This window comes from Labrys sp. E2SS-1L, assembly GCF_057073705.1.
The window spans coordinates 513,029-628,371 of the sequence record NZ_CP172713.1 but is presented as its reverse complement, the minus strand read 5'-3'; the positions used below and the strand labels follow the sequence as shown (position 1 = coordinate 628,371).

Here is a 115,343-nt window from a genome sequence, read left to right as displayed (position 1 = left end):
GCGAGGTCCACGCGGGCTCGACATCCGGATAGGCCAGAAGTGCCGCCAGCAGTTCCTTGACCTTGTCGTCGATGATGCGTCCCACGGCTTCACGATGAACACGCTGGATCAGGCTTCGTGCAACAGCCGGCCAATCCGCAATGAAGCGGCGCAGGCCATTTGGATCAAAAACCAGATGCAGCAGGTTGCGCGGCGCCTTGCGCACCGACAAATCCGTGAAACGGCTGAAGAGGCGCGGCGCAGATCGGTTCGTCATGAGCACGTTCCAATAGCGATCCATGACCAGGGCCGGGAATGGTTCGTGCTGATGCAGCATACGCTCCAGGGCCTTGGTGATGCTGCGCATCTCCACGCCGTCCCAGGCACCATCGCGATATATGGGCGCGTAACCGCCAGCCAGCAGCAGCGTATTCCGGTCGCGCAAGGGCATGTCCAGAGCGGTGGCGAGGTCGATCAGCATCTGACGACTGGGCACCGTGCGACCGACCTCGATGAAACTGAGATGTCGCTGCGACACGCCCGTGTCGAATGAGAGTTCCAATTGGCTCTTGCGACGCAAATCACGCCAATGGCGCAGCAGGGCGCCCACTTGGCCACCCCGCGGCGTGGCTATCGTATCCTGCATGGACATGGCCAAGCCCCTTCGGAAACGTCGTTGGATGGGAGAGCGCCGTGCCAGGGCACGGCGCCGGCGATGTGGCCGGTCAGGCTCGCCAGGCATGCGGCTGCAAGAAGCCTTCGAGTGGCGGCCGGGCAATGGTGCCGACATAATTGGTGATCGTCGAGGCCGCGGTCACGGCCAGCATCTCCAACACCTGCTCCCCATGGAACCCGGCGTTGACGAAGGTTTCGAGATCGTGGTCGCTCACATGGCCGCGCCTCTCGATCAGCTTCCGGGCCAGGCTGGACAGCGCAGCCAGCCTTCCATCCGCAGGGATGCCGCGCCTGCGGACCGCCTCGACATCGGCAGGCGCGAGGCCCTCCTTCAGAGCCAGCATGGTGTGGAACGCCACCGCCCAATCGCAGGAATTGGCGACGGCATTGGTCAGCAGCAGGATCTGGATCTCCGCCTCGGTGAACGTACCGGAATGAACCTGCCGGAACAGGCCGGCGAACGCCTTGATCAGCGCCGGCGAGTTTGCCATCGCACCTGCGATGTTGGGGATCACGCCGAAGGTTTTGGCGAGTTCACCGAGAACCGGCCGCGCCTCCTCGGGCGCGGTGGCGACGGTGTGGATGGGATAGGATGGCATGTTGGCTCCTCGTCATTTCTGGCGAACGGCATCGTTCGCGTCGAGGGGAGTAAAGCCACTTGCTGGGGGTCGCCCAACTACCTCCGGGGTAGTGGCGTTGGGCAGCGCGGGAGCGAATAGGCCGGCAGATGGTTTCGTAGCTCCCGTTTCCTGCGCCTGGGCGCCAGGCATGGCTGGAGCGACCGCGCGGCCGACTTGTTCGCGTGCCGTCGCCAAGGTCTCGGCACCGGCCGACTTCCTGGTCACCGAATTGGCGGATGCGCGCTGGAGCACGCAAGTGGTGATGGGTTGGCAGTTACTGCCTCACCATCGAAGAACAACTGCAGCGAGCGCGCCGGCCGCACGTCCAGGACAAGCAGCACTGCCAGCAACTCTCATGCATGCAGCGGCTTGGGTTCTCGCAGGTTCGGTAGGAGCACCGTGAGAATTCCGAGTGCCGGCAGGAAGGCGCAGAGTTGGAAGACGAAATTGATGCCCGTCCAGTCGGCCAGCGTGCCGAGCGCCGCCGCCCCGATGCCGCCGATGCCGAAGATGAAGCCGAAGAACAGGCCGGAGACCATGCCGACGCGGCCAGGCATCAGTTCCTGCCCATAGACCACGATTGCAGGGAAGGCCGAGGAGATCACAAAGCCGATGATCACGCTCAGCACGGCGGTTGCCATCAATCCGACATGCGGCAGCAGCAGGGAGAACGGCAGCACACCCAGGATGGAAACCCAGATCACGACCTTCCGGCCGAGCCTGTCGCCGATCGGCCCGCCGGCAATCGTACCGGCCGCAACCGCCGCGAAGAACACGAACTGGTAGATCTGGGCCGTCTGCGTGGCCAGGCCGAACTTGTCCTTGAGATAGAAGATGTAATAGCTCGTGAAGCTGCCGAGATAGATATATTTGGAGAAAAGCAGCGCGATCAATATGGCCATTGCCCGCGAAACCTGCCCACGCGACAAGGTCGCATGATGGGTGGGTGCCTTGTGTGACGGCCGCCTGGCATGGCCGTTGAGCCGGTACCAGTGCCCGAGCGCCGTCAATATGACGATGCCGGCAAGAGCTGCGAGCGCGAACCAGGCCAAGCCGGCCTGCCCACGCGGCAGCACGAAGAAGGCGGCGGCCAGGGGACCGAGCGCCGAGCCGAAATTGCCGCCGACCTGGAACAGCGATTGCGCCAGCCCATGAGCCCCGCCCGATGCCAGGCGAGCGATACGCGAGGACTCCGGATGAAAGATCGAGGAGCCAAGTCCCAGCAGCATGGAACCGATCAACAGGACGCCGTAGTTCGGGGCGAAGGCGAGCGTCAATAAGCCGGACATCGATGAAGTCATGCCGACCGGCAAGGAATATGGCAGGGGCCGACGATCGGTATAGTAGCCGATGAAAGGCTGAAACAGCGACGCCGTGATCTGGTAGATGAAGGTCAGAAAGCCGACCTGCGCGAAAGTGAGCTCGAAATTACCCTGGAGGATCGGATAGACGGCGGGCAGAAGCGCCTGCAGCATGTCATTCAGCAAGTGACAGAAACTTGCGGCCCACAGGACGGAGAACACTGTCTTCGTATTCTTCTGCGGCTGCGGATGTATGCGTTGACGCGGTAGATCTTGGGTAGACACGGAAGATCCTCAGAGAAAGCCATGGTCGATCGGCGCGAAAATCTTGCGCACGGCCTATCAACAGCGTACCGAGAGGTCGTACGGCCTGCCACCAATGTTGGGCCATATTCCTACGAGAGTGGGCCAACATGCGCGATGTCCATATCGACACGGTCGACCATATCCCCCGACCGATCATCGCGATCGGTCGCGATTATCCCGACGGCTTCATCGTCCCGCCCCACCATCATCGACGAGGACAATTGATCTCGGGGGCGTCCGGCGTCGTCGTGCTCGCGACGCCGAGCGGCACCTGGGTCATGCCCCCGCAGCGCGGCATGTGGATTCCTCCCGGCACGACGCATCACGTGCGCATGGTCGGTGCGGTCGGCATGCAAAGCCTCTATCTCGAACCCGACGCGGTTCCCAGCATGCCCGCCCACTGCCAGGTCGTCTCCATTTCGCCCTTCATGCGAAGCCTGTTGACCGAGGCGCTCAACCTGCCGCTCGAATATGACCTCGACAGCCGCTCGGGCGCCTTGATGGAGTTGATACGGCACGAAATGCAGCAAATGCCGGTGCTGCCGCTTTCCCTGCATTATCCATCGCATGGGGCGTTGGCCCTTCGCTGCCGACGCTTCGTCGAGCGGCCGACCATTCATGAGAGGATCGACGACTGGAGCACGGCGCTCGGCATGAGCCGGCGCACCTTCACCCGCCTCTTTCGGCGCGAGACCGGCCTCAGCTTCCTGGCCTGGCGCCAGCAGGCCTGCCTGTTGTGCGCAATGCCCCGCCTGGCCGCAGGTGACCCCGTCACGACGGTTGCAATTGATCTGGGCTATGAGAACCCTGCCGCCTTCACGATCATGTTCAAGCGCGCCTTCGGCAGCCCGCCCCTGACCTATCTCGGCATGCGGAATAGTCGCACCGCCTGAACCGATAGTGCGAAGGACTTTGCGAAGTTCGTCCACAATCTCGACAAGTGCCGCGGCGGCCCCAAAGATCCATGTCGCCCGGAAATCCGCCTCGATCTACCCGTCGTCTCGAAGATCCGAAGTTGTGCTCTGGCGTTTCATATGGTCGATGAAGGCGCGCAGTTTCGGCAAGACCTGCCGTCTGTCCGGATAGTAAAGAAAGACGCCAGGCACGGTAATGGCGTAAGGCGCCATCACCGCCTGCAATCGACCTTCGGCGATCGGCGCCCTGGCGAGCGGGCCGGGCAAGTGGGCAAGTCCCAGCCCCCGGATCGCCGCGCCCAGGAGGGTGGGAAAGTCATGTGCGATCAGCGGCCCTGAGACGATCGCCTCCACCGTTCTATTGCCCTCGACAAAACGCCATGGCGCGATCGATCCATCCGAGCGGCGCATCCGCATGCAGGCATGCTGGCGCAGATCGTCGATGCGCTCGGGGCCCTTGCGCTTGACTAGATATTCCGGACTGCCGACGACCACGAACGGGAACGCAGGCGTCAGGCGCAGCGCGATCATGTCGGCCGCAATGAACTGCCCCATCCGGATGCCGGCATCGAATCCCTGAGCCACAAGATCGATCAGTTCCCCGCTCGCCGCGATCTCTACCTCGATTTCCGGATAAGCCTGGCAGAAGGATGCGATCAGCGGCTCGAGCAAAACCGACACCACGCCAGGGGGCACGGCAAGGCGCAGCAGGCCGGTCGGCCTGCTTCCGAGCGCGCGCGCAACCTCGCTTGCGGCAACCAGTTCCTCGAAGGCGGGCCTTGCCCGCGACAAGAAGCGTTCGCCGGCTTCGCTCAGCCCGACGCTGCGTGTCGTCCTCAGGAGAAGCGCTGCGCCGAGGCGCGCCTCCAGCGCCCGTACCGACTGGCTTATCGCCGACGGTGTCACCCCGAGCGCGGCGGCCGCGCGACGGAAACTGCGGTGCTGGGCGACGTTCAAGAACGCCTCCACACCGTCCAGCGCGCTGTGTCTGACTGTGAAGTTTTGCTTCATAGCACATCAACATTATCGCAGATATGCGCTCATCGAAAGGGAGCATAGTTTGAGGGGCGTTTTCGAAGCGTTCCGGCCCGAAGGCCGGGCAATCGCGTCAACCCGTGAGAGGGCTCCACATGTCGCCGGCAACCATCTTCCTGCTGCATCTGGTATTGGGCTATGTGCCATGGCTGCTATGTTTCGGTGCCTATGGCTGGCCGAGGCTTCGGTCGATGGACAGGGTCGAGGCGCAACGTGCCATCGCAACCCTGCACAGCTTTCGGTTTTTCGGGCTCGTCTTCCTCGTTCCGGGTGTGGTCGGTCCCAATCTGCCCAGCGGCTTTGCCGAGTTCGCCGCCTATGGCGACTTCGCCACCGGCTTGCTGGCCATGCTGGCCCTTGTGATGGTCAGGATACGCCCGCTGTTCTGGAGCTTCGTGGTCGCCTTCAACGTCGCGGGAACAATCGACATCATCGTCGACTATTATCACGGCAACCAGCTCGGCCTTCCGGATCTCGCCGGGGCGTTGGGCGCCGCCTACGCGATCCCGATGCTCTACGTACCCCTGCTGATGATCACGCATGTTGCCGCATTCTATATGCTGGCACGTCGCCAGCCGCAGGCAACTCAGGCCTTCTCCGCGAACCACTGAACACGGATGACGCTACGCCAGACCACACCCAATTCAGCTTGGCGAGCAGCCATCATACAGCATTGGCAAACAGAAGGCGGCGGCAACTCATTCTGTCCGCACGCGGCGCTTCCCAACAAGAAGATCGAATCACTTCAATACTTGAAATACCTGAGACGTCTTCCACTGCCTGGTTATGTCCGCATTGTCTTTAAAAAATATCGTACCGTATTCATCGGGTACGCGAGTTACAACATCGCCTGTTTTTCCTGTCGAGATCCTGGCGATATTCACTAATGACTGCGTTCCGTTGTCCAGATATGCACCATGGCCCTCAGCCCCTTCAGTTGAGAAAGTTATGGCACCGAAGTTCCTGTCGGTCGGCTCACTATCGGCGAGCCACCCCTGAGGCACCACGTCATCTCCCTTGGCACGCGCTGCCCAGACATGTCCCTGCGAACCAAGCTCGGTTGCATTGGTCCCGTCCACTCCAGGCGAGCCAACTACGACAAGATCGTCAACACGAAGACCATTTTCATGAATGGCTACACTCGCCATATAAGACCCATAGCTGTGTCCAATAAGAGTGATGTGACTATGGGGATTCGTCCTCGCCACTTCGTATCCGGTGACATCCTCTTTTAGCGCTTGCGCGCCATGACGACTATCGCCGTAAGTTCCATTTATGCCTGCAGGAATATTGTCGGGCATATCCGCCCCCATCCAGACAATGATGGAATTTTTAGCGTTAGGTTGTCCCTCGAAATTCATCTGGTGAAAGAGAGAGAGGCCCTGCGTCACAGTCGGGAACTGAGATCCGATCCCATCTTCTTTTTTGGCGTCATGACTGACGCCGGGAACGAGAACACCTATATTGTGAGCTGTATCAGGATTTCCCAAGGCTACGGCAAATCGTCCATCATCTGCAGGATCATATGTAAGAAGATAGGCCTCCGATCCTCCTTGTGAATCGAGCATCTCCATCTGAATGTGGATTTTTTTGGCAATTGAAAGTTCACCTCTCAGGCGGCTTTGCTCATCTTTCAACGCCCGGATCTTCTCCTGATAGTTTACTCCGTCTCTTCCTGCCTCCCCACTCGGCATGGCATTTTTCAGCGCTTGAATTTCGTTAGGGATTTCCCAAAGTCTTTCCTGGTCCCTGGCAATATCCAGATTGACGCGCTTCCTGTTTATCTTGTCGATGTCCTCGGCCGGCAAACCTCTGAGCTTTCCAAGCTCGTCGGTGTGATTGGCGATCAGATCCTGGCGCGTCTCAGTGGACAGAGTGCCCCACCATGATGACACCACCGACGGATCGCTGCCTTCGGGAAGCACGGTTGTGTGATCCGGCTCAGGCTCGCTGATCGGCCTTTGGTGGATCGGCGTGTTGGCGTAGGCGAAGGTTTTCTTCGGAGCGGACGTCTTGGATACCGACGTCCTTGCTTCATCGAGAGCCGCGTCGAACGATACCTGATGCGACAGGGCGACAGAAGAATCCGGCCTGGATGATGGGAGAGCACCACCTATCGCACCGATTGCAGGATTGCTCATGAGACCTGTTCCTTCTCAAGATGTCATGGCCTGATTGTTGCGCAGGTTCTGCGTGGAGGACTATTCCCCCGGGGACTGCGCCAGTTTCCTTTTGCTCGGCTGCGATTGTTTGAGGTCCCGGACTCGCCGGCGGAAACGGCGTCTCCATCGCACCAAATACAGGAATAGGTCGTGAATCGGGATCTACCGTGCCAATCCCAGCACCCCCACCGTTCGTGACGTCGTCCCGACCCGTATTGGCAACACCCGAAAAGTCGATGAGGGCTTAGGCGTGGCGGGGTACCGGCCCGCTGTGGATCGCGATATCGCTGGAACCGGCAGGAACATGACGATCAGGATCCCACCAGGGGCATGCTGACGGTCCGCCGCCCTTGCGTTTTAGGAGCGCCGCCAAACACGCTGCGCTTCAAACCTGTGCCGGCTGCCCGCTACCGACATCGATCGCATGGCAGGCGACGCGCACGTCGCTTTCGACCATGCGCATCTCAGGCCGCTCGCGCTTGCAGATCTCCATGGCCAGCGGGCAGCGCGGATGGAAGGCGCAGCCCGGCGGAGGATTGAGCGGGCTCGGCAGGTCGCCGGCCAGGGGAGCCCGGTCGCGGTTGGGGTTTTCGATATCAGGGATCGTCTCGAGCAGCAGCCGCGTATAGGGATGGCGCGGCCTGTCGAACACGGTGCGGCCCGGCCCCTCCTCCACCAGGCGGCCGAGATACATCACGCCGATGCGGTCGGTCAGGAAGCGCACCACCGACAGATTATGGCTGATGAACAGGTAGGTCAGGCCGAGGCGCTGCTGTAGGTCCTTGAGCAGGTTGAGCACCTGCGCCTGGACCGAGACGTCGAGAGCGGAGGTCGGCTCGTCCAGAAGCAGCAATTCGGCCTCGGCAGCCAAGGCGCGGGCAATGGAGATGCGCTGGCGCTGGCCGCCGGAGAACTCATGCGGATATTTGGTGCCGTCACCGGGCGCCAGCCCGACGGTCGACAGCAGGGCACCGACCCGGGCACGGCGCTCGGCCCGCGGCAGATGCCGCATCGGCTCGGCGATGCTGCGCCCGATGCGCCAGCGCGGATTAAGGCTGCCGACCGGATCCTGGAACACCATCTGCAAGTGTACCGGCTTGCCGCCCTGGCCGACGAAGTCGATGCGGCCCTCGCTCGGCGCCTCCAGCCCGGCGATCAGGCGGGTGATGGTGGATTTGCCGCAGCCGGACTCGCCCACGATCGAGAAGGTGGTGCCCCGCGGGATCGAAAAGCTCACGCCGTCGACGGCCCGCACCAGCTTGCGGCCGGCGTGGGTGACGACGCGCTGCAGGAAGGGCGCGGAGACGTCGAAGATCTTGGAGAGATCGGTGACCTCGACCAGCGCGGCGGCGTTGTCCTGCTTCATGGCACCTCGCCGTCGATCCATTGATTGTCGGCGGCCACCACCCGGCCCCGCTTCACCACGAGTGCGCGCGCCGGACGATCCACCAGGATCTGCGCCAGGTTCTCGCCCGCGATCAGGACGAGGCTGCCCTCGCAGCCCACCTCGAGCCCATAGCCTTCCAGGCCGAGCAGGTCGGCGCCGCGGCGCGTGCCCATGTCGAGGGCCCTGAGCAGCTCCGCATCGGTGCGGCAATGGGTGCGGTAGGCCAGGAGCCAGCAGCGGTCGAGCATGTCGCCGTCGCCGTGCGGGTTCCAGGTGTCACGCAGGGAATCCGAGGCGACGGCACAGCGCACGCCGCGCGCGGCGAGCTCGAACATCGGCGGGAAGCCGATCTCGCCCGGCACGGCGGAAATGATGCCGATCCCCGCTTCGGCCAGCACGTCGATCATGCGCTGCACCTTGTGCGCCGGGCCGTCGCCAAGGCAGAAGGCATGGCTGACGACCACCCGCCCCTGCATGCCCAGCGCCCGCGTGCGCTCGGCGATCATGCCGAGCTCGAACAAGCCGAGCTCCCCCGGCTCGTGCAGATGGATGTCGATCTTGGCACCCTTCCGGCTGGCGATGCCGAAGATGGTGTCGAGATGGCCCTTGGGGTCGGCGTCGATGGTGGCAGGGTCGATACCGCCGATGACGGAAGCGCCTTCGTCCAGAGCTGCCTCCATCAGTTCCGCGGTGCCGGGGTCGATCATCAGGCCGGTCTGGGGAAAGGCGACGAGTTCGAGGCCGACGGCATGCTTCACTTTCTCCCAGGCTTCCAGGACACCATGGAGATTGTCGAGCTTGTAGCCGGTAGAGATATCGACATGGCTGCGGATATGGGTCGAGCCCATTTCCACGCAGCGCCGCATCAGATTGCCGGCACGCTCGGGCACGCCCCAGGGCAGATCCTTGCGGATGGCGACCTCGTTGTCGATCATCGCCCGGAGCGATGGCGGCACGTTGATGGAGTGCCAGGGCAGGCCCCACAGTATCTTGTCGAGATGGACATGCGCCTCGACAAAGGGCGCGATGGCGATGGCCCCCTTGCCGTCGACCACCGGCACACCCTCGGGCCGGTCGAGATCGCGGCCGATGGCGGCGATCCGGCCGCCGCGGATCAGGATGTCGGCGCTTTGCCTGGCGTCCGGGCGGATATTGGCGAGAAGAAGATCGGTCATTTCACAACTCGGGCATCAACGAAGACGGGGATTGAGGACATCGCGCAGCCAGTCGCCGACGATGTTGACGGAAAGGACGAGCAGGACGAGCGCTGCGCCGGGGAACAGCGAAATCCACCATTCGCCGGACAGCAGGAGGTCGTTTCCGGCGCGGATCAACGTACCGAGCGAGGGCTGGGATGGCGGCATGCCGAGCCCGAGGAAGGACAGGATCGCCTCTGTGAGGATGGCGACGCCGAGACCCAGTGTGGCGAGCACCAGCACCGGCCCGATCGTATTGGGCAGGATATGGGAGAGCACGATCCTGAAGCTCGACACCTTGGAGATCCGCGCGGCAGCGACATAGTCCTTGCGGCGTTCGATCATAGTGGTGGCACGGACGGTTCGGGCGAACTGTACCCAGTCGGCGACGCCGATGGCGAGGATGACGACGTAGAAGCGCATGTCCTCGCGCAGCGCCGCCGGCATCACGATCTTGGCGACGCCATCGATGAAGAAGGCGATCATGATGGTGGGAAAGGAGAGCTGCACGTCGCCGAGGCGCATGATCACGGCATCGACCCAACCCCCGAAATAGCCGGCGAGCAGGCCGAGTATCACCCCCAGCGTCACCGAGAACAGCACCGCTGCGACGCCGACCAGAAGGGAGACGCGCATGCCGTAGAAGATCGCCGACAGGATGTCCCTGCCCTGCTCGTCGGTGCCGAGCAGATAGCGCGCGCTCCCTCCTTCCGACCAGACCGGTGGCAGGCGCGCATCCATGATGTCGAGGGTGGCCGGATCGAAGGGATCATGCGGTGCGATCAGGTTGGCGAAGACCGCGCATAGCACCAGAAGGCCGAAGATGATCGTGGCTATGATGACGGCAGGCGAGGTCCGAAAGCGCCAGGCGAGTTCGCTGGCAGCCACGCTTCTGACGATGGCGGCAAGTTGGCTCATTTCACCCTCAATCTCGGATCGACCAGCAGATAGGTCAGGTCGACGATCAAATTGATCAGCACGAAGCTGAAGCCGACGAAGGCGAGATAGGCCGCCATCACCGGAAAGTCGGCGAACTCGATCGCCTGCAGGATCAGGAGGCCCATGCCCGGCCATTGGAACACTGCCTCGACCACGATGGCGAAGGCGATCAGCGAGCCGATCTGCAGGCCGACGATGGTGATCACCGGCAACAGACTGTTTCGTAGCGCATGGGTGAGATGCACCGCCCGGTCCGACAGGCCGCGTGCCCGGGCGAACTTGATGAAATCGGAGCGCAGCACCTCCAGCATCTCGCCGCGGATCAGGCGCATGATCATCGAGACCTGGAAGACGGCGAGCGTGATGGTTGGCATGATCAGGGCCTTGAGGCCGCTCACCGTGAGGAAGCCGGTGGTCCACCAGCCGATCCGCACCGTGTCGCCGCGCCCGAAGGCCGACAGCCAGCGCAGCTCCACCGAAAAGACCAGGATCAGCAGCATGCCGATCAGGAATTGCGGCATGGAAATGCCCAGCAGCGAGCCCATCTGGAACAGGCGGCTCAGCCAGCCGCGCGGCCTCAAGGCCGTGTAGACCCCCATGGGAATGCCGACCAGCAGGGCGGTCAGGGTCGCCGCGAAGACCAGCTCCAGCGTCGCCGGCAGGCGGGTGAGGATAAGGTCGAGGACGGGCTGCCTGTTGCGGTAGGAAACGCCGAAATCGCCGACCACGGCCCGTTCGACGAAACGCCAGAACTGCACGATCGTCGGCTGGTCGAGGCCGAGGGCGGCCCGCAATTCCTCGCGCTGCGCCAGCGTTGCATTGACGCCGAGCACGTTGTTCACGGGGTCGCCGAGGAAGTTGAAGATGCAGAAGGACAACCCGGTGACGACCAGCATGACCAGGATGACGCTGGTGAGACGAGTTGCGAGCATGGAGATCATGAGGGTCTCTCGATCCCTGGCGCATTTTCCGGAAGAGCCCATCGGCTCTTCGATGAGGAAGATGCATCAATGCGAAAAATTGGACGAAGTCTGCGGCCCAACGGTAGTGAATCCGGATTGTGCTGCCCCTCACCCCTACCCTCTCCCCGCAAGAGCCAAGCGAGGTAGGGTGAGGTGCGGCGCTACCTCGTCAGCGCGGCTCGGAACTTGCGGAGGGGCGGTGGGAGATACCGCCCCTCCGTTTGCGCATGATGCCGGACAGTTTCGGGGGACCCGGAAAAAACATCATGCGGCAAAGCGAAGGCCGGAGCAGATGCGGCAGGCGCCTCAGTTCATGGTGTAGTACCAGAAGCGCGTATACTCGTCGGCGGGCACCACGGCATTGACCTTGTCGCTCATGCCCCAGGTCAGGAACTGCTGGTGCAGCATGATCTTGCCGACTTCGTCGCGGTGGATCTTCACCACTTCCGAGATCATGGCCTGACGCTTGGCCGGATCATATTCGGTACCGATCTGCTCGATCAGCTTGTCGACCTTGGGGTTGGAATAGCCCTTGGGATTCCAGGTGCCGAGATCGCCGGTCGGCGTGTGGATCGTCGCCGACATGATGTTGTAGGCATCGATCGAAGGCAGGCCGGCCCAGCCCAGCATGTAGAAGGAATATTTGCCCGCGGGCAGTTCGGTATCGGTCTGGACCGGCGTGTGCATAGTCAACTGGACCTTGATGCCGATCTTGGCGAGCATGCCGACGGTGGCCTGGCAGATCCTTTCGTCATTGATGAAGGAGCCGGCCGGGCAATCCATCGGCAGGGTAAAGCCCTTGGCATAGCCCGCTTCCGCCAGCAGGGCCTTGGCGGCCGCCACGTCATAGGGGAAGCGAACGTCCAGGCTGGCGTCGTAGAAGGGCAGCTCGGGCGCGAGCGGCACGGCCGTCGGGCGCGAATTGCCGCGCATGATGCTGCGCTTGATGCCTTCGATATCGATGGCCTGGTAGATGGCCTTGCGCACCCTGACATCCGCAAGCGGATTGCCCTCGACCCCACTGCCCGGCAGCGTCTTGCTCTGCTGGTCCATGCCGAAGAAGATCGAGCGCAGATGCGGCGCGCGCATGATCTTCATGCCGGGTGTCGATGCGATGCGGTCCACGTCCTGGGGCGGTGCATTGCGGATGAAGTCGACCTCGCCCGACAAGAGGGCGGCGACGCGGGTGGCGGCATTGGTGATCGGTGTGTAGACGATCTCGTCGAGATTGTGCTGGGGCTTGTCCCACCAGTCCTCGTTCTTGACCAGCACGGTGCGGATATCGGGCTGGCGCGAAGCCAGCTTGAACGGCCCGGTGCCGATGCCCTGGGTGGTCATGGCGCCGCCGGTGTTGGAGGACAGGTCGATCGGCTTGGTGGCACCGACCGATTCCTGGAACTTCTTGTCCAGGATGTACCAGCCGGCGAAATCGTTGAGCAGCAGCGCATATTTGCGCTTGAGCGTCACCGTCACCGTATGGTCGTCGACCTTGGTGATCTTGGCGATCGGCTCAAGCAGGCCGGCGAAGGGTGAGCCCGGCGCGCCCGCCCGCTCGAAGGAGAAGATCACGTCATCGGCCGTGAAGGGGTCGCCATTGTGGAACTTGACGCCCTTGCGCAGATGGAACCGCCACTCGGTGTCCGAAACGGCCTCCCAGCTCTCGGCCAAAGCCGGCTCGAGCTTGAGGTCTTTATTCCAGCGCACCAATCCTTCATAGACATTGCTGAGCAGGCTGAGCGTGAAGTCGTCTCGCGCCGCATGCGGGTCCATGGAACTGATTTCCTGGGCTTCGGCGAAGCGCAGCGTCTTGGCGCTGGCTGCTCCCGTGGCCAGCACGGCGCACGAAGCGATCAGCAGGATCTTCAAATAGGTCTTCACGGATATCTCCCGGTTAAACGGTCCTTCGTCAGCGGTCACGACGGCGCGGCTTTGTTGTTGTCTCGCGCTTCGTCACCAAGCGACCGGCTGCTTGTCGGACGGTCGGTGACACCGTTCGCCGCAGACGATCCATTCCCCTGCCCATCCTCGGATCGGGCACTGCGATCATTCCATAAGCGGCAACAGCCGTCTACAAATTTGTACTATATCGAGTATACAATCTTGTACGACGACGTTGGAGACGAGTTTCGACGACGCGGGAAACAGCATTCCCTCGCGATCGTCAGAGCGTCGTACCGCCTTGATGCAAGAAACAGGCCGCCGTGGTGGCGCCTGCACTGGCGAGCCGGGGACTCTCGGCCTGGCAGCGCGGCCCGTTTTGCCGGCAGCGCGGATGGAAGGCGCAGCCTTTCGGCCAGTTGCCCAGGCGCGGCATCGCCCCATCGATCTGGGCCAGACGCTCGACTTGGCGACCCAACGAGGGAATCGAAGCCATCAGGCCGGCTGCATAGGGATGGCTCGGTCGCTGCACTACGGCCTCCACCGGGCCGATCTCCACCACGCGGCCGGCATACATCACCGCTACCCGGTCGGCGATCTCGGCAATCACCCCCATATCGTGGGTCACCAGCATGATGGCCGTGTTTTTCTCCCGCGCCAGGCGCTTCAGCAAAGCGAGGATCTGGGCCTGGATCGAGACATCGAGCGCCGTCGTCGGCTCGTCGGCGATGATCAGCTCCGGTTCCCCCGCCAGCGCCAGAGCAATCACGATACGCTGGCGCATGCCGCCCGAAAACTGGTGGGGATATTGCTCGAAACGATTGACGGGATCGGCGATTCCAACTTCGGTGAGGAGGCGGATCGCTTGGCTGCGAGCCTCCTCGCGACCGAGGGCCGGAAAATGGGTGCGGATGGTTTCGGTCAGCTGGCGCCCGACGGTGAACAGCGGATCGAGGCTCGTCAACGGATCCTGGAAAATGGCGCCGATGCGACGACCGCGGATCAAGCGCTGACGATGGGGAGGAAGGTTGTCGATGCGCTCGCCACTCAGATGGATACTGCCGGCCGCAATACGCCCCGGCGCTTGCAGGAGCCCGATCAGGGCATTGCCGGTCATCGACTTGCCCGCGCCCGATTCGCCGACCACCCCGAGGATCTCGCCCGGTGCGATATCGAAGGAGACATTGTCGATGGCGACCAGCGTACCGGTACGCACCGGAAATTCGATGCGCAGGCCCCGGACTTCCAGCACCGGCGGAGGCAACGGCGTCGCCCTGCCTGCTTCATCGTGCGCGCTGGTCATGCCGCCTCGCAATCAGGGCGTCGCGCCTTGGCTGCGGCCGCCGCAACAGAGGTTGTTTCCAACTCGATAATATACAATGTAGAATACACTTGTTTTCCTCCCTAGAGTCAAATCGCAAGGCCACACCATGCCTCCATCGTCCGGGCTTCTCGCCAAGCAAGTGCCTGCTGCCCCCAAGCGCCGCGGACGGGCTGACGAGCGGATCCATTCGGAGATCTATTCGGCCATCATCAACCATCAGCTTCGTCCGGCGACCCCCTTGCAGGAGGATGCGCTCGCCACGGCCTTCGGCGTCAGCCGCACACTGATCCGAAAGGTCCTGCAGCAGCTCTCCCACGAGAAGCTGGTCGAGCTCATTCCCAACAAGGGTGCGATCGTGGCCCGGCCCTCGGTAGAGGAGGCCCGGCAGGTGTTCGAAGCGCGGCGCGAGATCGAGTGCATCCTGATCCGCCGCCTGGCCGCGACCATCAGCGATGCGGAGATCACCAGGCTGCGGGCCGCGGTAGAGGCCGAGGCCCGGGCCCAGGAACAGGGCGACAAGCGCCGGCGGCTGCAGCTTTCGGGAGACTTTCATCGTGAACTCGCCTCCCTGGCCGGCAATGACGTTCTCAAGGATTTCGTGCATGAGCTCGTCTCGCGTTCTTCGCTGGTGATCGCCCTTTATGAATCCCCCGGCGCAGTTCCCTGCGCCTATGACGAACACAAGCGCATCGTCGATGCCCTGGCCAAGCGCGATGGCGAGGATGCCGCCCGCAACATGGAGCACCATCTGCGCCACGTGGAGGCCCAGGTCGACCTGTCAGACGTTCCGGCCCGCATCGACTTCAAATCGCTCTTCCGGCCGCTGGGCTGACCCCCGCCAGCCGGCGGGCGCGTAGGCGGCCAGCTTGCCGGCATAGGGCTTGGCAAGCGGGTAGGCGAGATCACCATGCTTGGAGGTCTTGAGGCCCATGCCGACCAGGGCCTCGGCGAATTTGACCGCTGCGCAGACGCCGTCGATCACCGGAATCTGCAGCCTGTCCTCGAGATAGTCGGCCAGGCCCGCCATGCCGGCGCAGCCGAGCACGATCGCCCCGGCCTTGTCCTCCTCCAGCGCTCTGAGGCATTCGGCCAGGATGACGTCGCGCGCCCGCGTGCCCGGCTGTTCGAGCTCGAGCACCGGCAGTTCCGTCGCCCGCACGCGGCGGCAATGATGCTGCATGCCGTAATTGCGCACCAGATGCTCGGCGATGATGCGCGTGCGCTCCAGCGTGGTGACCACGGAAAAGCCGGTGGCCACGAAGGCGGCCGCATGCATGGCCGCCTCGGCGATGCCGATCACCGGAGCGTCGGTGATCTCGCGCGCCGCCAGCAGGCCGGGATCGCCGAAGCAGGCGATGACATAGGCATCGGCCGGCGGCCCGTCGCGGATTTCGTCGACCAGGCCGATGACGCTCATGGCTTCATCGAAATGGCCCTCGATCGAAGCCGCCCCCGAGCGCGAGGTCGCGGCGACGATCTCGGTGCCGGGCGCAGCCACGGCGCAGGCACTGACACGCATCGCCTCGGTCATCGATGCCGTGGTGTTGGGATTGATCAGCTTGATGCGCATGGGCTTCCTCAGGCGGCGGAATATCTTGTTCTTAGTATTGTATACGATGTTGTATCTTTATGTGATTTCCAACGAGCGTCAATGGCGTTGATGCGCATCGACAGTCCCACGCCGTCCGGCGCATGAGTCCGAACGGTCGGGCCTCTGGCGCCGGATCGGATCAGGGATCCCCACTTGGTGGGAAGGGAACGTTCAAGAATAAAACGCTTCTTTCCGCATTGTGCTGCCCCTCACCCTTACCCTCTCCCCGTAAGAACGGGGCGAGGGGGACTTCGAGCGGGTACTTTGGTCTGGGAGCATCGCATCTCGCCCAATCGTGGAGCGAGATGACCGAACTGAGAATCAATCGCAGCGCTTGCGCCCCCTCGCCCCGTTCTTACGGGGAGAGGGTAAGGGTGAGGGGCGGTATCACCTATCAAACAAGGCACCTATTGTTGCGAATGTCCTAAGGAGCACAATCGTTCCTTCCCCAAAGTCCGGGGAGGATTCCCGCCTCCTAGCCAGCGGCGCGAAAGTCCGTGAATTCGGCGCGCTCGGCCTTTCGGATGCAATACATCCATAGATTGAATTTCATTGTTGACACATAATTGTATACATGTGAGGCTTTGAATCGTATCCGACAGAACCGCCTGCAAGGGAGATGTCGATGGATGGCGATAACCACCCCGTCCTCAGGGTGCGCAATCTCAAGACCGGGTTTGCCACGCCGGCAGGCATGGTGGTGGCGGTCGATGGCGTCGATTTCGATCTCCATCGCAACGAGATCCTGGCGATCATCGGCGAATCCGGCTCGGGCAAGACCGTGACGGCCCTCTCGCTGATCCGGCTGATCACCTCGCCGCCCGGGCGCTATCTCGGCGGCTCGATCGAGATCGGCGGACGCGACCTTCTCAGCCTCGACGAGACGGCGATGGAGACGGTTCGCGGCAAGACCATCGGCATGATCTTCCAGAACCCGCGCGCCTCGCTCGATCCCTCCTTCACCATCGAATTCCAACTTGTTGAAACGCTGATGCGGCATGATCCGGCCCTCGGCCGCAAGAGTGCCCGCGCCGCCGCCGCCAAGGCGCTGCAGGAAGTCGGCTTTCCCGACATCGCGCGTGTGCTGGCGAGCTACCCTCACCAGCTCAGCGGCGGCATGTGCCAGCGCATCGGCCTGGCCATGGTGCTGGCCTGCAAACCCGAGCTTCTCATCGCCGACGAACCGACCACGGCCCTCGATGTCGGGGTCCAGGCCAAGATCCTGCTGCTCCTGAAGAAGCGCAGCCGCGAAACCGGCCTGCCGATCGTCATTATCACCCACGATATCGGCGTGGTGCGTGCCATCGCCACCCGCGTCCTCGTGATGTATGGCGGCCATGTCCAGGAGGCCGGCGAGATCGACGAGCTCCTCGCCGAGCCGCTGCATCCCTATACCAAGGCCCTGATCCGCTCCATTCCCGATCCGGATGCCCCGGCCGACACCATGCCCTTCATCAAGGGCGAGCCGCCCAATTTGCTGGCGCCGCCGTCCGGATGCCGCTTCGCGCCGCGCTGCGACCAGGCGATCGGACTGTGCCACCAGAAGCTGCCGGAGTGGCGTGCGGCCGGCCCGGGCCGGATGGTGCGCTGCCATCTCGCCGCTGCGGGAGGGCCGCAATGACCCGCCCTGCCCTGATCGAGGTGCGCTCCGTCAACAAGACCTTCACCGTCAGCAAGGGCGGCCTGTTCCGCCGGCCCGCCGCCAGCACCAAGGCGGTCAACGATGTCAGCCTGACCATCGCCAAGGGCGAGATCCTGGGCTGCGTCGGCGGCTCGGGCTCGGGCAAGTCCACGCTCGGGCGCATCATCCTGCGTCTGGTCGAGCCCGACAGCGGCGAAGTGCGCTATGGCGGCACGGACCTGCGCACCCTCTCGCGCGAGCAGATGCGGCAATATCGCCGCCGCCTGCAGATCGTCTTCCAGGATCCGCTGCAATCGCTCAATCCGCGGCGCACGGTGGCTGAGAACATCGCCCGGCCCCTGCTCAATTTCGGCGTCGCGACCGCGGCCGCCAACCGGCGCGTCGACGAACTGCTCGAACTCGTCGGCCTCGATCCACGCCAGTCCTATCGCTATCCGCACGAATATAGCGGGGGCCAGTGCCAGCGCATCGCTATCGCGCGTGCCCTGGCGCTCGAGCCGGAATTCCTGTTCCTGGACGAGCCGGTCTCGGCCCTCGACGTCTCGATCCAGGCCCAGATCCTCAACCTCCTGGCGGAGCTGAGAAAGAAGCTCGATCTCACCTTCCTGTTCGTTTCCCACGATTTGAAGATCGTCAAGCAGTTCTGCGACCGCACCATGGTGATGTATCGCGGCTGCGTGCTCGAAGAGGGCAGCAGCCAGCAGGTCTATGCCGAGCCGCTTCATCCCTTCACCCGCGACTTCCTCGGCACCGTGCTGCATCTGCGCAAGGACTCACGCTGGGAACAGGCGGCCGAGCGGGCGGAGGATCTGGAAGGCACGGCCGGGCTCACGGGATCGGGCTGCATCTATGCCGGCAACTGCGCCGAACGCTTCGAGCCCTGCACCCGATCGGCACCGGCACTGACGGCTCTCACCGGCGAAAGGAGGGTCGCCTGTTTCCGCCATAGCGGGCCCTGAACGTCCAGACACCATCCCAACGACAATCAAAAATCACGAGGGGAACCATCATGACGACAAATCATCGCAACGAACGAACGAGGCCGCACAGATCCTGGAAGGGCCTGCTGCGCGCCGGCGTGACGGCGGCGGCACTGGTCGCCGGCGGTCTTGCGGTCTTCGGCACGTCGCAGGCGTTCGCGGCCGGCAATACCATCACCTTCGCGGTGGAATCGGATTTCAGCCGCCTCGACCCGCATGCCTCGCGCACCTGGAACACCTTCAAGGTCGTGCGCCATCTGTTCGAGACCTTCGTGGAGGAGGATCTCACCAAGGGCCCCGACGTCGCGCCCAAGATCGTGCCGGCCCTGGCCGAGAGCTGGGACGTCTCGCCCGACGGCAAGAGCTATACCTTCCATCTGCGCAAGGGCGCGCAGTTCCATGACGGCACGCCTTGGAACGCCCAGGCGGCGAAGTTCAATCTCGACCGCATGACGGACAAGAATTTCAAATATTTCCAGCCCGTCTCCCCTGGCCTGATGGGCTGGATGTGGCAGGACCTCGCCGGCTATGAGGTGGTCGACGACTATACCTTCAAGATCAATCTCAAGCAGCCCAATGCCGAATTCCTGCGCCGCATGGCCGCCGGCGGTTCCGGCGCGCCGCGCATGATCAGCCCCACCGCGGTCGAGACCTATGGCAACGACAAGATCGAGCAGCACCCGATCGGCACCGGCCCCTTCAAATTCGTGGAAAGGGTGGTGGGCGAGAAGCTGGTGATCGCCCGCAACGACAATTACTGGGATCCGACGCGCAAGCCCAAGGCCGACCAGATCGTCCTGCGCGGCATTCCCGAAGTCGCCACGCGTGAACTGGCGCTAGTCGGCGGCGAGGTGGACGTGATCGGCACGCCTTCCCCCGATTCCCTCGATTTCCTCAAGCAGCAGGGCATCCAGATCATCTCGGGCCAGAGCCCGATGATCTATGTGCTCTGGCTCAACCACAAGGACGAGCATTTCAAGGATGTCCGCGTGCGCAAGGCCGCCTGCATGGCGATCAACCGCGACGACATGGCCAAATATCAGCGCAAGGGCCTGGCACGTCCGGCCTATGGGGTGCTCAATCCAGGCGGTCCGGGCTTCGATCCGGCCTACAAGGACTGCAACTACGATCCCGAAGGCGCCAAGAAGCTCCTGGCCGAGGCCGGCTATCCCAACGGCTTCACTACACGGATGGACTGGACCTTCGGCGCCGGCGCCGACGTCAACACCAAGGGCGACGCCGAATGGCTGCAGCGCGATTTCGAGAAGATCGGCATCAAGGCCAGCATCGAGATGTTCGACAACAACACCTTCTGGGAGATGATGTCGAAGGGCATGCGCGAGGGCACCGGCCTGACCTCGGCCTCCTGGGGCGAGAGCACCTTCGCCTGGCTCGACCAGATGGTTGCTACCACCGCCCTTCCGCCCAATTGCTGCAATTCGGGCTATTACAACAATCCCAAGATCGACACGCTGCTGTCGGAAGCACGCGGGTCCGCCTCGGCCGAGGCCATGGACAAGAAGCTGCATGAGGTGCGCGACGCCATCGCCACCGACATGGCCTTCACCTCCTATTACACGGCCGACTCCGTCTATGCGGCAAGGCCCGAGGTGAAGGGCTTCGTGCTGGCGCCGCAACATTGGTTCGACCTCACCGGCATCACCAAGCAGTAGCAACAACCTTCGTCCAGTCGCCGCCGCCGAGATTTCGGTGTTCGCGCATCGACGCCGAGACGGGCAAAGCGCGACGATCCCTCCCCGGCTTCGGGGAGGGTGGGCCGGCAAAGCCGGCTCGGGTGGGGTAGCGTGGCGCTCAGGACTGCCAATTGGTCCATGTCGCGCCACTCTCCCCCATCCGCCGGTGCTGCACACCGGCACCTTCCCCGAAGTCGGGGAAGGATCTCCGCGTTCCATCCGGCTGGGTCGAGATGCGTGAATCCGAAGGCTCGGTGGGGACGGCCAGATGTGCCAATGAAGGGCTTTGCCATGTCCATCTTCGCCTTTGCCGGCAACCGGCTGCTCTATGCCATCCCGGTGCTGCTCGGCGTGACGCTGGTGGTGTTCCTGTCGCTCCAGCTCATTCCCGGCGACATCGCCCTGACGCTGCTCGGGCGCATGGCCACCGAAGCGCAGCTCGAAGCCCTGCGCCAGCGCCTCGGCCTCGACCAGCCGCTGATCCTGCAATATCTGCGCTGGCTGTGGCATCTCCTGCACGGCGACATCGGCAATTCCGTCTCCCAGCAATTGCCGGTGGTGCAGATCCTGCTGCCCAAGATCCTCAACTCGCTCATCCTGATGGCCGGCAGCCTCGTGATCGTGCTGGCCTGCGGCTTCGGCCTCAGCGTGATCTCGGCCCCGCGCTTCCGCAGCCTGACCGACAAGTCGGTGGTAGCCCTCACTTTGGTGCTGGCCTCCCTGCCGGTGTTCTGGCTCGGCATCGTGCTGCTCTATTTCTTCGGCTTCAAATGGAAGCTCTTCCCGATCTCTGGCATGTACAACATGATCGATCCCGGCGGCCTCGGGCAATTGCTCCATCATATGGTGCTGCCGGCAATCGCTACCGCGGCCTCCTCCATCGCCGTCGTCACCCGCGTCACCCGTTCGCGCATGCTCGACGTCCTCGGCCAGCCCTATATCCTGGCCGCCCGCGCCCGCGGCCTCAGCCGCCGGCAGATCGTGCTGCGCCACGGCGTGCGCAACACGTTGCCGACCTTCGCCAGCATCGGCGGCCTGCAGATCGGCTATCTGTTCGGCGGCGTCATCTTCACCGAGATCATCTTCAACTGGCCCGGCATCGGCCAGCTTCTGTTCGACGCCATCATGCAGCGCGACGTGCCGGTGATCCAGGGCTGCGTGCTCGCCGTCGCCATCGTCTTCGTCCTCGGCAACCTGGTCTCGGACGTCGTCGTCCACGCCCTCGATCCCAAGCAACGGTGAGGCTGCCATGACCGCGGTTCCTTCCCTGGCGCCGGCCAGCAAGCTCTCGCCGCAGCGCCGCGGCAATCTCTATTTCGTCTGGCGCGGCGTGCTCGGCGATCCCGTCGCCCGCATCGCCGCCGGCATCATCATCCTGCTGGTGCTCCTGGCGATCTTCGCGCCTCTTCTCGCGCCCTTCCCGCCCAACGAGGCCAATCCGGCGCTGCGGCTGAAGCCGCCCGGCACGCCGGGCCATCTGCTGGGGCTCGACCAGCAGGGCCGGGACATCCTCTCGCGCCTGATCTATGGCGCGCGCCTCACCCTGGTCTCGGGCGTCATCCCGGTGTTCCTGGGGGCGGCCATCTCGATCCCGCTCGGCCTGATCGGCGCCTGGTATCCCCGGCTCGGCGAAGTGATCATGCGCCTGATGGACGTGCTGTTCGCCTTCCCGATGGCCCTGCTCGCCATCATGCTGGCGGCCCTGATGGGCCCGGGCCTGGTCAACATGATGATCGCCCTGGTGGTGACCCTGGTGCCCTACAACACCCGCGTCGTCTATGCGGCGGCCCGCCAGGAGCGAGACCTTGCCTATGTCGAGGCTTCGCGTGCCATGGCCACGCCCGATCTCAAGATCCTGTTCGTGGAAATGCTGCCGAACGTGGTGGCAGCCTCCGTCGTCTATAGCTGCACCATCGTCGGCGCCGTGGTGATCACCGCCGCCGGCCTGAGCTTCCTCGGCCTCGGCGTGCAGCCCCCGATCGCCGAATGGGGCATCATGACCAGCGAAGGCCGCAGCTTCGTGTTCGTGGCGCCCCATATCGCCGCCATCCCGGGCCTCGCCATCACCATCCTGGTGATGGCCTTCAACCTGCTCGGCGACTCCCTGCGCGACTCCCTCGATCCCAAGACGCGCCTGCAGCTGGTCAAGCACCGGGCCGATCCGGCCGACAAGGAGCACTGAGGCCATGCTGACCCTGATCAAGGATGCCCGCGTTCTCACGCTCGACGAAGCCGATGGCGAGCATTTGAGGGCCGACATCCTCATCCGCGGCGACACCATCGAGGCGGTCGCCCCGGATCTCACGGCTGAGGTCACCACCGACGGGGTGCGGGTGATCGAGGCCGCCGGCAAGCTCGCCATGCCGGGCCTGGTCAACGGCCATTTCCATTCGCCCGCCAACTTCATGAAGGGCGCGCTCGACAACTGGCCGCTCGAATTGTTCATGCTCTACGAAGTGCCGCCGCTGATGCGCGAGGTCGTCTCCGCACGCTTTGCCTATGTGCGCACCATGCTCGGCGCCATGGAGATGCTGCGCCAGGGCGTGACCTCCGTGCATGACGACTGCTTCTTCGTGCCCGTGGTCACGCAGACCGAAGTCGACAATGTCATGCAGGCCTATGAGGATGCCGGCATCAGGGCCACGGTGACGCTCGACCAGCCCAATGTGATCGAGCACGCCAAATACCCCTTCCTCAAGGATCTGCTGCCGCCCCACCTGCGCGAACGCATGGAAGCGGTGCCCCTGATGTCGGACGCCGACCTGCTCGCTCATTACGGGGGCTTCCTCGAGCGCTGGCATGAACGCGCCGGGGGGCGGTTGCGCTGTGCGGTCTCGTGCTCGGCGCCCCAGCGCGTCACGCCTTCCTATTTCACGGCACTCGGCGCCCTCGCCCGCGAGCGTGACCTGCCCTACAACATGCACATTCTGGAAACGCGCCTGCAGCGCGTGCTCGGCGAGATCAATTACGGCAAGTCGCTGATCCGCCATGCCCATGAGAGCGGCGTGCTCAACGAGCAGGCCATGGTCATCCATGCCATCTGGATCGACGAGGACGACCTGGCGCTCCTGGCCGATTCCGGCTGCTCGATCGCCCATAATCCCGTGTCGAACCTCAAGATCGGCAGTGGCATCATGCCGTTCAGGCGGCTGCGCCAGCGCGGCATCAATGTCTGCCTCGGCAATGACGAGGCGGCCACCGATGACGGCATCAATCTGTGGACCGTCGGCAAGGTCGCCGGCCTGGTCCACAATGTCGCCGATCCCGATTTCGACCATTGGCCCCTGCCCCTGGAGATCCTGACGGCGCTGACCTCGGCCGGCGCCAGGGCCATGCGCCTACCCCGCCCGACCGGGCGGCTGGCACCGGGCTGGCAGGCCGACATCATCCTGCTCGACCTCGACAGCTTCGCCTTCACGCCCCTCAACGACCTCAAGCGCCAGCTCGTCTATTGCGAGAACGGCTCCTCGGTCACCACGGTGATGGTGGGCGGGCGGATCGTCGTCGAGAACCGCCGCCTGCTCACCGTCGACGAGGACGCCCTCAAGCAGGAAGCCCGCCTCCTGGCCGGCGAATTCGCCGACTACATGGCCCGCTGCAAATCCGCCGCCGACGAACTCGAACCCCACTACCGGCGCATGTACCGGCAGGCGCTCGCCACGCCGATCGGCCTCAATCGCTGGGCCGGGCCGATGACGCCCTGACTCTCCTTTGCATCTCATCCCGAACGGACCGGAAACCATGACCACCACCAGAGTGAAAGCGCGCTATGTGATCGGCTTCGACGGCGAGCAGCATCGCACGCTCGTCGATGCCGAAGTCGTCTATCGCGGTGATACCATTGTCTTCGTCGGGCACGGCTATCAGGGCGAGATCGACGAGGAAATCGACGGGGGCAATGCCATTCTCGGCCCGGGCTTCATCGACCTCAACGCCCTGGGCGATCTCGACACCACCATCCTCGCCTTCGACAACCAGCCCGACTGGGCGAAGGGGCGCGTCTGGCCGGAGGACTATCTCGCCGCCGGTCCGATCGAGATGTATTCAACCGAGGAACAGATCTTCAAGATGAAATATGCCTTCGCGCAGCTGGTGCGCAACGGCATCACCACGGCCTTGCCGATCACCTCGATGTTCTACCGGCAATGGGCGGAGACCTATGACGAATTCGCCCGCTCGGCCGACAGCGCGGCCGAGATCGGCATCCGGGCCTATCTCGGCCCCTGCTACATGACCGGCGTCACCGTCATCCGCCAGGACGGCAGCTTCGATACCTTCTGGGACGAGGAACGCGGCCTCAAGGGGCTGGAGACGGCCAGGGCCTATGTCCGCGCCCATGACGGCGCGCATGGCGGACTGATCCGCGGCATGCTGGCGCCCGACCGCATCGAGAATTGCACCCCCGAGCTGCTGTTGCGCTCGGCCCGCATCCGCGACGAGCTCGATTGCCCGATCCGTCTGCATTGCTGCCAGGGCATGGACGAGTTCGAGACGATCGTCGAGCGTCACGACAAGACGCCGGTGGAATGGCTGGCCTCGCTCGGCTTCCTCTCCAGGCGCTCGCTGCTGCCGCATGGGGTCTACCTGACCGGGCACAGCAAGGTAGCGCGAACCGGCGACGATATCGGCCTGCTGGCGCAATCCGGTGCCGCCCTGATCCATTGCCCGCTGGTGCTCTCGCGCTATGGCGGCGCGATGGAATCCTTCGCACGCCTCAAGCGCCAGGGCATTCCGATCGGCCTGGGCACCGACACCTTTCCGCCCGACATGGTCGAGAACATGCGCATCGGCATCAGCCTGTGCCGGGTCGCCGATGCCGATGTCGCCGCCTGTTCTTCGGCCGATTTCTACAATGCTGCCACCCTGGTGGCCGCCGACGCCCTCGGGCGACCCGATCTCGGCCGGCTTGCCGCCGGCGCCAAGGCCGACATGACATTGTTCGAGCTCGGGGCCTTCGAGCTCGGCCCGGTCATCGATCCCATCCAGACCATGATGCTCAGTGGCACCGGCCGGGATTTCAAGACCACCATCATCAACGGTCGGGTGGTGATGCGCGACCGGCAACTGCCGGGCATCGACCTGGAAGACTATCGCCAGCGAGCCCAGGCCCAGTTCGAGCGGCTGATCGACAAATATCCGCTGCGCACCTGGCGCCATCCCCCGGTCGAGGAGATCTTCCAGCCTTCATTCAAATTCGCCTGAGCTGATCGAACCGGTCCTGGCTTTGCGGTTGGGGAGCGTTCGCTTCCTGCCTCAGCCAGTCTGTGAACAGGTCGACGGCCGTCTTCCTCGCCTTGCGCCGGGGTGCAATGAAGAAATAGGCATTTTGCGTGACGATCGCTTCGTTCGTCAGCCTGACCAGCCGGTTTTGCGCGAGCAGGTCCTCGACGAGCCGGCGCCAGCCAAGAGCGATGCCGTGGCCGTTCAAGGCGGCATAGATCGCTTCCGTGTAGAAACTGCAATGCATGCCCGAGCCCTTGCTCGGCATCGGCACGGAGAACGCCGCAAACCACTCGGCCCAATTGGTCCAGGTGGGATCGGCCGTGTCATTGGTGATCAGGGGATGGCGCGTGAGCTGGGCGAGATGCTCGATCTGACCGATCTCTTGCGCATAGTCTGCGCTGCAGATGGGAAAGATCTCGTCGCGAAAGAGGAATTCGGCGTCCCCATCCGGCCAGAAACCGCTTCCGAAGCGGATGGCGAGGTCGACGTCCTGGCCATCGACCTTGACGGCATTGTCCTGCGTGATGATGCGCAGCCTGATGGCGGGATGGGCTTTCGAGAACGAGGAAATGCGGGGGAGAAGCCAGAAATGGGAGAAGGCGATCGTCGCTGCGATGGCGAGGTCGTCCTCCGCTTCCTCCTTTGACCAATCCGAGATCGTCTCGGCGATGAGATTGAAAGCCGTCGTGGCCGTGGACGAAAGCTGCCTTCCCTTCTCCGTCAATTCGACCCGTCTGTGCAGGCGCCGGAACAGGGGAAAGCCGAACATATCCTCCAAGAGATGGATCTGGCGGCTGATCGCCGCCTGGGTAACGCCCAGTTCCGCCGCCGCCCTGGTGAAGCCGCCCAGGCGCGCCACCGCCTCGAAGGCGGTGAGCGCGGTGAGCGGGGGAAGCTTTCGCCGCAGATTGGCCATGGCTCATAGCTCTCGGAAACTCTTGCCCAGGAAGGCGTTTCACAGCCCACGGCAGCATAGAAGGGCAGCGTAGATACGCATTACATTGAGTTATGGCAAACGTAAACATTTATGCCGTTGAGAGGGCGGTTTCATGCGCGCAATATGGGGCCAAATCTGGTGATGAAAACTCATGCTCAACACATTCTCATCTGCGATCTCTCCCCTCCTGGACCAGCGCATGCCGGGCCATGCCCTCCCCGCCGGTCTCTACACGCGCGAGGATGTCTTCAAGGCAGATCTCGACGTGTTCTTTCGCCGGCACTGGATCTATGTCGGCCTGGAATGCGACGTTCCCGAGCCGGGCGACGCCCATGTGATCGATCTCGGCAGCTCCAGCATCATCCTGCTGCGCGACGACGACAGCCAGATCCGGGTGCTTCACAATGTCTGCCGCCATCGCGGCGCCCGCCTGCTGGACAGCGGCACATCCATCGTCTCCAAGCTCGTCTGCCCCTATCATCAGTGGACCTATGAGCTCGATGGCGAACTTGCCTTTGCGCCGCATATGGGCACGGGCTTCGACAAGACCTGCAAGAGCCTCAAGCCGGTCCATTTTCGGTCGATCGGCGGCCTGATCTATGTCTGCCTCTCGGACAATCCCCCCGAGGACATCGGCACGCTCGAAACCGTGATGCGGGAGCGCCTGGCACCCTACGATATCGCCAACAGCAAGGTCGCCTTCCAGAGCGAGATCATCGAGAAGGGCAATTGGAAGCTCACCATCGAGAACAACCGGGAATGCTATCACTGCTCGTCCAATCATCCCGAGCTCTGTGTTTCCTTCATCGATCTCGATTTCGGCTTCGATCCGGCCAGCCTGAGCCCCGAGGACCGGGAAGAGGCCGAGCAGCACCAGGCCCTCTACGAGGCGCGTACCAAGGCCTGGGAGGCCGAGGGCTATCCCTCGGCAGCCGTCGAGCAACTCGTCGACTGCGCCACCAATTTCCGTACGCAGCGCCTTATCATCGCAGGTGCCGGCGAATCCCAGACGCCGGACGCCACTGCCGCCTCGTCCAAGCTCCTCGGCTCGATGACACGCAAGGATCTCGGCGACGTGCATCTGTGGGGCCATAATTGCTGGCATCATTTCATGGGCGACCATGCCGTGTGCACGATGATCATTCCCCTCAGCGCCGACGAGACGCTCGTCCGCACGAAGTGGCTGGTGCACAAGGACGCCGTCGAGGGCCGCGACTACGATCTCGACAAGCTGACCAGCGTGTGGGTCGCCACCAACGAACAGGACGCGCAACTGGTCGCCCGTTCCTATTCGGGCGTCGTCGACCCCGCCTATGAACCCGGTCCCTACTCCCCCTTCACCGAGGGCCAGCTCGACAATTTCGTCACCTGGTACATCGATCGGATGCGCGCCAATGGCTACTGACAGCTCGTTGCAGACTGGCGCTGGTATGGCCGTTGCACTGCACGCCGAAGCATTCGACCAGCTCCTGTGCGTCGATGTCCATGACGAAACGCATGACGTGAAGAGCTTCACCTTCCTGTCACCCGACGGCAAGGCCTTCGATTTCGAGGCAGGCCAGCATCTGTCGCTCGAACTGGAGATCGACGGCCTACCTGAAAGCCGCTGCTACAGCATGTCGTCCTCGCCGGCGAGGCGAAAGGCCATCACCGTCACCGTGAAGCGCACCGAGGGCGGCCGCGTCTCGAACTGGCTGCACGACAATCTGGTTGCCGGCATGACGGTCAAGTCCATGGGGCCGCTTGGCGCCTTCGTGCGGCCGGCGACAGCGCCGGCCAAGCTTGCCTTGCTGTCGGGTGGCTCGGGCATCACCCCGCTGATGTCGATCGTCAGGGACATTGCCGACTCCGCGCAAGCCGCGGACGTGGTGTTCGTCCATGCGGCCAGGACACCCCGCGATCTCGTCTTCCGTGACGAACTCGGCGTGCTGGCGAACCGCTTGAAAGGCCTGCGGCTCATCCTGCTTCCCGAGCAGGTCACCGGCGAACCATCCTGGCCGGGATTGACCGGGCGGTTATCCAAGGCATTCCTGTCGCTGGCCATTCCGGATCTCGCGGATCGGGTCATCATGTGTTGCGGCCCAGCGCCCTTCATGCAGGCTGTCCGCTCCTTCAGCGCCGAATTGGGAAGCCCCGCCCAAAACTATTACGAGGAGAGCTTCGATGGTGCCGGCGTCGAGGAGCCGCCAGCCGAAGTCCTGCCGCAGGCGAGAGCCTTCAAGGTCGAGTTCGCCAAGCAGTCGCGCACCATCGAGGTGGCCGACGGGCAGACGGTGCTGTCGTCGGCCAAGAAGGCCGGCATCCGCCTGCCCTCCTCCTGTGCCAACGGCCTGTGCGGCACCTGCAAATCCAAGCTCGTCAGCGGCAGCGTCGACATGCAGCACAATGGCGGCATTCGCCAGCGCGAAGTCGAGGCAGGCTTCTTCCTGCCTTGCTGCTCGAAGCCGCTGAGCGACCTGGTGATCGACAGATAGCCCCCGGTGCGGATCCTACCGACCGCAATGGCCGTGCCGATCGCAGACATCCTTACCCATAAGTGCTGACCATACGAGGATGTTGCCGAATCGGACTGTCGATCTCCAGATCGACAGTCCTGGATATGGCGCGCTTACTGAAAGACCTCTGAAAGAAAGATGTCGATTCGGGGATCGACACGCCAGCGCCCATGGCCAAGGATGCCTGCGATCCCGGGAAGAGGCGATTTCGGTCCAAGATGCTACAATGACTTGAGTACCTTCCCACCCGGAAGCGGGAGGGCATTCACGTGTGTCCATCGCAGTCCTGGTTTGCCGCGTCCCGGCAATGGGGCACTATCAGGGTCGACAAGGCGCCCGAATGCGGTTGCAGATCTGTACATTTATGTCTACTAAATCGACACAATTGACGCTATGCTCGACATCTATGTGCATTTCGCCTGATCGCCGATTTGCCGTTTGATGGGGGCGTTTCATGGAACAGATTTTGGGCGAAACGGGCTGGCGGGGCTCGGCAGAAGTCTGGCTGGAGGCGGCCTATGAACTCCTGCTCGAATCCGGGGTCAGTACGGTCAAGATTCTGCCTCTGGCCAAGAAACTCGGCCTGTCGCGTACCAGCTTCTATTGGTTCTTCAAGGATCGCGAGGAACTCCTCGGCGCCCTCATCGCGCGCTGGCGCGACAAGAACACCGGCAACCTCGTCAAGCAGGCGCAGGCCTATGCCGAATCGATCGCCGAGGCGATGCTCAATGTCAATGATTGCTGGATCGACAAGAGCCTGTTCGACGCCCAGTTCGAATTCGCCGTACGCAGTTGGGCTCTCGAATCCTCGGACATCCTCGCTGAAGTGAGGACTGCCGACCAGATCCGTCTCGAAGCGCTTGCGCAGATGTTCACACGGTTCGGCTACACCGCCATCACGGCCGACGTGCGGGCCCGGACGACCTATCTCACCCAGATCGGCTATATCTCGATGCAGACGCAGGAAGATGTCGGCGTTCGCATGAAGCGCATTCCCGAATATGTCGAGATCTTCACCGGTGTCCGGCCTGAACAGCGCGAACTCGATCGGTTCCACGCCAGGCATGACTTCAGGGCGTAACTTGTTTCGGGCCCCGATCAGCCCAGGGCTCCCTCAGGGCCGGTTACCCGCCTGCAAGGCCCAGAAGGCGAACAGCGGCGTGTCGAGCGAGCGCATCGCATGCCTGATACCGGGCCTGTTGTAGAACGAGCCGCCAATCCCTGGCGAAAACCAGTCTCCCTCCCCCTGCCGGAACTCGCCGTCCGACAATACCAGATAGACCTCCTCCGGGGCATGGTCATGGTCGGGATAGCGTACCTTCGGCGCCATCAGCGACACGCCGAGCCAGACGTCCCCGCGTTCCTCCAGGCCACCGGGGCCCAGAAGCATCGCATTGGCGTGCCCGTCCTCGAAATTGGTGCTGGCCGTGCCGTCATTGTTCGGACGTCGGCGCCATTGGAGGTCGGGCTCGACCGCCCTGAAGCATTCCAGCAGCCTGACGAGCGTCGTGTGGCCTGTTTCGAGCCCAAGAGCCTGATCGAGATGCTCGCAAGCCGGAAGGCGAGCGCCAGCGCCTGCTCTTGCCTCCCTTGGCTCTTCCAGCACCCTGAAGATCTCTCCGATGGACCGGCGTGCCTCGGGGGCCTGCGCGAATTGACCGAAAGCCTCCCGGGCTGCATCGACGAAATTCTGAAGGACCATGCTCCGCTGCGTCATCGAAACCCTCGCGATCAAATATCCTTGGCCAGCCTGAGGCCATCATAGATGGCCGCATGGGTATTGCGAGCGGCAACCGCATCACCGATGCGGAAGAGCTGGAACTGGCCCTCCCCGTTGCGAACCACGGATTGGGGCTGGCCGGCGATCAATTGCTCGTAGGACATCTCGCCGAGATTGCTCGAGGACGGCTTCAATTCGAAATAGAGGTCGTCGAGCGGGATCGTGCCGTGATTGACGACGATCTGGTCGAAGCTGCGCTGCCTGACAATGCCGCCATAGTCGCTGCCGATGTGGGCAACCAGCTGGTTTCCCGCCTTTTCGACGGCAAGCAGGCGATAGGTGACGGTGAAGGTGACATCCAGCTTCTGCAGGGAACGCATATAGGGCACGAGGTTCATCGCCATGACCTCGGGCGCGAAAGAGCGGTCCGGCGTCATGATCTCCACCTTCGCCCCGGCCTGCGCCAGGATCTCGGCAGCCTGCAAGCCGGCATGGTCGCCGGCATCGTCGAAGATGAGCACGTTGGAACCGGGTTTGACATCGCCGGAGATGATATCCCAGGCGGAGACGACGAGCTCGTTGCCCTTGGAGAGCACTTCCGTATGCGGCAGCCCGCCGGTGGCGACGATCACCACGTCCGGCTTCTCGGCCCCGATGCTGTCGGCATCCGCCCAGCTGTTGAAATGGAAGGTCACGCCCAGCTTCTCGCACTGGCTCATGCGCCACTCGATGATGCTGATCATCTCCTTGCGCCGCGGGCTCTGGGCAGTGAGCCTGACCTGCCCGCCCGGCTTGCCGGCAGCCTCGAAGACGACGACCCGGTGCCCCCGCTCGGCAGCGACGCGGGCCGCCTCCAGGCCCGCCGGACCGGCGCCGACGATGGCGACGGTCTTGCGGACTGCCGCCGGCTGCAGGGCATGCGGCATGGTCAGCTCGCGGCCGGTGGCCGGATTGTGGATGCAATAGGCGGCTCCGCCCTGATAGATGCGGTCGAGACAGTAATTGGCGCCGACGCAGGGCCGGATGTCGTTCTCGCGTTTTTCGATGATCTTGCGGACCAGATGCGGATCCGTCATGTGGGCACGTGTCATCCCGATCATGTCGACCTTACCTGCGGCGATGGCGTGACGTGCCGTGGCGACATCCGGAATCTTGGCGGCGTGGAAGGTCGGAAACTGCGTAGCAGCGCGGATCTCACCCGCGAAATCGAGATGCGGCGAGTTCGCCATGCCCTGGATCGGAATGACATCGGTCAGCCCGGCATCGGTATCGATATGGCCGCGGATGACGTTGAGAAAATCGATCAGGCCGCTGTCCTTGAGGCGGCGTGAAATCTCCAGCCCCTCTTCCTTGGTCGTGCCGCCTTCCAGCTGCTCGTCGGCCGTGTAGCGCACGCCGACGATGAAGTCGGGCCCGACCCGTTCGCGAATGGCCTTCAATACGTCGAAGCCGAAGCGCAGGCGATTTTCGAGCGATCCGCCATAGGGGCCATCCAGTTCGTTGGTGAGCGGTGACCAGAACTGGTCGATCAGATGGCCGTAGGCCTCGAGCTCGATGCCATCCATGCCGCCGGCCTTCATGCGCTCGGCCGCGTCGGCGAAATCCTTGATGATGCGCGCGATGTCCCAGTCTTCCAGCTTCTTGGGAAAGGCGCGATGCGAGGCTTCCCTCTGGTGGGACGGTGCCACGACAGGCAGCCAATCGCCCTTGTCCCAGCGCGTGCGGCGGCCAAGATGCGTGAGCTGGATCATCACCGCTGCGCCATGCTCATGAACGGCGTCGGTCAGGTCCTTGAGCCAGGGGACGATCTCGTCCCTGTAGGCGAGCAGATTGTTGAAGACCGGCGGGCTGTCCTTCGAAATGGCGGCGGAGCCCGCCGTCATGGTCATGGCGACCCCGCCCTTGGCCCGCTCTACGTGATAGGCCCGATAGCGCTCCTTCGGCATGCCGTCCTCGGGATAGGCCGGCTCATGCGAGGTCACGATGATGCGGTTGCGCAGCGTGAGATGCTTGAGCTGAAAGGGTTGCAGGAGGGGATCGTTCGACATGGCTCGGTGTCCAGCGTTGCATATGCGTCGAAAATGCTAGGCAGAATGTACACCAGTGTCAATCATGAGCTAACGAACTAGTCATGTTTTTTGACAATGGTGTACATTTTTATTGCTTCTAAACGGATACCTATGGCAGCATGTCCCCGTCCATGAGCGGCGGCGCTTTCCAACCGGAGAAACCGTGGCCGTCTCATCGCCAGCCCTGGTTCTGCGCCACCCCCATGAGCAACGCACGATGAGAGAGCCTCTGAAAATCGGCGTGATCGGCGCAAATGGCTGGCTTGGCGGCGCCATCGTCCAGGCCCTGCTCAATGCCGGCATCACCTCACCCGAGCATCTGGTCCTTTCCCTCCGTAGCGGCGAGCCGACCCGCTTTCCCGGCGCACGCTGGACCCGGGACAATCAGGACCTCGCCGACAGCGTCGATCTCATTGTCGTCAGCGTGCGCCCGGTGGACTGGCCGGCGCTGAACATCGAGGCGGCGGGCAGACTCATCATCTCCGTCATGGCGGGCATTCGCCTGGAACAGCTCGTTGCGGGCGTTGGCTCCGACCGGGTAGTGCGCTCGCTACCCAACGCCGCGGCCGAAGTACGGGCCTCCTTCACGCCCTGGGTTGCCTCTGCGGCGGTATCGGCGGAGGAGCGCCGCCTCGTGGGCCGGATATTCGAGGCCTGCGGCACCGGTGCCGAACTCGAGAGCGAGAGCGAACTGGACTATCTGACCGGCCTTGCCGGCTCAGGCCCCGCCTTTCCGGCGCTGCTGGCTACGGCGATGGCGCGTCACGCCGCCGCCCACGGCATCGAGGCGAAAGTGGCCCGGCAGGCCGTGACCCAGCTTCTCATCGGCACGGGGCGGCTGTTTGAAAAGAATGGCTATGACCCGGCGGACACGGTCGAGGTGTTTCTCGACTACCGAGGCACCACCGCCGCCGCCATCGAGGCGATGCAGGCGAACGGCTTCGACGAAGCCGTCGGGGCGGGTCTCGCCGCGGCGTTCCGGAAATCCATCAGCATGGGTCTGTCGACCTAGCTGCAAGGGGCACGGTGACGGCGGCGCACCGACAGCCTGACAAAGCCGCCTGAAGCAGAGGGATATGACCGTGAAGAAACTACTGTTGACGAGTTGCCTTGCCCTCGGCCTGGCCGGGCCGACATCGCTGGCTCAGGCGGCCGAATGCGGCTCGGTGTCCATTGCCAGCATGAACTGGCAGAGCGCCGAAGTGCTATCCAACATCGACAAGTTCATCCTCAACAACGGCTATGGCTGCACCGCCGAGATCACGGTGGGCGACACGGTGCCGACGATTACCTCCATGTCCGAGAAGGGCGAGCCCGACATCGCGCCGGAGGCCTGGATCGATCTCCTGCCGGACGTGGTCAAGCGCGGCATGGACGAGGGCAAGCTCATCACGGCCGCGATCTCCCTGCCCGATGGCGGTGTGCAGGGCTGGTGGATTCCCAAATATGTGGCCGATGCCCATCCCGACATCAAGACGATCGGCGACGCCCTCAAGCATCCCGAACTCTTCCCGGACCCCGAGGACTCCAGCAAGGGTGCCATCTACAACGGCCCGCAGGGCTGGGGCGGCACCGTGGTGACGGCGCAGTTCTACAAGGCCTACAATGCCGAGAAGGCCAATTTCAGGCTGGTCGACACCGGTTCGGCGGCGGGCCTCGATGGCTCGATCGCCAAGGCCTATGAACGCAAGAAGGGATGGATGGGCTATTACTGGGCGCCGACTGCGCTACTGGGCAAATATGAGATGGTGCGCCTCGACAACGGCTATCCGCGCGACGAGGCAGAGTGGAAGCGCTGCAATACCGTCGCCGACTGTGCCGATCCCAAGCCCAATGCCTGGGTTCCCGACAAGGTCTACACGCTGGTCGCCAAGAAGTTCTCCGAACGCGTCACTCCCGACGTCATGGACTATCTGAAGAAGCGCGCCTGGCACAACGATACCGTCAACAAGGTGATGGCCTGGATGACCGACAACCAGGCCAATGGCGAGGACGGCGCCAAGCACTTCCTGAAGGAAAATCCCGACATCTGGACGCAATGGGTCTCCCCGGCGGCGGCCGACAAGATCAAGGCCGCGCTCTGATGGCAAAAAGGCGGCGCGCATCGCGCGCGCCGCTTTCGTGACGCCCATACAAGAACAACAGGGCTGCCATCGCGGCGAAGAGGGGTTATCCGATGGAATGGTTCTACAAGTTTCCCCATATGAACGACGACAGCCTTCGTGACCTCAAGAAGGCAATCGACGAGGGGTTCCGCACGTTCACACGCACCTATGGCGATGCCATTGAGAGCTTCTTCTCGCCGCTTCAGTATTTTCTGATGCAGGCCGAGCGCTTCATGACGCAGACGCCCTGGCCGGTCATCATCCTGATCATCCTGGCCATCGCCTGGTTCGCCAGCCGCAGCTGGGCGGTGGTGCTCGCTTGCCTCGTGACCCTGCTGGCGATCGGCTACTTCGGCATGTGGGACGACACCATGCGCACGATCTCGATGATCTTCGTGGCAACGGTGCTCTCCATCGTGATCGGCATTCCCATCGGCATTCTGATGTCGCTCAATGACCGCCTGCAGAAGACGGTCAATCCCCTGCTCGACGTCATGCAGACCATGCCGAGCTTCGTTTATCTCATCCCTGTCGTCATGCTGCTGGGGATCGGCCGCGTGCCCGGCCTGATCGCCGTGGTCATCTACGCCATTCCACCCATCATCCGCCTCACCAATCTCGGCATCCGCCTCGTCGACAAGGATGTTCTCGAGGCGGCCGACGCCTTCGGATCCTCCGGCTGGCAGAAACTCAAGAACGTCCAGCTTCCCCTTGCCTTGCCAACCATCATGGCCGGCATCAACCAGACGATCATGATGGCGCTCGCCATGGTGGTCGTCGCCTCGATGATCGGCGTCCAGGGACTCGGCCAGCCGGTGCTGAAGGCCATCGCCAACCAGTATTTCACCCTCGGCATCTTCAACGGCCTGGCGATCGTCGGCATCGCCGTCATCTTCGACCGGGTGAGCCAGGCCTATGGCCGCCGCCTCCAGAAGCACCGGGAGACAGTCCATGGCTGAAGGCACGAACCAGTATGGAATCGATATCCGTAACCTTTCCAAGATCTTCGGACCAAATGCCAAGGCGATGGTTGAGCTCGTTCGGCAGGGCGCGACCAAGGCCGAGCTCAACGAACGGCATCGTCATGTCCTCGGCCTGCGCAACATCAACATCAGTATGCCGGCCGGTGGCATCCAGGTCATCATGGGCCTCTCCGGATCGGGCAAGTCCACGCTCATCCGGCACATCAACCGCCTCGTCGACCCGACAGACGGCGAGGTGCTGGTCGGCGGCGAGGACGTCGTCAAGATGAACCAGCGCGAATTGCGCGAGTTTCGCCGGCACAAGACGGCGATGGTCTTTCAGAAATTTGCATTACTGCCTCACCGCACCATCCTGGAGAACACGGTCTACGGCCTCGAAGTGCAGGGCGTGCCGCGCGCCCGGCAGGTCGAGGAAGCGATGCGCTGGATCGAGCGGGTCGGCCTCAGCGGCTTCGAGGCCCGCTATCCCAACCAGCTGTCGGGTGGCATGCAGCAGCGCGTCGGCCTCGCCCGCGCGCTTACCAACGACGCCCCGATCCTGCTGATGGACGAGGCCTTTTCCGCGCTCGATCCCCTCATCCGCATGGACATGCAATCCGTGCTCCTCGACCTGCAGCGGGAGATCAAGAAGACGATCGTGTTCATCACGCACGATCTCGACGAGGCGCTGCGGCTGGGTGACCGCATCGCTATCCTGCGCGACGGGGAAGTGATCCAGCAGGGCACGAGCCAGGACATCGTGCTCAATCCGGCCGACGACTACATCGAGAACTTCGTCAAGGAAGTGAATCGCGGCCGCGTCATCCAGGTGGACGCGATCATGTCCCCCCTCGCCGAGGGCTACGAGACAAAGGGCATGACGGTCTCGTCCGGCTCCACCCTGGAAGGCGCCATCCGGCTGCTCGCTCACCAGCCGCATGACGACGTCGCCGTCCTCGACCCGGCGGGCAAGCCCATCGGCGTGGTGAATCTCAGGCAGCTCGCTGCCGCCGTCGTGCCCTCGCACTGACGGGCGACAGCCGAGGCAAGAAATCCGGGGGGGCCGAGCCAAACGTTCTGCCCCTCGCCCCCCTCTCAACCCGCCGGATGGCCACGGTGTCCAAGCAGTTCTCCCGCCTGTTTTCATCCCTCACGATCGGCACGCGCACGCTGAGGAACAGGATCGTTTTCGGCGCCCACACTGCCAACATGGCGGTGAACGGACTGCCGACGGAGCGGCATGCCGCCTATTATGCCGAGCGTGCCAAGGGCGGTGCCGGCATGATCGTGGTGGAGCCGATGCCCGTCCACCCCGCCGCCATCCTTACCCGCGGCAATTTCCGCCCCTGCGACGACAGCGTCATCGCCCCGTTCAAAAAACTCGTCGGCGCCATCAAGGACAATGGTGCCGTCGCCATCCAGCAGCTCTACCACATCGGCGCCCATGGCGATTCCGACAACTCCTTCCATCCGCATTGGTCCCCGTCGGGCCTGCCGAGCTATCATGACAGCGACGGCTCGCACGCGATGAGCGAGGCCGAGATCTGGGAGACGATCGAGGGCTTCGTTGAGGCCGCGCGCCGGTGCCGCGCCGCCGGCTTCGATGGCGTGGAGGTCTGGGCAGCCTATCTCGGCCTAGTCGACCAGTTCTGGACGCCCTGGACCAATCGCCGCCAGGACCGATGGGGCGGCACGTTGGAGAACCGCATGCGCCTGTCGCGGGAAATCCTCACCCGCATCCGCGAGACATGCGGCGAAGACTTCATCATCGGCCTGGCCATCAGCGACGAGCCTGACTACAGCGTCGCGCTCAGCCGCGACGAACTGGCCGAAATCGTCGGCCTGCACGACCGCCAAGGCCTGATCGACTACGTCACCTGTGGTTCCGGCGGTTATCTCGACTTTCACAAGCTGATGCCGACCTTTCTCTATCCCGAAAAGCTCGGTGCGGATCTGGCGGCCAGGATCAAGGCCGTGACGACGCATGCAGTCGTCATTGCCGAAAGCCATATCCGCACGCCCGAAAATGCCGAAACGGTGCTGAGTGAAGGCTCGGCCGACCTGGTCTCTATCGTACGCGGCCAGATCGCCGACCCGCATCTGGCTCGAAAGGCCAGCGAAGATCGCGCCGCAGACATCAGGGGCTGCATCTCCTGCAACCAGATGTGCTGGGGACGCCGCTCGCGCGACTATTGGATCAGCTGCCTGATCAATCCCTCCGTCGGGCGGGAGTTCATGTGGGGCGGCGACCGCTTCGAGCCGGCCACCACGCCAAGGAACGTCCTGGTGGTGGGTGGCGGACCGGCGGGCCTTGAGGCCGCCCGCGTCGCCGCCGAGCGCGGGCACAAGGTGACGCTGGCAGAGGCCTCAAGCCGGCTGGGCGGCAATTTCCACCTCGCCGGGCTGCAGCCGCGCCGCGCCCAGATCCTCGATCTCCTTGCCTGGTATGAACGCCAGCTGCACAAGCTCGGCGTCGATGTCCGCCTGAACTGCTATATGGAGGCCGACGACGTGGCGGTGATGGCGCCGGACGCCGTCATCCTTGCCACCGGCTCCCTGCCGCCCGACACCGGCTTCCAGAAGGCCCTTCCAGCCATCGAAACGCTGCCCGGCATCGATAAGGGCAATGTCTTTTCGATCGAGGCCGTCATAAGCCGACAGACCCGCCCCGGCAAACGGGTGCTGCTGCTCGACGAAGGCGGGGGCTGGCGCGGCGGCGGAACGGCCTGGAAGCTGGCTGAGGAAGGCCACGAGGTCACCATCCTCACGCCCGATGCCTTTGTCGGCAAGGAACTGCAGCGCACTACCGCCGACGTTCCCCTGCGGCGGACCCTCAAAAAGCTCGGCGTCACCTGGCAGGTCGAGGTCAGCATTGCCGAATGGCATGGCCAGGGCGCCACGATCATCGACCATAACAGCGGCGAACGGTCGTTTATTGCAGCCGACAGCCTGGTGCTGGCCATGACCAACTTGCCGGCAAGCTGGCTTGCATCGGACCTGGCGGCCCAGGGCATATCCTATGTCGAGATCGGCGATTGCGCCGCGCCGCGCCAGGCCCCCTATGCCTTCTTCGACGGGCGAAAAGTCGCGCTCGGCCTTTGACCGGGCGCACAAAGGCACGATACCAAGGCCGTTGCGCTCCATCGGCGAGCGACCTGCCAGCTTCACGCCGCCTGCGCAAATCGCCTCTCGCCGTCCCCGATCAGATCCCCGTCGAGCTCGAAGCCGAGGCCCGGCCCTTGGAGGGCCTCGATCCGGCCCTGCTTCGGGTCGAGATCAGGCGAGGCCACGATATCCTTTTGCACCAGCTGCCACATGATCTGATTGCCATCATCGAGATTGGGGATGGCAAGTGCGATGTGGTGCTCGGCACAGGTGGTGATGCCGGTAGTGAACGAACTATGGATGCAGATCTTCAGCCCCGCCGCCTCGGCGACAGCCGCCGCCTTCAGCATGGGCTGGATGCCGCCGATTTCGCGCGGCCCGATGCAGATCATGTCGGCAGCGCGCTGGCGGCAGATCTCGTGGACGTCGTAGAGCGTGAAGGCCGCCTGGTCGGCGACGATCGGGATGCCGACGGATTCCCGCACCTGCGCCATGGCCGGGATGCTCCAGCTCACCGTCGGCTGCTCGATGAACTCGATCTCGAATTTCTCCAGCTTGCGGCACATGTTGATCGCCTCGTGCACGCCCCAGCCTTCATTGGCATCGAGCCGCAGGCGCGCATCGCCGATTTCGCGGCGCACCGCCGCGGTGATTTCGAGGTCGAGCTTCTCGCCCCGGCCAACCTTCAGGTAAAAGACGCGCTCCCCACGCGCCCGGCCCTCAGCAGCGTCACGTGCCAGTTCTTCGGCGGTCTCCCCCTGCAGGAAGTAGAAATAGCCGACGGCCGGGCGATGGGCCCCGCCAAGGAGACGATGGACCGGCAGGCCGGCAAGCTTGCCCTGCAGGTCCCACATCGCCATGTCTACGCCCGAGAACATCTGGTTGGCCGCACGCATGATATTGGCGCCATGGCCGAGATATTCCTGGTGGAAGATGCGTGCGATCAGCGGCGCGACGTCATAGGGGGACTGGCCGACCAGATGGCCCGTCAGGCGCCTGAGGATCGCCGCCGTCCCGGCCTGGTCCGGTGCCACGGTGCATTCGCCGATGCCGACCATGCCATTGTCGGCCTCGATCTCGATCAGATTGACGGCGAAATTCTCCCTGATGCCATAGGACCAGTGGTAGGGCTGCTTGAGAGGCAGCACCAGCGGCCTGACGCGCACCTGCGAGATCTTGACCATATTGCTCGTTCCTTCCTGATATCGATGCGGGTGGCGCTGCCGGCGCCTTGCCTAGGCCCGTTTCCCGGCCGCCAGTGTCGTGAGGGCCTGGGTGATGCGTTCCATCGCCGCCCTGGCCCGCGATGACATCCCGCGGGCCCTCAGAAAACTGTGCGGCAGGCCCTCCTCCTCGTGCCAGGAAGCAGGCACGCCCTCGACGCGCAGCCGGCCGCAATAGACCTCGCCATCGGAAGAAAGCGGGTCGCATTGAGCCGTGACGACGACGGTCGGCGGCAGATGACGGAAGCTCGAGCTCGCGAGTGGCGTGAAGCGCGGATCCTTGCTGCAATCAATGCCGCCGCTGCGCACGTCGCGATAATAGAGGACGTCGCGGGTCGTCAGCAGGGGCGCTTCGGCATGGGTCAGATAGGAACCTTTGTCGATATCGGCTCCCAAGAGGGGATAGATCAGCGCCTGCCCGATCGGTCCCCGCCCCTCTCTGCCCACATGATCTGCCAGGCAGGCGGCGAGATTGCCGCCGGCTGAATCGCCCGCCAGCACCACCGGACGTTCGAGGCCGGCCGTTACCCAGTCATAGGCGGCGATGGCATCTTCCAGCGCTGCCGTTCCCCCATGTTCGGGCGCCAGGCGATAGTCGACCGAGACGACCGCCAGTCCTGTTGCCGCGCAGAACTCTGCACAGACGTCGTCATGGCTGTCGAGGCCGCCCAGCACGAAGCCGCCGCCGTGGAAATAGAGGATCGTCGCGCGATCATTGCCACGTTCTGTCGAATAGATCCGGATCGGGATGACATGGCTCGGTGTCTCCACAGCCGTGGTCTCGACGGCTATGCCGGGGGGACGACCGGCATGAAAGGCCCGGGCCATCCGATCATAGACCTCCCGGTTGCGTTCGATCGGCCAGTCGACCGCCTCAGGCGGATAGAAGGCATTCGTCCGGTTGATGAAGCCCCAGGTTTCGGCGTCTATCAGTCGAGTGTAGTCCGGCGTCATTATCGGGTACCGCAGGCAGGCATGAGGTGAGGTCTCGTCGGCAGTTCGCTCGTCATTGCAAGCGCAGCGAAGCAATCCAGAGGTTACCAACACTGCGTCCGAAGCCCTGGATTAGTTCGCTGCGCTCGCAATGACGGTAATTCATCGTGCAAGTCCAGGTGCCCACCAAAATCAAAGCAATCCTGTCTGTTTGAGATAGGCCTTGGCGACATCCTCGATCGCTTTCTTGTGGACGTCGACCTCGCCGTTCAGCGTCTGCATGGTGGCATCGTCCAGCTTGGCCGACAGCGCTTCGAGCGTGGCTTTCAGGTCCGGATGGGCATCGAGCGTGGCCTGGCGGACGACCGGGACGAGTGCGTAGTTCGGGAAGAAGCCCTTGTCGTCCTTGAGCAGGGTCAGCTTCATGGCAGCGATGCGCCCATCGGTGGCGCCCACCGTGGCCACGTCGATGTCGCCGCTGGCGAGGGCATTATAGACGAGCCCGATCTCCATCGGCCGCAGATTGGAACGGCCGGCCTTGAAGCCGTATTTCTTCTCCAGGCCGATCAGGCCGTCCTCGCGCTTGGGAAACTCGGCCGTGGCCCCGAGCAGGACCGGCTTGCCGTCCTTGTAGGCGGCAGCGAGGTCGGAAAAGGTCTTGAGACCGTCCGTCTTGGCGTTGCCCGGCCGGATCGCCAATGCATAGGTGTTGTTGGCCTTGGAGGGGGCGAGCCAGACCAGCCCCTTGGCGCCATCCAGTTCCTTGACCTTGGCATAAGTCTGCTCGGGCGAGAGCGGCTCCGTCACCTTGTTGAAGGTCACCAGCGAGGTGCCCGTATATTCCCAGTAGAGGTCGACCTGTCCGTTCTCCAGGGCGGCACGCACGATATTGGTGCCCATGCCGTCCTTCTTGTTGATCGTATAGCCCTTGCTCTCCAGGAGCTGCTTGGTCATCTCGGCCAGCAGGAACTGTTCGGTGAAGTCCTTGCCGCCGACCGTGAGCGTGGCTGCAAAGGCCGTCGTCGACACCACGAAGGAGGCTGCGACGCACAAGGCGGCGATCGCGCGCTTCGGCAGAATGCTGATCATGGTCTGTCCTCCTGCCGGCCGCCCTCGGACGGCACTGGCGCGAAAATTTGGGAAGAATGGGGCCAGCCCTGTCAGGGCCGGCCCATCGGGCTCACTTCAGGCCGTTCTGCTTGAGGAAATCGGCCGCGACGACTTCGACCGTCTTCTTGTCGACGTCGACCTCGCCGTTCAGCTTCTGCATAGTGGCGTCGTCGAGCTTGGCCGAGAGCGCCTCGAGGGTCGGCTTCAGGTCGGGATGGGCGTCGAGCACGGTCTTGCGCACCACAGGCGTGAGGGCATAGTTGGGAAAGAAACCCTTGTCGTCGGCGAGCACGCGCAGCCCCAGCGCCGCGATCTGGCCGTCGGTCGCCTGGGCAGAGATGACGTCGAGATCCTTGTTGGCCAAAGCCCTGTAGGCAAGGCCAAGGTCCATCGGCTTGACGTTGGCCCGGCCGGCCTCGAAATCATAGGTCTTCTGGAGGCCGAGCAATCCGTCCTGGCGCTTGGGAAATTCGGCCGTGGTGCCCATCATCAGCGCCGTTCCGGCCTTGTAGGCAGCGGCCATGTCGGAGACTGTCTTCAGCCCGTCGGTCTTCGGGTTGTCCTTGCGCACCACCATGGCATAGGTGTTGTTGGCCTTGGAAGGCGCCAGCCAGACCAGCCCCTTCTCGCCATCGAGCTGCTTGACCCGATCATAGGTCGCCTGCGGCGAGAGCTTGTCGGTCACCTTGTTGAAGGTGACGAGGGAGGTGCCGGTATATTCCCAGTAAAGATCGACCTCGCCGTTCTCCAGGGCAGCGCGGACGATCTTGGTGCCCATGCCGTTCTTCTTGTCGATCGTATAGCCCTTGGCGGTCAGAAGCTGCGTCGTCATCTCGGCGATGATCTGCTGCTCGGTGAAATCCTTGCCGCCGACCGTCAGATTGGCCGCCAGGGCCACGCCCCCGGCAGCCACCAGCACGACGGCTGAAAACACGCCCGAACACACGCTCCTGCCCAGTTTCTTCAGCATTGTCATCGTCTTTTCCCTCTGTTGCTTGTTGCCGCTGTTCAGCGCAGCGGATTGATGCCTCGCGGGACGAGGTAATATTGCAGCCGGCCGACCAAGAAATCGGTGAGCACGGCCAGGATCGCGGTGGGAATGGCGCCGGCGAGCATCATCGGCAGCTCGTCGAGGGCGATGCCGGTGAAGATCAGTTCGCCCAGGCTCCCCGCCCCGATCAGGAAGGCGAGCGGGGCCGAGCCCACGCAGATCGCCAGCGCGGTGCGGATGCCACCGAAGATGACGAACAATGCATTGGGCAGTTCCACCCGCCACAGGGTCTGCAGCGGCGTCATGCCCATGCCGCGCGCGGCCTCCAGGAGATGGGGCGGGACTGCCCTGAGCCCCGCATAGGTGTTGCGTACGATCGGCAGCAAGGTCGCTGCCCACAGCCCGAACACGGATGGCAGGGTGCCGATGCCGAGCCAGGTCATCGACAAGGCGAGGATGGCGAGCGTCGGGATGGTGCTGCCCAGATTGAAGACCTGCATCACGAATTCGGAAAAGCGCCGAAGGGCCGGCCGCGACAGCAGGATGCCCACGGGAACGGCGGTGAGGATGGCAAGCCCACCCGCCCAGGCCACCAGCTCGATATGCTGCACGCTCAGATAGGTGATGTCGTCCCAATAGGCGAGGATCTCGCCCGCCATACCGCTGAGCCACAGCCACACGCAGATGGCGAGCAGCACCGCCCACATCGCGAGCGGTACCAAGAGGTGTGAACGCCCTCTGCCCGGACTGGTCGCGATGGCTGCCGCAGGCCCGCTCATCCCGCTTCTCCGGCATGGCTGAGGCTGGCGACGATCGAGCGATAAGTCAGGACGCCCCTGAGCTGCCCGGCCTCGTCAACGCAGGGCAGCACCGGCATGTCCTGGGCGAACATCGAGGCCACCGCATTGCGCAGGTCCGAATGGAGCGCGGCCGTGGTCTCGACCGGGCGCGCATGGTCACCGACAGTCCCGGTCGCAGTCCTGGCGCGGTCGAGCGCGAGCAGGCCTTCGGGTTTGCCGTCCGCCGCAACCACGATGATGGCGTGCTGGCCCGAAGCCTGCATCTTATCGAGCGCGAGCGCGATCGGATCCTCGGGCCGCACCGCATCGAACTCCGCGGCCATCGCCTCTCCCGCCGTGACGAGCCGCAGGCGCTTGAGGGCCCGGTCGGAACCGAGGAAATTCTCGATGAAGGCATTGGCCGGCCTGGCCAGCAATGCGTCGGGGCTGGCATATTGCTCCAGGCGCCCGCTGCGGAAGATGGCGATCTTGTCGGCCATCTTCACCGCCTCGTCGAGATCGTGCGAGACGAAGATGATGGTCTTGCGGATCGCCTGCTGCATCTTCAGGAACTCGTCCTGGATCACCTCGCGATTGATCGGGTCGATCGCGCCGAAGGGCTCGTCCATCAACATCACCGGCGGATCGGCGGCGAGCGCGCGCAGCACGCCGACGCGCTGCTGCTGGCCGCCGGACAGTTCACGCGGATAGCGGCTGAGGAAGAGGTCGGGCTGCATGCCCACCAGTTCGAGCAGTTCGCCCGCCCGGGCACGCGATTTCCTGCGGTCCCAGCCGAGGAGATCGGGCACCACGCAGATGTTCTCGCAGATGGTCTTGTTGGGGAACAGGCCGATCTGCTGGATGACGTAGCCGATCGAGCGGCGGAGCTGGATCGGGTCGGTGGCGCTGGTATCCTTGCCGTCGATATAGACCTTGCCGCCGGTGGGCTGGATCAGGCGGTTGATCATCTTCATGGTCGTCGTCTTGCCGCAGCCCGACGGTCCCAGCAGCACGCAGATCTCCCCCGCCGGCAGGTCCAGATTGATGTCGTCGACGGCGACGAAAGGCTTGCCCGCGGTTTCGAAGGTCTTTGTCAGATGTTCGAGACGGATCATCGGCTCGCTCCGCCCTTGATGCCCTTGGAAGTCAGCAGCCACTGCACCAGAGCAAGGAGCAGGTCTGCGGCGATCGCCAGGAGGGACACGGCCAAGGCTCCTGTGATCAGTTGCCGGGGATCGGATTGACTGATGCCGCGCGAGATGAAGGTGCCGAGCCCGCCCGCGCCGATATAGGCGGCAATGGCGGTCACCCCGATATTCATCACCACGGCGGTACGCACCCCTGCCATGATCACCGGCACGGCCAGGGGAATCTCGACCTGGCGCAGCCTCTGAACCGTACTCATGCCCATGCCTGTCGCCGCCTCGCGCAAGGCCGGATCGACATTGGCGATGGCGGTATAGGTGTTGCGGATGATCGGAAGCTGCGAATAGAGGATCACCGCAATCACCGCCGGCACATAGCCGATGCCGTGGCCGAGGGGCGAAAGCAGCGGGATCATCAGCCCGAACAGCGCAATGGACGGTACGGTGATCATGATCGAGGCGAGGTAGAGCACGGCGTCGGCGGCGGTTTTGGACTGGGTGATCGCAATGCCGATCGGCACCGCCGTGGCGATGGCGATGCCAACCGCCACGAAGACGATGGAAATGTGCTCGAGTGCCCTGGCACCGATCACATGGAGATTGTCGGAGATGAAAGTCAGGATTTCCATCATGCCGTTGTGCCGCAATCCTCGTTTTGTTGCCGCCGTTCGTAGCTGCAAATCACTCCTCAAAGTTCCGCGTAGAGACCGGAGGCGTTCTCGTAGGTAAAGCGCAGGGGTACCGAGCCCTTGACCTGCCAGGCCTCGACTGGCTCGCCCGCCATCAGATGGCAAGCTTCGTCGGTCGACACCACCGCGCCGCCATAGAGCCGGTTTGCCAGGTTGAGGATGGCTGTCTGGTGCATGGCCGTGCTGGCCGTGCCGCAGGCATCCTTGACCAGGAGCACGTGGAAGCCGAGGGCCACCGCATCCTTGACCGTCGCATCGACGCAGGCCTCGGTCCACACCCCCGCGATGGCCAGCCATTCGATGCCCTTACGCCGCAATTCTTCCGCCGGCGAGGCAGCGCCGAACAGGCTCGGCTCCGATTTGAAGATGACCGCTTCCCCTGGCGCCGGCGCCACTTCGGTGCAGATGGCGATGCGCGGATCGTCCTTGTCGCTGAAGGCCGAGCGCCCGTCGGGCTGCAATGGATGGAACGGGCGGCCAGGTGCAGCCGGATCCACGACATAGGCGGCGTGATAGAGCGGCACGCCATACCGGCGAGCCGCATCCTGCAGGCGGCGCGCCTGCGCCAGGACGCCGGCATAGCCTTCGACCAGATAGCGCGGGTCGGCCCGATGCTCCTCCTGGAGATCGATGAAGATGGCGGCCATCCGGTTGCGGTCGATATGCAGCGTCCGTTTCACTTAGATCTGCCCTTCCAGGAATTCGTCTTCATAGGGAAAGCGTGACAGGAGTTCCGTCCCGGTTTCGGTGATCAGGACTTCGTCCTCGAGCTTGACGCCCTCGCGCCCGCCCTTCTCGCCGATATAGCTTTCCACCGAGACGACCATGCCGGGCACAAGGTGCCCGTCGCGGCCATAGGTCTCGTAGTCCATCGAATGGGCGATGAAGGGCGTTTCCCCATGCATGCCGACGCCATGCATCACCGAGGTGTAGCGCTGGTCGACGAAGCGCTCCGGGATCTTCCAGGCCTTCTCGGCGATCTCGCGGAAGGCCATGCCCGGCTTCACGATGCCGATATTGTGCTGCACCTGGTCGTAGGACATGCGGTACAGCATCTTCTGATAGGTCGTCGGTTTGCCCGGACCGCAGCGGAAGGTGCGGGAGAAATCAGAGTAATAGCCGTAGCAGCCGATGGTGTCGGTATCGAGGGCCACCAGTTCACCCGGGCGGATCTTGCGTCCGCTCGCCTCGTTGAACCAGGGATTGGTGCGCTGACCCGAACTCAGCAGACGCGTTTCGATGAATTCGCCGCCCTGCCGGATCACCTCGTGATACATGATGGCGAAGAGGTCGTTTTCCGAAACGCCGGGCTTGATCGCCTCCCGCACCGCGGCGACGGCGGCTTCGGCGCCGGCCATCGAAACCTGAAGGCATTTGACCTCCTCCGGTGTCTTGACGGCACGCACCGCCAGGATCTCGCCCTGGCAATCCCTGACGTCGCAGCCGCGCTTTTGCAGCGCCAGCGCCTGCAGATGGCTGCAGCGATCGAGGCCGAGCTTCATCGACCCGCCGCCATGAGTCTTGAGGAATTCGGTGATCTCGTCGGCGAAGGGGCCGGCCGTCTCGTCGTCCCGGCCCGACACCGACGACCAGACGAGCTTGGAAGGCCGTGCCTCGTCGACCGTGTCGAGCACCATCGAGACATGGTAGCTCTGCGGATATTCGAACAGGACGATCGGTCCCTCGGTGGGGATGAAGAAATAGCGCGTGGAATTGCGCAGGAAATAGCCGAACATGTTGCGCGAGCCGGTGGCGTAGCGCTGGTTGTAGGGGTCGAACAGCACGACCGCGCCATACCCCGCCTCGGCCATCCATCGGCGCAGCCGGGCAAGGCGCCCCTTGCGCAGGGCATCGGCATCGATGAAGGAAGGCTCGGTGTCGGAAAGCCACATGCCGCCGGCCGGATCCGCGGCCGCCGGATGGCGCATGCGATCCTTGAAGTCGACATCTTCGACGCGATCCGGATCAAAAACCACAATGCTCATGAACGTTCTCCTGTCCATGAACAGTGACCAACCCGCGCGCGCATTGTTTGCGCGCTTTCCGCGAAAACTATGCGCAATTCCGCTGGACGGTCTTTTGTGACCCTTCTCGTCATATCCGGGGCGCCTCCCCGGAGATCGACTTGCGCTGGCGCACGCCCCGGGGCGCATAGCCGAAGCTGTCGCGGAAGGCCCGGGAAAAATTGGCCGCGTTGTTGAAGCCGCAGGCCAGCGCCACCTCGCCGACCCGCAGGCTCGAATGGGTGAGCAGGTCGGCCGCCCGCCTCAGCCGCAGGCTGCGGTAGTAATGGTTCGGCGTGACGCCGAGCTCGGTGCGAAAGGAGCGCTCGAGCTTGTCGGCCGATACGCCGAGGCGCCGCGCCAGCGCATCCATCCGCAGGAGGTCCTCGACGCAATCCTCCATGATCGCCACCGCGGCCAGCACGAGCTCGTCGCCTATCCCAGTCCTGAGGCGCAGGGGCATCAGCCGCCGGTCCACGCTCGACCGCAGCGGGCTGTGCACGAACCATTCGGCAACGCCGGAAGACAGCTCGCTGCCATGGTCGCGGCCGATCATGTCCAGCATCATGTCGAGGCTGCCCACCCCGCCCGCCGCCGTGAAGCGCCGCCGGTCGATGACATAGAGGTCTCGCTGCATGTCGAGGCCCGGAAAAGCCTCATGAAAAGCCGGCTGGCTGGTCCAATGCAGGGTGCAGGCATGGCCGTCGAGCAGCCCGGCACGGGCCAGCAGGAAAGCCGCGTCGGCGACCGATCCGAGATCGGCGCCGGCCCGGAGGTTGCGGCGGATCCAGGCCATGGCATCCTCGGCAACCAGGTGATCGGCATCGCCGCCCGAGCACACCACGATGCGATCGACGGACGGTGCGTTCCGAACGCCGAAATCGGGCTTGATGTCGATGCCATTGGAGGCCCGCACCTTGGCGCCGTCTGGCCCGACCGTGATCCAGGAATAGCAGCGCCTGCCCGACAGCGTGTTGGCGGCGCGCAGCGGCTCGATCACCGAACTGAATGCCATCAGGGGAAAACCCGGGAACATCAGCACGGCAAAGCGGATAGCCTCGCCCGCCTGCCTTTCGCTCGGCCTGGTCTCCATGGCATCGATCCCTTCAGGGTTCCCCGGCGCCGATCTCCGTGCGCCGGCGCGTGATATAGGCCTCGAGCTCCTCGCGAACGGCCTCGTCCAAAGTGGGCTCCTGATATTCCCGCAAGGCGTGCTGCCAGAGGCCCGTCGCCCGGTCGAGTGCGTCATGGGCGCCCGCCTCCTGCCAGCTGCCGTAGTTCTGCCAGTTGGAGAGCATCGGCTGATAGAAGGCGGTTTCGTAGCGCGACATCGTGTGTTCGCTGCCGAAGAAATGCCCGCCGGCCGGCACGGCCTTGATCGCCTCGAAGCCCAGATCGTCCTCCTCGAACGGCATGGGCCGCAGGAACTCCATCATGTTCTGGAGGATCTCGACGTCGAGGACGAGCTTTTCATAGGACGCCGTGAGGCCCCCCTCCAGCCAGCCGGCAGCATGATAGATCAGGTTGGCCCCACCCAGGACGGCGCCCCAGGTCGCCATCTCCGTCTCATAGGCGGCCTGAAGATCAACAGCATTGGAGGCGTTGGCATTGGAAGTGCGGTAGGGCAGGCCATAGCGCCGCGCGAGCTGGCCGGCGATGATGTTGGCCTTGGTGTTCTCGGGCGTGCCGAAGGCCGGCGCACCCGAACGCATGTCGACATTGGAGGTGAAGGCCCCGTACATCACCGGCGTGCCCGGATTGACGAGCTGCGTCAGCACCACGCCGAACAGGGCCTCGGCGTTCTGCTGGCACAGGGCAGCCGCCAGGGTCACCGGCGTCATCGCGCCCATCAGCGTGAAGGGGGTGACCGTTACCGGCTGGCCATGCTCGGCCATGGCCATCAGGCCGTCCGCCATGGCGTCGTCGAAGAGACGCGGCGAGTTGACGGAGATGATGGTGATGACGCCGGGCGAAGCGCGCATCTCCTCCAGCGTGATGCCCCGCGCGATTGCCATCATGGCGATGGCGTCCATGGCCCGGCCACGCCCGATGGCGCTGCAGTGGAAGCTCAGATCGCTGAGAGAGAGGTTGGCCTTGTAGGTGTCGAGATGGCGCGAATTGGCCGGCAGTTCGATCGGCGCGCAGACCTGGTTGCCCAGGATATGGATGGCGTTGAAATAATGCGCCAGGCGGGTGAAGTTCTCATAGTCGGCTAGATTGCCTGCTCGCCTGCCATTGATGCGGTCATGCACGTTGGGCGGCCCGGCTACCAGGCCGAAGACCAGCGCATTGCCGCCGATCTCGAGCTGCTTGTCGGGATTGCGGCCGGTCAGGGTAAAGCGGCGCGGAGCGGTGCGGAGCGCCTCCTTCACCAGCGTCTCGTCGATACGGATGGTCTGGCTTTCGCGATCGACGATCGCGCCGGCCTTTTCGAACAGATCCATCGCCCGTGTGCTCATCACCCGGATGCCGAGCTCGGAGAGGATGCGCATCGAACTGCGATGCAGCACCTCCATGCGCTCTTCATCCAGCATCTGCATGGGTGAATAGGGATTCGACACGCGCTGCCAGGGCAGCTGGGGAATGCCCCCGCCCCGCATGCTTCTCGATCGGCGCCCCCCGCTACGCCTGTCCTGTGTCATACCCGCTACGCCCACCCTGTTTTATTCATCCGACAACTCGGCATGATAGGTGCGGCGGGACGAGCCTTTCACGCGATTAGTTTGGCGGCATTGCCCAAAAAAAATGATGTCATGGCGAAAAACGGCATTGAACCGGCCAAGGCAGTCGGACTAGCTTCCGGCAAACATCAAGAGCTGCCATGAAGCCCCCTCCTCCGCTCAACTACATCCGCTCCTTCGAATGCTCGGCTCGCCATCTGAGCTTTACCGAGGCGGCCAAGGAACTGGGCTATACCCAGGCCGCTATCAGCACCCATGTGCGGGCGCTCGAACATTATATCGGCCGGCAATTGTTCGTGCGCTATCCACGCAGCCTGAAGCTGACGGAGATGGGCGAGGCCTTCCTGCCGACGCTCAGGCAGGCGCTCGACCAGATCGACCACGCCACCGAGGCCATCCTTGCCTCCGTCAGGAACCGGACGGTGGTGATTTCCTGCCCGGCGACGCTGGCCACCAACTGGCTCACCGGCTGCATCGCCGCCTTCCATGCCCGGCATCCCGACATCGAGGTGGTGCTGCATGGCACGATCTGGGAGGACCCCAGCGAGCCGGCCGCCGATCTCACCATCGCCGCCAGGCGTTTCGACAACAAGCCGCCGGCCGCGATGGCTCTGTGGGACGAGAGTCTCGCTCTGCTCTGCGCCCCGCAATTCCTGTCAGGGCCGAATGCGATCCGCTCCCCCGCCGATATCCTCCGGCAAGGCTGGATCTTCGTGCACAGCCGGCAGGAATATTGGCAATGCATGGGCGCGGCCCTCGGCATCGAGACGTCCGAGCATGAGAAATATCTCAGCACCAATTCCTCCAACATCGCCCTGGAACTGGCGACGGCAGGCGCGGGCTGCGTCGCCGTGCAGCTTTCGCTGGCCCGCCCCTTCCTGAAGAGAGGGCTCCTGGCCGAACCCTTCGCCGTGCGCCCGCCCAGCCCCTGGGGCTATTATCTTTCCGACAATGCCTCATCCAAGGGCAGCGTGGTGAAGATCGTGAAGGAATGGATCCTGGCCCGCGCCAAGGCCGACATGGCCTGAGATGATCCTGCAATAGACTTCCCCGAGCTGATCCTAGGTCTGACAGGTTCGGCAACAAGCGAAGATCGCGAGGCCAATGACCTCGTTTTATTTGGTCATTCTTCGCCGAACCCGGTGTTTTTGCCCGGAAGGCCGCCTACCGGCCCTGCCCACCGCTGCCTAGACTTGGGCGGTCAGGCGATCACCCTGCCGCGGATCTTCCAAGGGCAGCCGGTCTTCGCCGCATGAGTGTTCATCGGGAAGTTCGTTCCATGCGTAGCCATGCCCAGGCCGTCGTCATCGGCGGCGGTTTGATCGGTTGTTCGATCCTCTATCACCTCGCCAAGCTCGGCTGGACCGACATCGTCCTGCTGGAGCGGGACGAACTCACCTCGGGATCGACCTGGCATGCGGCCGCCAACATTCACGGCCTGCACGATTCCACCAATATCAGCCGGCTGCAGCACTACACCATGGCGCTCTACAAGGAGCTCGAGGCCGAGACCGGCCAGGGCTGCGGCATCTTCCAGCCCGGTTCGCTCTATCTGGCCCAGACCGTCGAGCGTGAGCACCAGCTGCGGCTGCAGGAAGCCAAGGCGCGCCGCTATGGCATGAACTTCTACGAGGTCTCGCGCAATGAGGCCGAAAAACTGCATCCGCTCGTGGATTTCTCGGGCATACGCTGCATCATGTTCGAGCCCGAAGGCGGCAATGTCGACCCATCCGGGGTGACGGCCGCCTATGCCGCCGGGGCTCGCCAGCGCGGCGCCGAGATCCACCGCTTCACGCCGGTGACGGGCACCGAGGCCCAGCTCGACGGCAGCTGGATCGTGTGCACGCCGAAGGGCGATATCCGCACCCAATGGGTCGTCAACGCCGCCGGCCTGTGGGCCCGCGAGGTGGCCGCCATGGCAGGGCTGAGCCTGCCGCTGATGCCGACCGAGCACCAGTATTTCGTCACCCAGACCATCCCCGAGATCGCCGCGCTCGATCGACGCCTGCCCTCGGTCGCCGATCGCGACGGCGAATATTATCTGCGCCAGGAAGGCTTGGGCTTGCTGGTCGGCGCCTATGAGCGCGACATGCGGTTCTGGGCCGAGGATGAGACACCCGCCAATTTCGGCCATGAGCTGTTTCCCGACGACCTCAGCCGCATCGAGGACAATATGATGCGGGCGATCGAACGCGTGCCGGTGCTCGGCTCGACCGGCATCCGGCGCGTGATCAACGGCCCGATGATCTGGTCGCCCGACAGCGCCGTGCTGTTCGGCCCCGTGCCGGAAATGAAGAACTATTTCTGCTGCAACGGCATCATCCCGGGCTTCTCCCAGTCGGGCGGCATGGGCAAGCTCGCGGCCGAATGGATGATCGAAGGCGAACCCTCCCTCGACATGTTCGCCTGGGACCTCGCGCGCTTCGGCACCTGGGCCGACAAGGCCTTCACCAAGGCCCGGGTGCGCGACCAATACGGCCATCGCTTCAAGATCCACTTTCCCAATGAGGAGCGCAGCGCCGGCCGGCCGGTGCGCACGCGCCCCGCCTATGCGATGCAGCAGGGCATGGGCGCGGTTTTCGGCCTGAATTTCGGCTGGGAGCATCCGCTCTGGTTCGCCGCCGAGGGCGAGCCCCGGGAGGAGACCGCCGGTTTCACGCGCCAGAACTGGTGGGAGCCGGTGGGACGGGAAGTGCGCATGCTGCGCGAGCATGCGGGCATCATCGACATCTCCAATTTCGCCAAATACGAAGTCACCGGTCCGGGTGCTCAGACGTGGCTCGACGCTTTGTTCGCCAATCGCATGCCGGACCGGACCGGCCAGATCCGTCTCACCCCCCTGATCGGCCGGCGAGGCGGCGTTGCCGGCGACTTCACGGTCGCCAAGCTCGCCGATGATTCCTACATGGTCTTCGGTTCCGGCATGGCGGAACGCTATCACCAGCGCTTCTTCAATGCGGTGCCGCTGCCGGAGGGAACGCTGTTCCGCTCGATGACGCAGGCCCTGTGCGGGTTCAGCGTCGCCGGCCCCAAGGCGCGGGCACTCCTGCAGGGCCTGACCTTCGAAGACCTTTCCAACGGCTCCTTCCCCTTCATGCAGGCACGCCATCTCAATCTAGCCGGCATCGAGGTGGTGGCCCTGCGGGTTTCCTTCACGGGTGACCTCGGCTGGGAGCTTCACTGCCGGACCGGTGACCAGGAAGCGCTCTATCGCGCTTTGCTCGCGGCCGGAAAGGAACTCGGCGCCGGCCCTGTCGGTGCGAGGGCGATGACGTCTCTGCGTATCGAGAAGGGCTATGGCAGCTGGGGCCGGGAATACTCACCCGAATATTGGCCCCAGGAATCCGGTCTCGCCCGCCTGATCAAGCTGGACAAGGGCGAGTTCCTCAATCGCGATGCCTATGCGGCCATCGCCGGCAACCCGGCGCGCGATCGGCTCGTCACGCTGGCCATCGAGACCGAGGATGCCGACGCCACCGGCGGCGAGCCCGTCTTCCTGCCGGACGGCACCCCGCTCGGACAGGTTTCCTCCGGCAGCTATGGCTATTGGGTCGGCCAGTCATTGGCCCTTGCCTATGTCAAGGCCGATCTGGCCCAGCCCGGCGATGTCGTGACGGTGGGCATATTGGGCACCTCGCGCAAGGCGCGCATCCTCGCCGAGCCTGCCTTCGACCCAGGGGGCGAGCGCTTGAGAAGCTGAAGCCCCGTCCGGCATGGAGCGCGCCTTCTGCCGGCGCCATGCTATTTCTTGGCGTGCAGGAGGGCGACGGCGGCTTCGGCCGTGAGCAGGCGGAAGGTCAGGCTTTCCTGGAAATAGAGCTGCACCGCCGTTGCCGAATGGCTGGCATAGCCGATGGAGATGTCCTGGCCCACGCAGAGTTCGAAATCCCCGCCCCGTGTCGTCAGCACCAGCCCGCCCTCGATCGCCGGGGCCCAGATCACCGGCCCGTCCACCAGGCGCTCGACATGGTGGAACACCGGATAGCCGTCATCGCTGCCCCCGGCCGCCGCCGTATAGGCATCGCCCCCCAGCACCAGCGCATAGGGGCCCTCCACACCCGCCAGCCGCAACTGGCTCACCGCCTGCGCCACCAAATCCGGATAGGCCTTCACCTGGGCCGGAAGCGTCAGCGCCGGGTTGCTGAGACCCGGGCGGATGCCTTCGATCCCGGCCGCGGCAAAGCCGTCGAACACCGCCCGATCCTCGGCAAAGGCCAGCTTGCGCGCCGCCTCCTTCAGCGGCGACCAGTCCGAGTCGAGCGCCCCCCGCTCCACATCGTCGATCGCCGAGCGGGCGAGTTCGAAGCCGACTCGCAGCTCGACCAGCGCCTGCACCTCCCGCTGCACCGCCTCGATGCCCTCGCCAGACCCGGCAAGCGGGCGCACATGCCCGGTTCCCACCGCCGAGGCCGCCAGGCCCTGCGGGCCCTCCAGGTCGACCACACGCCGCGCCGCCAGATGACGCTTGAGGGTGCGCGCCGCCTCTTCCTCGATCTGCCCCCACGCAGCCTCGGAGATCGGTGCCAGCTCCCGATGGAGATTATTCATGGTCTGCCTTCCTCTTGAGCGATCCAATGCCGAGCGAACCATCGCCGCCGGACGGGCGTGAACCGGGACTTGCCGCCGCCTCGGGCTCCGGCGGGGCCGCCTCGCCCGCTACCGGCGCGCCGGCCGCCACATCGTCCAGGAACGTCGCCGAGGGCACGAAGAACAGCGAACCCGTCACCGCCCGGCTGAAATCCAGCAGCCGGTCGTAATTGCCCGGCGGGCGCCCGACGAACATGTTCTCCAGCATCTGCTCGATCCGGCGGGGCGAACGCGCATAGCCGATGAAATAGGTGCCGAACTCGCCCTTGCCCGCATCCCCGAACGGCATGTTGTCGCGCAGGATCTCCACCGCCTCGCCATTCTCCTCGATCGAGGTCAGGACATTGTGGGCATAGGGCGCCTTGAGCGCATCCTCCTGCTCGATGTCCGACAGCTTGGCACGCCCGATGATCTTCTCCTGCATCTCCACCGGCAGCCGGTTCCAGCCCGCCAGGTCATGCAGGTATTTCTGCACGATCACATAGCTGCCGCCGGCAAAGGCCGCATCCTCCTCGCCGATCAGGGCGGCATCCACCGCCGCCTGCTCGACCGGGTTCTCGGTGCCGTCGACAAAGCCGATCAGGTCGCGGTCGTCGAAATATTTGAAGCCGTGCACCTCGTCCACATTGGCCGCCGCCTCCCCGATCCGCGCCATGATCTGCGCCGCCAGTTCGAAGCAAAGATCCATGCGCCGGGCGCGGATGTGAAACAGGATGTCCCCCGGCGTCGACACCGCATGATGCACACCGTGGATCTCGCGGAAAGGGTGCAGCTCCTTCGGCCGGGGCGCCCCGAATAGACGGTCCCACATCTGAGAGCCCAGGCCCATCACGCAGGACAGCCGCCCCTCCAGGTCCCGGAACCCCACCGCCCGCAACAGACCCGACAGATCCGCGCACAACGCCCGGATCGTCCCCTCCGCCTCCGCGCCAGGCTGGACCGTCACCACCAGAAATATCGCACTGCCCGTCAGGGAGGCTACGACAGGCTGCGAAACGATAGAGGGCAAACTCGACTCCATACGGCTATCCATCCGGCGGCTGATGGGCTTCAGCCCAAATCGACGGGACGCCCGGACTGCTCTTCTTCGAGGGTCACGGCAATGTCGGCATTGGCGGACAACCTGACTTTCTCGCCTTCGACCCCAGCCACGAAACCGAGCTCGATATAGTGGTGGTGTCCTCGATGCGCTCCGAAGCTGTCGCTCAATTTGAGCTCGATACGATCGCCCACGACGCGATCCACCGTCCCGACATGCACGCCATCGGCTCCGATCACGTCCATATTTGGCTTGATCTGGTCTTTCATCACACCTTCTCCTTTGTTGGTCTCATACGCAATACAGCTATCGATCGGATGACATTGGGGAGCTTCAGGCCGCCTCGAACTCATCCTCGTCCACGATTTCCGGAGTCTTGCCATTGAAGGTGAGGCTCTTCTTGCCGGCGGAGATCTTCACCTTCATATCGTCGCCGACCTCACCCGCCAGGATCATCTCGGCAAGCGGATCCTGGACGTAGCGCTGGATCGCCCGCTTCAGCGGTCGGGCGCCATAGGCAGGGTCCCATCCCTTGTCAGCCAGCCAGTTCCGCCCCTTGGCATCGAGCAGCAGATCGATCTTGCGATCATCCAGGAGCTTGCGCAGGCGGGCAAACTGAATCTCGACGATCCGTCCCATTTCGCTCTTCTGCAGGCGGTGGAACAGGATGATGGCATCGACCCGGTTGAGAAACTCGGGACGGAAATGCGCCCGCACCATCGCCATCACCTGTTCACGCACGGCGCTCGTTTTCTCGCCTTCGGCCTGGTTCACCAGAAACTCCGCGCCGATGTTCGAGGTCATGATGATCAGGGTGTTGCGGAAATCGACGGTGCGGCCCTGCCCGTCGGTCAGCCGCCCATCATCCAGCACCTGCAGGAGGACGTTGAAGACATCGGGATGGGCCTTCTCGATCTCGTCGAACAGCACGACCTGGTAGGGCCGGCGCCGCACGGCTTCGGTCAGCGCGCCGCCCTCGTCATAGCCGACATAGCCCGGAGGCGCCCCAATGAGGCGGCTCACCGAATGCTTCTCCATATATTCGGACATGTCGATGCGGATCATCGCGGTTTCGTCGTCGAACAGAAACTCCGCGAGCGCCTTGGCGAGTTCGGTCTTGCCGACACCGGTCGGCCCCAGGAACATGAAGCTCCCGATGGGGCGGTTGGGATCCTGCAGTCCGGCCCTCGCGCGCCGGACGGCCGTCGAGACGGCCCGCACGGCCTGCGCCTGCCCGACGACACGCTTGCCCAGCATCTCTTCCATATGGAGCAGCTTGTCCTTCTCGCCCTCCAGCATCTTGTCGACGGGCACGCCCGTCCAGCGCGAGACCACCTGCGCGATGTCGTCGGCCGTCACGGTTTCGCTGATCGACGAATTCTCGCTGGCCTCGACGGTGGCCAGCTTCTTCTCCAACTCCGGAATCCGGCCATAGGTGAGTTCGCCCGCCCGCTGGAACTCGCCCTTGCGCTGGGCATTGGCAAGTTCCGTGCGCAATTGTTCCAGCTCGCTCTTCATCTTCTGCGCGTCGGAGAGCTTGCTCTTTTCGGCCTGCCATTGCGAGGTCAGGTCGGCCGACTTCTTTTCGAGCTCGACAAGGTCCTTGTCGAGCGTCTGCAGCCGGCTCCTGGAGCCGGCATCCGTCTCCTTCTTGAGCGCTTCCTGCTCGATCTTCAGACGAACGATCTCGCGATCGAGCGAGTCCAGCTCTTCCGGCTTGGAATCCACCTGCATCTTCAAGCGGGCCGAAGCCTCGTCGATGAGATCGATGGCCTTGTCCGGCAGGAAGCGATCGGTGATGTAGCGGTTCGACAGCGTGGCTGCCGCGACCAAAGCCGAGTCGGCGATCCTTACGCCATGATGAAGCTCGTATTTTTCCTTCAGGCCCCGCAGAATCGAAATCGTGTCCTCGACCGTCGGCTCGGAAACGAAAACGGGCTGGAAGCGCCGTGCCAGCGCGGCGTCCTTCTCCACATGCTTGCGATATTCGTCGAGCGTGGTCGCACCCACGCAATGCAGCTCGCCGCGCGCCAGAGCCGGCTTGAGCAGGTTGGAGGCATCCATGGCACCATCGGTCTTGCCGGCCCCGATCAAGGTATGCATCTCGTCGATGAACAGGATGATGCCGCCCTCGGCGCTCGTCACCTCCTGCAGCACCGCCTTGAGCCGCTCCTCGAACTCCCCGCGATATTTCGCGCCGGCAATCAGGGCGCCGAGGTCGAGCGCAAGCAGCTTCTTGTCCTGCAGGCTCTCGGGCACATCGCCATTGACGATGCGCAGCGCCAGGCCTTCGACGATCGCCGTCTTGCCGACCCCCGGTTCGCCGATCAGGACCGGGTTGTTCTTGGTGCGCCGCGACAGCACCTGGATGGTGCGGCGGATTTCCTCGTCGCGGCCGATCACAGGGTCGAGCTTGCCGTCCCGTGCTGCCCTGGTCAGGTCGCGGGCATATTTCTTCAGGGCGTCATAGGCATTCTCGGCCGACGCGCTGTCGGCGGTACGGCCCTTGCGCAGTGCGTCCACGGCCGCGCTGAGGTTGCGGGGGTCCACACCGCCCTCGACGAGCAGTTTGCCCGCCTCGCCGCTCTTGTCCGCGACAAGCGCCTGCAACAAGCGTTCAACCGTCACGAAACTGTCGCCGGCCTTTTCCGCCGTGCTCTGCGCGGCAGCAAGGAGGCGCGCCGTCTCAGGGGCCAGATGGACCTGCCCGGACCCCGTACCGGAGACCTTCGGCAATTTTGCCAGAGCGTCTTCGGTCGCCTGCAGGATCGCGCGCGAATTGCCGCCAGCTCGGTCGATCAGTCCCGAAACGAGGCCTTCCTTGTCGTCAAGCAGGACTTTCAGCACGTGAAGAGGGGTCAGTTGCGGATTGCCCTCACGCGAAGCGAGGAATTGCGCCGACTGGATGAAGCCACTGGCGCGATCAGTATATTTATCAACGTTCATCGAGCCATCCTTCAAGGCAGAGACAACTGGTCGAAACGAGAGCGGTGGAAACCGACACACCTGTTGTTCGACGGGGCGCGAGCATGAAGGCCGCAGGCCCCCCGATATCGTAGCGCGGCGTCCTCCCCATGACCTCGATCCTCCACGATCCGTTCGCATGCCCCTCGGCGCGCCGGCACGGCTGCCCAGCCATAGGAGCAACAGGCGTGCCAATTTGAAAAGAAAGCGAAATCAATCAGATAGAACTTCGCGTCCACCGGCGACGGACACTATGTCGAAGAGGCCACGGACAAAATGTCCGCATCATCGAGGCGGCATCAACCGGCTTCCGGCAGCCAGACGAGGAATGTCGTGCCCCTGCCCGGCTCGCTCGATACGGAAATCCTACCACCCTGCCGCGTCACCAGCATCTGGCTGATCGAGAGGCCAAGTCCGGTGCCCTCGCGCGTCTTGGTGGTAAAGAACGGGTCGAACACCCTTTCGATCACCTCCGCCGAAATACCGGCGCCGGTGTCCGCAACCTCGATGGCCACCCCCGCCCAGCCATCCATGTCGCTGTCATGGTTGCGTAGGAGAAGGCGCCCGCCATGCGGCATGGCATGAATAGCGTTCACGAGCAGGTTGACCAGGACCTGCTGCAATTCGGTGCGGTTCATCGCGATCAGGCGGGACGCGCGATCCTCCCGCTCCAGGGTGATCGTCGTCTTCCTGATGAGATGCTGAACGAGCGGCAGTGTGTCGGAAACGATGGCGGCGACGGCATAATGCTCGGTATAGCCGGCATATTCCTGGGGCTTGGCAAATTGCAGCAGCTTGGTGATGATTTCGCTGATGCGCGCCATCTGCTGGTCGATGAGGCGGAACTCCACCTTGGCCTTTTCAGCTTCGGCGCCCATCAGCTCGCGGATCACCTCGAGATTGCCCTGCATCACGGCGATCGGATTGTTGATTTCATGGGCAATGCCCGCGCTGATCTCCCCGATCGCCGCAAGCTTCTCCGACATCACGAGCTGCTTGGTGGTGTTTTCCAGCTGCATGGTGGCCTGGTGCAGTTGGTGGGCACGTTCCTCGACACGGCGATTGAGCTCGTCGTTCCAGTGACGCAGCCGTGCATCGCGTTGCTGGAGCAAATCGAGGAGATGATCGAGGTGAAAAGCCACCTCGCCGATCTCGTCCTTCGTCTTCACATGACCGGTTCGCGCGGACAGGTCGCCGGCTTCAACACGCGAGATCGCGCCCGTCATCCGCTCCAAAGGCCTGAAAATATTGGTTGCCCAGATCAGGAACAGGGGAACCGTTGCCGCCACCGCCAGCAGGAACGCCCCGGCAAGCGTCAGCAAGGTCTCATATTTGGCCTGTGTGAACGGTTTTTGCAGAAAACCCACATAGAGCATGCCGACCCGCCGGCCATAGCTGTCGATGATGGGCTCATAGGCAGAGATGAACCAGTCGCTGACGACGAAGGCGCTGTCGCGCCATGTCCGCCCCTGGTCGAGCACGGCATTGCGCACGACTTCCGAAACACGGGTTCCGATTGCACGCTGTCCTTCGAACAAACGCACATTGGTGCTGATGCGAATATCTCCCAGGAACAGCGTGGCCGTGCCCTGGCTCCCCTCGGGCAGGCCGGCCTCATGGTAGATCAGGTCGTTGATCGTATCGACGAAGGCAAGATTCTGGTTGAGCAGCGTGCCGCCGACCAGGGCTGCCCGCCGACCATCCGGCAATGTCAAGGCCGTGGCCGAGTGGAGCACCAGGCCGCGGCTTTCCTGGGAGGGCGTGACGGCGGTACTGCCGAGGGTGGGCACGATCTCGATACGCGCTCGTGCGGCGAGATCGGGGGAGAAGGCACCAAGCTCTTCGGCTTCGAAAACATCGACGGCCGTCTTCGAGTGCCCTTCGAGGGCCGAACGGATGATCGGCCAGCTCGAACGCACGGAGGACGATGCCGTGGCATAGGCGCTCGCGAGTATCCGGCCATTGTCGTCGACGATGTAGAGAAAATCAAACTGGCGCGCCTGTGCGATCTCCTTGAGAAGCGAAGTAAACGCCGCGTTCGGATAACCGTTTTGCTGAAGCAGGTTCTGGAAACGCGCCGATTCACTCACCGACGCCAGCCGGGAATCCGTGTTTTCGAGAATACGGGCCATATACTGATGGGCAATCGTCAAGTCGTCATTGACCTTGGAGATTGCCATGGCATCGAACCGGGCATTCCAGCGATAGAGGCTGATGCCCAGCAGCAATGGCAGGATCACGAGCATGGGCACGAGCGCGATCGCAAGCAGGCGATAGCGTACCGATCTTCTTTTTCGGGCTCTCGGGGCTTGGTCCCTAGACATTCCAGCTGACGCATTTGCGATCGATGGTCTTGCGCGAGATGCCGAGGCGGCGGGCAGCCTCCTCGCGATCGCCCCTGACTTCACGCAGGACCGACAGGATGTGGCGCCGTTCCACCTCGGCCAGGCTCTGGCCGCCCCTGTCGTCATCGCCGTCACTGGCAATGCGTTCGATATCCTCAGGAAAACCGCCGAGGATCACCGTTCGTTCGATCAGGTTGCGAAGTTCCCGGATGTTTCCCGGCCAGTCATAGCGTGCCAGCGCAGCGCGTACCCTGTCGTCGATGGCGACGGGAGGCATGCCGAGCTGCTGGGCGAATTCGCGCATGAACAAGGCCGCGAGTTCCTGTACGTCATCGCCGCGATCCTTCAGCGGCGGCAGATGGATCTGCACGACATTGATACGGAAGAAGAGATCGGCGCGAAAACTGCCGGCCTCGACGCGCTTGGGAAGATCGGCATTGGTGGCAAAGATGAAGCGGGCGTCGAAAGGAACCTCGCGTTCCGAACCGACCGGCCTGACACGTCGATCTTCCAGGACGCGCAGCAGCTTGGTCTGCAGCGAAAAGGGCAGGTCGCCAATTTCATCGAGGAACACCGTGCCGCCCTGGGCATGCATGAAAAGCCCCTCCCGCGCCCTGCCCGCACCGGTGAAGGCCCCTTTCAGATGGCCGAACAATTCGCTTTCGATCATGTCCGCCGGGATGGCACCGCAATTGATGGGCACGAAAAGCTTGTCTGAACGACCGGAAAGCGAGTGAAGCGAGCGCGCCGCGACTTCCTTTCCGGTTCCCGACTTGCCGGTCAACAGGACCGAGGTCGGCAAGGGCGCAACGCGTGCGATGGTCTGCCGCACATTCTGGATCGCCCTGGAGTCACCGAGCAGCTTGTTGCGCAGGAAGATCTGATGGCCTGGCGATTTCAGCTCATGGTGCAAGACGTCGTTCTCGCGCTGCAACCTGATCCGGTCGAGGCAGCGAGCAACCGCGTTGAGAAGCTGGTTGGAGCGGAATGGCTTGAGCACGAAATCGACGGCGCCGGCCCGCAAGGCACCGATCGCGGTGTCCAGATCGGCATAAGCCGTCATCAGGATGACATCGGCAAAGAAGCCGACGGCTCGCTGTTCGGCAAGCCAATCCAGGCCGTTCTGTCCCGGCATGATATTGTCGAGAATGACCACGTCGAAATGCTGCTGGTCGAGTTTCTGGGACGCCTGTTTGGTGTCCGCGGCTTCGGCGATCAGCCTGCAGCGCGGCCCCAGGATCTTGACCAGGAAATTGCGCATGCCCGGTTCGTCGTCGACGACCAGGATCGAAGCCTGGGCCAGCCACGGCCCGAATTGTGGATCCGCGGCAGGGCCGGCAGTATCGTGAGCGGGATCCTCGGACATCAATACTCCTTCCCAACCGCACCCTGGCCAGACATGAGGAACCGTCAGCCCCCCAGAAATGCGGGCGCCAAACTCTCTTCCACCATCTCCCGGGCGGCCTGGGGCGTCTGCTGGCTGCCGTCAATGTCGAGGCGGGTCGCTGCCTCGAACAGCAAGGCGCGTACATCGTCGGCGGAAAGAAGGCCCTTGGCCAGGAGCTTGCGCACCAGGGCCTGCAGGATGAGGACATCGATCCCCGGTTCGGACGCCATTGGGCTTTCGTTCATGCCACTCTCCCCCTGCCTCTAGCTAGGAACGCTCCTGCAGATCTCCACGCAGCTGCGCCAGGGCCTGGCGCAGCCCATGGAGCTGATCCATCAGATGCAGGATAACGTCGATACCCTCGTCATTGGCCCCGATATCGTTCTTCAAATCCTGGATCAGGCGCGCGCGTGCAATGTCGATCTCGGTGAATTGCACCCCCGCCTGCGTCTGCCGGGGAATGAGCCAGCGCTGCTCGAGCCAGAGTTCGAGCGTCTGCACCTGGATGCCGGAACTCGCCAGAAATTGCTGCTTGTTCATGCTCATGATGCTCTATCCTCGCGGGGATTGAAGTCCTTGCCCTTCCAGTTCGAAACAAAGGCTTCGAGTTCCGGATCGGGCCCTTTGGGAAGGACGATCTTGAGCCTGACGAACTGGTCGCCCTGTCCTCCCCCCCGACGCGGCGCCCCCTTGCCCTTGAGACGCAGGGTCGTGCCGGTGTTCGCCCCTTTCGGCACGGACATCGTTACATCGCCGCTCGGGGTGGGAACACGCACCCGCCCCCCGAGCACGGCCTCCGACAGCGAAATCGGCAATTCCAGCGTGATGTCGTCGCCCTCGCGCGTGAAGCGCCTATCCGGCAGGACTTCCACCTCGATCAAGGCATCGCCGGGACCGCCCGTACCGGCGCCCGGCGCGCCCTTGCCCTTCAGGCGCAGGGTCTGTCCATCGACCAGGCCGGGCGGAATCTTCACATCGAGCGTGCCGCCATCCGGCAGGGTCAGGCGCTTGTTCGCTCCCATGACCGACTCGACGAACTCGATCGGCAGCCGATAGTGCAGATCCTGGCCGCGCCGGTTGGCACGCGCCCGCTGGCCGCGCCTCAGCAGCTCGGCAAACGCGTCCTCCCCGTCCATGAAGTCGGCAAAACCGGAGGCATCGGCATAGGGATGGTCGTGATCGGCGCCCGCATATTCGCGGTAGAAATGCTGGGGCGGGCGTTCCGCACCGCTCGCGTCGATCTCGCCATTGTCGAAGCGCTTGCGCTTGTCGGCGTCGCTGAGCAGGTCGTAGGCGCCCGCGACTTCCTTGAACTTCTCCTCGGCGCTCTTGTCGCCGGGATTGAGATCCGGATGCAGTTTCTTCGCAAGCTTGCGATAGGCGCTCTGGATTTCGGCCGACGATGCCGTTGGGGCAACACCCAGAACCTCGTAAGGATTTCTCACAACTTACTCCGATAGCATGTCCACGGCGTTTTGCGGTTTGACGGCTCACGGGTTTCAGGAGGCGCCCCATCGCGCCTCCGTTCGATGCTGGAAACGCCGGGACTCGGCCCGGCGCAGGCCCTCGATGCTAGAGCATTTTCAGCGGCCAGTCAGGCAGGCTTCGCCTCGCGAACAAAATGCCTTTCACGGCAGGATCGGCCTGCATACCTGCCGTAGGATCAACCCGATTTCTTTGCATCACTGTCGTCGACTTCGCTGAATTCGGCATCGACCACATCGTCTCCGCCGGCATGAGAAGTCGTATCGGGCGATGCGCCCGGCTGCGGCTGCGCATAGGCCGCCTCCGCCAGTTTCTGCGAGAGTTGCTGCAAGGCGGCCGCCTTGGCGGTGATCGCGGCTGCATCCTCGCCTTTCGCCGCCTCGCGCAGATCGGCCATGGCATTCTCGATCGCCCGGCGATCCGCCTCGGCCACCTTGCCGCCATGCTCGGCAACCGCCTTCTCGGTCGCATGCAGAAGGGCCTCCGCGCTATTCCTCGCTTCCACGGTCTCCCTGCGCTTCTTGTCCTCGGCGGCATGGGCTTCGGCATCCTTGACCATCCGCTCGATGTCGGCTTCGGAGAGGCCGCCGGACGCCTGGATCTGGATGCGCTGCTCCTTGCCGGTCCCCTTGTCCTTGGCGGAAACATTGACGATGCCGTTGGCGTCGATATCGAAGGTCACGTCGATCTGGGGCACGCCGCGCGGAGCCGGCGCGATGCCCATCAGGTCGAACTGGCCAAGCAATTTGTTGTCGGCCGCCATCTCGCGTTCGCCCTGGAAGACACGGATGGTGACGGCGTTCTGATTGTCCTCTGCGGTCGAGAACACCTGGCTCTTCTTGGCCGGAACGGTGGTGTTGCGTTCGATGAGGCGCGTAAAGACGCCGCCCAGCGTTTCCAGCCCGAGCGAGAGGGGCGTGACGTCGAGAAGCAGGACATCCTTGACGTCACCCTGCAGCACGCCGGCCTGGATTGCGGCGCCGACCGCGACGACCTCGTCGGGATTGACGCCCTTATGCGGCTCCTTGTCGAAGATCTTGCGCACGATCTCCTGGATCTTCGGCATCCGGGTCATGCCGCCGACCAGCACGACCTCGTCGATGTCCTTGGCCGCCAGCCCCGCATCCTTCAGCGCATTGAGGCACGGCTCGATGGTTCGCTGCACCAGGTCCTCGACCAGGGACTCGAATTTCGCCCGCGTCAGCTTGATCTGGAAATGCTTGGGGCCGCTGGCATCGGCCGTGATGTAGGGCAGGTTGATTTCCGTCTGGGTGATGGTGGAGAGCTCGATCTTGGCCTTCTCCGCCGCCTCCTTCAACCGCTGCAGGGCCAGCTTGTCCTTTCTCAGGTCGATGCCCTGCTCGCGCTGGAACTCATCGGCCAGGTAGTTCACCAGGCGCATGTCGAAGTCCTCGCCGCCGAGGAAGGTGTCGCCATTGGTCGACTTCACCTCGAAGACCCCGTCGCCGATGTCGAGGATGGAGATGTCGAACGTGCCGCCACCCAGATCGTAGACGGCAATCTTGGCCTGCTTCTTCTTGTCGAGCCCATAGGCAAGCGCCGCGGCCGTCGGCTCGTTGATGATGCGCAGCACCTCGAGCCCCGCAATCTTACCGGCATCCTTGGTTGCCTGCCGCTGCGCATCGTTGAAATAGGCGGGAACCGTGATGACGGCCTGCGTGACTTTCTCGCCGAGATTGGCCTCGGCGGTCTCCTTCATCTTCTGCAGGATGAAGGCCGAGATCTGCGAGGGCGAATAGGCCTTGCCCTGGGCCTCCACCCAGGCATCGCCATTGGCCGCCTTGACGATCTTGTAGGGGACCAGCGCCTTGTCCTTCTCCACGGTCGGATCGTCATAGCGTCGGCCGATCAGGCGCTTGACCGCAAAGATCGTGTTGGTCGGGTTGGTCACCGCCTGCCGCCTAGCCGGCTGCCCGACGAGACGCTCGCCATCGCCGGTAAATGCGACGATCGACGGCGTGGTCCTCGCGCCCTCGGCATTCTCGATGATACGCGTGTTCTTGCCATCCATGACTGCAACGCATGAATTGGTCGTTCCCAGGTCGATTCCGATGATCGTTGCCATGAAGGTGCTCCCTGTTATTGAATTTTGGACTGTGTGTTCTGCGTTTCTCGTCGTTGACGCTGCCTGGGCGTCTCAGGCAGCGGATTGGCCGCCTGGTGGCGAACGGCCGGATATCGTCGAATGCGATGCCATGATGTCCCGTCAGTGGGCGCCCTTCGCAGACGCTGGTCCTGATGCGACAGCAACAGACGTGCCAGACTGGATACGCAGCAATATCAAAGACTTATCGGAAAGGTTTCAGCCCATTGGGACAACCTGTCCGTTCGACGCCGGACAAACTGTCCTCAGGCAGAGCCGGCCAGGCCGTCAGGGCTGCCTTCCGGCTCCGGGTTCCGCCGGCTGCCTCGGCCCGCCGCTGGAAACGCCGACCCTGGCCGGGCGCAAGGAGCGCGCTCCGATCGAATACCCGGCGTCGACGACCTTGCTGACGGTGCCGCTCGGCACCGAGGGATCGGGCACCTCGAACATGGCTTCGTGGAAATTGGGATCGAAGCGCTCTCCCAGGGGATCGAGCTTCCTGACACCATGTCTTTCCAGGGCACGCAGCAGCTCTTTTTCCGTGAGCTCCACCCCTTCGATCAGCGTCCTGACCGCCTCGTCGCCTTCGCGGGCTTGCGCCGGCACATTGGCGATCGCGCGCTCGATATTGTCGGCCACCGCCAGCATGTCGCCGGCAAATTTCGCGATGGCATATTGGCGTGCATCGTTCAGGTCACGCTCGGCCCGGCGGCGGACATTCTCGGTTTCAGCGAGGGCCCGCAGCAATCGATCCTTCAGCGCGGCATTGTCAGCCTCGAGCCTGGCGATGACCGCTGCGGCATCCTCAGCCGGTCCGGCCACGGATGGATCGCCCCGGTCCGTCGCCTTCGCTGTTGGCTCAGAGGCGTTTGCCGGCTCCGGTGACCCATGAATGTCGTTCTCGGGTTTGGCTCTTCTGGTCATTTCGCCTCCCTGTCGGATGCTTCCATATGAATGCCGCTATGCTGTATTCCCCGAAGCATGAGCCCTGTTCCCGACTGTCCAACGCCGATCCGGCTCAAGAAGATCCATTCAGGTTTAGCGCAGAAGGCATAGCCGGATCACCGCCGCCACCGTCCCAAGCGTGGCGATGCTGGCGGCCCAGATCGCAACCATCCAGGCGAACCGTTTCCAGAAGGGCGCCTGCGGAGCCATCAGTGATAACCATGGACGCCGGCCTTGCCGCGAAATACCCAATAGGCCCAGCCGGTATAGACGAGGATGAGCGGGATGATGACAAGGGCCCCGACAAGCATGAAGGCCTGGCTTTCCGGCGGCGCCGCCGCCTGCCAGATCGTCACGGCGCGCGGCACCACATAGGGATAGATGCTGATCCCCAGCCCGATGAAGCCGAGCAGGAACAGCGCCAGGGCCATCAGGAAGGGCAGCCGCTCCCGCTCTCGCCGCAGGCTCCAGAAGAAGGTCGCCGTACAGATCGCCACGAGCAGCGGCACCTGGGCCGTAAGCAGCACGCCGGGCATGGCGAACCAGCGTCGCCAATAATCATAATGCAGGAATGGCGTGGCCGCGCTGACGGCGCCGAGCGCTAGGAGCGTGGCGACGCCCAGCCAGAACGCCAGGTGGCGGGCATGGCGCTGGCTCGTCCCTTCCGTCTTCCAGATCAGCCAGCTCGCCCCCAGCAAGGCATAGCCGGTCACCACGGCCAGCCCCGTCAACACACTGAAGGGGCTCAGCCAATCGAGCCAGCCGCCGGCATAGGCCCCGTTCTCGACATGGACGCCTTGCAGGATCGCACCGAGCGTCACGCCTTGTGCCGACGCCGCGACGACCGACCCAAGACAGAAAGCCGTGTCCCAGAATGGACGGTGGCGCGGATCGCGCCAGCGAAACTCGAAGGCGACGCCACGAAAGACGAGCCCGAGCAGCATGGCGATGATCAGCGGATAGGTGGCCGGAAGGATGATGGCATAGGCCAGCGGGAAGGCAGCAAGCAGGCCGCCACCGCCCATCACCAGCCAGGTCTCGTTGCCGTCCCACACCGGTGCGATCGAGTTCATCGCCTGGTCGCGCTCCTCGCCCACGGCGAAGGTGGGGAACAGGATGCCGATACCGAGGTCGAAGCCGTCCATGACGACATAGGCCATCACCGCAAAGCCGATGACCGCCGCCCAGAAGATGGTGAGATCGATGCTGCCCATCCCGATCAATCCTTCGCCGCCATGGGAACGCCGACGCTTGCTGCGGGCGTGATACCGGCCGCGCGTTGCGGCAGGTTCGGTGGCTCGCTCTCGCCACGTCCAGGCGCCTTCGCCATCAGGCGCAACAGATAATAGGTGCCGGCCCCGAAAGCGCTGAAATAGACCAGCACGAAGGCAATGAGCGAGGCGGCAACGGCCGGCGCAGCGAGCGGCGAATGGGATTCGGCCGTTCGCAGCAAGCCATAGACCGTGAAGGGTTGCCGCCCGACTTCCGTCGTCACCCAGCCGGCAATCACCGCGACGAAGCCTGCCGGTCCCATGGCCACGGCGCCGCGATGCAGCCAGTGCCAGTCATAGAGCCTGCCCCGCAAGCGTGCGAGCAGGCTCCACAGGCCGATGCCGAGCATGGCGAAGCCGAGCGCCACCATGATCCGGAACGACCAGAAGATGATGGGGGTGGGAGGCCATTGGTCCCGTGGAAAATCGGTCAGGCCCGGAAGCGGTGCATAGGGATCGTGCCTGAGGATCAGCGAGCCGATATGCGGTATCGACACTTCGTAGCGCACGCGCCCTTCTTCGTTGTCCGGCAGGCCGAACAGCACGAGGAGCGCGCCATTGGGGCTGGGCTGGTAGTCGCCCTCCATGGCCAGCACCTTGGCAGGTTGATGCTCCAGCGTGTTCAGGCCATGGGCATCGCCCGCCAGGATCTGGATAGGCGCCACGATCGCCGCCATCCACATCGCCATCGAAAACATCTTGCGCGCACCGGCATTGCCGCGGTCCTTGAGCAGGTGCCAGGCGCCGACGCCTCCCACCACGAAGGCGGTGGTGAGATAGGCGGCGATCACGGTATGGACCAGGCGGAAGGGAAAGCTGGCCGTGAAGATGATCGGCAGCCAGGACCCCGCCGGTACGAACTGCCCGCTGGCATTGACGGCAAACCCCGCCGGCGTCTGCATCCAGCTGTTGACGGCAATGATCCACGTCGCCGAGATCAGTGTGCCGAGAGCAACCATGCAGGTGGCGAAGAAGTGCAGGCCCCGGCCGACCTTGCTCATGCCGAACAGCATCACGCCGAGGAAGCCGGCTTCCAGGAAGAAGGCGGTCAGCACCTCATAGGCCATCAGCGGGCCGATGATCGGGCCCGCCTTGGTCGAGAAGACCGACCAGTTCGTACCGAACTGGTAGGACATCACCAGGCCTGACACGACGCCCATGCCGAACACGACGGCGAAGATCTTCAGCCAGTAGCGATAGAGATTGGCATAGACGCCCTTGCCCGTCTTGAGCCACAGCCCTTCCAGCACCATCAGATAGCTTGCAAGCCCGATGGAAAACGCCGGAAAGATGAAGTGGAACGACACCGTGAAGGCGAACTGCGCACGCGCCAAGATCACCGCATCCAGTTGCCCAAGCAACGCCCCCTCCCCTCAAAGAAGCCGAAAGATACCGTCCCCGGGATTGGCTGGCGCCGGGGACCCTTTTGCCAAAGCGTTTTGCGATTTGGTTGAATCACCAAGGATCGCAAAGACGCGTCGCAACAAAGAGCCGGAGACAGGCCGCGGCTCCGGGAGACCGCACTTCGCCCTACGCCCCGACGACGCGTACCGGTATCGATTTGGCGGCCGGAGTCCCGCTGATCTTGTCGTAATATTCGAGAGGCAGCAGCGGATTGAGCTCGGGGTAATATCCCGCCACGGCTCCGCGGGGCATCGGATAATCCAGCACCGTCAGGCCCTCGACGCGACGCATGACCCCGTCGTCGCTGATGGTCTCCAGCGCGATGCGTGAGCCTGCGTCCAGACCTCGCGCCGCGCGATCCTCGGCATTCATGAACAGGATCATGCGGTCGTTGTAGACGCCGCGATAGCGATCATTGTTGCTGTAGATGGTGGTGTTGAACTGGTCATGCGAACGGACCGTGGCCAGCCGCAGCATCGACGGGTCGGCGACCGGGACATTCACGTCGAGACCGGGCAGAAGCAGGAAATTCGCCTTGCCGTTCGGCGTCGGCCAGACCCGCCGCCGTGGTGGCACATCGAGATGAAAGCCCTTGGGATCCTTCACCTTTTCCGCAAAGCCGGCATAGATGTCCGGATAGACCTCGGCGATCTTGTCACGGATGAGATTGTAGTCGTGGATGTAGCTCGCCCAGGCGACCTTGCTGTTGGGCAGGCTTGCCAGGGCCATGCGGCAGACGATTTCCACTTCCGGCAGCAGATGGGCGCTGGCAGGCGTCAGCACGCCGCGCGAGGCGGTGACGTTCGACATGGAGTCCTCGATCGTCACGAATTGTTCGCCGGCTGCCGTATGGATCACCTCCGACCGGGAAATGACGGGCAAGATCAGCGCATCGCGTCCGTGAACGAGATGGCCGCGATTGAGCTTGGTGGCGATGCCGACCGTCAGGGCCAGCTTGCGCATCGCCGCATAGGATCTGTCGGTGTCGGGAATGGCGCGAACGAAATTGCCGCCCATGCCGATGAAGACCTTGGCCGTGCCCTTTTCCATTGCTTCCACGGATTCGACGGTGTGATGGCCGTGATGGCGGGGCGGCTCGAAGCCGAACACGTCGCGCACGCGGTCCAGATAGTCCTGGGAGGGTTTTTCATCGATGCCGACGGTGCGATCCCCCTGCACGTTCGAATGGCCGCGAATGGGTGAGATGCCCGCACCCGGCTTGCCGAAATTGCCCCGGAGGAGGAGCAGGTTGACGACCTGCTGGAGCAGGCGCGAGCCTTCCTGGTGCTGGGTGAGGCCCATGCCGTAGCAGATCATGGTTGCGCGCGAACGGATGTAGATCTCGGCGCAGCGGCGTATCTGGTCTTCCGCCAGTCCGGAGATCGCCACGATATCCGCCCACTCCTGCGCCATGACATCGGCGCGGATCGCCTCCAGGCCGACGGTATGCCGGCTGACGAAATCCGCATCGATGATCTTCTCGCCTTGCACCTCGCGCTCGAAGATCACCTTCATCATGCCCTTGAACAGGGCGAGGTCCCCCCCGATGCGGATATGGACGAATTCGCTCGCGATCGCCGTCGAGCCGAAGGTCGCCATCTGCACGACATCCTGCGGCTCGGTGAAGCGTATCAGCGCCCTTTCCGGCATCGGGTTGACGGCCACGATCGGCACGCCGCGTTTTCGCGCCTCGACCAGATTGGTCATCATCCGCGGCGAGTTGGTGCCGGTGTTCTGGCCGATGACGAAGATGGCCTCTGCGTGCTCGAAGTCCTCCATCACAACCGTGCCCTTGCCGACCCCGATGGAAGCAGGCAGGCCGCGGCTCGTCGGCTCGTGGCACATGTTCGAACAGTCGGGAAAATTGTTGGTCCCGAATTCCCGGACAAAGATGGAATACAGGAAGGCAGCCTCGTTGGGCGTGCGCCCCGAGGTGTAGAACTCCGCCTGATGGGGGCTTTCGAGCGCCTTGAGGTGATCGCCGATCAGCGCAAAGGCGGCCTCCCAATCACAGGGGACATAGCGGTCGGACGCCGCATCGTAACGCATGGGTTCGGTCAGCCGGCCCTGCATTTCGAGCCAGTAGTCCGACTGCTCCATGAGTTCCGAGACGGTGTGCTTTTCGAAGAACTCCCGGGTGATCCTTCTCTTGGTCGCCTCGAAGGCCAGCGCCTTGGCGCCGTTCTCGCAGAATTCGAGGGTCTTCTTGTGGTCGGGATCGGGAAAGGCGCAGCTCGGGCATTTGAAGCCGCCGGGCTGGTTCATGGCGAGCAGCGCGCGCGACCCCTTGGTGACGACGCTCTGCTCCAACAGCACCTTGGCAGTCGCTGCAGCAGCGCCCCAGCCCCCTGCCGGATGATGGTACGTCTTATATTCAGGCTTGTTGTCGGCCATGCTCGAAACCGCTCCGCGGAAACTGTCGAGCACATAGTAAAACACTCTATCTATTTGAAATCTATAGACATTTTGTCCATTTTGCATGGACAAAATGTCCAAGAAATCGTGGATTTCCGGTACCAAGTCATTGACGTTTCGTCCGGCCCGGAGGTGGCACGAATGATGCCTTCAGAACAACCGCCCAAGATCGGAGAGTCCCCACCCTCGCTCGCTGCCATAGCCCCCTCGACCATGGCCATTGTCTGGACGGCACCGAGTTTCTCGACGATCGACGGCATCCAGTCCCGCAGGCAGGCGCCCGCACAAAGAGGAGATCGCGATGACAGGGACGGCTGCATGATCCTGCGCTCAAAGCCCAGCTTCAGGGACATCCTATTCGCCGTCAACGGCTCCATCTTGCCACGCATAGCGCCCCGTCTCCTCGCAATCGCATTTATCAGCGTGCTGGCGATTTATGCGGCACAGGAACATCCAGGCATCTTCGCGCGGATCAGTGCCATTCCCTTCACCTTGATCGGCATCGCCTTGTCGGTGTTCATGAGCTTTCGCAACAATGCCTGCTACGCCCGCTGGTGGGAGGGACGCAGGCTCTGGGGCGAATTGATCATCGCCTGTCGATCGCTCGCGCGCCAAACCTCCACCCTGGAAACCGATGACCGGCGCTTCCTCCTCCAGGGATTATGCGCTTTCTCCGCGGGGCTGGCGGCCCATCTGCGGGGCCAGGACGAATTGAAGGCCATCACGCCTTGGTTCGATCTCGGCACCGCATCGAACAATCCCAATCTCACAAATGCCGTCCTTGAACAGATTGGCAAATATTGCCTGACGCTGATGCATAGAGGGCGGATAGATCCCATCCACTATTCAGTCATCGAACAGCAGATCGGCGCCCTGACCGAGGTGCAGGGCGGATGCGAACGCATCGCCTACACGCCTGTGCCGTTTGCGTATTCCTTGTTGCTCCACCGAACGGCCCTCATCTTTTGCGTGACACTGCCATTCGCCCTCGCCGGCTCCCTGGATTGGTGGGCATTGCTTCCGGTTCTGCTCGTCGCCTACACGTTCTTCGGGCTTGACGCTCTCGGCCACCAGCTCGAGGAACCGTTCGGCCTGGAACCGAACGCATTGCCGCTGGACGCCTTGAAACGGACGATCGAACGGGAAATGCTTGCTCTCCTTGGCAGCGATGACCTCCCGGCTGCGATCAAGCCACGCAGAAACATACTGATGTAGTGTCAGCCCGGCCCGGGTCGAGAGGGGCGCAACTCGGCTCTCGCAGCCAGGACTCTGCCCCTTGACAGTCTATAAATTATATAGAGTATATAAATAGAATATTTTTTAATCTGAGAACGCGCCGTGCCCGATCATCGTCCGAAAATTCTCGGTATATCCGGCAGCTTGAGCCTGCCCAGCCGAACGACCGGACTGGTGCGCACCATCCTCGCCCGCTTCGAACATTTCGCGCAGGTCGAGCTGGTGGAACTGGCGAGCGATGCCGCGGCCCTGTTTGCAACGCATCCAAAGGGTCCGCGAACCGGGCGTGCGCGGGAGGTCATCGAGGCGGTCGAAAGCGCCGATCTGCTGGTCGTCGCGTCCCCCATCTACCGCGCCTCCTATACGGGTGCCTTGAAGCACCTGTTCGACCTCGTCGACTATCGTGCCCTCGAAGGCAGGCCGGTTTTGGTGGCGGCAACCGGCGGAACCCCGCTGCATGCCCTGGCCATGGACCATCAGTTCCGGCCGCTGTTTGCCTTCTTCAAGGCCATCACGCTCCCGACCACCGTCTATGCGCTCGAGGGCGATTTTGCCGATCATGCCCTGGCCAGTGCCGAAGTTTCGGGGCGCATCGATCGCGCCGTCAGCGAAGCCCGCCTCCAGCTGCGCCTTTCCCACCCGCAGGGGTCTGGAACGGTCGTTCCGTTCCCTGCCACCGCCTGACCCCGCCATAAAACCAAGGATCCACCATGCCAGTCGAGCGTCAACGAGAACCGATCAAGTTTGCCTATTGGGTGCCCAATGTCTCGGGTGGTCTGGTGATCAGCTCGATCGAGCAACGCACGAGCTGGGAAATCGACTATAATCGCAAGCTTGCCCAGATCGCCGAACGGTCCGGCTTCGACTATGCGCTCAGCCAGATCCGCTTCACGGCGGGCTATGGTGCGGACAATCAGCACGAGCCCCTCACCTTCAGCCAAGCCCTGCTCGCTTCGACCGAGCGCCTCAAGCTGATCGTGGCCCTGCTGCCGGGCCCCTGGCATCCGGCCGTCGCCGCCAAGCAGATCGCAACCATCAACAACATCTACGGCGCCCGGGTGGCCGTGAACATCGTCAGCGGCTGGTTTCGCGGCGAGTTCACCGCGATCGGCGAGCCCTGGCTCGACCACGACGAGCGCTACCGCCGGTCGGAAGAATTCATCCGCTCGCTGCGCGGCATCTGGACCGAGGAGAGCTTCACCTTCAATGGCGATTTCTATCGTTTCCGCAACTACAGCCTGAAGCCCAAGCCCATCGATCCGCAGCCCGAGATCTTCCAGGGCGGCTCCTCGCGCGCAGCGCGGGACATGGCCTCTCGCGTATCGGACTGGTATTTCACCAATGGCAACACCCCCGAGGAAATCAAGAAGCAGGTCGACGACATCCAGGCCAAGGCGCGCGAGAACGGGCATTCGGTCAAGGTCGGCGTGAATGCCTTTGCCATCGCCCGCGATACCGAGGCCGAAGCCAAGGCCGTGCTGGACGAAATCATTGCAAAGGCCATCCCCGAGGCGGTCCACGGCTTTGCCCATGAGGTGAAGAATGCCGGGAAGGCCTCTCCGGAGGGCGAAGGCAACTGGGCCAAATCGTCCTTCCAGGACCTGGTGCAGTATAATGATGGCTTCCGTTCCAACCTGATCGGCACGCCGCAACAGATCGCCGAACGCATCCTGGCGTTGAAGGAGGCGGGCGCCGATCTGATCCTGCTGGGCTTCCTGCATTTCCAGGAGGAGGTCGAATTCTTCGGCCGCGAGGTCATCCCCCTGGTCCGCAAGCTCGAAGCGGCGCAGCCCGTGGCTGTCGCGGCCGAGTGATCGCGCTCCGTTCCTTCCCGCCCCGCAACCGTTCCATCCTGCATCCCTGCCATCGGCAGGGATGACGGGCAGAGACACGCTCATGACCACGGCAACCAGCGCAGTGCTGCAGCCTGCCCCGTCATATCGGGATGTGCCACCGATCGAGGCCGTTGAAACGCCCTCGACGTCAAAGACCGAACCGGCTCGGCGACAGGCTGCGCTGACGCTCGAACATATCAGCCTGTCCTTCGGAGGCATTGCGGCGCTGGGGGATGTCAGCTTTGCGGTCGAGCTCGGCGAAACTCGAGCCATTATCGGACCGAATGGTGCCGGCAAGAGTTCGCTTCTCAACGTCATCAGCGGCATCTATCGCCCTGACCACGGGCATATCGGCCTCGCCGGCCGTGACTTCCGGCAGGTGCCGGCGTCCAAACTCGCAACGCTCGGTGTTGCGCGCACGTTCCAGAACCTGGCTCTGTTCAGCGGGCTGGACGTGCTTGGAAATGTCCTGATGGGGCGGGCTGCCCTGCGGCACGCCGGTTTCATCGGCCAGATCCTGGGTCTGGGACAGGCACGTCGCGAAGACAAGGACGCCCGCGAGCGCGCCGAGCGCATGGTCGACTTCCTGGACTTGCAGCCGGTTCGCAACCGCCCGGTCGCAACCCTGCCCTATGGTCTTCAAAAACGCGTCGAATTGGCCCGGGCCCTGGTGGCCGAGCCTCGCATCCTGCTGCTCGACGAGCCCATGGCAGGCATGACGGCTGCCGAGAAGACCGAGATCGCCGAGGTCATACGCAAGGCGCAAAGGCAGTTCGACCTGACGATCGTGATGATCGAGCACGACATCGGCATGGTCATGGATCTGTCCGACAGGGTGGTCGTGCTCGATCACGGCCGCCTCATCGCAGATGGCACCCCGCAGGCGGTTCAGGCTGATCAGGCCGTGATCGACGCCTATCTCGGCGTGGCGCACGACGACCGGGGTGGTGCATGATGGCCGATTTTGATTGGGCCTTCCTGGTCGAGGTGCTGGTCGGAGGCCTTCTTTCCGGCGTGATGTACTCGCTGGTCGCGATCGGGTTCGTACTTGTCTACAAGACCTCGGGCGTTCTCAACTTCGCGCAGGGGGCGATGCTGCTCTTTGCAGCCCTCACCTTCGTCAGCCTGATCGAGCGGGACGTCCCCTTCATCGCGGCGATGGCGATATCACTCGCCATCATGGCCGCGCTCGGCCTGGCGATCGAGAGGGCCGTGTTGCGCCCGCTGGTCAACAAGCCGCCGATCACGCTGTTCATGGCAACGCTGGGCTTGTCCTATGTCATCGAGGGCGCCGCGCAGCTTCTATGGGGCACCCAAGTCCATGCGCTCGATCTGGGGATCGACGATACCCCGTTTGAAGTGGCCGGCGTGCTGATTTCCCAGTTCGACCTTTTCGCGGCGGGGGTTGCCGCCACGCTGGTGGCGATCCTGGCGGCCTTCTTCAATTTCACGCGCATCGGCTTGAGCTTTCGCGCCGTTGCCGACGACCAGTTCGCGGCCTATGCGGTCGGCTTGCGGCTGCCGCGGATCTGGGCTGCCGTCTGGACCGCCGCCGGTATCGTCGCCCTGGTTGCAGGCCTGATCTGGGGCTCGAGGCTCGGCGTCCAGTTTTCCCTTTCGCTCGTCGTGCTCAAGGCCCTGCCTGTCCTGGTCCTGGGCGGGTTCGACTCGATCCTGGGTGCCATCGTCGGCGGTCTGCTCATCGGCGCGTTCGAGAAGCTCTCGGAAGTCTATCTCGGCCCCTTCGTCGGCGGCGGCATCGAAGGATGGTTCGCCTATGTGGCGGCGCTCGTCTTTCTGCTGGTGCGGCCCGCTGGCCTGTTCGGCCAGAAGCTCGTGGAAAGGGCCTGAACCGTGACCGCTTTGACCGCTTCCAGCCACGAGAACGCCGAAGCTCCCAGCCGTTCCTGGATCCTTCCCGCGGTACTCCTGATCCTCGCCTATGGCGTGATCCCGCTGGTCGGCAGCAGCTATGTGTTCGATGCCATCCTGACCCCCTTCCTGGCCCTGTCGCTGGCTGCCCTGGGGCTGAATCTGCTCACCGGCTATGCCGGGCAGCTTTCGTTGGGCAGCGCTGCGTTCATGGCGGTGGGTGCCTTCGCCGCCTATAATTTCAACCTTCGGATCCCCGGCCTGCCCCTGGTCGCGAGCATCGTCCTGGGCAGCGGTGTTGCGGCGCTGATCGGGCTCGTCTTCGGCCTGCCGAGCCTGCGGCTGCGTGGTTTCTACCTGGCCGTTTCTACCTTGGCGGCGCAGTTCTTCGTGCAATGGGCGCTGACCAAGTTCAGCTGGTTTTCCAACGACAATCCGTCCGGTGTCATCGACGCCCCGCCCCTCGGCGTGGCAGGCTTCTCGCTCGAAGGCCCGGCCGGCCGCTACCTGTTCACGCTCACCATCGTGGCTGTCGTCACCGGCCTTGCCGCCCGGATCGTCAAGACGCAGACCGGCCGCGACTTCATCGCTGTCCGCGACAACGAGCTGGCGGCCCGGGTCATCGGCGTATCCGTGCTGCGCACCAAGCTGCTCGCCTTCGTGCTGTCCTCCTTCATCATCGGCATTGCCGGATCGCTGTGGGCGTTCGCCTATCTGAGGACCGTCGAACCGGCCGGCTTCGATCTCGATCGTTCGTTCCAGATCCTGTTCATCATCATCATTGGCGGGCTCGCCACGATCCGCGGGGCATTCCTCGGAGCGGCCTTCATCGTGGTGTTCCCCCTGATCCTGTCTCGCCTGGGCAGCGCCTTGCTGGGCAGTACCTTCGATTCAGGCGTGCTCGACATGAGCCAGCGCATCGTGCTCGGCGCGCTGATCATCGTCTTTCTCATCGCCGAGCCGGACGGCCTGTCGGCGCTGTGTCGACGCACCCTCGACAAGATCCGCCCGCACCGCTGACCGCGATTTCTCCCAATCCTCGCCTGCCAACCCCGGAGCCACCATGCCGTCCCTTTCATTTCGCCTCGCCGGCGCCCTGCGCGCAACCACAATGGCTGCAGCCCTCGCCCTCACGACTCTGCCTTTCGCCCATTCGCAGGCTCGTGCGGACGAGCAGTATTTCCCGCTGCAAAGCTATCGGGTCGGCCCCTATGCAGCCGGCGGCACGGGCTTCTTCGGCGGCTTCATCGACTACCTCAATCTCATCAACACTCGCGACGGCGGCGTGAACGGCGTCAAGCTGACCTGGGACGAATGCGAGACCCAGTATGAAGTCGAACGGGGTGTCGAATGCTACGAACGTCAGAAAAGCCACGAGGACATCGCGACCTGGAACCCGCTTTCCGTCGGCATTGCCTATGCGATGATCGACCGCATCACCAACGACAAGGTTCCCCTGCTGACGATCAATCACGGCCGCACGGATTCGACCGATGGCAGCGTGTTCAAATATGTCTTTCCCCTGCTGCTCAATCCCTACAGCGAAACCTCCGGGATCGTGAACTACATCGCCGGCAAGTTCGGCGGGGTTGACAGTCTCAAGGGTAAGAAGATCGCCGTGCTCTATCACGGCTCGCCCTATGGCAAGGAGACGATCCCGATCTATGAGCTGCTGGCCAAGAAATACGGCTTCGAATTGCAGCAGATCGAGGTGCCTCACCCTGGCAACGAGCAGCAATCGCAATGGCTGACCATCCGGCGCTGGCGGCCCGACTATGTGGTGCTGCGCGGCTGGGGAGTCATGAACCCCGTGGCGCTCAAGACGGCCCAGAAGGTCGGTTTTCCTGCCGATCACATCGTCGGCAATGTCTGGTCCAATTCGGAAGAGGACGTCCTGCCCGCGGGTGCCGCCGCCAAGGGATATGTCGCGATCACGACCCAGGCGTCCGGCACCGAATATCCCGTGGTCCAGGAAATCGTCAAAACCGTCTATGGCGCAGGCAAGGGCAATCTCGACGACAAGAAGCGGATCGGCAGCGTCTATCACAATCTGGGCATCGTGAACGGCATCCTGAATGTCGAGGCCATTCGCATCGCCCAGGAAAAATTCGGCCATCGCACCCTCACCGGTGATGAAGTCCGCTGGGGGCTGGAACATCTCAAGCTCGACCCGGCCCGCGTGGAGGCTCTCGGCGCCAAGGGGCTTTTCCACTCCATCAACGTGACCTGGAAGAACCATGAAGGCGACGGCCTCGTCACCTTCCAGCAATGGGATGGTGCCAAGTGGAAGGTGGTATCCGACTGGATCGCGCCCGACTGGGCGTTGCTGCGGCCGATCATCGAAAAATCCGCCGCGGCCTATGCCGCCGAGCATCAGATCAAGCCTCGAACCGAGGCGGATGCCGACAAGGCCGCCTCGAACTGAGGCGCGTCCCCTCGGCCTCCTGCAACGGCGTGCCCCAGGAAAGGTCCTCGATGTCCGAACCAGTCCCCTTGCTTGCGGTCAATGCGATCGAAGCTGTCTATGGTGGCGCCATCGTCGCCCTGAATGGCGTGAGCCTGACAGTTGCCGCGGGAGAGATCGTCGCCTTGCTCGGCCCCAACGGGGCCGGCAAATCCACGACCCTCAAGGCGGTCTCCAACCTGCTGCAGGCCCAGCGCGGCCGGCTGATCGCCGGGACGATCCGGTTCGACAACGCGGAGGTGAACCGGCACAGCGCCTCCGCCCTGGTGCGGCGGGGGCTCGTCCAGGTGCTCGAGGGCCGGCACTGCTTTCGCTCGCTGAGCACGGAGGACAATCTCGTTACCGGCGGGCTGGCACGCGGCTCCAGCCGCCCGGAACTGGCGCGTGACCTGGAGCGCGTCTATGCGATCTTCCCGCGCCTGCGCGAGAAGCGAAAGACGATCGCCGGCCTGACCTCGGGCGGCGAGCAGCAGATGACCGCAATCGGTCGCGCCCTGATGTCGAGGCCACGCCTGCTGGTGCTGGACGAGCCTTCGATGGGGCTGGCACCGCTCGTGGTGCAGGACATCTTCGAACGGCTCACCGCCCTCAATGTGTCGGAGGGCCTGTCCATCCTTCTTGCCGAACAGAACACCGCCGTGGCTCTGCGCCATGCCCATCGCGCGGTGCTGCTCGCTTCGGGGCGCTCGGTCCTGGAAGGACGGGCTGCCGAACTGAGGGGCCGTACCGACCTCAAGGACATCTATCTCGGGCGGACTTCCCTCGCCGGCCCATCCGCGGTCTCGACCGCGGCCTGATCTTCACCCTCATCTTAGGAATCGGCCCATGACGACAGCGGCTCAAGCCAAAGCATTTCCGGACATCGTCGCAGAAGGCGTATCTGCCCTCCCCCGTCCCTCTGAACCGGCGCACATCATCCGCAGCGACGCCGAAGCGATTGCGGTTGCCGAAGATCTTGCGGCACAATTCGCCAAAGGCGCATCGGAGCGCGACCGCGAACGCATCTGGCCGGTCGCCGAACTCGACGCCTATTCCCAGAGCGGCCTGTGGTCGCTCAATGTCCCCAAGGCTTTCGGCGGACCCGAGCTTTCCTATGTCACCATCGATCGCGTGATTCAGATCATTTCGGCGGCGGATCCTTCGATCGGGCAGATCACGCAGAACCATATCGGGGTCGTCGCCGCCATCCGAACGGTCTCCGACGAGGCCCAGCAGAAGCTGCTGTTCGCCCAAGTGCTGCGCGGGACCAGGTTCGGCAACGCCTTCTCCGAATTCTCCTCCAAGCGGGCGGCTGATTTCGAGACGACGTTCAAGGATGAAGGCGACCATGTCGTCGTCACTGGCAAGAAATTCTATTCCTCCGGCGCGCTTCTCGCCCATCTGGTGCCGATCGTCGCGCTCGATGGCGAAGGCCGGGCCTGGTATGCGATTGCCGAGCGCGACGCCCCCGGCCTCACGGTGATCGACGACTGGTCGAGTTTCGGCCAGAAGACCACGTTGAGCGGCACGGTGATCCTCGACCACGTGAAAGTACCGAAGACCCATCTGGTCCCGGGCTATCGGGGCTATGATCGCCCGACGGCAGACGGCGCGATTTTCCAGATCATCCAGGCGGCGGTCGATACAGGCATCGCGGAGGCAGCCATCAAGGATACCATCGCCTTCGTCAGGGGCGGCTCCAGGGCCTGGATCGACAGCGGCCTCGATCACGCCTGGCAGGACCCCTACACGATCCAGGCGATCGGTGACCTCACCTTGCGCCTTCATGCCGCCGAGGCGCTTCTCGAGAAAGCGGGCCTTGCCGTGGACAGGGCCGTTGCCGACGCCACGGCCGAAAGTGTGACCAAGGCCCAGATCGCGGTTGCCGAAGCCAAGATCCTGTCGACGGAAGCGGCGCTACAGGCCACCAACAAACTGTTCGAACTGGCCGGCACACGCTCGACGCTGGGCGTTCACAACCTCGACCGGCACTGGCGCAATGCCCGTACGCATACGCTCCATGATCCCGTTCGCTGGAAATATGCCATTCTTGGAAATTACGCGCTGAATGACGTCAATCCGCCTCTGCATGCCTGGAGCTGATCGGACCGCACTGTTGCAGCCCGGCAAAACCCGGCGCACAGTGGCCTAGGGGAACATTTCGGCGCGTCCAAGCATTGATCAGTCAAGTTCAAGCGCAGCAGTCGAAGTTTCATTCAACGGAGATAGAAGCATGGGCATCTTCGATTCAATCAGCAACGCCATCTTCGGTCGTGCAAAGGCTGCAGAGGCCCCCCAGGCCCCTGCCGGTACACCCTCTGCTCCCACACCCTCTTCCAGTCCGGCTCCTGCACCATCCGGTTCGGCCGCTCCGCCGAGCACCGTCGACGTTGCTGCCGTCCTCGATCAAGCGGTCAAGGCCAGCGGACAGAACCTCGACTGGAAGCGCTCAATTGTAGACCTCCTCAAAGCCCTGAAGCTCGACAGCAGCCTTGCAGCTCGCAAGGAGCTGGCCGGAGAGTTGGGCTATACGGGCGATACGTCGGACTCCGCTGCGATGAATATCTGGCTGCACAAGGCCGTCATTGCAAAACTGGCAGCGAATGGGGGCAAGGTGCCCGCCGATCTACAAAACTGACCAGCCTTCCCGGCAAACCTCTTTTATCTTCCGCCGCCCGGCGGAGATCTTTCGAGGGTCTCTCTGCTCCTGGCTGGGCACTGAGCCGGTACCCCCATGAGGTGCGGGTTTCCAGACACGAAAACCGCCCAGGTTCGATCTCGACTGGGCGGTTTTCCATGGCAATTTTGGCTGTGGAGGCCAGCAATCCGCGCTCGGGAAGGCCAGCGGGCAGCCGAGGAGACATTTACTCCGCGATCCTGGTCAGATAAGGCGCAATCGATTGCGGGGCTGGGATCACCGCGACGATCTTCATCTGGGCGATGTTGCGGTTCTTCGCCTCTTCCAAATGTGCATCGAACATCGCAGCCGCAGCATCGATGGCCCCGCGCGCCAGCAGTTCGACGATCAGGCGATATTCGGCAATGGCGATACGATCGCGCGGCAGGCCGAATTGACGCAGCAGGCGCTCCGAGGCCACGACCGGCAACAGGTTGTCCCGTATCAGGTCGCGCAGCCTTTCGTTCGGGGTGGCCATCACGCAGGTCTCGACCAGCTTCGTCTCCAGATCCTCCCATTCGACCAGATCGGCATCCGATTCGGTCCTTTCGGCCTCGGACAGGCTTTCGAGCAAGGCGGTCAAACGTGAGCGATCGATGCGCGGCGCCGCCGACACCAGGGCGGGAGGCTCGAGGATGCGCCGCAGGGCAAAGCGGTCCTTGATCGATTTTGCCGTGAGCGGGCCGGCGATCCAGTGGGAACTCTGGTTCTTATGCACCAGCCCCCTTTCCTGCAGGCGTCCGAGCACGTCGCGCACCACGGTGCGGCTGACGTGGAAATGATCCGCCAGCTCGATCTCGATGATGCGATATTGCCCGAACACGACACAGGCCGCGACATCCGCCTCGATGGAATCATAGATGCGTTCCCAGGTCGACCGGCTTTGCAGCGCCTCGTCGATGGCTTCGGGCACCACCAGACCCAGGGTCTTGATATCGGTGCGCACCGGGGCGATGCGCCGTCCCGGCGCCCCGACGAGATAGCCGCGCCCATCGAAACGATGGATGAGCTGCTCCGCCTCCAGGTGCAGCAGCGCCCTCTGGACCGGCGCACGCGACGTCTGGAAGATCTCGGCGATCGGCCCTTCGAGCAGGACCAGCCCCTTCGGCAGAAGCCCGTCGGCAATATTGGTGCGCAAGACATCTTCGACGATTTCGTAGCGCCGCTGGGCGGTCTGGCGAGGCTTGGACGATGGCATGCCGTAAACGGACCTCCTTGCGGGTGTCATCGCAGACCGCCGCTCGAACTGCCCGTGTCTACCGCGTTTGACACATCCTGTCCCACATTCGGATAAATGATCTTTGCATACTATAGTGCAATTTTGGTTGCGGAGAATGCATTTTCACCGATTTTCGGCAAAATTTTCGATAGACCTCGTCGTCACCACCCACCCCCTTCAACACCCACACCAGCCCCCGACCGCCCATCACGACCCCGACGAGCACGTCGCATGTCGTAACAAACACGAGAAAACGCAGCCTAAACGGCCAATTCTCAACAAAAATTGCCCAGACTCCACCAATCCTTCACCGAGAGTCCAAATTCGATGCCCGCCCGGAATTTGGGCAGCCGATGCACAAAAAAGATTGTTGCATACAAAAATCGATTGAACTAAGATCCAAGCACTCATTGCCGAAGAAGCAATGCAGAGGCGAACTGAATTAAGCAAGTTGATAAATATTGGATCGGACGCAAACGTATTGCGCCCGCGTGATATTTGTCACCTGAAATCATGGCAAAGATGGATCGTGTTATTCCTAGGAATAACAGGGCGTCCGTGTGGCATGATACGATCTGGGAGGCTCGTTTGGCAGATGTACTTCGTCTTTCCGGCATCAGGAAGTCCTATGGCGACCTGCAAGCGCTGGATGGTATAGACCTCGCCATCCCCGACAATGCCTATGTGTCGCTCCTGGGCCCCAGCGGTTCGGGCAAGACCACGCTTCTGCGCGTGATCGCGGGTTTTGAAAGCCCTGACCAGGGCAGCGTCACCCTCGGCGGCAGCCCGGTCGACAATGTCCCGGCACATCGGCGCGGCATCGGCTTCGTCTTCCAGAATTTTGCCCTGTTCCCGCATCTCTCCGTGGCCGGGAATATCGCCTACGGCCTTGAAAACCGGGAGATCGCCACACTGACCGATCGCGCCGCCATTCGCCGCAAGGTCGCTGAGATGATCGAGCTGGTCGGCCTGGCCGGCCTGGAGGATCGCGGTGTCGCCCAGATCTCCGGCGGCCAGCGCCAGCGCGTGGCCTTGGCGCGAACGCTGGTGACCGAACCGCGCCTCGTGCTGCTCGACGAGCCGCTGGGTGCCCTCGATGCCAATCTGCGGTCCCGCATGCGGGCGGAGCTCCGGAGCATCCGCGAGCGTCTCGGCGTCACCTTCCTGCATGTTACCGGCAGCGAATCCGAAGCCCTGGCCATGGGCGATATCGTCTTGGTGCTCGATCGGGGCCGGATCGCCCAGTCGGCGGATGCCGACACGATCTATAACCGCCCCGCCGCCCCTTCCGTCGCGCGGTTCCTCAACTGCTACAACCTGTTCGAGGGAACACTCTCGGGCGAGGCCTTCGTCGGGCCGGCAGGCAGTTTCCCGATCGAGGGCAGCACGCGCCTTGCCGGCGGAAAAACCGCCTATGCCGTCCGCTATGACCGCATCCAGGTGCGCCCGGCATCGTCGGCCCTGGCGAGCGACGAAGCGGGCGTCGAGGCCGCCTTCGTCGCCAGCGAATATAGCGGCGCCGCCGTGAACTCCTTCTTTGCCCTCGACAGCGGCCAGGTGGTGGAGGTGGAGACCCATCTCAGCCATCGCCCTCCCGCCGACTACGCGCCACAGGAGCGCTACGGCCTCGTCTGGAAGCGCGACCTCGCGCTCCTCTTTGCCTGAGCGACGCCCATGGCTCTTGCTGACCCACGACCCGGAACGGAGATCGACTGGATGACGACGCCTCCCGGCAGCGAAGCGGCGGCGCCGCAGGCTGCATCGCCGCGCAGGTCCGGCAACAAGACACTATGGCTGCTGGCCCCGGGCGTCGCGTGGATGGTGCTCTTCCTGCTCGTCCCTATCCTGATGATGGTCTATGTCTCGTTCTGGACGCAGACCACCTTCAAGATCGAGCCCATCCTCACCACCAAGAGTTGGGTTGCCTTCTTCACGAGCGACACCTATCTCCAGGCCCTCTGGACCACGATCCGCATCTGGCTGACGGTGCTGGTCGCCACCCTGGTGATCGGTTACCCCACGGCCCTGTTCGTGGGCCTGTTCGTGCGCAACAAGGCGCTGCAGACCACGCTCCTGGTGCTGTGCGTCATCCCGTTCTGGACGTCCTTCCTGATCCGCGTCCTCGCCTGGCGGCCGATGCTGGGCAAGGAAGGGGCCATCAACCTGATCCTGCTCAAGGCCGGCATCATCACCCAGCCGATCGAGGCGCTGCTCTTCTCCGACCTGTCGGTGGTGATCGGCATGACGCAGATCTACTGCGTCTTCATGGTCGGCCCCATCGCTTTCATGCTCGGGCGGATCGACCCGAACGTGATCGAGGCGGCGCGCGATCTCGGCGCCGGCTTCTGGCGCATCTTCCGCACCATCATCCTGCCGCTGTCCATGCCCGGCGTGGTCGTCGGCTCGATCTTCGTCTCGGTGATGGTGCTGGGCGAATTCGCCACGTCCGCAGCCCTGTCCGGACGCAAAGTCAATCTCCTCGGCAACATCATCGTCACCCAGGTCGGTTCGCTCAAATGGGCCTTCGCCGCCGTGGTCGGCGTCGTCCTGACGATCGTCATGGGGGCCGTGGTCGCTGCCCTGCTGCGTGTCGTCGATCTCAGGAAGGAGCTCTGAGCCATGCAGGCACGCGGCGTCAAACCGGTCCTGGCCGTCTATACGGCCCTGTTCCTCCTGTTCCTCTACGGCCCCTTCGTCGTGCTGGCGATCCTGTCCTTCCAGACCGGGCCGGAGGGCGGTCCGCAATTTCCGATCATCGAATGGTCGACCTACTGGTACCAGCACCTCTTCGGCCTGACGCCGCCCTCGCGCATCGCCCCGCTGCCGATCGAGGAGAGCCTGGGACGTTCGATCGTCCTCGCCATCATGACGATGGTGGTCTCGACCGTCCTGGGCGTGACCTCCGCTCAGGCCTTCCGCAGGAAGTTCCGGGGCTCGGGCATCGCCTTCTACCTGATCGTCCTCGGCATGATGGTGCCCGGCGTGCTGGTCGGCCTCGGCATGGCGCTGGTGGCCAATGTCCTCGGCATCGACCGCCACTGGTGGGGCACGGCCTTCGTCCTCCACGTCGTCTACACCTATCCCTTCGCCTTCCTCGTCATGCTGGCGATCTTCAACCGCTTCGACCAGAGCGTCGAGGAGGCTTCCTGGTCGCTCGGCGTCTCGCCGATCCGCACCTTCCGCAAGGTGACGTTCCCGCTGATCTTTCCGGGCGTCCTGTCGGCGATGCTGTTCGCCTTCACTCTCTCCTATGACGAGTTCTCGCGCACGCTCTTCGCCTCGGGGCGCGACCTCACCCTGCCGCTGGCGATCTACGGCACGTTCTCGGTCGAGATCCATCCCAACGTCTTCGCCTTCGGCGTGCTGACCACCTTGTTTTCGTTCGCCCTGCTCGCCGTCTACGCGATCCTGATGGGGCTGTCGGTCCGTCGCGGCAGGCGCGTCGCCATCCAGGAGGAGGCATGATGCCCGGCCTAAAAACAGCCATCGTCACCGGAGCCGGCTCGGGTATCGGCAAAGCCATCGCCGAACGCCTCGCGGCCGACGGCTATGGCGTGCTCGTCAACGACCTCGCGCCGGAGCGGGCGCAGGCCATCGCCGACGCCATCCGGGCGGCGGGCGGCAAGGCGGTCGCCGCAGCCGGCGATGTCTCCAGCGAAGCGGACGTCGCGGCGATCGTCGCCGCGGCCAGGACGCAGCTCGGGCCGGTGGACCTGCTCGTCAACAATGCCGGCCATGTCCATCAATGCCTGTTCGAACATCTCGAACCCAGTGATTTCGACCGCATGTTCGCCGTGCATGTGCGCGGCACCTTCCTGATGATACGGGCCGTGCTGCCGTCGATGCTGGAGGTGGGATCGGGCGTCATCGTCAATGTCGCATCCCAGCTCGGCCAGATCGGCGGGATCGAACTCGCCCATTATTCCGGCGCCAAGGCCGCCGTGATCGGCATGACCAAATCGCTTGCCCGCGAGGTGTCGAGCCGCGGCGTGCGAGTGAATGCCGTTGCGCCGGGGCCGATCAACACGCCGCTGGTGAAGGCGCTTTCGGACGACTGGAAAGAGCGCAAGGCCGGGGAACTGCCGCTCGGCCGTTTCGGCGAGCCGGAAGAGGTGGCGGCGACCGTCGCCTTCCTCGCCTCCCCGGCCGCCAGCCTCTTCGTCGGCCAGACGCTCGGGCCCAATTCCGGCGACGTGATGTTGTGAACGAGCAGAGGGAGAAGACGGCATCATGACCAAGGCACGCATCGTCCTGATCACCGGCGGCGGCATCGGCATCGGCCGCGCCAGCGCCAAGGCCTTCGCCACGCTCGGCGACCACGTCGTGGTCACGGACATCCTGGAAACGGAAGGCAAGGCCGTCGTCGACGAGATCAAGGCGGAGGGCGGCTCGGCCGAGTTCGCACCGCTCGACGTTCGCTCCACCGCCGATGCCGACGCGCTCGTCGCCGATATCGAGGCCCGCCATGGCGGCATCGATGTCGTCGTCGCCAATGCCGGCATCGCCCATCGGGTGCCGCTCGCCAGGCTCGACGACGACAAGTGGGATCTCACCTTCGACATCGACCTCAAGGGCATCTTCCGCGTGGTGCGGGCCGCGCTGCCCGGCATGCGCACCCGCAAATCCGGCGCCGTGGTCGCGCTCTCCTCGATCATGGGCGTGGCCTATGGCTGGGACGAGCATGTGCATTATTCCTCGGCCAAGGCCGGCGTCGTCGGGCTGGTGCGCGGCCTCGCCGTCGAAGTCGCCCGCGACGGTGTCCGGGTCAATGGCGTGGCTCCGGGCTATATCCGCACCGCCCAGCTCCTCTCCAAGGAACATTCCCTCGGCCCGGAAGGGGCCGAGACAGCCGGCGCCTTCATCCCCATGGGCCGCATCGGCGAACCCGAAGAGATCGCCGACGTGATCGTTTTCCTCGCCTCTTCCAGCGCCCGCTACCTCACGGGCCAGACGCTGGTGGTCGATGGCGGCCTGCTGGTGGGCCGCTACTGAAACAAAAGCAAATGAACCAGAACCGGAGAAGGAACGATGTCTGACCGAAGCGAGATGACGCGCCGCTCTATACTGAAGCGATCCGCGGGAATGATGGCCCTGGCACTGGGCGGCGGCACGCCGTTCCTCTCCTCCCGGGCGGCCTGGGCACAAGGGACCGGCCTGGCGAGCGAGAGCCTGCGCACGATCGGCCTGTCCGTCACGGTGCAGGAACGCATCCTGGCCGAATTCAAGGCCGCCTCCGGCGTCGGCACGACCTCGGGCACGGCGGCAACCTTCCCCGATGCCCAGACCAAGATCCTGTCGGGCTCGAAGGACTATGATTGCTGGGAGGTTATTGCCGAACGCCTGCCGTCGGTGGTGATGACCAACAATGTCGCGCCGATCGCCGCCTCCTCGCTGAAGAATTGGGCCAATATCCGCGATACCTTCACCAAGCCGAGCGACAAATGGGATCCCAAGGCCCAGATCACCGGCCAGATCTGGCAGGACGATGCCCACAGCCAGCTGTGGATGGTGCCGGCCGTCTATAATTACGACTCCATCGGCTACAATCCGGACGTCCTGTCGGATGAGGAGGCCAACACCTGGGCGGCCATCTTCGATCCCAAATGGAAGGGCAAGTCCGGCCTCAACACCGATCCGCTGATCGCCTTCGGACAGGCCGTGATGGCCATGAACTCGCTCGGCCTGTCAGCGGTCAAGAACCCCGGCAATCCCTCGGAAGCCGAGATCGACGAGGCTGCGAAATTCCTGGTTTCCAAAAAGAAGGAAGGCCAGTTCCGCGCGCTCTGGGGCGATTTCGGCGAGCTCGTCAATCTCCTCGCTTCCGGCGAAATGGTGGTGTGCGACGCCTGGCAGCCGGCCGTGATGGCGGTCAAGGCCCAGGGCAAGGCCTGCAGATATGCCCGCCCGAAGGAAGGCTACCGCGCCTGGGCGATCGGCCCCTCGCTCATCGCCGGCTCCGCCAACAAGGAAGCCGTGGCCGCCTACGCCGACTACTGGCTTTCGGGCAAGCCCGGCATCACCGTTTCGGAACAGGGCTATTACTCGCCGACGACCAACATCAAAAGCGAGATGGCACCGGAGAAATACGCCTTCTGGTACGAGGGCAAGCCCTGGGTCGGCGCTGCCGAGCGTGGCATCAAGGAAGGCGACCTGCGCGATGGCGGCAGCCTGGCGGAACGGGCCGCCAACGTCGCCTATTGGCACCAGTGGCCGGATGCCTACGACCACCTCATTCAGAAATGGGACGAGTTCCTGAACGCCTGATCACGATCCGGGCGAAAGGCACCGCTTTTCGCCCGTGTCCCTAGCCCCTACCGCGGAGTTTGACGCGATGGTCCATGATCTCGAACTCATCAAGGTCGGCAAGGTCTATGACAACGGCACGCCCGCCGTTGCCGGTTTCGACCTCGCCGTGGCCAAGGGAGAATTCATCGCCTTCCTGGGGCCTTCCGGCTGCGGCAAGACGACGACCCTGCGCATGATCGCCGGCTTCGAATCCATCTCTTCCGGCGACATGCTGATCAAGGGAACGCGCATCAACGACGTGCCGCCCGAACGGCGCCCGACCTCGATGATCTTTCAGAACTACGCGCTCTTCCCCCATATGACCGTGCGCCGCAATGTCGGCTACGGCCTCGAGGTCAAGGGACTGGCGAAAGCCGAGCGCGACGCGAAGGTCGATCGCATCCTGGCCACGCTCGGCCTCGAGGATGTCGCCGACAAGCGCCCCGACAAGCTCTCCGGCGGCCAGCGCCAGCGTATCGCCTTGGCGCGCGGCCTCGTCGTCGAGCCTGACATCCTCCTGCTGGACGAACCGCTGGGGGCGCTCGATGCCAATCTGCGCAAGGCGATCCAGAACGAATTGAAGCTGCTGCAGAAAAGGCTCGGCGTTACCTTCGTGTTCGTGACGCACGCCCAGTCCGAGGCCCTCGCCCTGTCCGATCGTATCGTGGTGATGAACCAGGGGCGCGTCGAGCAGATTAGCCCGCCGCACCAGCTCTACACCCGGCCGAACACGCCTTTCGTGGCGCAGTTCATCGGCCGCAACACCATTCTCGACGGTGCCGTCGGCGGTGTCGAGGACGGGCGCGTGGTGGTCGATACCCCGCTCGGCATCCTGCGCGGCACGGCGAACGGCACCCTGGCCAATGGCAGTGCCGCCAAGATCGTGGTCCCGGCCGAAGCCATAGAAGTCCGCTCGGCCTCGGACGGGCGCGCAACCGAGATGGCCAATGCCGTTGCGGCAACAGTCCGGCGCCTCGATGTCGTCGGGCATATCTCGCACCTGTCCGTCGAGCTTCCGGGAGGCCGGGCGGTCTCGCTGGAGGCGCATGTCGAGAAATACCCGCCGGGCCTCTTCACCCCGGGGGGTGAGGTCGTGCTGGCCTGGAATGCCGCCGAGGCCACGGTCATTCCAGCCGCCTGACAGATCGTTCTTTCAAAAAGCATCAATTTCAACATGAAATGAGGAGACCTCACCCATGGCAAAGGAAATACTCTGCGGCTTCGGCGTCGACGTCGATGCGGTCGCCGGCTGGCTCGGTTCCTATGGCGGCGAGGATTCGCCGGACGACATCTCGCGCGGCCTGTTCGCCGGCGAGGTCGGTTCCCCCCGTCTGGTCAAGCTGTTCGAACGCTTCGGCATCAAGACGACCTGGTTCATCCCAGGCCATTCGATCGAGACCTTCCCCGAGCAGATGCAGGCTGTCGCCGACGCCGGCCACGAGATCGGCATCCACGGCTATACCCATGAAAACCCGATTGCGATGACGCGCGAGCAGGAGATCGAGATCCTCGACAAATGCATCGATCTCGTCACCAAGCTCTCGGGCAAGCGCCCCACCGGCTATGTCGCACCATGGTGGGAATTCTCCAACGTCACCAATGAGTTGCTGCTCGAGCGCGGCATCAAATACGATCATTCGCTGATGCATAACGACTTCACACCCTATTACGTGCGTGTCGGCGATTCCTGGACGAAGATCGACTATTCCGGCAAGCCGAAGGACTGGATGGTGCCGCTGAAGCGGGGGCATGAGACCGACCTCATCGAGATCCCCGCTTCCTGGTATCTCGACGACCTGCCGCCGATGATGTTCATCAAGAAGGCGCCCAACAGCCACGGCTTCGTCAATCCGCACGATATCGAGCAGCTCTGGCGCGACCAGTTCGACTGGGTCTATCGCGAGATGGATTATGCCGTCTTCCCGATCACCATCCATCCCGACGTCTCGGGCCGCCCGCAGGTCCTGATGATGCTGGAGCGCCTCTATGCGCATATGGCCAAGCACCCGGGCGTGAAGTTCGTCACCATGAACGAAATGGCCGACGATTTCGCCAAGCGCTTCCCACGCAAGAAGTGACGGAAGAGGCCGGGCCCCCTATCCTGGGCCCGGCCATCACCATCGCCGGAAAAGGCGCCGCAACGGGGAAGATCTGCATGTGTTCGCTCTGCGGCATTCTGGGTGGCAATGAGCACTGGGCCGATGCGGTGGCCCGGCCGGGCGTCTTCACGCGCAATGGCGACAGGATCGACCGCCGCCGCGAGCGCGCGAACCGCGTGCGCATCGCCTGCCAGGTCCTGGAACCCTTCGGCATGACCCTCTCCGACTGGCAGGGCGCTTCCTTCCTCTTGTCGACCAAGACCGGCAAGACCGAGATCATCGACGATCTCGGCCATCTGTGGCCGGCGGCCGAAAGGCTGGCCCGGCGCGCCTGCGATCCGCTCTCCCTGCCGGTGATCGAGGCGATGGAGAAGCACCATGGCCGATGACACCCCGGCCTTCACCCCGGTCCACCTGCTCACCGGCTTCCTCGGTTCGGGCAAGACGACCTTGCTCCGGCGGCTGCTGTCGGACCCGGCCATGGCCCGCACGGCCGTGCTGATCAACGAATTCGGCGAGATCGGGCTCGACCACCATCTGCTCGAAGCCATCGACGAGACCATGGTGCTGCTGCCCTCGGGATGCCTGTGCTGCACGATCCGCGGCGAGTTGGCCCAGGCGATCCGCGACATCCATGCCAGGCGAGAGCGCGGCGACATTCCGCCCTTCGATCGGCTGGTGATCGAGAGCACCGGCCTGGCCGACCCTTTCCCGATCCTCTCGACCATCAAGGCCGACCCCGTTTTGCGGCATCATTTCCGGCCGGGCACGGTGATTGCGACGGTGGATGCGGTGAACGGCCGGTTCCAGCTCGAGAACCACGTCGAGTCGACGCGCCAGACCGCGATCGCCGATCGGCTCGTGCTGACCAAGACCGATATCGCCGACGAGGTGACGGTCGCCCGGCTCCTCGACCGGCTGGCGCGCTTCAATCCGGATGCACCGATCCTGCGAGCCGCCGATGGCGATTTCGATGCCGCCTCGCTCTTCGGCCAGGACGGTTCGGCTGCCGCCGGCCGGCCGGAGCGCTCGACCCGCGCCTGGTTCCGCCAGACCTTCCAAAGCGACGACCCCCTCGCCCCCCAGACGGCCGGCCAGCCCGGGCATGAGCACGGGCCGGGCGATCGCACGCGCCATGGCGAGCGCATCCGTTCCTTCGTGGTCACGGTCGACGAACCGCTCGACTGGACGGCCTTCGGCATCTGGCTGACCATGCTGCTCAACCGGCATGGCGATCACATCCTGCGGGTGAAGGGCATGCTCAACCTGGCTGGCGAGAGTGCCCCGGTAGCAATCCATGGCGTGCAGCATCTGGTGCACACACCCGTGCACATGCAGGCTTGGCCCGATGGCGACCGGCGCTCGCGCATCGTTTTCATCGTGGATGACCTCGATTCCAGCTTGATCCGACGCTCCCTGGCAGCCTTCAACAGATTGGCGGCTCCCGTGTCGCAGCAATCATGATCAAGCGATTTCGAATGTCATTGCCTCCACACCGCCGTTCGAGCTCTCCATGACCGGAGACGCGTTGGAAGTACGCCCCTCGACCCCCGCCTTGCACCTTGCGGAACGACCGACCCTGCGCGTGCTGGGAACCGAGATTTCGCATCTGGAGGGACTGCGCCTCAGGGCCGAAGCGGATCTGGGCATCAATGTCGTCTTCGATACCCAGGACTTCATCACCGCCCAGCACAAGGCGGCGGCGGAACCCGGCAGCTATGACGTCTACGACCAGTGTTTCCACAACCTCGATATCGTCTGGTACTGGCGCGCCATCCAGCCCATCGATCTCACGCGCATCCGGCTCTGGAACGAAATCACCGACCTGACCAAGACGGGGCGACTCGATCCGGGCGCTCGCATCGGCTTCGGCGATGCGCCCGTGACCAAGCTCTTCGTCCAGCCCAACCGCGCCTTGGGCCCGACGCCCTCGCGCTGGCTCTCGATGCTGCCGACCACGCATAATTTCGATTCCTTCGCTTTCCGGCCCGATCTCGCCAATGGCGATGCCGAGCAGATCGTCTCCTGGGGCGCCCTGCTCGACGAGCATTGGCATGGCAAGGCGGCCCTGGTCGACGAACCGGCGATCGGGGTGTTCGACGCGGCTCTCGCCGCCCAGTCGCTGGGATTGATGAGCTTCGAGGACATCGGCAACATGTCGACCGAGGAGATCGACACCCTGCTGGGCATCCTGATCGAACGGCGCCGAAGCGGATTTTTCGCCGGCTTCTGGAAGACCGCGGCGGAGGCGGCCAGCCTGATGCGCAATGGCGGCGTCGTCATCCAGAGCATGTGGTCGCCCGGCATCACCGCCCTGCGCCATTGCAACGTACCCGTGATGGAGGCCGTGCCCCGCGAAGGCTATCGAGCCTGGCATGGCGGCCTGTGCCTTTCGAGCAACCTGTCGGGACGCATGCTCGACATCGCCTATGACTATCTGAACTGGTGGCTGTCGGGCTGGCCGGGCGCAATGATGGCCCGCCAGGGCTATTACATGTCGATCCCCGCCCGGGTTCGGGACCATTTGACGCCGGACGAATGGTCCTATTGGTATGAAGGCCTGCCGACGCAGGCCGACCTGCCCGGCCCGGACGGCACCATCACCATCAAGGCCGGATCCGTGCGCGATGGCGGATCCTACCGGCAGCGCGCCAACTCGATCGCCGTCTGGAACACCACGATGGACGAGCACAATTACCTGGTGCGGCGGTGGTCACGACTGGTGGCGACCACCTGAAGCGTTTGCGATTCGATATCATCGGGAATTGCAAAGACGCATCGAAGCAAAAATTTGGAGTAAAGGTGCGGTTTGGGGCAATCACCCTTTTCTCCAGCTGTTTGATTATGGATCTCGATGGGCATTATTTTACCCAATGCGAGCGATACTCGCCTACGACACCTTTGTCCTTTTGCCCTTGCTCGGAGCGCGAGGGGTTACTGATATGACCTCTGCCTCCTGGCGCCGTTGGCCGAGACCAAACTCCCTGGCCAGGCGAGAGCGTTGGGCCGAATAGTTCGGCGCAACCATCGGGTAATCTGCCGACAGCCCCCACTTCTCGCGATATTGGTCCGGCGTCATATCATACGCCGTTCGCAAATGCCGGGTGAGCGACTTGAATTTGAGGCCATCTTCCAGGCAGATCACGTAATCGGGCGTGACGGATCTCCGGATCGGAACCGCCGGCGTTGGTGGTTTATCCGCCTCAACCGGCTTGGGATCGTTCAAGCCGGTAAGGCTTCCATGCACCGAACTGATCAGATCTGCCAGGGAAGCGGTGGCGACCTGGTTATTGGCGACATAAGCGGAGACGATGTCGGCGGTCAGGTCGAGTAAACTTGTGTCATCCTCGAGCATGTTCAGTCTTTCTTTTTGTGTTGATGTCGAAATGATTGACGTTTTTCTTAATTTGCGCAGCATTGTGGACCCTATCGCCGCACCGTCTCAGATTTTCAGGCAATTGCACGCTAGTGTAAAGCTCATATTCAAAGATAATAATGATTTTCGGCAACACTATTTAGAACCTTTTTGGATTTCTCCTCGATCGACCGCCTTCTCCGCATCATTCAGGATAACTATCGACGACCGAGAGGCCGTCGATTTACATCTTCCTGTTCCCGTCCATCGATAGCCCTAAGGCAGGACAAGCTGCGGCCTTCCCCGGCCAGAGTTCGTATTCGGTAACGGTCCGGCCACGCCGCGAATTCCAGAATGAAGATCTCACCCAGGAGCGCGGCGCCACGCCATTGACCACGATGGACGCTAGCGTCGATGCCGACACGCAAACAACGGGGCCTTTCGACGTTCGAATTCGACGCCCGACCGGCACACTCTTGCAGACAAGGAAGGCCGCCGGGGGCGGCCTTCGCAATAGTCGCACAGCCGCATTACCTGGCCTTCGTTTTCACGGTCGCCTTTGTGGCTGGCTTCGGCGCAACGTTGGCGTTGGCCGTCGCATCGATTGCCATCAGCTCTTTCTTGCTCACTTTCTTCTCGGTGAGAGAAACCTGGCCGAGCAGATAGTCTACGACTTTGTCCTCGAACATTTGCGCACGCAACGCATTCAACACCTGTGGCTTGGAGCGATAGAGAGCCAGCAGATGCTGTTGCTGATTGGCCGGGTACCGGCCGATCTGCAGGAGCAGTCCACGCTGCAGTTCCTCGTTCGAAACGGAGATGTTCGCCTTCCTTCCGATCTCGACGAGGATCAGGCCGAGGCGCGTGCGCCGCTCTGCCAGTTGCATATATTCGGCACGCGCTTTGTCCTCGGTTAGGCCGAAATCGGCGAAGGTGCGACCCGAGGCCTTGAGATTACGGTTGACCTGTGCCCAGTTGTTGTTGAACTCGGCCTCCACCAACTTCGAGGGCACCTGGAATTGATAGGAAGCCTCGAGTTGCTCAACCAGTTGCCGCTTCTCCTTCTGTCGCGTCAGCGAGCCGAACTGGTTCTCGATCTGGCCACGTACGACAGTCCGCAAGCGCGCCAGTGAATCCACCCCGAAGCGCTTCGCAGTCTCGTCATTGAGCAGCGCCTCGCCGGGTTTGGCCACTTCCTTGACCGTGACGTTGAAGGTCGCTTGCTTGCCTGCCAGATACGGGACCTGGTAGTTCTTCGGGAACGTCACATTGACCTGCTTCTCATCCCCTGCCTTCGTACCAATCAACTGGTCGTCGAAGCCCGGGATGGAATTCTTGGCGCCGAGCACCAGTAGACGGTTGGTGCCGGTGTCGTTGGGAATGACCTCGCTGACATTGCCAGCGTAATCAATGGTGATGCGATCGCCCTCGGCGGCCTTGCCGTTCTTCGGCTTGTAGGAGCGCGCCGCTTCGGCGACCCGCTTGAGCCGTTCATCAACATCGGACTCCGAGACATCATAGACCGGCCGTATTACCTTGATACTGGCGAGGTCCTTGATTTCGATTGCGGGCACCGCCTCGGCGTTCGGTCCGCGAACATTGGCGCCATTGGTGCCGGCACTGCGGTTCGTGGCACCGCCCGTCGCGGTATTGGCTGTGGAAGCGAACATGCCAGTGACATCCTTGTTGTTGGTGTTAGCAACATTGCAGACCAGGCCTGCAACCACACCGTTCGATCCGGTGCTATCGCCGCTCGCCGCCTGGCCAGCAGCAACGCCGACCGAACTGCCGGTCAGATAGGCAAGCCTGCCGGTTGAACCGGCGTTACCGTCGGTCCCGTTGAAGGCACGGCCGATTGCATTGCCTACCGTGTTGGAGGACAGGCCGTTCAAGCCGGTTCCGGTGCCGCCGGCCACTCCGCTGAGAGCGCCGCCGGCCGGATTGTCGGCGATACCAACGCGCTGGCTGCCAAGCTCGGCGCCATTGCTGGCGCCAGTTGCGTTGAGGCCATAGTTGGCAGGATCGCCGACCCCATTGGCAGGCGCGCCAGTCATTCCGGCATTGCCGCGACCGTCGATGCCGTTGAAAGCATCGCCGACCGGATTGCCGGCCATGATGGTGGCCTGGCTGTTCGAACCGGTACCGTTGTCAGCGGTTACGCCGGAAGGTGCCTTGCGGGCTGGATTGCCGATCGCGTTGGCAGGCGCACCAGCCTTTCCGGCATTGCCGCGACCGTCGATGCCGTTGAAAGCATCGCCGACCGGATTGCCGGCCATGATGGTGGCCCGGCCGTTCGAGCCGGTACCATTGCCAGCGGTTAGGCCAATGGGTGCCTTGCCGGATGGATTGCCGGCCGTGTCGGCAGGCACGCCAGCCGTTCCAGCATTGCCGCGACCGTCGACACCGTTGAGAGCATCGCCGACCGGATTGCCGGCCATGACGGTGGTCTGGCCGTTCGAGCCGGTACCATTGCCAGCGGTTAGGCCAATGGGTGCCTTGCGGCCTGGATTGCCGGCCGTGTTGGCAGGCGCGCCGGCCGTTCCAGCGCTACCGCTTTCGATCGTGCTGGGAGAGTCACCAGAATCACCAGCCCGGCTACCCGTCAGATAGGCGAGGAGGCGGCTGAACCGGCTGCTGCCGCCAGTCTCGTTGGCAGCTTCGCGAGCCTGGTTGCCAGCCGCGCCCGCAGGCGTGCCAGCCGTTCCGGGGTTGCCGCTACCGTCGATGCCGTCGGGAGTCCCGTCGGCCGGGTTGCCAGCCATGGTGGTGGGCTGGCCGTTCGAACCGGCGCGGTTGCCGCCGGCCGTTCCGTTGAGCGTATTGCCAGCCGGATTGCCGGCCGTGTTAGGCGCGCCAGTCGATCCGGCATTGCCGCTGTCGATTCCACTGGGGGATCCATCGACCGGTTTGTCGGCGGCGGGCTGGCCGTTCGGACTGGTGCCGTTGCCAGCGGTTGTGCCAACGGGAGTCTTGCCGGCCGGATCGCCGTCTGTGGGCAGGTCACGCGACGGCGTGTTACCATCAGCGGCTGCGTCGGGAGAGTCACCAGCCCGATCGCCGGACAGGTAGGCAAGAAGGCGGCCAAACCGGCTGCTGCCACCAGTGTTGTTGGCCGTTTCGCCCGCTGGATTGCCAGCCGTATCGGCAGGCGCGTCGGTCGTTCCGGCGTTGCCTGCCGTGGTGACAGGCTGCCCATCCGGACGGTTGCCGCCGATCGCTTCGTTTGAGCCAGCACCGGCTGGATTGCCAGCCGAGCCGACGGGCGTACCGGTCGAGCCAGCGTTGCCACCGCCGTCGATGCCGTTGGGCGCACCGCCGACCGGATTGCCGGCCGTGGTGGCGGGCTGACCGTTCGAACCGGCACGGTTGCCGCCAACCGAGCCGTTGAGGCCAGCGCCGGCTGGATTGCCAGCCGCACCGAGGGGCGTACCGGTCGAGCCAGCGTTGCCACTGCCGTCGATACCGTTGGGCTGGCCATTCGAGCCGATGCCGCCAGCCGATCCGTTGAGACCATCGTCCGCCGGATTGTTGGCCAGATAGGCAAGCTCGCCAGGCAAACCAGTGCTGCCGCCGGTCCCGTTGCCGGCCCCTGGACCACCAACCCCGCCAGAAGACAGGCTGCCCAAGCCGGCGCCACTATTGTCGGCCGCGCCATTGAGAGCGTCGCCAACTGGATTGCCGGCCGTGCCGGCGGTGCCTCTGGCATTGACGCCATCGGGAGCACCGGCGACCGGGTTGCCAGTCACGCCGATGGGCCGGCCATTCGAGCCGAGACCACCAGCCGATCCGTTGGCAGTACCGTCAACCGGATTCCCCGCTCCACCAACGCCGGCTAGCCGTACGGTGCCGTCGCCGCCGGTTGATCGGTTGAGGCCAGTGTCGGCTGGATTGCCGGCGGTGCCTCTGGCATTGACGCCATCGGGATACTGGTGACCGGGTTGCCAGTCACACCGATGGCTGGCCATCGAGCCGAGCCCCCCAGCCGATCCGTTGGGAGTACCGTCAACCGGATCTCCCCCGCTCCACCAGCGCGCTGGCTAGCCGGACCGGTGCTGTTGCCGCCGGTCGATCGGTTGAGGCCAGCGTCGGCTGGATTGCCGGCGGTGCCTCTGGCATTGATGCCATCGGGAGCACCGGTCATCCGGGTCGCCGGCCACGCCCGGTGGGCTGGCCGTTCGGCTGATGCCACCAGCGATCCGTCGAGACGATCGTCCACCGGATTGTTGGCCAGATAGGCAAGATAGGCCAGCTCACTGCTCAGACCGGTGTTGCCGCCAGTCCCGTCGCCGGTCTCGGACCACCAGCCCCGCCCGAGGGCAGGCTGCCCAAACCAGTGCCGTTGTCGCCGGCCGCCCGATCGAGAAGCATCGCCGACCGGATCGCCCGCGGCAACCAGCAGGGCCGCTCGCATTGGTGCCACCGGGACGCCGCCGACCGGGTTGCCCGCGACACCAGTACGCTGGCGACCTGGGCCGGCAGCCTGGCTGCCAGCCATTCCGTCGCGACCATCACCGGCGGGATTGCCCGCGATGCCGCTATCGTTGTTGCCGCCGAGGAGTGCCGACGATCGGGTTGCGGCCGTGCCGGAGGGCCGCCCATTCGAGCCGATGCCGTCAGCCATCTGCTCGAGGCCATTGTCCATCGGATTGTTGGCCAGATAGGCAAGCTCACCAGGCAAAACGGTGCTGCCGCCGGTTGCGTTGCCGGCACCGCCACTTGGACTACCAGCCGCGCCCGAGGGCAGGCTACCCAAGCCAGTACCATTATTGCCGGCTGTCCGTCGAGAAGCATTGCGACCGGACTGCCCGCCGTGCCGGCAGGGCCACTACCATTGACACTGCCGGGAGCGCCGGGCACCGGTTGCCGGCCACGCCGGAGGGCCGCCCATTCGAGCCGATACCTCCGGCCGCTCCATCGGGGGTGCCTGTCAGCCGGATTGCCCGCTGCGCCCTGGACGCCGGCTCCCTGGGCCGGCACTGTGTCGCCACCGGCCGTTCCACTGAGGCCATCGCCGGCCGGATTGCCGAGAGCGTCGCCGGCCGGGTTGCCCGCCACGCCGATGGGCTGGCCATTCGAGCCGACGCCACCGGCCACGCATCGGGAGTGCTGGCAACCCGGATTACCGGCTACGCCAGTGCGCCGGCTCCCTGGGCCGGCGCCGTTGCCGCCAGCCGTTCCACTGAGGCCATCGCCAGCTGGATTGCCGGGAGTGCCCGCGGCGCCGCCACCGTTGTTGCTGCCGGAGCGCCAGCGACCGGGTTGCTCGCCACGCCGATGGGCTGACCACCGAGCCGATGCCGCCAGCCACTCCGTTGGGAGCACTGCCAGCCGGATCGCCCACTACGCCGGCGCGCTGGCCACCAGGGCCGGCGTTACCGCCAGCCGTCGCCAGGCCATCGCCGGCTGGATCGCGGCCGCGCCCGTGGCCCCCACCGTTGTTGCTGCCGGAACGCCAGCAATCGGGTTGGTCGCCACGCCGATGGGCTGGCCATTCGAGCCAGCGCCACCGGCTGCTCCATTGGCAGGTGCTGCCGTTCCGCCGAGGCCATCGCCGGCTGGATCGCCGGGAGTGCCCGCGGCGCCGCCACCGTTGTTGCTGCCGGAGCGCCGCCGATTGGATTGCCGGCTACGCCGATGGGCTGGCCATTCGAGCCGATACCACCAGCCACTCCGTTGGAAGCACCGCCAGCCGGATTGCCCGACTACACCGGCGCGCTGGCCACCTGGGCCGGCGTTACCGCCAGCCGTTCCGAGGCCATCGCCGGCTGTGCCCGCGGCACCGCCACCGTTGTTGCTGCCGGGAGCGCCAGCGACCGGGTTGCTCGCCACGCCGATGGGCTGACCATTCGAGCCGATGCCGCCAGCCGGTCCGTTGGGCAGCACCACCGAACCGGACTACCGGCCAGATAAGCAAGTTCGCCGGCAGACCGGCGAATGCCGCCAGTCCCGTTGCCGGTCTCGGACCACCAGCCCCTGCCTGAGGGCAGGCTGCCCAAGCCAGAGCCGTTATTGCCAGCCGCTCCATTTAATAGCATCGCCAACCGGATCGCCAGCCAGGTTGGCAGGAACGCCAGCCGATCCGGCATTGCCGCTACCGTTGATGCTGTTCGGAGCTCCCTCGACCGGGCTGCCGGCAACGTCGGCAGGCTGGGCGTTCGAACCGTCACTACCAGCCGATCCGCCGGGAGCACCGCCGACAGGATTGCCAGCCGGGTTGGCAGGAACGCCAGCCATCTGGGCGTGCGCTGCAGCTACCGTCGGCGGAGGCGTCACAGTCAGCTCCATTACCGGCTGCGTTGTTGTCGGCGATGTCGCCACCGGAACCGTCGCCGATGTCGCCAACACCCGGCGCCACCACCACCGGCGTTGCCGCCGCCGCCGCGTCGCCACCACCCGCGTTGCCGCCACCGTCGCCGCCACCCGGTCACCGCCGCCCGCTGCGACCGCCGGGTTACCGCCGCCCGCGTCGCCACCGCCGGTGTTACCGCCGCCCGTGTCCGCCGCCGCCGGGGTCACCGCCGCCGGCGTTACCGCCGCCCGGGCTGCCACCGCCGGCGTCACCGCCGCCCGTGTTGCCGCCGCCGGCGTCACCACCACCGGCGTCACCGCCACCTGTCGCCGCTGCCGGCGTCACCGCCACCGTGTTACCGCCGCCGTGTCGCCACCGCCGGGCTACCGCCGCCCCTGTCGCCGCTGCCCGGCGTCGCCGCCGCCGGTGTTACCACCACCGGTGTTACCGCCGCCGGCGTCGCCACCGCCCCGTCGCCACCGCCCGCGTCACCGCCGCCCGTGTTGCCGCCAATGCCAGCGATCGCACCTGTCAGGTCGCCAACTGCGTTACCGAGCGTGCCTGTCAGGTCACCGACTATACCGCCAAGGCCATCTTCACCGCCAAGACCACCGATCGCGCCCGTCAGGCCACCGACAACGCCACCCAGACCCACCGTCGCCGCCGATACCACCAATCGCGCCGGTCAAAGCCACGAACTGCGCCACCAGGGGTGCCGCCAAGGCCACCGTCGCCACCGATGCCGCCGATCGCACCCGTCAGGCCGCCAACGACACCGCCCAGGCCATCATCACCGCCGATTGCGCGAAGTCAAACCGCCGACCACGCCCCCAAGGGGCGCCACCCAAGCCACCATCACCACCGGCGACCAGCCGCCAATCGCACCCGTCAGGCCGCCAACGACGACCGAGGCCACCATCGCCGCCAATCCGGCCCATCGCACCCGTCAGGCTGCGAACGACACCGCCCAGGCCATCATCACCGCCGATTGCGCCAGTCAGCTGCCGACGCAGCGCCACCGCGCCGTCACCACCAATACCGCCGATCCCGCCGATCGTGCTGGTCAGGCCACCGACCACACCACCGAGGGTGCCGCCAAGACCACCATCGCCACCGAACACCGCCGATCGCACCCGTCAGGCCACCAACTGCGCCACCAAGGCCACCGTCGCCACCGATCCCGCCAATTGCGCCGGTCAGACCGCCAACGACACCACCCAGGCCACCGTCGCCACCGATGCTGCCGACACCACCAATCGCGCCGGTCAAGCCGCCGACTGCACCACCAAGGGTGCCGCCAAGACCGCCATCGCCACCGATGCCGCCGATCGCACCCGTCAGGCCGCCGACGACACCACCGAGGCCACCATCACCACCAATCGCGCCGGTCAGGCCGCCGACGACGCCACCCAAGCCACCATCACCACCAATCGCGCTGGTCAGGCCACCGACTGCACCACCGAGGTGCTGCCGAGACCACCGTCGCCGCCAATACCGCCGATACCACCAATCGCGCCGGTCAGGCCACCGACTGCACCACCGAGGCGCTGCGAAGGCCACCGTCGCCACCGATGCCACCGATCGCACCCGTCAGGCGGCCGACGACACCACCAGGCCACCGTCACCACCGATGCCGCCAATTGCGCCGGTCAGACCGCCAACGACGCCGAGGCCACCGTCGCCACCAATGCCGCCAATTGCGCCGGTCAGACCGCCAACGACACCGCCGAGGCCACCGTCGCCGCCAATGCCACCGATACCGCCGATCGCACCCGTCAGGCCGCCGACGACGCCACCCAGGCCACCGTCACCACCAGACCGCCGATACCACCAATCGCACCCGTCAGGCCGCCAACGACGCCACCCAGGCCACCGTCACCGCCAATCCCGCCGACGACCATCTACTGGTCAAGTCACCGACTGCGCCACCAAGGGTGCCGCCAAGGCCACCGTCGCCACCGATGCCACCGATCGCACCCGTCAGGCCGCCGACGACGCCACCCAGGCCACCGTCACCGCCAATACCACCAATACCACCAATTGCGCCGGTCAGGCCGCCGACTGCACCGACGAAGGGGCCCAGCCGGTCAAGGCCACCGTCGCCACCGATGCCACCGATCGCACCCGTCAGGCCGCCGACGACACCCAGGCCACCGTCACCACCAATACCGCCGATACCCACCAATCGCGCCGGTCAGCTGCTGACTGCGCCACCAAGGGTGCCGCCAAGGCCACCGTCGCCACCGATGCCACCGATCTCCACCCGTCAGGCCGCCGACGACGCCACCCAGGCCACCGTCACCGCCAATCCCGCCGAGCGCACCAATCGCACCGGTCAAGCCACCGACTGCGCCACCGAAGGGTGCCGCCAAGGCCACCGTCGCCACCGATGCGCCACCTATCGCACCCGTCAGGCCGCCGACGACGCCACCAAGGGTGCCGCCGAAGACCACCGTCGCCACCGATGCCGCCGATCGCACCCGTCAAGCCGCCAACGACGCCGCCCAGGCCACCGTCGCCGCCAATACCGCCGATACGAATCGCGCCGGTCAGGCCACCGACTGCACCGACCGAGGTGCCGCCAGCTACCGTCGCCACCGATGCCGCCAATGGCGCCGGGTCAGACCGCCAACGACACCGCCGAGGCCACCGTCGCCGCCAACGCCACCGATACCGCCGATCGCACCCGTCAGGCCGCCGACGACGCCACCAAGGCCACCGTCGCCGCCTCGACACCGGCGACGCCACCAATCGCGCCGGTCAGGCCGCCGACTGCACCACCAAGGGCGCCACCCAGACCACCGTCGCCACCCATGCCGCCGATCGCACCCGTCAGGCCGCCGACTGCACCACCAGGGTGCCGCCAACACCACCATCGCCGCCGATCCCGCCAATCGGCGCCGGTCAGACCGCCAACGACACCGCCGAGGCCATCATCACTGCTGATGCCGCCGACACCACCAATCGCACCGGTCAAGCCACCGACTGCGCCACCAAGGGTGCCGCCGAAGGCCACCGTCACCACCGATGCCACCCATCGCACCCGTCAGGCCGCCGACCGCGCCCACCGAGGGGTGCCACCAAGGCCACCGTCACCACCAGTACCGCCGATACCACCAACCGCGCCGGTCAGACCACCAACCACACCACCAAGGGTGCCGCCAGCATGCCATCGCCACCATGCCGCCGATCGCACCCGTCAGGCCACCAACTGCGCCACCGAGGGTACCGCCCAGGCCACCCTCGCCGCCAATGCCGCCAACGCCACCAATCGCACCGGTCAAAAACCTGCCGACTGCACCACCAAGGGTGCCACCCAGACCACCCTCGCCGCCAATGCCGCCGACAGCGCCAATCGCGCCGGTCAGACCGCCGACCGCGCCCACCGATCCCGCCCGTGAGGCCGCCGACCGCACCGCCGAGCGCGCCGCCCAGGCCGCCCTCGCCACCAATGCCACCGATACCGCCAATCGCGCCGGTCAGGCCGCCGACCGCGCCCACCGATCCCGCCCGTGAGGCCGCCGACCGCCGCCGAGCGCGCCCGCCAGGCCGCCCTCGCCACCAATGCCACCGACACCCGCCGGTATCGCGCCGGTCAGACCGCCGACCGCGCCCACCGATCCCGCCCGTGAGGCCACCAACTGCGCCACCGAGCGCGCCGCCCAGGCCGCCCTCGCCACCAATGCCGCCGATACCGCCGAATCGCGCCGGTCAGACCGCCGACCGTGCCACCCATCTCGCCCAGGCCACCGACCGCACCACCGAAGCGCGCCGCCCAGGCTGCCGACCAATGCCACCGATACCGCCAATCGCGCCGGTCAGGCCGCCGACCGGCGCCCACCGATCCCGCCCGTGAGGCCACCGACCGCACCGCCGAGCGTGCCGCCCAGGCCGCCCTCGCCACCGATACCGCCAATCGCGCCGGTCAGACCGCCGACCCGCGCCACCGATCCTGCCGCGAGGCCACCGACCGCACCGCCGAGCGGCGCCCGCCGAGGGCCGCCTCGCCGCCAATGCCACCCGATACCGCCAATCGCGCCGGTCAGACCGCCGACCGCGCCACCGATCCCGCCCGTGAGGTCCACCGACCGCACCGCCGAGCGTGCCGCCGAGGCCGCCCTCGCCACCAATGCCACCGATACCGCCGAATCGCGCCGGTCAGGCCGCCGACCGTGCCACCGATCCCGCCCGTGAGGCCGCCGACCACCGCCGAGCGTGCCGCCAGGCCGCCCTCGCCACCGATGCGACCCGACACCCGCCAATCGCGCCGGTCAGGCCGCCGACCGCGCCACCGATCCCGCCCGTGAGGCCGCCGACCGCAACCGCCCAGCGCGCCGCCGAGGCCGCCCTCGCCACCAATGCCACCCGAGCACCGCGCATCGCGCCGGTCAGGCCGCCGACCGTGCCACCGATACCGCCCGTGAGACCACCTACCGCACCGCCGAGCGTGCTGCCAGGCTGGCCCTCGCCACCAATGCCACCGATACCGCCAATCGCGCCGGTCAGGCCGCCGACGACACCGCCAAGCGTGCCACCGATCCCGCCCACCGGAGACGCTCACCGCCAGCTGACACACCACCGCCAGCCGAGGCGCCACTACCAATTGAAGATCTCCGCCAACCTTACCTCCGACGGATGGTCCACGGCCGGTCGTTTTTGCCACCGACTGATGCTTCGCCGCCAGCCGAGGCACCGGCACTGACCAGCGCCATGGACGGCCCGCGACCGGTCGTTTTGCCACCAACTCGCCGCTTCGCCGCCAGCCGAGGCACCGGCACTGACCTGCTGCCGCCCCACGGATGGCCCGCGACCGGTCGTTTTGCCACCGACTCGCTGCTTCGCCGCCAGCCGAGGCACCGGCACTGACCTCGCCGCCCACGGACGGTCCGCGGCCGGCCGTTTTGCCGCCGACTGATGCTTTGCCGCCAGCCGAGGCACCGGCACTGACCTTGCCGCCCACGGACGGCCCGCGACCGGTCGTTTTGCCACCGACTGAAGCTTTGCCGCCAGCCGAAGCACCGGCACTGACCTTGCCGCCCACGGACGGTCCGCGACCGGCCGCTTTGCCGCCGACCGACGCTTTGCCACCGACTGAAGCACCGGCACTGGCCTTGCCGCCGACGGATGGTCCGCTGCCGGTCGCTTTGCCACCGACTGATGCTTTGCCGCTAACCGAAGCGCCACCACTGGCCTTGCCGCCGACTGAAGCACCGGCGCTGGCCCTGCCGCCGACGGATGGTCCGGCGCCAGTCGCTTTGCCACCGACTGAAGCGCCACCGCCAACAGATAGCCCACCACCCGTTGAGCGGCCGCCCACCGAGGCTCCACCAAGCCCCCCACCCGAACCGCCCAGACCGCCGGATGAGCCACCGCCCACTCCGAGTCCGGCGGCACTGGCCTCGTCTCCATGAGAGACGAATGCCGACAGCAGTGCAATCGTTGCGGTGGACAGGAAGAAGTGAGAACGCCTGCTGATCCTAGACATGGTACGTACTCCTGCTAGTGCCTCTTGTTATCTTCCGCAGTACCAACGGTTGACGCTGTCCGCCGGCGGGGGTCTCGTAAAAGAAAGTCGACTAAATTCTGACCGGCTCGAGCAGATGAAGCCGGCATAGTTGAGCTTTGCCGCGTTCGTCGCTTCCTCAACGAAATTGCGCACACGATAACGCTCACGGCTCGCCACCTTGGCAAACCGAATGAACAGTTCACTTCAAAAAGCCTCTGTAGTTTATGTCGGAGCCGGATCGCTCTATTGCGATCTACGCAAGAACGCCGAGATTCTTAAGTCTTGGCGATTCCTATTCCATATAATCAATCATATGGATCTCCGATTTTGACGGATTTCCCTGCAACGTTACTCAACCTTGTCACATATGCAGGGCGACGTCATTGTCTATTCCCTAGAAGTATTGACTGAAACGGTTCTCTCATCTGCACCCATATCCAGGGCATGAAACATCGTTCGCACGAACCGAATTCGGCCCCGAAGCGCAGTTCATTGGCAATCGACGACGTCCGTCTGCAGTGCTCTGGCCGATGCACACATCGGCCATCAAGCCATCAGCAGACGTGCAACCGGGATGACCGTGTATCCGAAAGCATCATCCCACACCGCCGCAATCAAGCAGCGTGGTGGGTCGAAGCGTGGTGTGAATGATCCGTATCGGTATGCCCATCATCATCGATGAATGGCTGGCCGACAAAAGTGAGTATCGGAGTGAGAGCATGGGCGACCCCTTCCGTGATCTGTAGTGCCGCATGTGTCGCAGCGAACATATCAGTCGGCGTCTCCGCCGCCGCATGTGTCGTCGCTGCAGCAGTTTCCGTTGCCGAGACCGATTCCGTTGCGGGGGCCGGGGTGCTTTCATGCGCGGCCGTTGCTACGGGACTCGTGCTGTTATGGCTGCCATTGTTGGGCTGACTTGACGGATCGTCATGGCCGCCAGTCAGGCCGGAAAGGACCCCGCCACTACCAAGGAGGCCGCCGACGATGCCATCCTTACCAACCACGCCATCCAGGCCTTCTTTGCCGGCATCGGCCAGGCCATCAAGGTTATTGCTATCATGATGGCCGCCATTGTCGGTCGACTGGCTTGGCGTTTCGTCCTGGCTGCCGGTCAAGCCGGCAAGAACCCCGCCACTGCCGAGGATGCTGCCGACGAGGCCATCTTTGCCAACCACGCCATCCAGGCCATCTTTGCCGGTATCGGCCAAGGCATGGAGAATATTGCCGTCATCGCCGCCCACCAAACTGGTAACCTTGGTCACGACGGTATCCAGGCTATTGCCGGGATCGACCAGACCCTTGATGATGTTGCCGTCATCGCCGATCAAACTGCCGATGATGCCATCCGGGCCCAAAACCTCTTTCACCGTCTCGCCGATATCCAGCGAGACGGGTAGCACGCCGTTATCTCCAAGCAGGTCATGTACGACGTCAGTGACCGGCTCCAATACTTGTCCGACGGGAGCCAGAGCCTCCGCGAGTGGACCGGTGACGGCCAGGCTGACCGGCTCCAATATGTGTTCGACGGGAGTCAAAGCCTCAGCGAGCAGGCCAGTAACGGCCGATATCGGGTGCGTCACTGCAGCTAATCCGCCTTCTCCCGAACTGGAGTGGGATAGCGTTGCCGACAGGGCGTCATCCGCCAGTGCAGTCCCGATCAATGCGCCGGCTGCGTAACTTCCTGCACTTCCATGCGCAGCTGCAGCCGATGCGTGCGCGGATTCCGCCCCCCGCGGCAAACCATCGGGGGAGTTCTCTGAAGGGGGAGAGCTTGCCGCCTGCACATTGACCTCGCCGCCATTTGTGGCGGCCGGTCCATTATTCGCCTCGTTGTGAATTGGGTGATCAGCCGTTGCCGAGTGATCGACGCCGGCCTTGGCCTGTTCCGCAGCAGCGGTGGTATCCGACACACGACGATCGTCATGTGACAAACCGGATTTGGGGTCTGAATTGGCCGCGGCCTGCTCGGACTCGAGCAGCGCAATCCCCAATCCCACGGCGCCCGCCGCAAGCGCAAAATTCAGCGGATTGTCCGCGTTGCCGGTTTTCGCCTTGGTATCCGAACGGCGGCCTTTGAGATCGTTCAACTTCTCCAGGTATACCATGGCAGATCCTCACTTTTCTCGAAACGCGTGTCCCACTTCATCAAGAAGCGGTCCAAGCAGATACCCAATCAGGGTTCGCGACCCGTTCGTGACAACGACTTCGGCCGGCATTCCTGCTTGCAAGGAAACTGCCGACTTGCTGAGATCATCGGGATTGATCTTGGCGCGGATGGCAAAATAGCTACGCCCAGTCCGCGAATCCGTGATTTTGTCCGCAGAAACGCTGATTATTTCGCCCTGTAGCGGCGGGCGCTCATTTCTGGGCACACCCGTCAGCCAGATGCTGGCTGTCGCGCCTGTCTTGACGCCGTTGATGTCGGAAAGCGGCAACTGGGCCTCGACAATGAACGGATTGTCAGCGGGAACGACGTCCATCAGCTTTTGCCCAGCCTGAACCACCCCACCTTCCGTGAACACCGACAAATCGACGATCGAACCGCTGACGGGCGATTTGATCACCGTTCGGTTCACCACATCCTGCGCCGCCTTGAGTTTCGGCAATGCCTCCGCCAGCGAAGACTGGGTTGTCCGGATCTGATCGACGATCTCGTTGATGCGCTGGCGGTCCAATTTGGCAATGGCGAGTTCAGCCTCGCCGGTTTCCTGCATTGCCGTGGCAATATCGGCCGTGCGCGAGCCTATGTCGGCGAGCATACGGGCCGCCGACCGATCCAGTTCGAGAAGACGCGTCTTGGGCGCAAAGCCTGAGGCCGCCAACTTCTGGACACCTGCCGTCTCTTCCACGAGCGAGGCATTCTGCCTGGAAAGTCCTTCCTTCTGTGCGTTCAGTCCGGCGATCTTCTCGCGAAGCTGGGCCAGCCGGGATACGAGTATGCCCTTCTCGGCCTCATATTGATGTGCCCGCGAAAGCAAGACTGCGGACTCGTTTGCAATTGTCTCTTCCATCGCCCCCGACGAGCGGGCTTCTTTCCGAAACTTCTCCAGGCAACTGGTGTCTTCATTGTCACGTTCACAGAACAGGCGTGCCTGGCGGGCAACCAGGTTCACGACCTCGGCCTGAGCGATGTCGAGCTTTGCCTGGGACTCCGTTCCGTCGAGTTCGATCAGTGGTTGACCTCGTTCGACGCGCTGGCCTTCCGAGACCAGAAGCTTGGAGATGACGCCGCCATAGGGGTGTGCCACCGATTGCCTCTGCGCCTGCACCTGCAGGCTGCCCTCGGCGATCGCCGCGCTCGATAGCGGTGCCACATACCCCCACACGATGACCAGCAGCACGAAGGCCAGCAACGACACCGCACCCCAGACGGCCGGGCGCCACGGATTGCGATAGGTGATGCTGCCAGGAACGGAGATGGCGGTCATGGTCTGTCCCTCACCTCTGCAGAACGGGAGCCGCGAAACTCTGCGGCGGCCCGAGTTTTTCGATTTTGCCGGCATTCAGCACGAGTATGGTATCGACCACGCTGAGAATGGCGGGCTGGTGGGTGACCACGACGACCGCCGTGCCCTGCGCCTTTATGAGGAACAGCGCCTTGCTGAGCGCATGGACGCCTTCCACATCCAGATGCGCATTTGGCTCATCCAGAACCAGCAGCCGCGGCCCCCCCAGCAAGGCCCTGGCCAGGCCGATGCGCTGGCGCTGCCCGCCCGACAGCCCCAGCCCGCCCGGACCGAGCATCGTGTCGTATTGTTTGGGCAAGGCCAGCACCATCTCATGGATGCCCGCAAGCTTCGCCGCCTCCATGATCTGGTCGGTGGAAGTATCTTTAAACCGCGAAATGTTCTCCCGGACACTGCCGGCAAACAACCCGACATCCTGGGGCAGATATCCCGTAATGCGGCCAAATTCCGCCGGATCCCAGTGTGCGTAGTTCAGCCCTCCGAAAGAGATATCGCCTCCAGCCGGCTGAAGGGCTCCGATCAGCAGTTTGGCCAGCGTACTCTTTCCGGAAGCGCTTGCTCCGACAACCGCCAGCGCCTCGCCCTCGCCGATCTTGAAGGACACATCGTCGAGAACGGCCTTCGGCCGCCCCGAAACGCGATATGAGAGGTTCTTCACATCGAGAATCGTTTCGTTGGTCGGCACGATCGTCTTGAGCTCGCTTACCGGGATCTCGTTCAGAAGGTCCCTGATGCGCTGATAGCCGGTCCGGGCTGTCGCTGCCTGTTTCCAAGCGGAAACGGCCTGTTCGACCGGGATGATTGCGCGCCCCATGATGATGCTGGCCGCAAAAATCGTCGCGGGATTGATGGCATGATCGATCGCGAGCCAGGCGCCGGTGCCGAGTATCAGCGATTGAAGCAGCAATCTGGTGAACCGGATGCCGGCCGAGATCAGTGCGTTTCGATCGCTCGCAAAGGCTTGGCTGAAAAGCATTCCAGCCCGGCTGCCCTGCCAGTGGCGCTCGACCGCGGACTCCATCCCCATGGCGCGAATGACATCCGCATGCTGCATGATATTCTCGGTGAAGACGAATGATCGTCTGGCCGCGGCTTGAGCATCATCCATGGGCTTTCGAGTGACGGCCTCGTTCAGAAAGGCGAGTCCCAGCAACAACAATGCGCCAACCGTCGCGACGACGCCCAAAATGGGATGGATGAGATAGAGAAGGATGAGATAAATCGGGATCCAGGGGACATCGAAGGCAAAATGGATACCCGGACCGGTGACGAAGGTGCGGAACTCGTCCAATTCCCGCATCGGCAAGGCGCCAAGGGAATAGCCGTTCCTCGAAGACTTTTGCACGAGCGCGGAAAACACGCGGCTCGCCAGTTTTTCGTCCAGCAGGATCCCGCATCGTGTCAGCATCTGAGCGCGCATGGCGTCCAGGATAGCCATGACAAGCAGCGCGACGATCAAGATGATGGTGAGCATGACGAGCGTCGGGACGCTCTCGCTCCGCAAGACGCGGTTGTATACCTGCATCAAATAAAGAGGCGAGCTGAGATAGAGCAGATTGATCGTGCTCGAAAAGATGCCGACAGCAATGAAATACGGACGAAGTGACCTTACCGCTGCACCGATCTCAGTTTCAGCGCTTTTTTTTGTTGATCGAAACAACGAAGTCGCATCAGCCAAAGACATCACCAAGTCCCTTCATATCTTCCAACAACAACGCGATTGGGACGAAAAGAATTCAGATTTTCCTTGGTAGCGTATTGGTACAATAGAATGATATCTTGCCCGCAACGTTCGTCTTCCGAGTTTGAGGAAAGATCCCAATCAGCCGCTGCGAGGCATGAGGCTCCCCGCAGCGGCTGGTGCTTCTTTGAAGACGCTCAAGCACTTGAAGTCAGCAACGGCCCAACAGCGGCAGCGCCTCTTCAAGCGCACAAGGTGGCCAATCAGGCGACGTGCACGCCGTCGTGAGCCTGCAGCGAGTCCAGCACCAGTGCAGGCGTCAGCGCGATGCCGGTCCAGGCACTGCCGACGAGCATGGCTGCTCCCATGCCAAGATGACCGCCACCTTCCATAAAGTTAAGGTAGGCGTCATCAAAGGTGACCTCACCCGTGTGATTATAGTGATAGTCGTTTGTCTGGACGTTAGTATGGCCTGTAGTTGTCGTAGCGGTTTGGGTGCCGCCGAACAAGAAATCAAGCATCGGAAGTCTCCTCTGAGTTTACTTCAGGCGATATGAGCGTCGCATATACCCAAAAGGAGTCAACGCTCGATGCCTGATTTCGGACTTTGCGCAAACGATTCCAGACAATAGTCAAAGATGGGCGGTGGGCGCTGGCGACGAGGATGTCCGCGATGAAACCCGCTCGCGGCACTGTCGGCGGCGGCCGCTGCCTCCGTCACATGCCGCGGCCAGCGCGAATGCCTGAGGCGATGTCTGCCGGTTCCGCCCCCGTCCAGCGAGGCCATCGCTCCATGGCCGGCCTTGCTTGGGTCATGCCTGGCCTCGGGCGTTGTGCTGCACATCGCAAGCGCCCCGACGGGAAAGCCCCGGTCAATATGGCAACCACAGCGCCCACGATGGCAGCCGTGGATACGGATGGCACTGCCGATCGACAATAAAAACGGTACTAAAATACCATAATCCGGCCTGCAACATGGCCTTGGGCTACGAAAAGCGAACGTTCCGGCAGAAATCGCTGGCAGCCCAGCGCTGAAGCAGCTAACCTACCCCAACGGTAAAGTCGCGCTTACGCCGAGAACCCTTAGTGAAAATCTTACGACAATAAGTCTCACAAATGGGAAACCTTGGCCAATTTCATATCCATCTTAACCATGCGACCAAACGTCAGATAGAAACTTAATAAAAATCTTCTATGTGAGAGAGCGGAGTGGGAATTGGTTTGATCTGTCTGGAATGATCCTCCGGCAAGATTGGCCGGTTGGATTCAATGCAGTGAGGTTGCAATGACGACCCCTCAGGTTCACCCGCTCGCCCAAGAAATCTCTCGGCAGCAAAGCTTTTGTGCGATGTCATCGGCACAGAACCTTCTGATCGAGCACGAGGCTGATACCTCCTCGAACGAGTTCCCACTGGAGGAAACTCACAGTTTCGGCGACCTCGAATCCTGCCGCACTCTCCGGACGAGCGCCGGTCGAAATTGGGGCAACATATATATTTCCAAACAGATTGAAGATCCCAACGAGGGCACCTTCCGAGCGAGCCCGCACCTTCTGGTCAGCCTGACGAGATCCGGCTCCACGCGGCTGATTTGCAATGTCCAATCGCAGGAATACAAGGCCTATCTTCATCCTGGCCAGTTGAACATTCTGGCACCGAACCAACCGGTCCGGCTGAAGTGGGACAGACGTGTTCACACCACCCATCTTTATCTGAGAAACTCGCTGTTGAGCGAGATCGCGGGTGAGATGACGCAAAACCGCATGACGTCCATCGACGTCATCGGCAGGCTGGCTTTCATGGATCCCCTGCTCGAGGGATTGGTCACAGCCATCGATGACGCAATGGAGCTGGAACTGGAAGGAATCCAGCCTTACGTCGAACATCTCGCACGCGCGGCGGCCTGCCACGTGCTGCGCAAATATTCGAATCTGCGATCGCCACAACCTTCGGAAGACACCTCCGGAGAGCTTACCAAGAGTCAGATCGCACGCTTTCGCGAGATGGTCGAAAGCCGCATGAGCCAGAAGCTGACACTGACCGACCTGGCCGAGGGCAGCGGATTGTCGACCGGCCATTTCGCTCATCTGTTCAAGCAAGCCACCGGCACGACGCCTTACCAATATCTTCTGCATAGCCGAATCCAGCGTGCGCGCTATCTGCTGGCAAAGACAGCGATGCCCGTGGTGCGGGTCGCCGCAGAATGCGGATTTTCCGATCACGTGCACTTCACAAGGGTGTTCTCGAAGACAGTTGGTCAACCGCCGGCGACTTTCCGCAAACTTGCCATCGACTGAACAGAGGCGTGCGGCGAAATACGGTCGGCAGATCGATCGGCCGGCATGTAAAGATATCGGCCGGATCGTCCATACCCGCCCTCTAGCATCGTATCTGCCCCTATCCCGGTCGAAAGAGACCCGCGAGGGCAGATATCCGGAGCAGCCAGCCGCCGGTCGTGATAGATCATCGCGGCAACAGGTCACGCCGAGTTTTCTTCCAAGATTCAGTCGTCACAATGCAGCCCGGCCTCCAAGGCGCCGCAGCTAGCCCTCGCCGTTGACGTGGCTTCCTGTTGGCTTGGCTTTCAACGGCTCCGCCGTCTCGCTGAGCCTGATCTGCTCGCCCGCCTCGACCGGGCCGACGATGGAAGCGCCTTGCTCATCGGGATTGAGAAGGCCG

The 115,343-nt window shown here is 63.7% G+C and carries 100 protein-coding genes and 1 pseudogene (2 of these 101 running past the window's edge); 44 read left to right on the top strand and 57 right to left on the bottom strand.

From position 1 onward, the window contains the following. The 3 genes from ACIGJE_RS28580 to ACIGJE_RS28570 all read right to left on the bottom strand — a co-directional run. A protein-coding gene (locus tag ACIGJE_RS28580) for a helix-turn-helix domain-containing protein (protein ID WP_415086157.1) crosses the window boundary here: on the bottom strand, positions 1-631 show its 5' portion. Its footprint begins 203 nt before the window's first position; the window shows 631 of its 834 coding nt (coding positions 1-631); the start codon lies at positions 629-631; its stop codon lies off the left edge, out of view. A 73-nt stretch (positions 632-704) separates the two neighbouring features. Further along, positions 705-1,253 (bottom strand): carboxymuconolactone decarboxylase family protein, encoded by a 549-nt coding sequence (locus tag ACIGJE_RS28575; RefSeq protein ID WP_415086159.1) that lies wholly within the window; start codon positions 1,251-1,253, stop codon positions 705-707. 374 nt (positions 1,254-1,627) lie between these two features. Next, positions 1,628-2,830 carry an MFS transporter gene (locus tag ACIGJE_RS28570; RefSeq protein WP_376717791.1) on the bottom strand — a complete coding sequence of 401 codons (1,203 nt, stop codon included), beginning with the start codon at positions 2,828-2,830 and terminating at the stop codon, positions 1,628-1,630. 158 nt (positions 2,831-2,988) lie between these two features. Between ACIGJE_RS28570 and ACIGJE_RS28565 the strand changes: the two genes are divergently transcribed. Next, entirely contained in the window at positions 2,989-3,774 is a 786-nt protein-coding gene (locus tag ACIGJE_RS28565) for an AraC family transcriptional regulator (RefSeq protein ID WP_415086161.1), read from the top strand. Between the two features lie 96 nt (positions 3,775-3,870). On the opposite strand, the gene ACIGJE_RS28560 is transcribed toward ACIGJE_RS28565, so the two are convergent. Further along, positions 3,871-4,806 carry a LysR substrate-binding domain-containing protein gene (locus ACIGJE_RS28560; RefSeq protein WP_415086163.1) on the bottom strand — a complete coding sequence of 312 codons (936 nt, stop codon included), beginning with the start codon at positions 4,804-4,806 and terminating at the stop codon, positions 3,871-3,873. A 119-nt stretch (positions 4,807-4,925) separates the two neighbouring features. Here ACIGJE_RS28560 and ACIGJE_RS28555 point away from each other — a divergent pair, with 119 nt between their 5' ends. After that, positions 4,926-5,441 (top strand): hypothetical protein, encoded by a 516-nt coding sequence (locus ACIGJE_RS28555; protein ID WP_311944517.1) that lies wholly within the window; start codon positions 4,926-4,928, stop codon positions 5,439-5,441. A gap of 129 nt (positions 5,442-5,570) precedes the next feature. Here the strand turns inward: ACIGJE_RS28555 and ACIGJE_RS28550 are convergent, their stop codons facing one another. From ACIGJE_RS28550 to ACIGJE_RS28520, 7 genes are all read right to left on the bottom strand, one after another. Further along, on the bottom strand, positions 5,571-6,971 hold the full coding sequence (locus tag ACIGJE_RS28550; protein ID WP_415086166.1) for an alpha/beta hydrolase: 1,401 nt from the start codon (positions 6,969-6,971) through the stop codon (positions 5,571-5,573). 406 nt (positions 6,972-7,377) lie between these two features. Further along, positions 7,378-8,358 carry an ABC transporter ATP-binding protein gene (locus tag ACIGJE_RS28545; RefSeq protein WP_415086168.1) on the bottom strand — a complete coding sequence of 327 codons (981 nt, stop codon included), beginning with the start codon at positions 8,356-8,358 and terminating at the stop codon, positions 7,378-7,380. Beyond that, positions 8,355-9,554: an amidohydrolase family protein gene (locus tag ACIGJE_RS28540; protein ID WP_311944513.1), complete on the bottom strand. Its 1,200-nt coding sequence runs from the start codon at positions 9,552-9,554 to the stop codon at positions 8,355-8,357. Before ACIGJE_RS28540 ends, ACIGJE_RS28545 begins: the two co-directional genes overlap by 4 nt. A gap of 15 nt (positions 9,555-9,569) precedes the next feature. Then, positions 9,570-10,493 (bottom strand): ABC transporter permease, encoded by a 924-nt coding sequence (locus ACIGJE_RS28535; protein ID WP_483681073.1) that lies wholly within the window; start codon positions 10,491-10,493, stop codon positions 9,570-9,572. Then, positions 10,490-11,455, bottom strand: coding sequence for an ABC transporter permease (locus ACIGJE_RS28530; RefSeq protein ID WP_149249863.1), 966 nt, complete (start codon positions 11,453-11,455; stop codon positions 10,490-10,492). The genes ACIGJE_RS28535 and ACIGJE_RS28530 overlap by 4 nt, the downstream gene beginning before the upstream one ends. 327 nt (positions 11,456-11,782) lie before the next feature. Beyond that, the gene (locus ACIGJE_RS28525) at positions 11,783-13,354 is read right to left on the bottom strand and encodes an ABC transporter substrate-binding protein (protein WP_311944510.1); all 1,572 of its coding nucleotides are present in this window, start codon (positions 13,352-13,354) and stop codon (positions 11,783-11,785) included. 283 nt (positions 13,355-13,637) lie between these two features. Beyond that, positions 13,638-14,657: an ABC transporter ATP-binding protein gene (locus ACIGJE_RS28520; protein WP_311944508.1), complete on the bottom strand. Its 1,020-nt coding sequence runs from the start codon at positions 14,655-14,657 to the stop codon at positions 13,638-13,640. A 127-nt stretch (positions 14,658-14,784) separates the two neighbouring features. Between ACIGJE_RS28520 and ACIGJE_RS28515 the strand changes: the two genes are divergently transcribed. Then, a complete protein-coding gene (locus ACIGJE_RS28515; protein WP_483681071.1) occupies positions 14,785-15,510 on the top strand; it encodes a GntR family transcriptional regulator in 726 nt (241 codons plus the stop codon). On the opposite strand, the gene ACIGJE_RS28510 is transcribed toward ACIGJE_RS28515, so the two are convergent. Then, complete coding sequence (locus tag ACIGJE_RS28510) at positions 15,457-16,248, bottom strand: aspartate/glutamate racemase family protein (RefSeq protein WP_149249866.1); 792 nt, start codon at positions 16,246-16,248, stop codon at positions 15,457-15,459. The two genes, ACIGJE_RS28515 and ACIGJE_RS28510, sit on opposite strands and share 54 nt — an antisense overlap. A 646-nt stretch (positions 16,249-16,894) precedes the next feature. Here ACIGJE_RS28510 and ACIGJE_RS28505 point away from each other — a divergent pair. From ACIGJE_RS28505 to ACIGJE_RS28475, 7 genes are all read left to right on the top strand, one after another. Further along, positions 16,895-17,890, top strand: a complete 996-nt coding sequence (locus ACIGJE_RS28505) for an ABC transporter ATP-binding protein (protein WP_483681069.1) — start codon at positions 16,895-16,897, stop codon at positions 17,888-17,890. After that, complete coding sequence (locus ACIGJE_RS28500; protein ID WP_483681068.1) at positions 17,887-18,870, top strand: ATP-binding cassette domain-containing protein; 984 nt, start codon at positions 17,887-17,889, stop codon at positions 18,868-18,870. The genes ACIGJE_RS28505 and ACIGJE_RS28500 overlap by 4 nt, the downstream gene beginning before the upstream one ends. 50 nt (positions 18,871-18,920) lie before the next feature. Beyond that, complete coding sequence (locus ACIGJE_RS28495; protein ID WP_483681066.1) at positions 18,921-20,564, top strand: ABC transporter substrate-binding protein; 1,644 nt, start codon at positions 18,921-18,923, stop codon at positions 20,562-20,564. A 312-nt stretch (positions 20,565-20,876) separates the two neighbouring features. Then, positions 20,877-21,827 carry an ABC transporter permease gene (locus ACIGJE_RS28490; protein ID WP_311944503.1) on the top strand — a complete coding sequence of 317 codons (951 nt, stop codon included), beginning with the start codon at positions 20,877-20,879 and terminating at the stop codon, positions 21,825-21,827. A gap of 7 nt (positions 21,828-21,834) precedes the next feature. Continuing rightward, a complete protein-coding gene (locus ACIGJE_RS28485; RefSeq protein WP_311944501.1) occupies positions 21,835-22,767 on the top strand; it encodes an ABC transporter permease in 933 nt (310 codons plus the stop codon). 4 nt (positions 22,768-22,771) lie between these two features. Beyond that, positions 22,772-24,289, top strand: a complete 1,518-nt coding sequence (locus ACIGJE_RS28480) for an amidohydrolase family protein (protein WP_483681064.1) — start codon at positions 22,772-22,774, stop codon at positions 24,287-24,289. A gap of 37 nt (positions 24,290-24,326) precedes the next feature. Continuing rightward, entirely contained in the window at positions 24,327-25,787 is a 1,461-nt protein-coding gene (locus tag ACIGJE_RS28475) for an amidohydrolase family protein (RefSeq protein WP_311944499.1), read from the top strand. Here ACIGJE_RS28475 and ACIGJE_RS28470 read toward each other — a convergent pair. Continuing rightward, entirely contained in the window at positions 25,774-26,724 is a 951-nt protein-coding gene (locus ACIGJE_RS28470; protein WP_415086188.1) for a LysR substrate-binding domain-containing protein, read from the bottom strand. The two genes, ACIGJE_RS28475 and ACIGJE_RS28470, sit on opposite strands and share 14 nt — an antisense overlap. Before the next feature lie 172 nt (positions 26,725-26,896). Between ACIGJE_RS28470 and ACIGJE_RS28465 the strand changes: the two genes are divergently transcribed. The 3 genes from ACIGJE_RS28465 to ACIGJE_RS28455 all read left to right on the top strand — a co-directional run bounded on the left by ACIGJE_RS28465 (position 26,897) and on the right by ACIGJE_RS28455 (position 30,321). Continuing rightward, on the top strand, positions 26,897-28,150 hold the full coding sequence (locus ACIGJE_RS28465; protein WP_367624482.1) for an aromatic ring-hydroxylating oxygenase subunit alpha: 1,254 nt from the start codon (positions 26,897-26,899) through the stop codon (positions 28,148-28,150). Between the two features lie 25 nt (positions 28,151-28,175). Beyond that, positions 28,176-29,219 (top strand): FAD-binding oxidoreductase, encoded by a 1,044-nt coding sequence (locus tag ACIGJE_RS28460; protein ID WP_415086191.1) that lies wholly within the window; start codon positions 28,176-28,178, stop codon positions 29,217-29,219. Positions 29,220-29,694: 475 nt separating this feature from the next. Next, entirely contained in the window at positions 29,695-30,321 is a 627-nt protein-coding gene (locus ACIGJE_RS28455; RefSeq protein ID WP_415086193.1) for a TetR/AcrR family transcriptional regulator, read from the top strand. A 33-nt stretch (positions 30,322-30,354) separates the two neighbouring features. Here the strand turns inward: ACIGJE_RS28455 and ACIGJE_RS28450 are convergent, their stop codons facing one another. Both ACIGJE_RS28450 and ACIGJE_RS28445 read right to left on the bottom strand, forming a co-directional pair. Further along, complete coding sequence (locus ACIGJE_RS28450; protein WP_415086195.1) at positions 30,355-30,957, bottom strand: dimethylsulfoniopropionate lyase; 603 nt, start codon at positions 30,955-30,957, stop codon at positions 30,355-30,357. Between the two features lie 14 nt (positions 30,958-30,971). Continuing rightward, positions 30,972-33,008 carry an oxidoreductase gene (locus tag ACIGJE_RS28445; protein ID WP_415086197.1) on the bottom strand — a complete coding sequence of 679 codons (2,037 nt, stop codon included), beginning with the start codon at positions 33,006-33,008 and terminating at the stop codon, positions 30,972-30,974. Positions 33,009-33,246: 238 nt separating this feature from the next. Here ACIGJE_RS28445 and ACIGJE_RS28440 point away from each other — a divergent pair, with 238 nt between their 5' ends. The 5 genes from ACIGJE_RS28440 to ACIGJE_RS28420 all read left to right on the top strand — a co-directional run bounded on the left by ACIGJE_RS28440 (position 33,247) and on the right by ACIGJE_RS28420 (position 39,198). Next, on the top strand, positions 33,247-34,041 hold the full coding sequence (locus tag ACIGJE_RS28440; RefSeq protein ID WP_367624485.1) for a pyrroline-5-carboxylate reductase family protein: 795 nt from the start codon (positions 33,247-33,249) through the stop codon (positions 34,039-34,041). 70 nt (positions 34,042-34,111) lie between these two features. Next, positions 34,112-35,113: an ABC transporter substrate-binding protein gene (locus ACIGJE_RS28435; RefSeq protein WP_311944490.1), complete on the top strand. Its 1,002-nt coding sequence runs from the start codon at positions 34,112-34,114 to the stop codon at positions 35,111-35,113. 92 nt (positions 35,114-35,205) lie between these two features. After that, positions 35,206-36,093 (top strand): ABC transporter permease, encoded by an 888-nt coding sequence (locus tag ACIGJE_RS28430; RefSeq protein ID WP_415086200.1) that lies wholly within the window; start codon positions 35,206-35,208, stop codon positions 36,091-36,093. Continuing rightward, positions 36,086-37,126: a quaternary amine ABC transporter ATP-binding protein gene (locus ACIGJE_RS28425; protein ID WP_311944487.1), complete on the top strand. Its 1,041-nt coding sequence runs from the start codon at positions 36,086-36,088 to the stop codon at positions 37,124-37,126. Before ACIGJE_RS28430 ends, ACIGJE_RS28425 begins: the two co-directional genes overlap by 8 nt. 77 nt (positions 37,127-37,203) lie before the next feature. Next, a complete protein-coding gene (locus ACIGJE_RS28420; RefSeq protein WP_415086202.1) occupies positions 37,204-39,198 on the top strand; it encodes an oxidoreductase in 1,995 nt (664 codons plus the stop codon). Positions 39,199-39,260: 62 nt separating this feature from the next. Here the strand turns inward: ACIGJE_RS28420 and ACIGJE_RS28415 are convergent, their stop codons facing one another. The 11 genes from ACIGJE_RS28415 to ACIGJE_RS28365 form a co-directional block, all read right to left on the bottom strand. Then, complete coding sequence (locus tag ACIGJE_RS28415) at positions 39,261-40,385, bottom strand: mandelate racemase/muconate lactonizing enzyme family protein (RefSeq protein WP_415086204.1); 1,125 nt, start codon at positions 40,383-40,385, stop codon at positions 39,261-39,263. Positions 40,386-40,436: 51 nt separating this feature from the next. Continuing rightward, a complete protein-coding gene (locus tag ACIGJE_RS28410; RefSeq protein ID WP_415086206.1) occupies positions 40,437-41,378 on the bottom strand; it encodes an alpha/beta hydrolase in 942 nt (313 codons plus the stop codon). 171 nt (positions 41,379-41,549) lie between these two features. Then, complete coding sequence (locus tag ACIGJE_RS28405) at positions 41,550-42,446, bottom strand: glycine betaine ABC transporter substrate-binding protein (protein WP_311944482.1); 897 nt, start codon at positions 42,444-42,446, stop codon at positions 41,550-41,552. Positions 42,447-42,537: 91 nt separating this feature from the next. Further along, positions 42,538-43,443, bottom strand: coding sequence for a glycine betaine ABC transporter substrate-binding protein (locus tag ACIGJE_RS28400; RefSeq protein WP_311944481.1), 906 nt, complete (start codon positions 43,441-43,443; stop codon positions 42,538-42,540). A gap of 32 nt (positions 43,444-43,475) precedes the next feature. Continuing rightward, positions 43,476-44,237, bottom strand: coding sequence for an ABC transporter permease (locus ACIGJE_RS28395; RefSeq protein ID WP_311944480.1), 762 nt, complete (start codon positions 44,235-44,237; stop codon positions 43,476-43,478). Then, complete coding sequence (locus tag ACIGJE_RS28390) at positions 44,234-45,352, bottom strand: ABC transporter ATP-binding protein (RefSeq protein ID WP_415086209.1); 1,119 nt, start codon at positions 45,350-45,352, stop codon at positions 44,234-44,236. Before ACIGJE_RS28390 ends, ACIGJE_RS28395 begins: the two co-directional genes overlap by 4 nt. After that, the gene (locus tag ACIGJE_RS28385) at positions 45,349-46,011 is read right to left on the bottom strand and encodes an ABC transporter permease (RefSeq protein WP_311944565.1); all 663 of its coding nucleotides are present in this window, start codon (positions 46,009-46,011) and stop codon (positions 45,349-45,351) included. The genes ACIGJE_RS28390 and ACIGJE_RS28385 overlap by 4 nt, the downstream gene beginning before the upstream one ends. A 59-nt stretch (positions 46,012-46,070) precedes the next feature. Then, complete coding sequence (locus ACIGJE_RS28380; RefSeq protein ID WP_415086211.1) at positions 46,071-46,751, bottom strand: isochorismatase family protein; 681 nt, start codon at positions 46,749-46,751, stop codon at positions 46,071-46,073. Next, entirely contained in the window at positions 46,752-48,056 is a 1,305-nt protein-coding gene (locus ACIGJE_RS28375; protein WP_415086213.1) for a M24 family metallopeptidase, read from the bottom strand. It lies immediately after the preceding gene. A 109-nt stretch (positions 48,057-48,165) separates the two neighbouring features. Further along, a complete protein-coding gene (locus ACIGJE_RS28370) occupies positions 48,166-49,167 on the bottom strand; it encodes a GlxA family transcriptional regulator (RefSeq protein WP_415086215.1) in 1,002 nt (333 codons plus the stop codon). Between the two features lie 13 nt (positions 49,168-49,180). Further along, the gene (locus ACIGJE_RS28365; protein WP_415086217.1) at positions 49,181-50,716 is read right to left on the bottom strand and encodes a trimethylamine methyltransferase family protein; all 1,536 of its coding nucleotides are present in this window, start codon (positions 50,714-50,716) and stop codon (positions 49,181-49,183) included. Positions 50,717-50,895: 179 nt separating this feature from the next. Here ACIGJE_RS28365 and ACIGJE_RS28360 point away from each other — a divergent pair, with 179 nt between their 5' ends. Both ACIGJE_RS28360 and ACIGJE_RS28355 read left to right on the top strand, forming a co-directional pair. Next, positions 50,896-51,783, top strand: a complete 888-nt coding sequence (locus tag ACIGJE_RS28360; protein WP_483681058.1) for a LysR substrate-binding domain-containing protein — start codon at positions 50,896-50,898, stop codon at positions 51,781-51,783. 251 nt (positions 51,784-52,034) lie between these two features. Further along, the gene (locus tag ACIGJE_RS28355) at positions 52,035-54,455 is read left to right on the top strand and encodes a GcvT family protein (protein WP_483681056.1); all 2,421 of its coding nucleotides are present in this window, start codon (positions 52,035-52,037) and stop codon (positions 54,453-54,455) included. A gap of 41 nt (positions 54,456-54,496) precedes the next feature. Here the strand turns inward: ACIGJE_RS28355 and ACIGJE_RS28350 are convergent, their stop codons facing one another. The 15 genes from ACIGJE_RS28350 to ACIGJE_RS28280 all read right to left on the bottom strand — a co-directional run bounded on the left by ACIGJE_RS28350 (position 54,497) and on the right by ACIGJE_RS28280 (position 72,680). Beyond that, positions 54,497-55,303: a family 1 encapsulin nanocompartment shell protein gene (locus ACIGJE_RS28350; protein WP_483681054.1), complete on the bottom strand. Its 807-nt coding sequence runs from the start codon at positions 55,301-55,303 to the stop codon at positions 54,497-54,499. After that, entirely contained in the window at positions 55,296-56,363 is a 1,068-nt protein-coding gene (locus tag ACIGJE_RS28345) for a Dyp-type peroxidase (protein WP_483681052.1), read from the bottom strand. Before ACIGJE_RS28345 ends, ACIGJE_RS28350 begins: the two co-directional genes overlap by 8 nt. A gap of 29 nt (positions 56,364-56,392) precedes the next feature. After that, positions 56,393-56,650, bottom strand: coding sequence for a DUF2171 domain-containing protein (locus ACIGJE_RS28340; protein WP_394315154.1), 258 nt, complete (start codon positions 56,648-56,650; stop codon positions 56,393-56,395). A 64-nt stretch (positions 56,651-56,714) separates the two neighbouring features. Beyond that, complete coding sequence (gene clpB / locus ACIGJE_RS28335) at positions 56,715-59,327, bottom strand: ATP-dependent chaperone ClpB (protein ID WP_483681050.1); 2,613 nt, start codon at positions 59,325-59,327, stop codon at positions 56,715-56,717. A 317-nt stretch (positions 59,328-59,644) separates the two neighbouring features. Further along, on the bottom strand, positions 59,645-61,669 hold the full coding sequence (locus ACIGJE_RS28330) for a sensor histidine kinase (protein ID WP_415086827.1): 2,025 nt from the start codon (positions 61,667-61,669) through the stop codon (positions 59,645-59,647). After that, entirely contained in the window at positions 61,662-63,056 is a 1,395-nt protein-coding gene (locus ACIGJE_RS28325; RefSeq protein WP_483681048.1) for a sigma-54-dependent transcriptional regulator, read from the bottom strand. Before ACIGJE_RS28325 ends, ACIGJE_RS28330 begins: the two co-directional genes overlap by 8 nt. 44 nt (positions 63,057-63,100) lie before the next feature. Beyond that, positions 63,101-63,322: a hypothetical protein gene (locus tag ACIGJE_RS28320; protein ID WP_311944331.1), complete on the bottom strand. Its 222-nt coding sequence runs from the start codon at positions 63,320-63,322 to the stop codon at positions 63,101-63,103. Positions 63,323-63,344: 22 nt separating this feature from the next. Then, positions 63,345-63,617 (bottom strand): chaperone modulator CbpM, encoded by a 273-nt coding sequence (locus ACIGJE_RS28315; RefSeq protein ID WP_376717785.1) that lies wholly within the window; start codon positions 63,615-63,617, stop codon positions 63,345-63,347. A gap of 2 nt (positions 63,618-63,619) precedes the next feature. Next, positions 63,620-64,522: a DnaJ C-terminal domain-containing protein gene (locus ACIGJE_RS28310; RefSeq protein ID WP_394315158.1), complete on the bottom strand. Its 903-nt coding sequence runs from the start codon at positions 64,520-64,522 to the stop codon at positions 63,620-63,622. A gap of 218 nt (positions 64,523-64,740) precedes the next feature. Next, on the bottom strand, positions 64,741-66,648 hold the full coding sequence (gene dnaK / locus ACIGJE_RS28305) for a molecular chaperone DnaK (RefSeq protein ID WP_311944328.1): 1,908 nt from the start codon (positions 66,646-66,648) through the stop codon (positions 64,741-64,743). 306 nt (positions 66,649-66,954) lie between these two features. Next, positions 66,955-67,590, bottom strand: a complete 636-nt coding sequence (grpE, locus tag ACIGJE_RS28300; protein WP_415086830.1) for a nucleotide exchange factor GrpE — start codon at positions 67,588-67,590, stop codon at positions 66,955-66,957. Positions 67,591-67,704: 114 nt separating this feature from the next. Beyond that, positions 67,705-67,821 (bottom strand): DUF2474 domain-containing protein, encoded by a 117-nt coding sequence (locus ACIGJE_RS28295; protein ID WP_311944326.1) that lies wholly within the window; start codon positions 67,819-67,821, stop codon positions 67,705-67,707. Then, positions 67,821-68,825 carry a cytochrome d ubiquinol oxidase subunit II gene (cydB, locus tag ACIGJE_RS28290; protein ID WP_367624502.1) on the bottom strand — a complete coding sequence of 335 codons (1,005 nt, stop codon included), beginning with the start codon at positions 68,823-68,825 and terminating at the stop codon, positions 67,821-67,823. The genes ACIGJE_RS28295 and cydB overlap by 1 nt, the downstream gene beginning before the upstream one ends. Positions 68,826-68,830: 5 nt before the next feature. Next, on the bottom strand, positions 68,831-70,243 hold the full coding sequence (locus tag ACIGJE_RS28285) for a cytochrome ubiquinol oxidase subunit I (protein WP_415086834.1): 1,413 nt from the start codon (positions 70,241-70,243) through the stop codon (positions 68,831-68,833). Between the two features lie 169 nt (positions 70,244-70,412). Further along, positions 70,413-72,680 carry an FdhF/YdeP family oxidoreductase gene (locus ACIGJE_RS28280; protein WP_415086836.1) on the bottom strand — a complete coding sequence of 756 codons (2,268 nt, stop codon included), beginning with the start codon at positions 72,678-72,680 and terminating at the stop codon, positions 70,413-70,415. A gap of 234 nt (positions 72,681-72,914) precedes the next feature. Here ACIGJE_RS28280 and ACIGJE_RS28275 point away from each other — a divergent pair, with 234 nt between their 5' ends. The 10 genes from ACIGJE_RS28275 to ACIGJE_RS28230 all read left to right on the top strand — a co-directional run bounded on the left by ACIGJE_RS28275 (position 72,915) and on the right by ACIGJE_RS28230 (position 82,725). Further along, positions 72,915-73,916 (top strand): bestrophin family protein, encoded by a 1,002-nt coding sequence (locus tag ACIGJE_RS28275; protein ID WP_311944322.1) that lies wholly within the window; start codon positions 72,915-72,917, stop codon positions 73,914-73,916. 123 nt (positions 73,917-74,039) lie between these two features. After that, complete coding sequence (locus ACIGJE_RS28270; RefSeq protein ID WP_415086837.1) at positions 74,040-74,621, top strand: NAD(P)H-dependent oxidoreductase; 582 nt, start codon at positions 74,040-74,042, stop codon at positions 74,619-74,621. Positions 74,622-74,647: 26 nt separating this feature from the next. After that, entirely contained in the window at positions 74,648-75,751 is a 1,104-nt protein-coding gene (gene sfnG / locus ACIGJE_RS28265) for a dimethylsulfone monooxygenase SfnG (RefSeq protein ID WP_311944320.1), read from the top strand. 82 nt (positions 75,752-75,833) lie between these two features. After that, positions 75,834-76,727 carry an ABC transporter ATP-binding protein gene (locus tag ACIGJE_RS28260; RefSeq protein ID WP_415086838.1) on the top strand — a complete coding sequence of 298 codons (894 nt, stop codon included), beginning with the start codon at positions 75,834-75,836 and terminating at the stop codon, positions 76,725-76,727. Continuing rightward, positions 76,727-77,623 (top strand): branched-chain amino acid ABC transporter permease, encoded by an 897-nt coding sequence (locus ACIGJE_RS28255; protein ID WP_311944318.1) that lies wholly within the window; start codon positions 76,727-76,729, stop codon positions 77,621-77,623. The genes ACIGJE_RS28260 and ACIGJE_RS28255 overlap by 1 nt, the downstream gene beginning before the upstream one ends. Positions 77,624-77,635: 12 nt before the next feature. After that, entirely contained in the window at positions 77,636-78,664 is a 1,029-nt protein-coding gene (locus ACIGJE_RS28250; protein ID WP_415086856.1) for a branched-chain amino acid ABC transporter permease, read from the top strand. 91 nt (positions 78,665-78,755) lie between these two features. Next, positions 78,756-80,069, top strand: a complete 1,314-nt coding sequence (locus ACIGJE_RS28245) for an ABC transporter substrate-binding protein (protein WP_483681198.1) — start codon at positions 78,756-78,758, stop codon at positions 80,067-80,069. Between the two features lie 50 nt (positions 80,070-80,119). Continuing rightward, positions 80,120-80,905 carry an ABC transporter ATP-binding protein gene (locus tag ACIGJE_RS28240; protein ID WP_415086839.1) on the top strand — a complete coding sequence of 262 codons (786 nt, stop codon included), beginning with the start codon at positions 80,120-80,122 and terminating at the stop codon, positions 80,903-80,905. Between the two features lie 28 nt (positions 80,906-80,933). Beyond that, positions 80,934-82,190 carry an SfnB family sulfur acquisition oxidoreductase gene (locus tag ACIGJE_RS28235; RefSeq protein WP_483681044.1) on the top strand — a complete coding sequence of 419 codons (1,257 nt, stop codon included), beginning with the start codon at positions 80,934-80,936 and terminating at the stop codon, positions 82,188-82,190. A 130-nt stretch (positions 82,191-82,320) separates the two neighbouring features. Continuing rightward, complete coding sequence (locus ACIGJE_RS28230; RefSeq protein WP_415086841.1) at positions 82,321-82,725, top strand: DUF3597 domain-containing protein; 405 nt, start codon at positions 82,321-82,323, stop codon at positions 82,723-82,725. A 226-nt stretch (positions 82,726-82,951) separates the two neighbouring features. On the opposite strand, the gene ACIGJE_RS28225 is transcribed toward ACIGJE_RS28230, so the two are convergent. Continuing rightward, positions 82,952-83,962 (bottom strand): GntR family transcriptional regulator, encoded by a 1,011-nt coding sequence (locus tag ACIGJE_RS28225; RefSeq protein ID WP_311944311.1) that lies wholly within the window; start codon positions 83,960-83,962, stop codon positions 82,952-82,954. A gap of 609 nt (positions 83,963-84,571) precedes the next feature. Here ACIGJE_RS28225 and ACIGJE_RS28220 point away from each other — a divergent pair. The 11 genes from ACIGJE_RS28220 (at position 84,572) to ACIGJE_RS28170 (ending at position 95,104) form a co-directional block, all read left to right on the top strand. Further along, complete coding sequence (locus tag ACIGJE_RS28220; protein WP_415086842.1) at positions 84,572-85,648, top strand: ABC transporter ATP-binding protein; 1,077 nt, start codon at positions 84,572-84,574, stop codon at positions 85,646-85,648. 51 nt (positions 85,649-85,699) lie between these two features. Beyond that, the gene (locus tag ACIGJE_RS28215; RefSeq protein WP_367624512.1) at positions 85,700-86,599 is read left to right on the top strand and encodes an ABC transporter permease; all 900 of its coding nucleotides are present in this window, start codon (positions 85,700-85,702) and stop codon (positions 86,597-86,599) included. A 3-nt stretch (positions 86,600-86,602) separates the two neighbouring features. After that, positions 86,603-87,448, top strand: a complete 846-nt coding sequence (locus tag ACIGJE_RS28210; RefSeq protein ID WP_415086844.1) for an ABC transporter permease — start codon at positions 86,603-86,605, stop codon at positions 87,446-87,448. Next, a complete protein-coding gene (locus ACIGJE_RS28205) occupies positions 87,445-88,188 on the top strand; it encodes an SDR family NAD(P)-dependent oxidoreductase (RefSeq protein ID WP_415086845.1) in 744 nt (247 codons plus the stop codon). Before ACIGJE_RS28210 ends, ACIGJE_RS28205 begins: the two co-directional genes overlap by 4 nt. Before the next feature lie 25 nt (positions 88,189-88,213). Further along, complete coding sequence (locus ACIGJE_RS28200; protein WP_415086846.1) at positions 88,214-88,975, top strand: SDR family NAD(P)-dependent oxidoreductase; 762 nt, start codon at positions 88,214-88,216, stop codon at positions 88,973-88,975. 36 nt (positions 88,976-89,011) lie between these two features. Beyond that, positions 89,012-90,247, top strand: coding sequence for an ABC transporter substrate-binding protein (locus tag ACIGJE_RS28195; RefSeq protein ID WP_311944306.1), 1,236 nt, complete (start codon positions 89,012-89,014; stop codon positions 90,245-90,247). Between the two features lie 67 nt (positions 90,248-90,314). Further along, positions 90,315-91,409 carry an ABC transporter ATP-binding protein gene (locus ACIGJE_RS28190; RefSeq protein ID WP_415086848.1) on the top strand — a complete coding sequence of 365 codons (1,095 nt, stop codon included), beginning with the start codon at positions 90,315-90,317 and terminating at the stop codon, positions 91,407-91,409. 55 nt (positions 91,410-91,464) lie between these two features. Next, the gene (locus ACIGJE_RS28185; RefSeq protein WP_311944303.1) at positions 91,465-92,346 is read left to right on the top strand and encodes a polysaccharide deacetylase family protein; all 882 of its coding nucleotides are present in this window, start codon (positions 91,465-91,467) and stop codon (positions 92,344-92,346) included. 77 nt (positions 92,347-92,423) lie between these two features. Then, positions 92,424-92,756 (top strand): hypothetical protein, encoded by a 333-nt coding sequence (locus ACIGJE_RS28180; protein ID WP_415086850.1) that lies wholly within the window; start codon positions 92,424-92,426, stop codon positions 92,754-92,756. Continuing rightward, positions 92,746-93,831 (top strand): CobW family GTP-binding protein, encoded by a 1,086-nt coding sequence (locus ACIGJE_RS28175; protein ID WP_415086852.1) that lies wholly within the window; start codon positions 92,746-92,748, stop codon positions 93,829-93,831. Before ACIGJE_RS28180 ends, ACIGJE_RS28175 begins: the two co-directional genes overlap by 11 nt. A gap of 49 nt (positions 93,832-93,880) precedes the next feature. Next, entirely contained in the window at positions 93,881-95,104 is a 1,224-nt protein-coding gene (locus ACIGJE_RS28170; protein ID WP_311944298.1) for an ABC transporter substrate-binding protein, read from the top strand. Positions 95,105-95,257: 153 nt separating this feature from the next. On the opposite strand, the gene ACIGJE_RS28165 is transcribed toward ACIGJE_RS28170, so the two are convergent. The 3 genes and pseudogenes from ACIGJE_RS28165 to ACIGJE_RS28155 all read right to left on the bottom strand — a co-directional run bounded on the left by ACIGJE_RS28165 (position 95,258) and on the right by ACIGJE_RS28155 (position 100,475). Beyond that, positions 95,258-95,785 (bottom strand): Ros/MucR family transcriptional regulator, encoded by a 528-nt coding sequence (locus ACIGJE_RS28165; RefSeq protein WP_376717780.1) that lies wholly within the window; start codon positions 95,783-95,785, stop codon positions 95,258-95,260. Positions 95,786-96,267: 482 nt separating this feature from the next. Further along, positions 96,268-97,308, bottom strand: a pseudogene (gene tig, locus ACIGJE_RS28160) (trigger factor); the annotation flags it as partial. Positions 97,309-99,554: 2,246 nt separating this feature from the next. Continuing rightward, complete coding sequence (locus tag ACIGJE_RS28155) at positions 99,555-100,475, bottom strand: hypothetical protein (protein ID WP_483681037.1); 921 nt, start codon at positions 100,473-100,475, stop codon at positions 99,555-99,557. Positions 100,476-100,642: 167 nt separating this feature from the next. Between ACIGJE_RS28155 and ACIGJE_RS28150 the strand changes: the two genes are divergently transcribed. Then, positions 100,643-101,005 (top strand): hypothetical protein, encoded by a 363-nt coding sequence (locus ACIGJE_RS28150; protein ID WP_483681035.1) that lies wholly within the window; start codon positions 100,643-100,645, stop codon positions 101,003-101,005. A gap of 57 nt (positions 101,006-101,062) precedes the next feature. Here ACIGJE_RS28150 and ACIGJE_RS28145 read toward each other — a convergent pair whose 3' ends face one another. The 5 genes from ACIGJE_RS28145 to ACIGJE_RS28125 form a co-directional block, all read right to left on the bottom strand. Continuing rightward, positions 101,063-101,605 carry a hypothetical protein gene (locus tag ACIGJE_RS28145; protein WP_483681033.1) on the bottom strand — a complete coding sequence of 181 codons (543 nt, stop codon included), beginning with the start codon at positions 101,603-101,605 and terminating at the stop codon, positions 101,063-101,065. A gap of 123 nt (positions 101,606-101,728) precedes the next feature. Beyond that, positions 101,729-102,334 (bottom strand): hypothetical protein, encoded by a 606-nt coding sequence (locus tag ACIGJE_RS28140; protein ID WP_483681032.1) that lies wholly within the window; start codon positions 102,332-102,334, stop codon positions 101,729-101,731. A gap of 435 nt (positions 102,335-102,769) precedes the next feature. Beyond that, positions 102,770-103,132, bottom strand: a complete 363-nt coding sequence (locus ACIGJE_RS28135) for a hypothetical protein (protein WP_483681030.1) — start codon at positions 103,130-103,132, stop codon at positions 102,770-102,772. Positions 103,133-103,854: 722 nt separating this feature from the next. After that, positions 103,855-104,193, bottom strand: coding sequence for a hypothetical protein (locus ACIGJE_RS28130; RefSeq protein WP_483681028.1), 339 nt, complete (start codon positions 104,191-104,193; stop codon positions 103,855-103,857). Positions 104,194-104,700: 507 nt separating this feature from the next. Beyond that, positions 104,701-105,054 carry a hypothetical protein gene (locus tag ACIGJE_RS28125; RefSeq protein ID WP_483681026.1) on the bottom strand — a complete coding sequence of 118 codons (354 nt, stop codon included), beginning with the start codon at positions 105,052-105,054 and terminating at the stop codon, positions 104,701-104,703. A gap of 112 nt (positions 105,055-105,166) precedes the next feature. Between ACIGJE_RS28125 and ACIGJE_RS28120 the strand changes: the two genes are divergently transcribed. After that, positions 105,167-105,412 (top strand): hypothetical protein, encoded by a 246-nt coding sequence (locus ACIGJE_RS28120; protein WP_483681025.1) that lies wholly within the window; start codon positions 105,167-105,169, stop codon positions 105,410-105,412. 417 nt (positions 105,413-105,829) lie between these two features. Here ACIGJE_RS28120 and ACIGJE_RS28115 read toward each other — a convergent pair whose 3' ends face one another. The 6 genes from ACIGJE_RS28115 to ACIGJE_RS28090 all read right to left on the bottom strand — a co-directional run bounded on the left by ACIGJE_RS28115 (position 105,830) and on the right by ACIGJE_RS28090 (position 113,186). Then, positions 105,830-106,147 (bottom strand): hypothetical protein, encoded by a 318-nt coding sequence (locus ACIGJE_RS28115; RefSeq protein WP_483681023.1) that lies wholly within the window; start codon positions 106,145-106,147, stop codon positions 105,830-105,832. A gap of 22 nt (positions 106,148-106,169) precedes the next feature. After that, on the bottom strand, positions 106,170-106,559 hold the full coding sequence (locus ACIGJE_RS28110; protein ID WP_483681022.1) for a hypothetical protein: 390 nt from the start codon (positions 106,557-106,559) through the stop codon (positions 106,170-106,172). 1,572 nt (positions 106,560-108,131) lie between these two features. Beyond that, complete coding sequence (locus ACIGJE_RS28105) at positions 108,132-109,622, bottom strand: hypothetical protein (protein WP_415084573.1); 1,491 nt, start codon at positions 109,620-109,622, stop codon at positions 108,132-108,134. Positions 109,623-109,631: 9 nt separating this feature from the next. Beyond that, the gene (locus ACIGJE_RS28100; RefSeq protein WP_415084571.1) at positions 109,632-110,945 is read right to left on the bottom strand and encodes an HlyD family type I secretion periplasmic adaptor subunit; all 1,314 of its coding nucleotides are present in this window, start codon (positions 110,943-110,945) and stop codon (positions 109,632-109,634) included. 10 nt (positions 110,946-110,955) lie between these two features. Then, positions 110,956-112,668 carry a type I secretion system permease/ATPase gene (locus tag ACIGJE_RS28095; protein WP_311944898.1) on the bottom strand — a complete coding sequence of 571 codons (1,713 nt, stop codon included), beginning with the start codon at positions 112,666-112,668 and terminating at the stop codon, positions 110,956-110,958. Between the two features lie 260 nt (positions 112,669-112,928). Further along, entirely contained in the window at positions 112,929-113,186 is a 258-nt protein-coding gene (locus ACIGJE_RS28090) for a hypothetical protein (RefSeq protein ID WP_311944900.1), read from the bottom strand. 764 nt (positions 113,187-113,950) lie between these two features. On the opposite strand from ACIGJE_RS28090, the gene ACIGJE_RS28085 reads away from it, so the two are divergent. Next, the gene (locus ACIGJE_RS28085) at positions 113,951-114,961 is read left to right on the top strand and encodes a helix-turn-helix transcriptional regulator (RefSeq protein WP_311944901.1); all 1,011 of its coding nucleotides are present in this window, start codon (positions 113,951-113,953) and stop codon (positions 114,959-114,961) included. Positions 114,962-115,207: 246 nt separating this feature from the next. On the opposite strand, the gene ACIGJE_RS28080 is transcribed toward ACIGJE_RS28085, so the two are convergent. Then, positions 115,208-115,343, bottom strand: the 3' portion of a protein-coding gene (locus ACIGJE_RS28080) for a hypothetical protein (protein WP_311944902.1). It continues 56 nt past the right edge of the window; the window shows 136 of its 192 coding nt (coding positions 57-192); its start codon lies off the right edge, out of view; the stop codon is at positions 115,208-115,210.

Bases quoted from the DNA above. Each gene is read 5' to 3' on its own strand.
- ACIGJE_RS28385 (WP_311944565.1), bottom strand. From the start codon at position 46,011: ATGGAAATCCTGACTTTCATCTCCGACAATCTCCATGTGATCGGTGCC.
- ACIGJE_RS28375 (WP_415086213.1), bottom strand. From the start codon at position 48,056: ATGAGCATTGTGGTTTTTGATCCGGATCGCGTCGAAGATGTCGACTTC.
- ACIGJE_RS28365 (WP_415086217.1), bottom strand. From the start codon at position 50,716: ATGACACAGGACAGGCGTAGCGGGGGGCGCCGATCGAGAAGCATGCGG.
- ACIGJE_RS28210 (WP_415086844.1), top strand. From the start codon at position 86,603: ATGCAGGCACGCGGCGTCAAACCGGTCCTGGCCGTCTATACGGCCCTG.
- ACIGJE_RS28535 (WP_483681073.1), bottom strand. From the start codon at position 10,493: ATGAGCCAACTTGCCGCCATCGTCAGAAGCGTGGCTGCCAGCGAACTC.
- ACIGJE_RS28505 (WP_483681069.1), top strand. From the start codon at position 16,895: ATGGATGGCGATAACCACCCCGTCCTCAGGGTGCGCAATCTCAAGACC.
- ACIGJE_RS28475 (WP_311944499.1), top strand. From the start codon at position 24,327: ATGACCACCACCAGAGTGAAAGCGCGCTATGTGATCGGCTTCGACGGC.
- ACIGJE_RS28315 (WP_376717785.1), bottom strand. From the start codon at position 63,617: ATGAACAAGCAGCAATTTCTGGCGAGTTCCGGCATCCAGGTGCAGACG.
- ACIGJE_RS28565 (WP_415086161.1), top strand. From the start codon at position 2,989: ATGCGCGATGTCCATATCGACACGGTCGACCATATCCCCCGACCGATC.
- ACIGJE_RS28560 (WP_415086163.1), bottom strand. From the start codon at position 4,806: ATGAAGCAAAACTTCACAGTCAGACACAGCGCGCTGGACGGTGTGGAG.
- ACIGJE_RS28445 (WP_415086197.1), bottom strand. From the start codon at position 33,008: ATGTCGAACGATCCCCTCCTGCAACCCTTTCAGCTCAAGCATCTCACG.
- ACIGJE_RS28440 (WP_367624485.1), top strand. From the start codon at position 33,247: ATGAGAGAGCCTCTGAAAATCGGCGTGATCGGCGCAAATGGCTGGCTT.
- ACIGJE_RS28255 (WP_311944318.1), top strand. From the start codon at position 76,727: ATGGCCGATTTTGATTGGGCCTTCCTGGTCGAGGTGCTGGTCGGAGGC.
- ACIGJE_RS28275 (WP_311944322.1), top strand. From the start codon at position 72,915: ATGGCCATTGTCTGGACGGCACCGAGTTTCTCGACGATCGACGGCATC.
- sfnG (WP_311944320.1), top strand. From the start codon at position 74,648: ATGCCAGTCGAGCGTCAACGAGAACCGATCAAGTTTGCCTATTGGGTG.
- ACIGJE_RS28225 (WP_311944311.1), bottom strand. From the start codon at position 83,962: ATGCCATCGTCCAAGCCTCGCCAGACCGCCCAGCGGCGCTACGAAATC.
- ACIGJE_RS28345 (WP_483681052.1), bottom strand. From the start codon at position 56,363: ATGGAGTCGAGTTTGCCCTCTATCGTTTCGCAGCCTGTCGTAGCCTCC.
- ACIGJE_RS28495 (WP_483681066.1), top strand. From the start codon at position 18,921: ATGACGACAAATCATCGCAACGAACGAACGAGGCCGCACAGATCCTGG.
- ACIGJE_RS28510 (WP_149249866.1), bottom strand. From the start codon at position 16,248: ATGCGCATCAAGCTGATCAATCCCAACACCACGGCATCGATGACCGAG.
- ACIGJE_RS28095 (WP_311944898.1), bottom strand. From the start codon at position 112,668: ATGTCTTTGGCTGATGCGACTTCGTTGTTTCGATCAACAAAAAAAAGC.
- ACIGJE_RS28545 (WP_415086168.1), bottom strand. From the start codon at position 8,358: ATGAAGCAGGACAACGCCGCCGCGCTGGTCGAGGTCACCGATCTCTCC.
- ACIGJE_RS28170 (WP_311944298.1), top strand. From the start codon at position 93,881: ATGACCGGAGACGCGTTGGAAGTACGCCCCTCGACCCCCGCCTTGCAC.
- ACIGJE_RS28200 (WP_415086846.1), top strand. From the start codon at position 88,214: ATGACCAAGGCACGCATCGTCCTGATCACCGGCGGCGGCATCGGCATC.
- ACIGJE_RS28190 (WP_415086848.1), top strand. From the start codon at position 90,315: ATGGTCCATGATCTCGAACTCATCAAGGTCGGCAAGGTCTATGACAAC.
- ACIGJE_RS28245 (WP_483681198.1), top strand. From the start codon at position 78,756: ATGGCTGCAGCCCTCGCCCTCACGACTCTGCCTTTCGCCCATTCGCAG.
- ACIGJE_RS28100 (WP_415084571.1), bottom strand. From the start codon at position 110,945: ATGACCGCCATCTCCGTTCCTGGCAGCATCACCTATCGCAATCCGTGG.
- ACIGJE_RS28410 (WP_415086206.1), bottom strand. From the start codon at position 41,378: ATGACGCCGGACTACACTCGACTGATAGACGCCGAAACCTGGGGCTTC.
- ACIGJE_RS28470 (WP_415086188.1), bottom strand. From the start codon at position 26,724: ATGGCCAATCTGCGGCGAAAGCTTCCCCCGCTCACCGCGCTCACCGCC.
- ACIGJE_RS28175 (WP_415086852.1), top strand. From the start codon at position 92,746: ATGGCCGATGACACCCCGGCCTTCACCCCGGTCCACCTGCTCACCGGC.
- ACIGJE_RS28450 (WP_415086195.1), bottom strand. From the start codon at position 30,957: ATGACGCAGCGGAGCATGGTCCTTCAGAATTTCGTCGATGCAGCCCGG.
- ACIGJE_RS28230 (WP_415086841.1), top strand. From the start codon at position 82,321: ATGGGCATCTTCGATTCAATCAGCAACGCCATCTTCGGTCGTGCAAAG.
- ACIGJE_RS28540 (WP_311944513.1), bottom strand. From the start codon at position 9,554: ATGACCGATCTTCTTCTCGCCAATATCCGCCCGGACGCCAGGCAAAGC.
- ACIGJE_RS28350 (WP_483681054.1), bottom strand. From the start codon at position 55,303: ATGAATAATCTCCATCGGGAGCTGGCACCGATCTCCGAGGCTGCGTGG.
- ACIGJE_RS28180 (WP_415086850.1), top strand. From the start codon at position 92,424: ATGTGTTCGCTCTGCGGCATTCTGGGTGGCAATGAGCACTGGGCCGAT.
- ACIGJE_RS28390 (WP_415086209.1), bottom strand. From the start codon at position 45,352: ATGATCCGTCTCGAACATCTGACAAAGACCTTCGAAACCGCGGGCAAG.
- ACIGJE_RS28400 (WP_311944481.1), bottom strand. From the start codon at position 43,443: ATGACAATGCTGAAGAAACTGGGCAGGAGCGTGTGTTCGGGCGTGTTT.
- ACIGJE_RS28260 (WP_415086838.1), top strand. From the start codon at position 75,834: ATGACCACGGCAACCAGCGCAGTGCTGCAGCCTGCCCCGTCATATCGG.
- ACIGJE_RS28430 (WP_415086200.1), top strand. From the start codon at position 35,206: ATGGAATGGTTCTACAAGTTTCCCCATATGAACGACGACAGCCTTCGT.
- ACIGJE_RS28340 (WP_394315154.1), bottom strand. From the start codon at position 56,650: ATGAAAGACCAGATCAAGCCAAATATGGACGTGATCGGAGCCGATGGC.
- ACIGJE_RS28105 (WP_415084573.1), bottom strand. From the start codon at position 109,622: ATGGTATACCTGGAGAAGTTGAACGATCTCAAAGGCCGCCGTTCGGAT.
- ACIGJE_RS28185 (WP_311944303.1), top strand. From the start codon at position 91,465: ATGGCAAAGGAAATACTCTGCGGCTTCGGCGTCGACGTCGATGCGGTC.
- ACIGJE_RS28455 (WP_415086193.1), top strand. From the start codon at position 29,695: ATGGAACAGATTTTGGGCGAAACGGGCTGGCGGGGCTCGGCAGAAGTC.
- ACIGJE_RS28465 (WP_367624482.1), top strand. From the start codon at position 26,897: ATGCTCAACACATTCTCATCTGCGATCTCTCCCCTCCTGGACCAGCGC.
- ACIGJE_RS28575 (WP_415086159.1), bottom strand. From the start codon at position 1,253: ATGCCATCCTATCCCATCCACACCGTCGCCACCGCGCCCGAGGAGGCG.
- ACIGJE_RS28420 (WP_415086202.1), top strand. From the start codon at position 37,204: ATGGCCACGGTGTCCAAGCAGTTCTCCCGCCTGTTTTCATCCCTCACG.
- ACIGJE_RS28215 (WP_367624512.1), top strand. From the start codon at position 85,700: ATGACGACGCCTCCCGGCAGCGAAGCGGCGGCGCCGCAGGCTGCATCG.
- ACIGJE_RS28500 (WP_483681068.1), top strand. From the start codon at position 17,887: ATGACCCGCCCTGCCCTGATCGAGGTGCGCTCCGTCAACAAGACCTTC.
- ACIGJE_RS28485 (WP_311944501.1), top strand. From the start codon at position 21,835: ATGACCGCGGTTCCTTCCCTGGCGCCGGCCAGCAAGCTCTCGCCGCAG.
- ACIGJE_RS28460 (WP_415086191.1), top strand. From the start codon at position 28,176: ATGGCCGTTGCACTGCACGCCGAAGCATTCGACCAGCTCCTGTGCGTC.
- ACIGJE_RS28085 (WP_311944901.1), top strand. From the start codon at position 113,951: ATGACGACCCCTCAGGTTCACCCGCTCGCCCAAGAAATCTCTCGGCAG.
- ACIGJE_RS28515 (WP_483681071.1), top strand. From the start codon at position 14,785: ATGCCTCCATCGTCCGGGCTTCTCGCCAAGCAAGTGCCTGCTGCCCCC.
- ACIGJE_RS28555 (WP_311944517.1), top strand. From the start codon at position 4,926: ATGTCGCCGGCAACCATCTTCCTGCTGCATCTGGTATTGGGCTATGTG.
- cydB (WP_367624502.1), bottom strand. From the start codon at position 68,825: ATGGGCAGCATCGATCTCACCATCTTCTGGGCGGCGGTCATCGGCTTT.
- ACIGJE_RS28090 (WP_311944900.1), bottom strand. From the start codon at position 113,186: ATGCTTGATTTCTTGTTCGGCGGCACCCAAACCGCTACGACAACTACA.
- ACIGJE_RS28235 (WP_483681044.1), top strand. From the start codon at position 80,934: ATGACGACAGCGGCTCAAGCCAAAGCATTTCCGGACATCGTCGCAGAA.
- ACIGJE_RS28280 (WP_415086836.1), bottom strand. From the start codon at position 72,680: ATGGCCGACAACAAGCCTGAATATAAGACGTACCATCATCCGGCAGGG.
- dnaK (WP_311944328.1), bottom strand. From the start codon at position 66,648: ATGGCAACGATCATCGGAATCGACCTGGGAACGACCAATTCATGCGTT.
- ACIGJE_RS28550 (WP_415086166.1), bottom strand. From the start codon at position 6,971: ATGAGCAATCCTGCAATCGGTGCGATAGGTGGTGCTCTCCCATCATCC.
- ACIGJE_RS28425 (WP_311944487.1), top strand. From the start codon at position 36,086: ATGGCTGAAGGCACGAACCAGTATGGAATCGATATCCGTAACCTTTCC.
- ACIGJE_RS28330 (WP_415086827.1), bottom strand. From the start codon at position 61,669: ATGTCTAGGGACCAAGCCCCGAGAGCCCGAAAAAGAAGATCGGTACGC.
- ACIGJE_RS28370 (WP_415086215.1), bottom strand. From the start codon at position 49,167: ATGGAGACCAGGCCGAGCGAAAGGCAGGCGGGCGAGGCTATCCGCTTT.
- ACIGJE_RS28405 (WP_311944482.1), bottom strand. From the start codon at position 42,446: ATGATCAGCATTCTGCCGAAGCGCGCGATCGCCGCCTTGTGCGTCGCA.
- ACIGJE_RS28490 (WP_311944503.1), top strand. From the start codon at position 20,877: ATGTCCATCTTCGCCTTTGCCGGCAACCGGCTGCTCTATGCCATCCCG.
- ACIGJE_RS28355 (WP_483681056.1), top strand. From the start codon at position 52,035: ATGCGTAGCCATGCCCAGGCCGTCGTCATCGGCGGCGGTTTGATCGGT.
- ACIGJE_RS28325 (WP_483681048.1), bottom strand. From the start codon at position 63,056: ATGTCCGAGGATCCCGCTCACGATACTGCCGGCCCTGCCGCGGATCCA.
- ACIGJE_RS28395 (WP_311944480.1), bottom strand. From the start codon at position 44,237: ATGAGCGGGCCTGCGGCAGCCATCGCGACCAGTCCGGGCAGAGGGCGT.
- ACIGJE_RS28320 (WP_311944331.1), bottom strand. From the start codon at position 63,322: ATGAACGAAAGCCCAATGGCGTCCGAACCGGGGATCGATGTCCTCATC.
- ACIGJE_RS28360 (WP_483681058.1), top strand. From the start codon at position 50,896: ATGAAGCCCCCTCCTCCGCTCAACTACATCCGCTCCTTCGAATGCTCG.
- ACIGJE_RS28530 (WP_149249863.1), bottom strand. From the start codon at position 11,455: ATGATCTCCATGCTCGCAACTCGTCTCACCAGCGTCATCCTGGTCATG.
- ACIGJE_RS28205 (WP_415086845.1), top strand. From the start codon at position 87,445: ATGATGCCCGGCCTAAAAACAGCCATCGTCACCGGAGCCGGCTCGGGT.
- ACIGJE_RS28240 (WP_415086839.1), top strand. From the start codon at position 80,120: ATGTCCGAACCAGTCCCCTTGCTTGCGGTCAATGCGATCGAAGCTGTC.
- ACIGJE_RS28520 (WP_311944508.1), bottom strand. From the start codon at position 14,657: ATGACCAGCGCGCACGATGAAGCAGGCAGGGCGACGCCGTTGCCTCCG.
- ACIGJE_RS28295 (WP_311944326.1), bottom strand. From the start codon at position 67,821: ATGGCTCCGCAGGCGCCCTTCTGGAAACGGTTCGCCTGGATGGTTGCG.
- ACIGJE_RS28415 (WP_415086204.1), bottom strand. From the start codon at position 40,385: ATGGTCAAGATCTCGCAGGTGCGCGTCAGGCCGCTGGTGCTGCCTCTC.
- clpB (WP_483681050.1), bottom strand. From the start codon at position 59,327: ATGAACGTTGATAAATATACTGATCGCGCCAGTGGCTTCATCCAGTCG.
- ACIGJE_RS28195 (WP_311944306.1), top strand. From the start codon at position 89,012: ATGTCTGACCGAAGCGAGATGACGCGCCGCTCTATACTGAAGCGATCC.
- grpE (WP_415086830.1), bottom strand. From the start codon at position 67,590: ATGACCAGAAGAGCCAAACCCGAGAACGACATTCATGGGTCACCGGAG.
- ACIGJE_RS28480 (WP_483681064.1), top strand. From the start codon at position 22,772: ATGCTGACCCTGATCAAGGATGCCCGCGTTCTCACGCTCGACGAAGCC.
- ACIGJE_RS28165 (WP_376717780.1), bottom strand. From the start codon at position 95,785: ATGCTGCGCAAATTAAGAAAAACGTCAATCATTTCGACATCAACACAA.